113 protein-coding genes, 1 tRNA gene and 2 pseudogenes (2 of these 116 only partly in view) are annotated in these 111347 nt (G+C 67.5%); 74 read left to right on the forward strand and 42 right to left on the reverse strand.

The genetic code is table 11. The features are described 5' to 3' along the window. The 5 genes from SH591_RS14315 to SH591_RS14335 all read left to right on the forward strand — a co-directional run. Positions 1 to 641 carry the 3' portion of a peptide MFS transporter gene (locus SH591_RS14315; RefSeq protein ID WP_322832900.1) on the forward strand. It extends 1270 nt beyond the left edge of the window, so the window shows 641 of its 1911 coding nt (coding positions 1271-1911); the start codon falls outside the window, past its left edge; its stop codon occupies positions 639 to 641. Further along, a complete protein-coding gene (locus SH591_RS14320; RefSeq protein WP_416385190.1) occupies positions 642 to 2036 on the forward strand; it encodes an amidohydrolase in 1395 nt (464 codons plus the stop codon). Next, complete coding sequence (locus tag SH591_RS14325; protein ID WP_324749682.1) at positions 2033 to 3328, forward strand: amidohydrolase family protein; 1296 nt, start codon at positions 2033 to 2035, stop codon at positions 3326 to 3328. Before SH591_RS14320 ends, SH591_RS14325 begins: the two co-directional genes overlap by 4 nt. Positions 3329 to 3502: 174 nt before the next feature. Then, complete coding sequence (locus SH591_RS14330; RefSeq protein ID WP_324749683.1) at positions 3503 to 4105, forward strand: peptidylprolyl isomerase; 603 nt, start codon at positions 3503 to 3505, stop codon at positions 4103 to 4105. Positions 4106 to 4217: 112 nt separating this feature from the next. Further along, positions 4218 to 6371 carry a prolyl oligopeptidase family serine peptidase gene (locus tag SH591_RS14335; RefSeq protein ID WP_324749684.1) on the forward strand — a complete coding sequence of 718 codons (2154 nt, stop codon included), beginning with the start codon at positions 4218 to 4220 and terminating at the stop codon, positions 6369 to 6371. Between the two features lie 36 nt (positions 6372 to 6407). Here SH591_RS14335 and SH591_RS14340 read toward each other — a convergent pair whose 3' ends face one another. The 3 genes from SH591_RS14340 to SH591_RS14350 form a co-directional block, all read right to left on the reverse strand. Beyond that, positions 6408 to 9254, reverse strand: coding sequence for a TonB-dependent receptor (locus SH591_RS14340; protein ID WP_324749685.1), 2847 nt, complete (start codon positions 9252 to 9254; stop codon positions 6408 to 6410). A gap of 102 nt (positions 9255 to 9356) precedes the next feature. Then, the gene (locus SH591_RS14345) at positions 9357 to 9515 is read right to left on the reverse strand and encodes a helix-turn-helix domain-containing protein (protein ID WP_322832905.1); all 159 of its coding nucleotides are present in this window, start codon (positions 9513 to 9515) and stop codon (positions 9357 to 9359) included. A gap of 126 nt (positions 9516 to 9641) precedes the next feature. Beyond that, positions 9642 to 10025 (reverse strand): hypothetical protein, encoded by a 384-nt coding sequence (locus SH591_RS14350; protein ID WP_324749686.1) that lies wholly within the window; start codon positions 10023 to 10025, stop codon positions 9642 to 9644. A gap of 130 nt (positions 10026 to 10155) precedes the next feature. Here SH591_RS14350 and SH591_RS14355 point away from each other — a divergent pair, with 130 nt between their 5' ends. The 3 genes from SH591_RS14355 to SH591_RS14365 all read left to right on the forward strand — a co-directional run bounded on the left by SH591_RS14355 (position 10156) and on the right by SH591_RS14365 (position 11563). Continuing rightward, on the forward strand, positions 10156 to 10635 hold the full coding sequence (locus SH591_RS14355) for a hypothetical protein (protein ID WP_324749687.1): 480 nt from the start codon (positions 10156 to 10158) through the stop codon (positions 10633 to 10635). Between the two features lie 161 nt (positions 10636 to 10796). Beyond that, positions 10797 to 11066 carry a GlsB/YeaQ/YmgE family stress response membrane protein gene (locus SH591_RS14360; protein WP_322832908.1) on the forward strand — a complete coding sequence of 90 codons (270 nt, stop codon included), beginning with the start codon at positions 10797 to 10799 and terminating at the stop codon, positions 11064 to 11066. Between the two features lie 116 nt (positions 11067 to 11182). Then, positions 11183 to 11563, forward strand: coding sequence for a DUF423 domain-containing protein (locus tag SH591_RS14365; protein WP_324749688.1), 381 nt, complete (start codon positions 11183 to 11185; stop codon positions 11561 to 11563). 861 nt (positions 11564 to 12424) lie between these two features. On the opposite strand, the pseudogene SH591_RS16310 reads toward SH591_RS14365, so the two are convergent. After that, a pseudogene (locus SH591_RS16310) lies at positions 12425 to 12542 on the reverse strand (methyl-accepting chemotaxis protein); the annotation flags it as partial. A 266-nt stretch (positions 12543 to 12808) separates the two neighbouring features. Between SH591_RS16310 and SH591_RS14375 the strand changes: the two are divergent. Both SH591_RS14375 and guaA read left to right on the forward strand, forming a co-directional pair. After that, entirely contained in the window at positions 12809 to 13333 is a 525-nt protein-coding gene (locus SH591_RS14375; RefSeq protein WP_322832911.1) for a hypothetical protein, read from the forward strand. A 182-nt stretch (positions 13334 to 13515) separates the two neighbouring features. After that, positions 13516 to 15075, forward strand: coding sequence for a glutamine-hydrolyzing GMP synthase (guaA, locus tag SH591_RS14380; RefSeq protein WP_324749689.1), 1560 nt, complete (start codon positions 13516 to 13518; stop codon positions 15073 to 15075). A gap of 226 nt (positions 15076 to 15301) precedes the next feature. Here the strand turns inward: guaA and SH591_RS14385 are convergent, their stop codons facing one another. Next, the gene (locus SH591_RS14385; RefSeq protein ID WP_324749690.1) at positions 15302 to 16351 is read right to left on the reverse strand and encodes a right-handed parallel beta-helix repeat-containing protein; all 1050 of its coding nucleotides are present in this window, start codon (positions 16349 to 16351) and stop codon (positions 15302 to 15304) included. A gap of 242 nt (positions 16352 to 16593) precedes the next feature. Here SH591_RS14385 and SH591_RS14390 point away from each other — a divergent pair, with 242 nt between their 5' ends. Then, positions 16594 to 16944, forward strand: coding sequence for an ArsC family reductase (locus SH591_RS14390; RefSeq protein WP_324749691.1), 351 nt, complete (start codon positions 16594 to 16596; stop codon positions 16942 to 16944). Between the two features lie 45 nt (positions 16945 to 16989). Beyond that, entirely contained in the window at positions 16990 to 17901 is a 912-nt protein-coding gene (locus SH591_RS14395) for a hypothetical protein (RefSeq protein ID WP_324749692.1), read from the forward strand. 8 nt (positions 17902 to 17909) lie between these two features. On the opposite strand, the gene SH591_RS14400 is transcribed toward SH591_RS14395, so the two are convergent. The 3 genes from SH591_RS14400 to SH591_RS14410 all read right to left on the reverse strand — a co-directional run bounded on the left by SH591_RS14400 (position 17910) and on the right by SH591_RS14410 (position 22526). Continuing rightward, the gene (locus SH591_RS14400) at positions 17910 to 20546 is read right to left on the reverse strand and encodes a GAF domain-containing hybrid sensor histidine kinase/response regulator (protein WP_324749693.1); all 2637 of its coding nucleotides are present in this window, start codon (positions 20544 to 20546) and stop codon (positions 17910 to 17912) included. Continuing rightward, positions 20543 to 22033 carry an ATPase domain-containing protein gene (locus SH591_RS14405; protein ID WP_324749694.1) on the reverse strand — a complete coding sequence of 497 codons (1491 nt, stop codon included), beginning with the start codon at positions 22031 to 22033 and terminating at the stop codon, positions 20543 to 20545. Before SH591_RS14405 ends, SH591_RS14400 begins: the two co-directional genes overlap by 4 nt. A 100-nt stretch (positions 22034 to 22133) precedes the next feature. After that, positions 22134 to 22526 carry a response regulator transcription factor gene (locus tag SH591_RS14410; protein ID WP_324749695.1) on the reverse strand — a complete coding sequence of 131 codons (393 nt, stop codon included), beginning with the start codon at positions 22524 to 22526 and terminating at the stop codon, positions 22134 to 22136. A 339-nt stretch (positions 22527 to 22865) separates the two neighbouring features. Between SH591_RS14410 and SH591_RS14415 the strand changes: the two genes are divergently transcribed. From SH591_RS14415 to SH591_RS14430, 4 genes are all read left to right on the forward strand, one after another. Then, entirely contained in the window at positions 22866 to 23021 is a 156-nt protein-coding gene (locus tag SH591_RS14415; RefSeq protein ID WP_322832922.1) for a hypothetical protein, read from the forward strand. Between the two features lie 124 nt (positions 23022 to 23145). After that, positions 23146 to 23811, forward strand: coding sequence for a phage shock protein PspA (gene pspA, locus SH591_RS14420; protein WP_322832923.1), 666 nt, complete (start codon positions 23146 to 23148; stop codon positions 23809 to 23811). Positions 23812 to 23836: 25 nt separating this feature from the next. Continuing rightward, positions 23837 to 24187 carry a PspC domain-containing protein gene (locus SH591_RS14425; RefSeq protein ID WP_322832924.1) on the forward strand — a complete coding sequence of 117 codons (351 nt, stop codon included), beginning with the start codon at positions 23837 to 23839 and terminating at the stop codon, positions 24185 to 24187. A 25-nt stretch (positions 24188 to 24212) separates the two neighbouring features. Next, entirely contained in the window at positions 24213 to 24446 is a 234-nt protein-coding gene (locus SH591_RS14430) for a hypothetical protein (RefSeq protein ID WP_322832925.1), read from the forward strand. 16 nt (positions 24447 to 24462) lie between these two features. On the opposite strand, the gene SH591_RS14435 is transcribed toward SH591_RS14430, so the two are convergent. Next, positions 24463 to 24960 (reverse strand): SixA phosphatase family protein, encoded by a 498-nt coding sequence (locus SH591_RS14435; protein ID WP_322832926.1) that lies wholly within the window; start codon positions 24958 to 24960, stop codon positions 24463 to 24465. A 205-nt stretch (positions 24961 to 25165) separates the two neighbouring features. Between SH591_RS14435 and SH591_RS14440 the strand changes: the two genes are divergently transcribed. The 3 genes from SH591_RS14440 to SH591_RS14450 are packed head-to-tail and all read left to right on the forward strand — an operon-like array spanning position 25166 to position 28820. Continuing rightward, the gene (locus SH591_RS14440) at positions 25166 to 26437 is read left to right on the forward strand and encodes a 3-methyl-2-oxobutanoate dehydrogenase (2-methylpropanoyl-transferring) subunit alpha (protein WP_324749696.1); all 1272 of its coding nucleotides are present in this window, start codon (positions 25166 to 25168) and stop codon (positions 26435 to 26437) included. Between the two features lie 5 nt (positions 26438 to 26442). Beyond that, the gene (locus tag SH591_RS14445) at positions 26443 to 27447 is read left to right on the forward strand and encodes an alpha-ketoacid dehydrogenase subunit beta (RefSeq protein ID WP_322833034.1); all 1005 of its coding nucleotides are present in this window, start codon (positions 26443 to 26445) and stop codon (positions 27445 to 27447) included. A gap of 2 nt (positions 27448 to 27449) precedes the next feature. Continuing rightward, positions 27450 to 28820 carry a dihydrolipoamide acetyltransferase family protein gene (locus tag SH591_RS14450; protein WP_324749697.1) on the forward strand — a complete coding sequence of 457 codons (1371 nt, stop codon included), beginning with the start codon at positions 27450 to 27452 and terminating at the stop codon, positions 28818 to 28820. Between the two features lie 12 nt (positions 28821 to 28832). Here the strand turns inward: SH591_RS14450 and SH591_RS14455 are convergent, their stop codons facing one another. After that, on the reverse strand, positions 28833 to 29447 hold the full coding sequence (locus tag SH591_RS14455) for a hypothetical protein (RefSeq protein WP_324749698.1): 615 nt from the start codon (positions 29445 to 29447) through the stop codon (positions 28833 to 28835). A 108-nt stretch (positions 29448 to 29555) separates the two neighbouring features. On the opposite strand from SH591_RS14455, the gene SH591_RS14460 reads away from it, so the two are divergent. Then, the gene (locus SH591_RS14460; protein ID WP_324749699.1) at positions 29556 to 31874 is read left to right on the forward strand and encodes a transketolase; all 2319 of its coding nucleotides are present in this window, start codon (positions 29556 to 29558) and stop codon (positions 31872 to 31874) included. A gap of 64 nt (positions 31875 to 31938) precedes the next feature. Next, positions 31939 to 32163, forward strand: a complete 225-nt coding sequence (locus SH591_RS14465) for a hypothetical protein (protein ID WP_324749700.1) — start codon at positions 31939 to 31941, stop codon at positions 32161 to 32163. A 63-nt stretch (positions 32164 to 32226) separates the two neighbouring features. Here SH591_RS14465 and SH591_RS14470 read toward each other — a convergent pair whose 3' ends face one another. The 15 genes from SH591_RS14470 to flgB form a co-directional block, all read right to left on the reverse strand. Continuing rightward, complete coding sequence (locus SH591_RS14470) at positions 32227 to 34269, reverse strand: transglycosylase domain-containing protein (RefSeq protein ID WP_324749701.1); 2043 nt, start codon at positions 34267 to 34269, stop codon at positions 32227 to 32229. Positions 34270 to 34343: 74 nt separating this feature from the next. Beyond that, positions 34344 to 35486: an NAD(P)/FAD-dependent oxidoreductase gene (locus tag SH591_RS14475; protein WP_324749702.1), complete on the reverse strand. Its 1143-nt coding sequence runs from the start codon at positions 35484 to 35486 to the stop codon at positions 34344 to 34346. Between the two features lie 65 nt (positions 35487 to 35551). Further along, complete coding sequence (locus tag SH591_RS14480) at positions 35552 to 36466, reverse strand: flagellar motor protein MotB (RefSeq protein ID WP_324749703.1); 915 nt, start codon at positions 36464 to 36466, stop codon at positions 35552 to 35554. Continuing rightward, entirely contained in the window at positions 36467 to 37330 is an 864-nt protein-coding gene (gene motA / locus SH591_RS14485) for a flagellar motor stator protein MotA (protein ID WP_322832935.1), read from the reverse strand. A gap of 113 nt (positions 37331 to 37443) precedes the next feature. Next, positions 37444 to 38301, reverse strand: a complete 858-nt coding sequence (locus SH591_RS14490) for a flagellin N-terminal helical domain-containing protein (RefSeq protein ID WP_324749704.1) — start codon at positions 38299 to 38301, stop codon at positions 37444 to 37446. An 11-nt stretch (positions 38302 to 38312) separates the two neighbouring features. After that, a complete protein-coding gene (gene flgK / locus SH591_RS14495) occupies positions 38313 to 39659 on the reverse strand; it encodes a flagellar hook-associated protein FlgK (RefSeq protein ID WP_324749705.1) in 1347 nt (448 codons plus the stop codon). Beyond that, positions 39656 to 39943, reverse strand: coding sequence for a rod-binding protein (locus tag SH591_RS14500; protein ID WP_324751397.1), 288 nt, complete (start codon positions 39941 to 39943; stop codon positions 39656 to 39658). The genes flgK and SH591_RS14500 overlap by 4 nt, the downstream gene beginning before the upstream one ends. Beyond that, positions 39943 to 41049, reverse strand: coding sequence for a flagellar basal body P-ring protein FlgI (locus tag SH591_RS14505; RefSeq protein WP_416222363.1), 1107 nt, complete (start codon positions 41047 to 41049; stop codon positions 39943 to 39945). Before SH591_RS14505 ends, SH591_RS14500 begins: the two co-directional genes overlap by 1 nt. Continuing rightward, positions 41046 to 41693: a flagellar basal body L-ring protein FlgH gene (locus tag SH591_RS14510; protein ID WP_324749706.1), complete on the reverse strand. Its 648-nt coding sequence runs from the start codon at positions 41691 to 41693 to the stop codon at positions 41046 to 41048. Before SH591_RS14510 ends, SH591_RS14505 begins: the two co-directional genes overlap by 4 nt. A 1-nt stretch (position 41694) precedes the next feature. After that, positions 41695 to 42483, reverse strand: coding sequence for a flagellar basal-body rod protein FlgG (gene flgG / locus SH591_RS14515; RefSeq protein ID WP_322832941.1), 789 nt, complete (start codon positions 42481 to 42483; stop codon positions 41695 to 41697). Positions 42484 to 42497: 14 nt separating this feature from the next. Beyond that, a complete protein-coding gene (locus SH591_RS14520; protein ID WP_322832942.1) occupies positions 42498 to 43241 on the reverse strand; it encodes a flagellar basal body rod protein FlgF in 744 nt (247 codons plus the stop codon). Between the two features lie 3 nt (positions 43242 to 43244). Further along, positions 43245 to 44525 (reverse strand): flagellar hook protein FlgE, encoded by a 1281-nt coding sequence (locus SH591_RS14525; RefSeq protein ID WP_324749707.1) that lies wholly within the window; start codon positions 44523 to 44525, stop codon positions 43245 to 43247. 18 nt (positions 44526 to 44543) lie between these two features. Beyond that, a complete protein-coding gene (locus SH591_RS14530) occupies positions 44544 to 45206 on the reverse strand; it encodes a flagellar hook assembly protein FlgD (RefSeq protein ID WP_322832944.1) in 663 nt (220 codons plus the stop codon). After that, on the reverse strand, positions 45203 to 45607 hold the full coding sequence (gene flgC, locus SH591_RS14535; RefSeq protein WP_322832945.1) for a flagellar basal body rod protein FlgC: 405 nt from the start codon (positions 45605 to 45607) through the stop codon (positions 45203 to 45205). The genes SH591_RS14530 and flgC overlap by 4 nt, the downstream gene beginning before the upstream one ends. 3 nt (positions 45608 to 45610) lie before the next feature. Continuing rightward, on the reverse strand, positions 45611 to 45961 hold the full coding sequence (gene flgB, locus SH591_RS14540) for a flagellar basal body rod protein FlgB (RefSeq protein ID WP_324749708.1): 351 nt from the start codon (positions 45959 to 45961) through the stop codon (positions 45611 to 45613). Between the two features lie 185 nt (positions 45962 to 46146). On the opposite strand from flgB, the gene SH591_RS14545 reads away from it, so the two are divergent. The 7 genes from SH591_RS14545 (at position 46147) to SH591_RS14575 (ending at position 51696) form a co-directional block, all read left to right on the forward strand. Then, positions 46147 to 46653 (forward strand): flagella basal body P-ring formation protein FlgA, encoded by a 507-nt coding sequence (locus tag SH591_RS14545; RefSeq protein ID WP_324749709.1) that lies wholly within the window; start codon positions 46147 to 46149, stop codon positions 46651 to 46653. A gap of 68 nt (positions 46654 to 46721) precedes the next feature. Continuing rightward, positions 46722 to 46994, forward strand: a complete 273-nt coding sequence (gene flgM / locus SH591_RS14550; protein ID WP_324749710.1) for a flagellar biosynthesis anti-sigma factor FlgM — start codon at positions 46722 to 46724, stop codon at positions 46992 to 46994. After that, entirely contained in the window at positions 46991 to 47314 is a 324-nt protein-coding gene (locus SH591_RS14555; protein ID WP_324749712.1) for a hypothetical protein, read from the forward strand. The genes flgM and SH591_RS14555 overlap by 4 nt, the downstream gene beginning before the upstream one ends. 62 nt (positions 47315 to 47376) lie before the next feature. Beyond that, positions 47377 to 48162 carry a transglycosylase SLT domain-containing protein gene (locus SH591_RS14560; RefSeq protein ID WP_324749713.1) on the forward strand — a complete coding sequence of 262 codons (786 nt, stop codon included), beginning with the start codon at positions 47377 to 47379 and terminating at the stop codon, positions 48160 to 48162. Next, positions 48163 to 50268 carry a flagellar biosynthesis protein FlhA gene (gene flhA / locus SH591_RS14565; protein ID WP_324749714.1) on the forward strand — a complete coding sequence of 702 codons (2106 nt, stop codon included), beginning with the start codon at positions 48163 to 48165 and terminating at the stop codon, positions 50266 to 50268. Continuing rightward, positions 50265 to 50984 carry a P-loop NTPase gene (locus SH591_RS14570; protein WP_322832952.1) on the forward strand — a complete coding sequence of 240 codons (720 nt, stop codon included), beginning with the start codon at positions 50265 to 50267 and terminating at the stop codon, positions 50982 to 50984. Before flhA ends, SH591_RS14570 begins: the two co-directional genes overlap by 4 nt. After that, positions 50971 to 51696 (forward strand): sigma-70 family RNA polymerase sigma factor, encoded by a 726-nt coding sequence (locus SH591_RS14575; protein WP_324749715.1) that lies wholly within the window; start codon positions 50971 to 50973, stop codon positions 51694 to 51696. The genes SH591_RS14570 and SH591_RS14575 overlap by 14 nt, the downstream gene beginning before the upstream one ends. A gap of 1013 nt (positions 51697 to 52709) precedes the next feature. On the opposite strand, the gene SH591_RS14580 is transcribed toward SH591_RS14575, so the two are convergent. Then, a complete protein-coding gene (locus tag SH591_RS14580; protein WP_324749716.1) occupies positions 52710 to 53519 on the reverse strand; it encodes a flagellin N-terminal helical domain-containing protein in 810 nt (269 codons plus the stop codon). A 263-nt stretch (positions 53520 to 53782) separates the two neighbouring features. Here SH591_RS14580 and fliE point away from each other — a divergent pair, with 263 nt between their 5' ends. Genes fliE through SH591_RS14665 form a run of 17 tightly spaced genes read left to right on the forward strand, consistent with a single transcriptional unit; the run spans position 53783 to position 67522 of the window. Next, positions 53783 to 54136, forward strand: coding sequence for a flagellar hook-basal body complex protein FliE (gene fliE, locus SH591_RS14585; protein ID WP_322832955.1), 354 nt, complete (start codon positions 53783 to 53785; stop codon positions 54134 to 54136). 1 nt (position 54137) lies between these two features. Then, positions 54138 to 55838, forward strand: coding sequence for a flagellar basal-body MS-ring/collar protein FliF (gene fliF, locus SH591_RS14590; protein WP_324749717.1), 1701 nt, complete (start codon positions 54138 to 54140; stop codon positions 55836 to 55838). Further along, entirely contained in the window at positions 55831 to 56847 is a 1017-nt protein-coding gene (gene fliG / locus SH591_RS14595; protein WP_322832957.1) for a flagellar motor switch protein FliG, read from the forward strand. Before fliF ends, fliG begins: the two co-directional genes overlap by 8 nt. Continuing rightward, the gene (locus SH591_RS14600) at positions 56840 to 57469 is read left to right on the forward strand and encodes a FliH/SctL family protein (protein WP_324749718.1); all 630 of its coding nucleotides are present in this window, start codon (positions 56840 to 56842) and stop codon (positions 57467 to 57469) included. The genes fliG and SH591_RS14600 overlap by 8 nt, the downstream gene beginning before the upstream one ends. Then, positions 57466 to 58788 carry a FliI/YscN family ATPase gene (locus tag SH591_RS14605; RefSeq protein WP_322832959.1) on the forward strand — a complete coding sequence of 441 codons (1323 nt, stop codon included), beginning with the start codon at positions 57466 to 57468 and terminating at the stop codon, positions 58786 to 58788. The genes SH591_RS14600 and SH591_RS14605 overlap by 4 nt, the downstream gene beginning before the upstream one ends. Further along, positions 58785 to 59207 carry a hypothetical protein gene (locus SH591_RS14610; protein ID WP_324749719.1) on the forward strand — a complete coding sequence of 141 codons (423 nt, stop codon included), beginning with the start codon at positions 58785 to 58787 and terminating at the stop codon, positions 59205 to 59207. The genes SH591_RS14605 and SH591_RS14610 overlap by 4 nt, the downstream gene beginning before the upstream one ends. 3 nt (positions 59208 to 59210) lie before the next feature. After that, a complete protein-coding gene (locus tag SH591_RS14615) occupies positions 59211 to 60374 on the forward strand; it encodes a flagellar hook-length control protein FliK (RefSeq protein WP_324749720.1) in 1164 nt (387 codons plus the stop codon). Positions 60375 to 60387: 13 nt separating this feature from the next. Next, positions 60388 to 60948, forward strand: a complete 561-nt coding sequence (locus SH591_RS14620; protein WP_324749721.1) for a flagellar basal body-associated FliL family protein — start codon at positions 60388 to 60390, stop codon at positions 60946 to 60948. Next, positions 60945 to 61901 (forward strand): flagellar motor switch protein FliM, encoded by a 957-nt coding sequence (locus SH591_RS14625; protein ID WP_324749722.1) that lies wholly within the window; start codon positions 60945 to 60947, stop codon positions 61899 to 61901. Before SH591_RS14620 ends, SH591_RS14625 begins: the two co-directional genes overlap by 4 nt. Next, the gene (gene fliN / locus SH591_RS14630) at positions 61898 to 62221 is read left to right on the forward strand and encodes a flagellar motor switch protein FliN (protein ID WP_322832964.1); all 324 of its coding nucleotides are present in this window, start codon (positions 61898 to 61900) and stop codon (positions 62219 to 62221) included. Before SH591_RS14625 ends, fliN begins: the two co-directional genes overlap by 4 nt. After that, positions 62218 to 62490, forward strand: coding sequence for a FliO/MopB family protein (locus tag SH591_RS14635; RefSeq protein WP_322832965.1), 273 nt, complete (start codon positions 62218 to 62220; stop codon positions 62488 to 62490). The genes fliN and SH591_RS14635 overlap by 4 nt, the downstream gene beginning before the upstream one ends. A 40-nt stretch (positions 62491 to 62530) precedes the next feature. Continuing rightward, the gene (gene fliP / locus SH591_RS14640; RefSeq protein WP_324751398.1) at positions 62531 to 63250 is read left to right on the forward strand and encodes a flagellar type III secretion system pore protein FliP; all 720 of its coding nucleotides are present in this window, start codon (positions 62531 to 62533) and stop codon (positions 63248 to 63250) included. 2 nt (positions 63251 to 63252) lie between these two features. Beyond that, positions 63253 to 63525, forward strand: a complete 273-nt coding sequence (gene fliQ / locus SH591_RS14645) for a flagellar biosynthesis protein FliQ (protein ID WP_322832967.1) — start codon at positions 63253 to 63255, stop codon at positions 63523 to 63525. Continuing rightward, complete coding sequence (gene fliR, locus SH591_RS14650; RefSeq protein ID WP_322832968.1) at positions 63525 to 64304, forward strand: flagellar biosynthetic protein FliR; 780 nt, start codon at positions 63525 to 63527, stop codon at positions 64302 to 64304. The genes fliQ and fliR overlap by 1 nt, the downstream gene beginning before the upstream one ends. Continuing rightward, the gene (flhB, locus tag SH591_RS14655) at positions 64304 to 65443 is read left to right on the forward strand and encodes a flagellar type III secretion system protein FlhB (protein ID WP_324749723.1); all 1140 of its coding nucleotides are present in this window, start codon (positions 64304 to 64306) and stop codon (positions 65441 to 65443) included. Before fliR ends, flhB begins: the two co-directional genes overlap by 1 nt. Before the next feature lie 44 nt (positions 65444 to 65487). Then, positions 65488 to 67101: a flagellar filament capping protein FliD gene (gene fliD, locus SH591_RS14660; RefSeq protein ID WP_324749724.1), complete on the forward strand. Its 1614-nt coding sequence runs from the start codon at positions 65488 to 65490 to the stop codon at positions 67099 to 67101. 34 nt (positions 67102 to 67135) lie between these two features. Next, positions 67136 to 67522 carry a flagellar export chaperone FliS gene (locus SH591_RS14665; RefSeq protein WP_324749725.1) on the forward strand — a complete coding sequence of 129 codons (387 nt, stop codon included), beginning with the start codon at positions 67136 to 67138 and terminating at the stop codon, positions 67520 to 67522. Here the strand turns inward: SH591_RS14665 and SH591_RS14670 are convergent, their stop codons facing one another. Continuing rightward, positions 67523 to 68632 carry a sigma-54 interaction domain-containing protein gene (locus SH591_RS14670; RefSeq protein ID WP_324749726.1) on the reverse strand — a complete coding sequence of 370 codons (1110 nt, stop codon included), beginning with the start codon at positions 68630 to 68632 and terminating at the stop codon, positions 67523 to 67525. It abuts the gene before it with no gap. A 346-nt stretch (positions 68633 to 68978) separates the two neighbouring features. Between SH591_RS14670 and SH591_RS14675 the strand changes: the two genes are divergently transcribed. Next, positions 68979 to 69347 carry a hypothetical protein gene (locus tag SH591_RS14675; protein WP_324749727.1) on the forward strand — a complete coding sequence of 123 codons (369 nt, stop codon included), beginning with the start codon at positions 68979 to 68981 and terminating at the stop codon, positions 69345 to 69347. Positions 69348 to 69392: 45 nt separating this feature from the next. Next, positions 69393 to 70736 (forward strand): hybrid sensor histidine kinase/response regulator, encoded by a 1344-nt coding sequence (locus SH591_RS14680; RefSeq protein ID WP_324749728.1) that lies wholly within the window; start codon positions 69393 to 69395, stop codon positions 70734 to 70736. On the opposite strand, the gene SH591_RS14685 is transcribed toward SH591_RS14680, so the two are convergent. Further along, positions 70690 to 71400: a response regulator transcription factor gene (locus tag SH591_RS14685; protein WP_324749729.1), complete on the reverse strand. Its 711-nt coding sequence runs from the start codon at positions 71398 to 71400 to the stop codon at positions 70690 to 70692. The two genes, SH591_RS14680 and SH591_RS14685, sit on opposite strands and share 47 nt — an antisense overlap. A 144-nt stretch (positions 71401 to 71544) precedes the next feature. Here SH591_RS14685 and SH591_RS14690 point away from each other — a divergent pair, with 144 nt between their 5' ends. The 3 genes from SH591_RS14690 (at position 71545) to SH591_RS14700 (ending at position 74335) form a co-directional block, all read left to right on the forward strand. Beyond that, a complete protein-coding gene (locus tag SH591_RS14690; protein WP_416385191.1) occupies positions 71545 to 72630 on the forward strand; it encodes an alpha/beta fold hydrolase in 1086 nt (361 codons plus the stop codon). 52 nt (positions 72631 to 72682) lie between these two features. Continuing rightward, complete coding sequence (locus SH591_RS14695) at positions 72683 to 73327, forward strand: GntR family transcriptional regulator (RefSeq protein WP_322832976.1); 645 nt, start codon at positions 72683 to 72685, stop codon at positions 73325 to 73327. A gap of 234 nt (positions 73328 to 73561) precedes the next feature. Continuing rightward, a complete protein-coding gene (locus SH591_RS14700) occupies positions 73562 to 74335 on the forward strand; it encodes a helix-turn-helix transcriptional regulator (RefSeq protein WP_322831749.1) in 774 nt (257 codons plus the stop codon). Here SH591_RS14700 and SH591_RS14705 read toward each other — a convergent pair. Continuing rightward, positions 74310 to 75728 (reverse strand): cytochrome P450, encoded by a 1419-nt coding sequence (locus SH591_RS14705; RefSeq protein ID WP_324749730.1) that lies wholly within the window; start codon positions 75726 to 75728, stop codon positions 74310 to 74312. The two genes, SH591_RS14700 and SH591_RS14705, sit on opposite strands and share 26 nt — an antisense overlap. Positions 75729 to 75836: 108 nt before the next feature. Between SH591_RS14705 and SH591_RS14710 the strand changes: the two genes are divergently transcribed. From SH591_RS14710 to SH591_RS14720, 3 genes are read left to right on the forward strand one after another with little or no spacing between them, the layout of a single operon-like run. After that, a complete protein-coding gene (locus SH591_RS14710) occupies positions 75837 to 76472 on the forward strand; it encodes an acyl-homoserine-lactone synthase (RefSeq protein WP_322831747.1) in 636 nt (211 codons plus the stop codon). Further along, on the forward strand, positions 76469 to 77350 hold the full coding sequence (locus SH591_RS14715) for a phytanoyl-CoA dioxygenase family protein (RefSeq protein ID WP_324749731.1): 882 nt from the start codon (positions 76469 to 76471) through the stop codon (positions 77348 to 77350). The genes SH591_RS14710 and SH591_RS14715 overlap by 4 nt, the downstream gene beginning before the upstream one ends. A 46-nt stretch (positions 77351 to 77396) precedes the next feature. After that, positions 77397 to 77888, forward strand: a complete 492-nt coding sequence (locus SH591_RS14720; RefSeq protein WP_322831745.1) for a MarR family transcriptional regulator — start codon at positions 77397 to 77399, stop codon at positions 77886 to 77888. Positions 77889 to 77896: 8 nt separating this feature from the next. On the opposite strand, the gene SH591_RS14725 is transcribed toward SH591_RS14720, so the two are convergent. The 3 genes from SH591_RS14725 to SH591_RS14735 form a co-directional block, all read right to left on the reverse strand. Next, on the reverse strand, positions 77897 to 79813 hold the full coding sequence (locus SH591_RS14725) for a BCCT family transporter (protein ID WP_324749732.1): 1917 nt from the start codon (positions 79811 to 79813) through the stop codon (positions 77897 to 77899). An 85-nt stretch (positions 79814 to 79898) separates the two neighbouring features. Next, a complete protein-coding gene (secY, locus tag SH591_RS14730) occupies positions 79899 to 81266 on the reverse strand; it encodes a preprotein translocase subunit SecY (protein ID WP_324749733.1) in 1368 nt (455 codons plus the stop codon). 147 nt (positions 81267 to 81413) lie between these two features. After that, the gene (locus tag SH591_RS14735) at positions 81414 to 81752 is read right to left on the reverse strand and encodes a hypothetical protein (RefSeq protein WP_324749734.1); all 339 of its coding nucleotides are present in this window, start codon (positions 81750 to 81752) and stop codon (positions 81414 to 81416) included. 122 nt (positions 81753 to 81874) lie between these two features. On the opposite strand from SH591_RS14735, the gene SH591_RS14740 reads away from it, so the two are divergent. Further along, on the forward strand, positions 81875 to 82735 hold the full coding sequence (locus SH591_RS14740) for a LysR family transcriptional regulator (protein WP_324749735.1): 861 nt from the start codon (positions 81875 to 81877) through the stop codon (positions 82733 to 82735). Between the two features lie 61 nt (positions 82736 to 82796). On the opposite strand, the gene SH591_RS14745 is transcribed toward SH591_RS14740, so the two are convergent. The 3 genes from SH591_RS14745 to dapB all read right to left on the reverse strand — a co-directional run bounded on the left by SH591_RS14745 (position 82797) and on the right by dapB (position 84357). Further along, positions 82797 to 82873: transfer RNA gene (locus SH591_RS14745), tRNA-Arg, on the reverse strand. A 40-nt stretch (positions 82874 to 82913) separates the two neighbouring features. Continuing rightward, positions 82914 to 83564: an endonuclease III gene (nth, locus tag SH591_RS14750; RefSeq protein ID WP_324749736.1), complete on the reverse strand. Its 651-nt coding sequence runs from the start codon at positions 83562 to 83564 to the stop codon at positions 82914 to 82916. A 97-nt stretch (positions 83565 to 83661) separates the two neighbouring features. Beyond that, positions 83662 to 84357, reverse strand: a complete 696-nt coding sequence (gene dapB, locus SH591_RS14755; protein WP_324749737.1) for a 4-hydroxy-tetrahydrodipicolinate reductase — start codon at positions 84355 to 84357, stop codon at positions 83662 to 83664. Between the two features lie 51 nt (positions 84358 to 84408). On the opposite strand from dapB, the gene SH591_RS14760 reads away from it, so the two are divergent. The 3 genes from SH591_RS14760 to SH591_RS14770 all read left to right on the forward strand — a co-directional run bounded on the left by SH591_RS14760 (position 84409) and on the right by SH591_RS14770 (position 86021). After that, the gene (locus SH591_RS14760) at positions 84409 to 84540 is read left to right on the forward strand and encodes a Sir2 family NAD-dependent protein deacetylase (RefSeq protein ID WP_416385192.1); all 132 of its coding nucleotides are present in this window, start codon (positions 84409 to 84411) and stop codon (positions 84538 to 84540) included. A 277-nt stretch (positions 84541 to 84817) separates the two neighbouring features. Continuing rightward, the gene (locus tag SH591_RS14765) at positions 84818 to 85561 is read left to right on the forward strand and encodes an NAD-dependent deacylase (protein ID WP_324749738.1); all 744 of its coding nucleotides are present in this window, start codon (positions 84818 to 84820) and stop codon (positions 85559 to 85561) included. Between the two features lie 184 nt (positions 85562 to 85745). After that, positions 85746 to 86021: a type II toxin-antitoxin system Phd/YefM family antitoxin gene (locus tag SH591_RS14770; protein ID WP_324749739.1), complete on the forward strand. Its 276-nt coding sequence runs from the start codon at positions 85746 to 85748 to the stop codon at positions 86019 to 86021. 98 nt (positions 86022 to 86119) lie between these two features. Here SH591_RS14770 and era read toward each other — a convergent pair whose 3' ends face one another. The 3 genes from era to lepB are packed head-to-tail and all read right to left on the reverse strand — an operon-like array spanning position 86120 to position 88553. Beyond that, positions 86120 to 87013, reverse strand: coding sequence for a GTPase Era (gene era, locus SH591_RS14775; protein WP_324749740.1), 894 nt, complete (start codon positions 87011 to 87013; stop codon positions 86120 to 86122). Beyond that, entirely contained in the window at positions 87010 to 87681 is a 672-nt protein-coding gene (rnc, locus tag SH591_RS14780) for a ribonuclease III (protein WP_324749741.1), read from the reverse strand. The genes era and rnc overlap by 4 nt, the downstream gene beginning before the upstream one ends. Continuing rightward, on the reverse strand, positions 87678 to 88553 hold the full coding sequence (lepB, locus tag SH591_RS14785; RefSeq protein ID WP_324749742.1) for a signal peptidase I: 876 nt from the start codon (positions 88551 to 88553) through the stop codon (positions 87678 to 87680). The genes rnc and lepB overlap by 4 nt, the downstream gene beginning before the upstream one ends. A gap of 113 nt (positions 88554 to 88666) precedes the next feature. Between lepB and pgi the strand changes: the two genes are divergently transcribed. The 11 genes from pgi to SH591_RS14840 all read left to right on the forward strand — a co-directional run bounded on the left by pgi (position 88667) and on the right by SH591_RS14840 (position 99768). Continuing rightward, positions 88667 to 90166, forward strand: coding sequence for a glucose-6-phosphate isomerase (gene pgi, locus SH591_RS14790; protein WP_324749743.1), 1500 nt, complete (start codon positions 88667 to 88669; stop codon positions 90164 to 90166). 94 nt (positions 90167 to 90260) lie between these two features. Next, entirely contained in the window at positions 90261 to 91610 is a 1350-nt protein-coding gene (gorA, locus tag SH591_RS14795; RefSeq protein WP_324749744.1) for a glutathione-disulfide reductase, read from the forward strand. A gap of 31 nt (positions 91611 to 91641) precedes the next feature. Next, positions 91642 to 92913, forward strand: coding sequence for a homogentisate 1,2-dioxygenase (hmgA, locus tag SH591_RS14800; protein ID WP_324751400.1), 1272 nt, complete (start codon positions 91642 to 91644; stop codon positions 92911 to 92913). Positions 92914 to 92981: 68 nt separating this feature from the next. After that, positions 92982 to 94094 (forward strand): S-(hydroxymethyl)glutathione dehydrogenase/class III alcohol dehydrogenase, encoded by a 1113-nt coding sequence (locus tag SH591_RS14805; RefSeq protein ID WP_324749745.1) that lies wholly within the window; start codon positions 92982 to 92984, stop codon positions 94092 to 94094. A gap of 83 nt (positions 94095 to 94177) precedes the next feature. Then, entirely contained in the window at positions 94178 to 94954 is a 777-nt protein-coding gene (cysQ, locus tag SH591_RS14810) for a 3'(2'),5'-bisphosphate nucleotidase CysQ (RefSeq protein WP_324749746.1), read from the forward strand. Positions 94955 to 94995: 41 nt separating this feature from the next. Further along, positions 94996 to 95778 (forward strand): SDR family oxidoreductase, encoded by a 783-nt coding sequence (locus tag SH591_RS14815; RefSeq protein ID WP_324749747.1) that lies wholly within the window; start codon positions 94996 to 94998, stop codon positions 95776 to 95778. Positions 95779 to 95886: 108 nt separating this feature from the next. Continuing rightward, complete coding sequence (locus tag SH591_RS14820; protein WP_324749748.1) at positions 95887 to 96912, forward strand: CaiB/BaiF CoA transferase family protein; 1026 nt, start codon at positions 95887 to 95889, stop codon at positions 96910 to 96912. Between the two features lie 2 nt (positions 96913 to 96914). Continuing rightward, positions 96915 to 98057, forward strand: coding sequence for an acyl-CoA dehydrogenase family protein (locus SH591_RS14825; protein WP_324749750.1), 1143 nt, complete (start codon positions 96915 to 96917; stop codon positions 98055 to 98057). A 123-nt stretch (positions 98058 to 98180) separates the two neighbouring features. After that, the gene (locus SH591_RS14830) at positions 98181 to 98921 is read left to right on the forward strand and encodes a glutathione S-transferase family protein (RefSeq protein WP_324749751.1); all 741 of its coding nucleotides are present in this window, start codon (positions 98181 to 98183) and stop codon (positions 98919 to 98921) included. Between the two features lie 86 nt (positions 98922 to 99007). Beyond that, positions 99008 to 99349: a hypothetical protein gene (locus tag SH591_RS14835; protein WP_324749752.1), complete on the forward strand. Its 342-nt coding sequence runs from the start codon at positions 99008 to 99010 to the stop codon at positions 99347 to 99349. Positions 99350 to 99432: 83 nt separating this feature from the next. Then, positions 99433 to 99768: a hypothetical protein gene (locus SH591_RS14840; protein WP_324749753.1), complete on the forward strand. Its 336-nt coding sequence runs from the start codon at positions 99433 to 99435 to the stop codon at positions 99766 to 99768. Positions 99769 to 100051: 283 nt separating this feature from the next. Here SH591_RS14840 and SH591_RS14845 read toward each other — a convergent pair. The 4 genes and pseudogenes from SH591_RS14845 to trhO form a co-directional block, all read right to left on the reverse strand. Continuing rightward, positions 100052 to 100390, reverse strand: a pseudogene (locus SH591_RS14845) (YciI family protein); the annotation flags it as partial. A 20-nt stretch (positions 100391 to 100410) separates the two neighbouring features. Next, entirely contained in the window at positions 100411 to 102336 is a 1926-nt protein-coding gene (acs, locus tag SH591_RS14850; RefSeq protein ID WP_324749754.1) for an acetate--CoA ligase, read from the reverse strand. 62 nt (positions 102337 to 102398) lie between these two features. Beyond that, the gene (locus tag SH591_RS14855) at positions 102399 to 103850 is read right to left on the reverse strand and encodes a M48 family metalloprotease (protein WP_324749755.1); all 1452 of its coding nucleotides are present in this window, start codon (positions 103848 to 103850) and stop codon (positions 102399 to 102401) included. 7 nt (positions 103851 to 103857) lie between these two features. Next, positions 103858 to 104691 (reverse strand): oxygen-dependent tRNA uridine(34) hydroxylase TrhO, encoded by an 834-nt coding sequence (gene trhO / locus SH591_RS14860; protein ID WP_324749756.1) that lies wholly within the window; start codon positions 104689 to 104691, stop codon positions 103858 to 103860. Between the two features lie 98 nt (positions 104692 to 104789). Here trhO and SH591_RS14865 point away from each other — a divergent pair, with 98 nt between their 5' ends. The 6 genes from SH591_RS14865 to SH591_RS14890 form a co-directional block, all read left to right on the forward strand. Continuing rightward, the gene (locus SH591_RS14865) at positions 104790 to 106676 is read left to right on the forward strand and encodes an ABC-F family ATP-binding cassette domain-containing protein (protein ID WP_324749757.1); all 1887 of its coding nucleotides are present in this window, start codon (positions 104790 to 104792) and stop codon (positions 106674 to 106676) included. Between the two features lie 31 nt (positions 106677 to 106707). Continuing rightward, positions 106708 to 106989 carry a UvrB/UvrC motif-containing protein gene (locus tag SH591_RS14870; protein ID WP_324749758.1) on the forward strand — a complete coding sequence of 94 codons (282 nt, stop codon included), beginning with the start codon at positions 106708 to 106710 and terminating at the stop codon, positions 106987 to 106989. Between the two features lie 184 nt (positions 106990 to 107173). Next, entirely contained in the window at positions 107174 to 108376 is a 1203-nt protein-coding gene (locus tag SH591_RS14875) for a GNAT family N-acetyltransferase (RefSeq protein WP_324749759.1), read from the forward strand. After that, entirely contained in the window at positions 108373 to 109230 is an 858-nt protein-coding gene (locus SH591_RS14880; RefSeq protein ID WP_324749760.1) for a cupin-like domain-containing protein, read from the forward strand. Before SH591_RS14875 ends, SH591_RS14880 begins: the two co-directional genes overlap by 4 nt. After that, positions 109227 to 110225 (forward strand): glycosyltransferase family 2 protein, encoded by a 999-nt coding sequence (locus tag SH591_RS14885; RefSeq protein ID WP_324749761.1) that lies wholly within the window; start codon positions 109227 to 109229, stop codon positions 110223 to 110225. The genes SH591_RS14880 and SH591_RS14885 overlap by 4 nt, the downstream gene beginning before the upstream one ends. 122 nt (positions 110226 to 110347) lie before the next feature. Then, positions 110348 to 111347, forward strand: partial view of an ABC transporter ATP-binding protein gene (locus tag SH591_RS14890; protein WP_324749762.1) — the 5' portion only. 743 nt of this gene lie beyond the right edge of the window; the window shows 1000 of its 1743 coding nt (coding positions 1-1000); the start codon lies at positions 110348 to 110350; its stop codon lies off the right edge, out of view.

Genomic DNA, 111347 nt, shown 5'->3' on the forward strand with positions numbered 1-111347 from the left:
GGGGCTGGCTCGGCAAGCGTGGCCTCGAACCCTCGACGCCGCTGAAGTTCGGCCTCGGCCTGGTCCAGGCCGGTCTCGGCTTCCTCGTGCTCGTGATCGGCATCGAATATTTCGCCGGTCCCGATTTCCGCGTGCCGCTGATCTGGCTGTTCCTGGCCTATCTGCTCCACACGACCGGCGAGATTTGCCTGTCGCCCGTGGGACTCAGCATGATCACCAAGCTGTCGGTGCCGCGCATCGTCGGCCTGATGATGGGCGTGTGGTTCCTCTCCTCGGCACTGGCGCACACTTTGGCCGGCCTCGTCGCGCAGGCGACGTCGGGCGCGACCATCGGCGGCGTCGTCATCGATCCGGCGGCGCAGCTCGCCACCTATGCGGGCGTGTTCGGCACGATCGGCTGGACTGCGGTCGCGATCGGCGTCGTCCTGATGGTGTTGTCGCCGTGGCTGAAGCGGGGCATGCACCTGGAGACGCTCGGCAAGGACGCGCAGGAAGGCGTTGGCTATGGCCATGACGTCATGGCCGGCGAGGCGCAGCTCGTGGAGCGTGAAGCCGCCGGTACCCGCACCGGCAACGAGATGAAGGCAGGGCGCGACCCGCTCGGCCGCGCCAATGACCCCGAAGGCACGAAGGGCGAATAATTGAACAAGACTTGGCTCGCCGGCGTCGCCGGCCTCGCTCTGCTTTCCGCTTGTACCAGTGCCAACGACCGACCCGAGACCGCTTCGTCGACGCCCCGCGCGTCGGCGGAGCCGGCCTCGCCGGTCTATGAATCGACCTATCGCGCCTTTCCGGGCGTGCTGACGGCGATCACCGGCGCGACCGTCCTCGACGGCGAGGGCAAACGGATCGACAATGGCACCGTCATCCTCGCCGACGGCAAGGTGCAGGCGATCGGCGGCGCCGACACGCCGATCCCGGCCGGCGCGACCCGCTACGACGCGGCCGGCAAGTGGGTGACGCCGGGCATCATCGATGCCCACAGCCACCTCGGCGATTACGCCAGCCCGGGCGTCGACGCGCACAGCGACGGCAACGAGGTGACCGGCCCAGTCCGTCCCGAGGTCTGGGCCGAGCATTCCGTCTGGCCGCAGGATCCGGGTTTCACCCGCGCGCTCACCAATGGCGGCGTCACCGCGCTGCAGATCCTGCCCGGCTCGGCCAATCTGTTCGGCGGCCGCTCGGTAACACTCAAGAACGTGCCGGCGCGCACCGTCCAGGGCATGAAATTCCCAGGCGCTCCGCACGGGCTCAAGATGGCCTGCGGCGAGAATCCCAAGCGCGTCTACGGCAGCCGTAACCAGATGCCGCAGACCCGCATGGGCAATATGGCGGTCAACCGCCAGACCTGGCTCAAGGCGCAGGACTATAAGCGCAAGGTCGCCAAGGACCCGAACACGGCACGCGACCTCGCCATGGAGACTTTGGTCGACGTGCTCGACGGCAAGATCCTGGTCCATAACCATTGCTACCGTGCCGACGAAATGGCCTTCGTCCTCGATATGGCCAAGGAGTTCGGCTACAAGGTTACCGCCTTCCACCACGCGGTGGAGGCCTACAAGATCGCCGACAAACTGCGCGACGCGGGCGCCTGCTCGGCGATGTGGGCCGACTGGTGGGGCTTCAAGATGGAAGCCTATGACGCGATCAACGAGAATATCCCGCTCGTTCACAATGCCGGCGCGTGCGCCATCGTCCATTCGGACGATGCGAACGGCATCCAGCGTCTCAATCAGGAAGCCGCCAAGGCGATGGGCGACGGCAAGCGCATCGGCATCGACATCGCGCCCGAAATCGCCTGGACGTGGCTCAGCTACAATCCGGCCAAGGCGCTCGGCATCGCCGACCAGACCGGTAGCTTGAAGCCCGGCAAGATGGCCGACGTCGTCTTGTGGAACGGCGATCCGTTCAGCGTCTACACCCGCCCCGAGCGCGTGTGGATCGACGGCGCCCTGATGTACGACGCCAACGATCCGAAGAGGCGCCCCGTGACCGACTTCGAGCTCGGCCAGCCCGGCGAAGGAGACGTGAAGTGAAGCGCCTCCTGACCCTGCTCGCGGCCGCGACCGCGCTCACCGCCGCTCCTGCCGCCGCTCAGACCGTCGCCATCGTCAACGGCAAGGTCGCCATCGGCGACGGCTCCGCGCCGGTCGACAACGGCACCGTCCTCATCCGCAACGGCCGCATCGTGTCCGCAGGCGCGGGCGTCACCGTCCCCGCCGACGCGCAGCGCATCGATGCGCAGGGCCGCTGGGTCACGCCGGGCCTCGTCGCCGGCTGGACCAACCTCGGCCTCACCGAGGTCGAGGGCGTTGGCGACGCCAACGACAGCGTTGCGAACCAGTCGCCTTTCTCGGCGGCGATCGATGTCGCGCCTGCGGTCAATGCGGCCGTCTCGGCACTGGCGATCACGCGCAGCCGCGGCGTCACGCGCGCGATCGTCGCCCCAGACGCCGGCAACGACATCTTTGCCGGCCAGGGCGCCCTGGTCGACATGGGCAACGACGTCGATGCGGTCTTCAAGCCACGCGCGTTCCAGTTCGTCGAATTGGGCGAGGCGGGTGCGCGCAAGGCCGGCGGAAGCCGCGCCGCGACCTTCGTCTTCTTCCGCAATGCGATGCTCGAGGCGCGCGATTATGCGCGCAACCCTTCCGCTTATGGCGGGCGGGACAGCGATGCTTTGCTGATGCGGCTCGACGCGGCGGCCCTGGTGCCGGTCGTCGAGGGGCGGATGCCGCTCGCGGTCCATGTCGAGCGCGCCAGCGACATCCTGCAGGTGCTGGACCTCCGCAAGGAATTCCCGAGCCTGAAGCTGATCCTGGTCGGCGCCAGCGAGGGCTGGCTGGTGGCGGACAAGATCGCCGCGGCCGGCGTGCCGGTGCTGACGCCGGCGCTGACCGATCTGCCTTATGCCTTCGAGGCGCTGGGCGCGACGCAGTCCAATTACGGTCGCCTCAAGGCCGCCGGCGTCAAGGTCGCGATCGGCGAGCTCGGCGGCCAGCCTCGCAACACCAAGCAGTCGGCGGGCAATCTCGTCGCATTGCAGAAGGTGCCCGGCGCGGCCGGAATCAGCTGGGGCGAGGCGCTTGCCGCGGTAACATCGGCGCCGGCCGAGGTGATGGGTCTGGGCAACGACTTCGGTTCGCTTCGCGCCGGCCGCCGCGCCGACGTCGTGATCTGGGACGGCGACCCGCTCGAGCTCGATTCGGCGCCGGTGACGATGCTGATCGACGGCGTCCAGCAGCCGCTGGAAAACCGCCAGACCAAGCTGCGCGACCGCTATCTGACCCCGGGCGAGAAGGACCTGCCCAAGGCGTTCGAGCGCTAGCGCATCGGGCACCGTCATTGCGAGGAGCGCAAGCGACGAAGCAATCCAGCGGCGCGGAGCCCGTCTGGATTGCTTCGCTCCGCTCGCAATGACGACGATGGGTGAAAATCAGAAAGCCCGGCGGAGTGTTTCGCCGGGCTTTTTCGTTCGCGCGCGCTTCGCTACTCGAAGGGCATGATTCGTCTCGTGTGCGTCGCTTTGGCGGCCTTGGCCGTCCTGTTCGTGTCCGCTCCCGGCTATGCCGCCGAGCGCGCCGCTTCGGCCCGGGTCCGGCTGGAAACCACGGCGGGGCCGATCGTGATCGAGGTCGACCTGAAGCGCGCGCCGATCACCGCCCGCAATTTCCTGCGCTACGCCGAGGAGAAGAGGTTCGACGGCACCACCTTCTACCGCGCCGCGCGCAACAAGAAGGATGGGCGTTTCGGCCTCGTCCAGGGCGGCATCAACCACAAGGTCGTGCGGGCGCGGGTGCCGATCGCGCACGAGCCGACCGACCGCACCGGCCTTCGCCACCTCGACGGCACCGTCTCGATGGCGCGCAACGCGCCCGGGACCGCGATGGGCGACTTCTTCGTGACCGTCGGGACGGCCCGCTATCTCGACGCTCGCCCCGGCTACGCCGGCTATGCCGCGTTCGGACGCGTGGTCCAGGGGATGGACGTGATCCGCAAGATCCTGGCCGCGCCGACCTATCCGGGCGGTCGATCCCACAATACGATGGGCCAGCATATCGTGAAGCCGGTCCGCATCGTCAGCGCGCGGCGCGTTCGGGGCTGACCCAGCGCTCATTCCTCGGCCGGTCGCTACGGCTAACTTCCGATATAGACAGGTGGATGGAGTGCGGCCTAGCCTCCGCCTCCTTTCAAATCGTCCGAAGGCCGCCCATCTGATGCGCTATGTGCAATTGCTTCTCCTCCCGCTCGTGACCCTTTCCGGTACCCAGGCCGTCCAGGCCGCGCCCGCCGCCACCCAGGTTTCCGCTCCCGCCCGGATCGCCTATCCCGCCACCGCCAGGCAGGACGTCGTCGAGAAGCAGTTCGGCGTCGATGTCGCCGATCCCTATCGCTGGCTCGAGGGCGACGTCCGCGTCGACCAGAAGGTCCGCGACTGGGTGACGGCGCAGAACCGGGTCACCAGCGCCTATCTCGAGACGCTTCCCGGCCGCGACATCTTCGCCAAGCGGATGAAGGCGCTCTACGATTACGAGCGGTTCGGCGTGCCGGTGAAGAAGGGCGGGCGCTATTTCTACACCCGCAACGACGGCCTCCAGAACCAGTCGGTGCTCTTCGTCCGCGACCAGCTCGGCGGCGAGGGCCGGATGCTGCTCGACCCGAACGGCTGGTCGAAGGACGGCGCGACCGCGCTCGCCAGCTGGGCGCCGTCCGAGGACGGCCGCTACATCGCTTATGCGATCCAGGACGGCGGCTCGGACTGGCGCACGGTCAAGGTGCTCGACACCCGCACCGGCCAGGACACCGGCGACACGCTCGAGTGGATCAAGAATAGCGGCGTCGACTGGGCCAAGGACGGCTCGGGCTTCTTCTATTCGCGCTTCCCCGCGGTGCCGGAGGACCAGAAGTTCCAGTCGGTCAACGAGAACAGCAAGATCTATTTCCACAAGCTGGGCACGCTGCAGTCGGCCGACCGATTGGTCTACGAGACGCCCGAGCATCCGCGCCGCGGCCACTGGCCGCAGGTCAGCGACGACGGCAAATGGCTGGTGGTCACCACCAGCGAGGGCACCGACGACCGCTATGCGATCAACCTCATCGATCTGACCAAGCCCGGCGCCAAGCCGCGGACCTTGATCGACAAGCTCGAGAACAATTGGTCCTATGTCGGCAACCAGGGGACGAAGTTCTTCTGGGCGACCAACAAGGACGCACCAAAGCTGCGCGTCGTCACGCTCGACGTCGCCCAGGCCAATCCGCAGCCGGTCGAGATCATCGCCGAGGACGCGGCCACGCTCGACGGCGTCTCGATCGTCGGCAACACCTTGATCGCCTCCTACATGGTCGACGCCAAGACCGAGGTGCGCCGCTACACGCTTGACGGCAAGCCCAAGGGGACGATCGCGCTCCCGGGCATCGGCTCGGCCGGCGGCTTCAACGGCAAGGCCGGCGATCCGGAGACCTTCTTCTCCTTCACCAGCTTCGCGACGCCGACCGCCATCTACCGCTACGATGCGGCCACCGGCCAAGCGACGCCCTGGGCCCAGCCCAAGGTCGCGTTCGATCCAGCCGCTTATGAGGTCAGCCAGCGTTTCTACACGTCGAAGGACGGCACCAAGGTGCCGATGTTCCTGGTCAGGAAGAAGGGCCTGACCGGCCCGGCGCCGACCCTGCTCTACGCTTATGGCGGGTTCAACGTGCCGATGCTGCCGGGCTTCTCGCCGACGCGTCTCGCCTGGATCGACCAGGGCGGCGTGCTCGCTGTCGCCAACATCCGCGGCGGCGGGGAGTACGGCAAGGCCTGGCACGATGCCGGTCGCCTGCAGAACAAGCAGAACGTGTTCGACGATTTCATCGCCGCGGGCGAGGATCTGATCGCGCAGGGCGTCACCACCAAAGACAAGCTTGCCATCCAGGGCGGCTCCAACGGCGGCCTCCTCGTCGGCGCAGTCGTCAACCAGCGTCCGGACCTGTTCGCGGCAGCCTTGCCGGCGGTGGGCGTGATGGACATGCTGCGCTTCGACCGCTGGACGGCGGGGCGCTATTGGGTCGACGATTACGGCTATCCCTCGGAGGAAGCCGATTTCAAGACGCTCGTGCGCTATTCGCCCTACCACAACATCAAATCGGGCGCGGACTATCCGGCGGTGCTGGTGACGACGGCGGACACCGACGACCGCGTTGTGCCGGGCCACAGCTTCAAATATACGGCGGCGCTGCAGGCGGCCCGGGCCGGCGACAAGCCGCATTTGATCCGGATCGAGACCCGCGCCGGCCACGGCTCGGGCAAGCCGACCGACAAGATCATCGAGGAATATGCCGACATGTGGGCCTTCATCGCCCATCACACCGGCATGACGGTGGCCGACTAAGCAGAAAGGGGCGCCGCGAGGCGCCCCTTTTTTTGGTCAGAAGAACAATTTGCGGATGCTGAGGCTGACCGAGCGGCCCAGCGGGTCGAGATAGGCCGGCTGGTAGCTCAATGGGGTCGCTCCCGTCTCGTCCCGGACCTGCAGGCGGCTGTCGAGCAGATTGTTGACCCGCAGGGTGACGCGGGTGCCGCGCAGCCAGGGATATTCGCGCACCAGGCTGCGCTGCTGGCCGAGATCGGCGAACAGCCGCAGGTTGAGCGTCGTGAAGTCCGAGAAGCGCAGCGCGCCCGCCGAAGCGCCGGCGCCCGGATCGTCGAACACGCTCGTCCCGCTCTGCCAGTTGGCGCTGAGACGGGCGCCGAAGCCGTTCTTCGAAATGCCCGCCTGCGCCTCGATCAGATGTTCGGATTGTCCGCCGCGATTGCCGGTGGCGGAGCCGTTGAGCAGGTCGAGCTCGGGCACGCCGTCGCGGATCAGGATTTGATCCTGCAGCCGCCACGTATGGTAGAGCGAGAATTGCAGGCGACCGCCCTGGCCCTGGCCGCCGCGACCCCCGAATCCGCGACCGCCGCCCGGACCGCCCGGCCCGGCCCGGCCTTCGCCGGGGGCCGCGGCAGCACGCTCGGGCGGAGTCGCCGGCGGAGTCTGGCCATCCGCGGGAGGGGTTCCCTGCGGCGGCACCTGCCCGGCCGGGGATGCTCCGGCGCCGGCTTCGCCGCGCTGGCGCCAGCCGCCGCGGCCGCCTCCGAAGCCACCACCGCCGCCGCCACGTGACGCGATCGGCTTGGAGAAGTTGATGCCCCACCGAATCTCCTCGCGGTCGGAGCGGGCAAAGTTGACCGGGCGGCTGTCGATCTGGAGCAGGCGGCCGTCGCCGCCGCGCACGAAGCGCTCGGGAAACGCGGCCTCGATCTCCGGCGTCGCGGTCGGGAAACCGGCGATCGGATTGCGGATGCGGCTGCGGTTATAGTCGGCGTTGAGGGTGAGGTCGGTCTCGCTGAACGGGCGCAGGTTGAAGCCGAGCTTCATCACCCGGCGATTGTCGGCGAGCAGGTCCGGATTGCCGCCCTCGATACGGTTGACGTCGACCGTCTCGCCGCGCGTGAAATCGAACACGCGGACGTTGGGGACCACCGATACCGGGTCGCCGAGTTGCTGGATGCCCGGCGCGCCTTCTTCCTGCGTGAAGGAGGCGATGACGCGCAGCGCGCGGACCGGCGACCAGTTCAAGCCGAAGCCGTAGGTCTTGAGCGTGCCGAAATCGGAGAGGTGGTCGACCGCGAAGTTGGCGTTGGCGGAGAGATCGCCGATCGCCGCGAGGACGTCGCGGTTGCGCCGCGCGATCGGGATGTCGAAGCTGGCCTGGCCGTTGACGCGGTTGCGGGAAAGGTCGCGGATTTGCTCGAAGCCGCCGCGCATCGTCTCGCTGTCGAAGCCGCGCAATTCACCGCCGAGTTTGAGGCTGGCGGTGATGTCGCCGGCCGGTAGGTCCGCGATCGGGCCGTTGGTTACGAACTCGGCATTGGCGGATTCGTTGACCGAGCGCGAGCGGTCGCGTGGCCCAAAGCCCAGGCCGGGGAAGGGGCCGAACGGGTTCAGCGCCGGATCGTCGGCGTCGATCCGCTCCTGCACGCCCGTGAAATCGAGATTGGTGTCGGTGTGGACGAGGTTGCGCACGCGGTCGTAATTGGCTGTGAACGACCAGCGCCAGGGCAGGAAGTCGCCGTTCAGCGCGGCGCCGACGTGGGCGGTGCGGCTGTCGGATTCACGGGTGAGCGGACGCGGTCCCTCGACGAAGCGATACAGCGCGACGTCGGTACCGAACGGCGAGAACGGGTTGTCGGCACCGATCGTCAGTACGCCCGAGGGGAGGCCGAAGCGGCTCTTGCTCAGCGTCTGCTCGTAGCGGGCGTTGAGCGTCGCGTTGACGTCTCCGAAGATCGTGCGGTTGATCGTCCCGGCCACCGAGAAGGCGTCGGTCTCCGGCAGCAAAGTGCGGAAGCGGCCGTCGTCGGTGACGTTGGGGGTCGCCGAGAAAGCGCTCAGCGCTGGGGCGCCCCCCGCGGCCGAGACCGGTACGCCCGCGACGGTGACGAGCTGGCCGAGCGCGGCGCTCAGGGCGGGGTCGATCTCGCTGCCAAGCGGCGTGCCGGCGATGTTGCCGACGAGGTCGAACGGACGCGACGGCGGCGACTGAATGAGGTCGCGTTCGCTCTCGAAAAGGGCCGTGTCGCGCTCGAACTCGGCATCGATGTTCCAGCGGCCGTTGTTGGTGATGCGCAGGATGTTGAGGTCGGCCTCGTAGCTCTGGCGCCCGCCGCCAGTCGCCATGCCGCCCTCGACCTCGGCGGTGACGGCGCGGAAGCGCGGCCGCAGCACGAAGTTCACGACGCGCTGGTCGGCCGGATAGCCGTATTTCAGCGCGACTTCCTCGGGCATGATGTCGACCCGGCTGATCGCCTCGGGCGGCAGGTTGCGGATTTCGGAAAAGCCGGAGATGCGCCGTCCGTTGAGCAAGACGACCGGACGGCCGCCGCCGCGGCCGCGGCCGCTCGCCGTTTGGGGCGCCAGCGCGTCCAGCAGTTCGGCAAGGTTGCTCGCGCCGTAGGCGCGGATGTCGCGGCGATCGAGCTGGAGATCCGGCTTGATGTCGCCGAGCACCGCGCCGCGCTCGCGCTGGCCGGTGACGACGATCGGCTCGCCGCCTTCTTCTTCGTCCAGATATTCGTCTTCTTCGGCCGCTTCCTGCTCGGCTGCTGCCTGCTCCGCGGGGGCGTCGACCGCTTGGGCGGGCTCCTCGGCAACGGGCGTCACTTCTTGCGCGAAGGCGGGAGTGAGCGAGGTGCCGGCGAGCAGGATGAGGGCGAGGGGAAGGCGCGACATGTATGAAAGACCCTTACGCAACTGAAACGGCGTCTGTTGGAGCACTGCACCTGAACGCCGCTTGTATTGGATGTATCCGGCGGAAAATCGCCGGAACGCGCCTCAGTAGACGCGGCGCTGCGCGGCCACCAGCATGCGGATCAGCATCGCCACCGGTCGCGGCACGCCGATCTTGCCGTCCAGCCACAGGCTGACCGACGAGCGGCTGACGCCGATCGCATTTGCGAGGTCGCTCTGCGTCTTGAGGCCCAGCTTCGTCATCGCCCGTTTCAGCTCTTCCGGAGACATGAGAGCTAGACGAGGATCGGACACTATAAGGAAACCCGGGACAAGGAGCGCGGCGGCAAGACTAGTCGGATTTCCGGGCAGTTGGAAGAGCGCTGCGCGTCATTGCGCGGCCTCCCGATAGGGTGTGAAGGCGCGCAGCACGCATGTCGGCCCGCTCATGCTGCTGCCCGGGTCAATCGCCCTGATGCGGGTGCCGCGGCAGATCTGTCCGGCCAGCGGCTCCACCGCCAAAGTGGAATGGCGACTGAGCCCGGGGCAGGGGCCGTCGAGGCGGTTCACCCACAAAGTGTCGCGTTCGCGATAGACGATGGTGCGCGCATCGACGATGTCGGGCCCCGGCGTCCGCCCCGGCGGCAGGCAGTCCTGCGCCGGTCCGGCGGTCCGGGTTGAAAGCTCAAGCGCCAGCGCGTCCGTGTCGCTCGAAGAGCGCGGGTCTGCGCCGGCGCAGGCGGAGAGCAGGATGAGCAGTGGGAGCAGCCGCATGTTCGGGTTCCTTCGGCGCTAATCGGTTGGAAACGCATGGAAGCTATGCTTCGAGGCTGCACAGGGGGGAGCCGCGGGTCGGGGTTTTTTCTGTATTGTGCGCTGCAACACCGTGGGTAAATTAACCATCATGAGTCCCGTCGACACCCGCATTATCGAGAAGGTCTATTCGCCGGTCGCCGGCTGGGTCAGCCATCGTTTTGGCCTTGATCAGTGGCGCCTGTCGATCGAGTGCCTCAACGGCACCGTAGCCTTCTATCTCGCCGGCGTCGCGCTGACGATTGCCGGTAAGGGGCTGAACGACGCCATCTTCGCCGATCTGCTCGCCGCTTTCATCTGGCTGGCATTCATGGGCGGCGTCCGCCGCGCAGCCTATCGCCAGGCGGGCTCCTCGCTCGGCCGGCAGACGGCCCGCATGGGGGAATCGGTATTCCGCCACATCCTGCTCGGCCTGCTGCCGCTCAGCATCTGGTATGTCGAGCGGCTCGACAATCTCTGCCACACCGCCTCTTTGGTGCTCTTCCTTTCGCATCTTTACTTCAAGGCATGCGACATGCCGCCGCCGCGGCGCAGGCAGGTCCGATCGCTCGCCTTCAGCCGCGCCAGTTGAGGGCGCGCCCGCCGCGCAACGCTCCAGTATAGCCCGCGGGAAGGACGCGGGGCCGCCGATCATTTCGTCCCCGGCACAGGAACAAATTCCCGGCTCGATGCGTCTTGATGATCAGGCCGCGACCGAAACGCTCGGCCGCAACAGATCAGAGGAGTAACGCCATGGGTCTCATCTTAGCGCTTATCATTGGTGGCATTATCGGCTGGCTGGCGAGCATCGTCATGCGCACCGACGCCCAGCAGGGTATCTTCCTCAACATCGTAGTGGGCATCATCGGCTCGCTGCTCGGCGCGGTCCTGCTCGGGCCGCTGCTTGGTGGCGGCAACATCATGAGCGGCGCGCTTGACCTGCGTTCGCTGTTGGTCGCCTTCCTGGGCGCCGTCATCCTGCTCGCGATCGTCAACCTGTTCCGTCGCGGCGCCGTCCGCTAAACGGATCACAGCATCACCAGAAGAGCCCCGGCCGGAAACGGTCGGGGCTTTTTTGTTGTCCGACGCTGATCGGTCCGGCTGTTGTGGCCGCGGCCCGGCGCGCTTAAGCCGCCCCGATGACCGACTTCCCTGAACAGCGCCGCATCCTCCTCACCGGCAGCCTTCTCGCAGCGCTTGGCGTCGCCTTTGGTGCGTTCGGCGCGCACGGCCTTCGGGACATGCTCGATCCGGCCGCGCTCGGCTGGTGGGAGACGGCGGTGCAATGGCACATGTGGCATGCCATCGGGCTGGTGGCGCTGGCCGCGGCGCCGTGGCCGCGGATGGGCCGCGCCGCCGCCTTGCTCGCAATCGGCACTCTGGTCTTTTCGGGGTCGCTCTACCTGATGGCGCTGACCGGCGCGCGCTGGCTCGGCATGGTGACGCCGCTGGGCGGCATGCTGATGATCGCCGGCTGGGCGACCGTCGCCTGGAGCGCGTGGCGCGGCCCGCGCGCCTGATTGCGGCTCAGGCGGCGCTGGCCTGCGGGATCGTCGCGAACTTGTGCTCGACGACGCAGGTGAGATTGAGCGAATTGCGGCCGCCGCGGTCGTCGGCATCGGCGAAGGCGACGACCCGGTCCGAATAGGAGATCGTGCCGCGCGCGCTGCGCCCTTCGGGGAGTGCATAATGCTTGCCGAATTCGCCGGGAGCGGTCGAGGCGACGATGCGGCCGCCATGCTCCATGATGCGGATCGTGGCTGCGCGCAGGTCCTTGTCCGCGCCGGAGAGCAAAGTCTCCAGCTTGTCGGCCGCGTTCCGGTCCCAATCATATTCGAGATAGAGGCAGCCCTCGGCCGGGCGGCCGTCATTCTCGAGCGCGCGAATGCCGCAGGCGAAGATCAATACGCGGCGCCCGCCGGCATAGGGGTTTTCCCACACCGCGTCGGTGAACCAATCGTCCACCGAGCGGCTTTCGATCACATTGTTGAACTGGGGCTCGGCGCTGAGATCGAGGCCGAGGATGGCGCTGCGCGGGTCGGCCGATCCGATGACGCGGCCGGCCCGGGTGGCGATCATGGAATTCACATAATGGGGCGAAAAGCGCATCGCCGCGCGCAGCCGGTCTTCGGCGCGGGTGACGAGCGCCGGATCTTCGGGCGAGCGCACCGCGGCGAGGATGGCCGCGTCGGTGGCGAGGATGCGGATGTCGCCGCTGCGGGCGTAGACGTTGCGGGCGAAGGCGGTGACGGTGGCGAAGGCGAAATCGGAAAGGCGGCTGCCCTCGATATCTTCGACCAGACTGTCCGCAATCGCGGCACCCGTCTTGATCCGGTCGATCACCAGCTTACGGAAATCGGTGGAGGCGCCGCGCGCCTGTCCGGCCAGCGCCTTCACTTCCTGCGCGACGACGGCAAAGCCGCGGCCGGCCTCGCCGGAGCGCGCCGCCTCGATCGTGGCGTTGAGGGCCAGGAAATTGGTCTGCTTTGCGATCTGCTCATTGGCCTCCGCGAAACGGCCGACCTCACTCTCGAGCTGATCGAGCAGCGCCTTGATGCGTCTCGGCATATCTGCCTTGTCCTCCCCCCTGAAAGGCAGCGTGCTAGGCACAATAAACTAAAGGGGGGTTAACCAGCGCCGCGGCGCTCGGCCGGACGATCCCGTTTCCTGAACGAAAGCCGACAATCCGGTTCAGCATCGTATCATGGCTGATCCCGTAGAAACCCTGCAAGCCCAATGATTTGCGGGCCTTGAGGAGGTTTGCCATGAAAAAGATTTCGAAATTGCTCACCGGCGCCGCTGCGGCTGCAGTGATGACGGTTTCCGCGGCCGCCCCGGCCGAAGCGCAATATCGCTACCGCGACCGTGACCGCGGCATCGATGTCGGCGACGTGATCACCGGCGTGGCGATCGTCGGCGGCATCGCCGCCATCGCTTCGGCGATCGGCAATAGCGGCAATCGCTACGACCGCGATTACGGCTACGGTGGCTACGGCTATAACAATTATGGCGGCGGCGAACGCGCTGCCATAAACGCCTGCGGCTACCAGGCCGACCGTTATGGGCGTGGCCGGGTCAGCATCACCGACGTCGACCGCCGGGGCAGCAACAGCTATCGCGTCCGCGGCGTCATCCAGGGCGGCGACTATGCCTACAATCGTGGCTACGACAATCGCTCCAGCCGCGACTATGGCTACGACCGCTACGACCGCGGCAGCCAGCTGAGCTTCAGCTGCACAGCCCGTTCGAACGGCCGGGTCACCGACTTCGACGTCGACCGCCGCTACTAAAGCCGCCCATCGCATCGACAATGAGAAGCGCGCCGGAGCGATCCGGCGCGCGCCTCTTTCGTCAGGCGGCCTCCACAAGCCCCGCAGCGACCGTGAACGCCGCCTCCGGATCAAGACAGTTTGGCAGTCGCCTAACTATCGCTCGTCTTTACAGGCAGCGGCCCTCTGACTATCGCCCCGCCATGACTGTCCAGCCCAGCGATTCCATCCTCATCGTCGATTTCGGAAGCCAGGTGACCCAGCTCATCGCGCGCAGGGTGCGCGAGGCCGGCGTCTATAGCGAGATCATTCCGTTCAGCAGCGCGCTGGAGGGCTTCGAGCGGATCAAGCCCAAGGGCATCATCCTTTCCGGCGGCCCCGCCTCGGTCACCACCGCCGACAGCCCGCGGGCGCCCGCTGAATTGTTCGAGGCCGGCGTGCCGATGCTCGGCATTTGCTACGGCCAGCAGCTGATGACCGAGCAGCTTGGCGGCAAGGTCGTCAACGGCGACCATGCCGAGTTCGGCCGCGCCTTCATCGAGATCAAGGACCAGTGCGCTTTGTTCGACGGCCTGTGGGCGAACGGCGAGAAGCATCAGGTCTGGATGAGCCACGGCGACAAGGTCGAGTCGATCCCGCCGGGCTTCAAGATCGTCGCCCAGTCGGACGGCGCGCCGTTCGCGGCCACCGCGGACGAGGCCCGCCGCTTCTACGGCGTCCAGTTCCACCCCGAGGTCGTCCACACGCCCGACGGCGCCAAGCTCATCTCCAACTTCGTGCGCCACGTCTGCGGCCTGGCCGGCGACTGGACGATGGCTGAGTTCCGCCAGACCAAGATCGAGGAAATCCGCGCTCAGGTTGGCGACGGCAAGGTGATTTGCGGCCTTTCGGGCGGCGTCGATTCCGCGGTCGCAGCGGTGCTGATCCACGAGGCGATCGGCGACCAGCTTACCTGCGTGTTCGTCGATCACGGCCTGATGCGCGCCAACGAGGCCGAGCAGGTCGTCACGCTGTTCCGCCATCACTACAAGATCCCGCTCGTCCACGTCGACGCCGAGGCGCTGTTCCTCGGCGGCCTCAAGGGCGAGACCGATCCCGAGAAGAAGCGTAAGTTCATTGGCAAGACCTTCATCGAAGTGTTCGAGGAGGAAGCGAAGAAGATCGGCGGTGCCGATTTCCTCGCCCAGGGCACGCTCTATCCGGACGTGATCGAAAGCGTCAGCTTCACCGGCGGCCCGTCGGTGACGATCAAGAGCCACCACAATGTCGGCGGCCTGCCCGAGCGGATGAACATGAAGCTGGTCGAGCCGCTGCGCGAGCTCTTCAAGGACGAGGTGCGCGAGCTCGGCCGCGAACTCGGCCTGCCCGAGGCGTTCGTCGGCCGTCACCCGTTCCCGGGGCCTGGCCTCGCCATCCGTATCCCCGGCGAGGTGACCAAGGAGCGCTGCGACATCCTGCGCAAGGCCGACCTCGTCTATCTCGAGGAAATCCGCAACGCTGGCCTGTACGACGCGATCTGGCAGGCCTTCGCGGTGCTGCTGCCGGTGAAGACGGTCGGCGTGATGGGCGACGGTCGCACCTACGATAGCGTCTGCGCGCTGCGCGCGGTCACCTCGACCGACGGCATGACCGCCGACATCTATCCGTTCGACGCCGCCTTCCTCAGCCGCTGCGCGACGCGCATCATCAACGAAGTGAAGGGCATCAACCGCGTCGTCTACGACTACACGTCGAAGCCGCCCGGCACGATCGAGTGGGAGTGAGGGAGGGCGCTGTACTCAGCAACCACGCGCGCGCCCTCCGCTCTACCGATCGCATCAACCCAGAGACGAGCATGGTCCGTACCGTGCGCTCTGTGCACGGTGATCGACTCTCAGGTCGCGAGGACTCGCGCGATGTCGACCTTACCGTGCGTGACTACACACGTGCCCTGAAGCGGACATAGCCCGTCCCTGCTCCGGGATCCCCCGGGGCAGGGCCGGGGCTGGATCAGTTGAACGAGCCGTCGGTGGCGTTGCCCAAGTTGATGTTGCCGCCAACATCGTTGACGATCGCGCCGGTACTCGGGGTGACGCCGTTGCCGTTTGCGGTGATCACCGAGTTTCCAACGCGCATTCTCGTCTTGTTGCCATTCGCCAGGATACCAAAGCTCGAATTGTTGAAGATGGTACTGTTCGTGACCATCATGAACACTGCAGATACGGCTCCGTTCGTGGAGGCGACGTCGATACCCCGGCTGGCGCCGGAGATATCGGAATCATCGACGAACACGGACACGCCCGCCGCACCGGTCGTGGCCGTGGAATCGACACGAAGCGCGATGTTGGCATTCTCCACGAGCCGGACGTTCTGCAGGTTGACCCGCGCCGTCCCGGTTCCGGTCGGGCGTGCGTCGATGCCGCCGCCGACCGCGCCGTTGCCGCTGTTGGTGATCGTCGTGTTGATAACCGTCACGGTCGCACTGTTGGCGGACGGCACAATCGAGATGCCGAAGCCGCTCTTCTGATTCTGGATGAAGACATCCTCGACGACCAGGCGTTTCCCGGAAATGAAGCGGATGCCGTTCAACCCAGGTGTGGTGCCGGCGCCGTTGATCGAGAGGCCGCGCAGGCGGACCTCGGCTTGGCCGGGCGTGGCCGACAGGGAATCATTGATCACGAACCCGTTGATCCCGCCCGAGTTGAGCGTGCTGCCGAACGTACCCGTGCAATCGACAATAATCGACTTGGTGATGGTCAGCGTGCCGTAGCCGCCCGGGTCGAGGCAGTTGATCTCGCCGCCCGCTGCGGTCTTGCTAATCGCCCCGGCGAAGGTCTTGCACGGGGCCGTCCGGCTGCACGGGTTAACATCGTCGCCGACGCCTGAAACCCATGTGCGAGTCGCTTGGGCATAGGCCGGTGAGATGCCCATTCCAGAGGTGGCTACAGCCAAGCCAAACAAGGCATATTTCCCGCTGATCCTGATCATGTCGTTGATCCCCAAAATGGCCGGCGCAAGGCCCTGCGCCAGAGCGTCGCACAGTAAACCTTCAATTGTCATCGTGCACGTGCAAATTGATCCGACTACGGGTGCAATTCGATTCGAGCGTTTTCACTTTGTCGCGTCAATTTCCGGCTTAGGAGAATACGCCTACCCTTAGATATAGAGAATTGGCTGCGCGATGTGTGCCTAGATCCCTGGAATGGCACAAATGAAATGGAATAGGAGGCAGGTCTACTCGCTCCACCGCGGGGGCTATCTATAAAGTTGACCTTGTGTTGGCAGGGCGGCAGGAGCAGGCCATGACGATTACCCTGTACGGCATCCCCAATTGCGACACCGTTAAGAAGGCCCGCACGTGGCTGGACGACGCGGGCGTCGATTACGCCTTCCATGACTACAAGAAAGCGGGGATCGACGAGGCGCGGCTGCGCGGATGGTGCGCGGAGCATGGCTGGGAGACGTTGCTCAACCGCGCCGGCTCGACCTTTCGCAAGCTGCCTGATGCCGACAAGACCGGCCTCGATACCGACAAGGCCGTGGCGCTGATGCTGGCCCAGCCGTCGATGATCAAGCGGCCGGTGCTCGACCTTGGCGACCGGCGCGTGGTGGGATTCAAGCCTGACCTCTACCGCGAGGCGTTCCGCGGCTGATCGCGCGCTTGGCGTCCTGCGCCAAAGGTGACACAAGAAGGCCGGATGGACCGGCTCTACTCCTGCTTCAATTTCCGCCTGCGATCGGAAATCTCGCTCGGCGAACTCCATCCAGCGGAAGCCGAAAATGATGTCCGCCCGATCGTCGAGGTGCGGCTCGGCGCGCTTCCCGAAACGCTGCCCGGGGGACGCCCGGCGCCTTACGGGCTCCAGATCGCAGACGATGCCGTGATGCTGACGGTCGCGAATACCGCCCGCTACCTGATCCGTGGCGGGCATGAGGTCGTCGTCGATCCGATGGAGGTCGGGTCGGAACGCAACTTGCGGCTGTTCCTGCTCGGCTCGGCGCTCGGCATCCTGTGCCACCAGCGCGGCCTGCTTCCGCTGCACGCCAATGCGATCGTCGCCGACGGCGCCGCGGTTGCCTTTGCCGGGCCGTCGGGCGCCGGCAAATCAACGCTCGCCGCCCATTTCGCCCATACCGGTTTCGAGGTTTTGTGCGACGATGTCTGCGTGATCGAGTTCGACGAGGCCGGCCGCCCGCTCGCCTGGCCCGGACTGCCGCGGGTCAAGCTCTGGGGCGATGCGGCGAGCGAGTTCGGCCACGACAGCAGCACGCTCGATCAGGCCATCGAGGGAATGGACAAATATCATGTGCCCTTGCGGGGGGCAATGCAGGCGCGGCCGATCCCGTTCCGCCGCCTTTATGTGCTCTCGCGCGCCGAGGACCGGGCGGGCGAGATCCGGCGGCTCAGCGGCCAGGCCGCGATGGCCGAGGTGATGGCCCAGACCTATCGCGGACTCTATCTTGCGCCGATGCGGCTTGTGGAGCGCCATTTCCGCCAATGCACCGCGCTGCTCGCCCACGCGGAGGTCTATTCGGCGTCGCGCACCTGGGGCTATGACGTGTTCCAGCAGCAGGCCGGAATGCTCGAGCACCATGTGCTGCGCGATTGAGGGCCGCCTCAGGCCGTTCTGACGAGCGAAAGCGAGCGTTCGATCATGAGGCGCGCGACCTCGGCCGCCAGTTCCACTTGCCGGAACGGCTTGGTGAGGCGGGGAAGGTCGGCGCCGGGCCCCTCGGCGATATTCGAGTAGCCGGTGATGATGAGCGTCGGTAGGCCGGGAACGAGCGCGCGCGCTTCCTGGGCGAGGCTGGCGCCGTTCATGCCCGGCATCAGGAAATCCGTGATCAGCACGTCGACCCCGCCCGGGTTCGTGCGGAGCATCGCCAACGCCTCGGCGCCTGATACGGCCTCCAGCACCTCGTAGCCGAAGCCGGCGAGCATCTCGGCCGTGCCGGCGCGGACGAGATTGTCGTCGTCGACGAGCAGCACAGTGCCGCCGCCCTGCGCGATCGGGTGGCGGGTGGCCGGCGCCGCAGCAGCGGCTGCGTCAATCTGGGCGACCGGCAGCCAGATTTCGGCCGTCGTCCCGCGGCCCAGCGCGCTGATCATGCGCAGCGCCCCGCCCGATTGGGCGGCGAGGCCATGGACCATCGAGACGCCAAGACCGGTGCCTTTGCCGACCCCCTTGGTTGAGAAGAACGGCTCGACTGCGCGCCGCAGCGTCTCGTCGTCCATGCCCTCGCCCTCGTCGATCACGCAGATGCAGACGTAGCGCCCGGCGGCGAGGTCCTCCTCGTCCTTCGGCAGGGTTTCCGAGCGCGCTGAGATGGTGATGCGTCCGCCCTCCGGCATGGCGTCGCGGCCGTTGATCGCCAGGTTGAGGATCGCAAGCTCGAGCTGGTTGGGATCCGCATGGGCAGGCGGTAAATCGGCTGGCGCTTCGAAGGTGACATTGACCAGCCCGCCGATGGAGCGTGTCACCAGTTCCTCCATCCCCTCGATCAGGGCGGCGACATCGACGGGCCGCGGCTGCAGGTCCTGGCGCCGCGCGAAAGCGAGCAGGCGCTGAACGAGGGTGGAGGCGCGGCTGGCGGCCTGGAGGGCGATCGAGATGGTGCGTTGCGCCCGTTCGTCGCCCTCGAGCCGCTGGCGCAGCATATCGAGCCCGCCCATGATCGGGGTCAGCAGATTGTTAAAATCGTGCGCGACGCCGCCGGTCAGCTGGCCGATCGCGTCCATCTTCTGCACCTGGCGCAGCTGGCTTTCGGCCTGCTGCCGCTCGGTCGATTCCGTGGCGACCCGGCTTTCGAGGGTCGAGTTGAGCCGCAACAGGGCGGTCTCCGCGGTACGCTGGGCGGTGATGTCGGTATGAACGCCCACCCATTGCAGGATTTCGCCCGACTCGGCGAAAATGGGGACTGCGCGAACCGCATAGTTGCGCCACTCGCCGTCGGCGCGGCGCAGGCGGTGCTCGAAGACGAAGATCCGCCGCTCGCTGACGGCCCGCTCCCATGCCCGCACGCTCGCTTCGGCGTCGTCGGGGTGAACGCAGCGCGCCCAGCCGAGGCCGCGATATTCCTCGTAGGTCTGGCCGGTGAGGGCCGACCAGCCCGGTTGAGGGCCTTCCATGCGGCCCTCGGCGTCGTTGGTCCAGAGCACGCCCTGGACGGCGTCGATCGCGGCGCGGAAGCGGTCGTTGCTCGCTTTGAGTTCGGTCTCGGTGCGGCGGCGCACCTCGAGCTCTCGCTCGGCGGCGCGAAACAGATTGGCGTTGTCGAGCGCGATCGCGGCCTGGCCGGCGAGGCCCGCCATCAGCCGCTCGTGCCGCTCGGTGAAGCGCCCAGGCGCGGAATGGCCGAAGAAGAGCCCGCCCAGCACCTTGCCGAAGCGCGACATGACCGGCACGGCGAGATAGCTCCGCACCGGCAAATGGCCTTCCGGCATGCCATGGTACGGAGGGTTCTTGCCGAAGCGTGGGTCGGCAGGGATGTCGTCCGAGCGGACGATGCCCTCGCCGTCGAAGGTCGGCTTGAAGATCGCCGTCGCGCGCGGCATCGGGAACTTGTCGAAATGCGAGCGGTCCACGCCGGACAAAGCGTAGAGCATGTAGCTCTCGCCGCGCTCGTCCACCACATTGTGGAAGAAGGCGCCGAAGTCGGCCCCGGTCAATTGGGTGCCGGCGTCGGTGACGCGCTGCACGGCTTCGTTGCGGTCGAGAATGCTGCCAAGCTCGGCTCCCGTCCGGTTCAGCGTCTCGAGTGTGTGGCTCTCTTCGGCGAGCCGGGCCGCAGCGAGGCGGGCCTGGCTCTCGCTCTCCAGCATGGCTTCGAGCCGGGAGCGCGCCTCATATTGGCGCCGCCGGCCGCGCAATGCCGATTGGGCCAGACTCACGAAGGTGGTCGGGTGGAACGGGCGCTCGAGGAAGGTGACGTTGCCGAGAACGTCCAGGAACCGCCGCGCGCTCGGATTGCGTTCGAGGCCGCCGCCGCGCGCGGTGAGCAGCACGAACGGAAAGTCCGACCATTCCGGCTGCGCCTCGATCCAGCCCGACAGCGGCGCGAGGTCGGCCGCCCCGAGCGCCTCCTCGGTGATCACGGCCAGCCCGGCTCCGCGCGCGAGCTGTTCGCACAAGGAAGGAAGGTCGGGGGCGATCAGCGCGTCGAGCCCGGCTTCTTTCAGCATTTCGGACGCGACCTGGGCATCGCGACCGTGCGGCGCGAAGATAAGGGCGCGTTCGGAGGCGCTTACATTCATGAACCCGGATCGTTCAACAACGGCTGTCCCTGGCCATGATAGGTCGGCACGCCGCGGAGAACGCCCTGGAACTCCTGCAGCGGCTCACCCAACGTTATGCCGCGGGAATCGATCCGATATTCGCGGATCATGTCCTCGTGCGCGCTGGTGCGCTTCTTGATGACGGAGATGGCGCGGCGCACGCGGCCCATCGCTTCGAAATAGCGCAGCAGCACCACCGTGTCGGCGAGATAGGTGACGTCGACCGGAGACTTCATGTCGCCCACAAGGCCATGCTGCGCCACCGTGAGCATGGTCGTGACGCCCTGCCGATTCATATATTGCAGCAGCTCGTGCATGTGCAGCACCAGCGCCTTCTCTTCGGGCATGGCCGCCTGATAGCCGTTGAGGCTGTCGACGACCACGGTGCGGACGCCATGGCGCTCCACGCAGGCCCGCACCTTCATCGTGAATTCGCCCGGCGACAGTTCGGCGGCATCGATCTGCTCGATGACCAGCGAGCCATCATCGACCATCGACTGCAGGTCGACGCCCACGCCCTTGGCGCGGGTGAAGAGCAGGCCCAGTTCCTCGTCGAATATGAAGGCCGCGGCGCGCTCGCCGCGCTGCACGGCGGCCGCGGCAACCATCAGGCAGAGCAAGGACTTGCCGGTCCCGGCCGGACCGATGACGAGCGTGCTCGACCCGCGCTCCAGGCCGCCGCCGAGCAGGGCGTCGAGCGCGCCGGATCCGGTCGTCATCACGCTCCGGTCGAACTCCGTCTTGTGCTCGGCCGCGACGAGGCGCGGGAAAACCTCGATGCCGCCGGTATGGATTGCGAAGTCGTGGAAGCCGCCGCGATATTTCTGGCCGCGATATTTCACGACCCGCAGGCGCCGCCGCTCCGGCCCGTAACTGGGCGACAATTCCTCCAGTCGCATGACCGCATGCGCAACCGAGTGGACGCTCTTGTCCTCCGTTCCGGCGGTGAGGTCGTCGAGAAGCAGTACCGTTGCGCCGTTCTTCGCGAAATAATGTTTCAGCGACAGGATCTGGCGGCGGTAGCGCAGCGAGTTCTGCGCGAGCAGCCGGATTTCGGAGAGGCTGTCCAGCACGACGCGGCTTGGCTTCACCCTTTCGATGGCTTCGAAGATGCGCCGGGTGGTCTCGCCCAGTTCCAGATCCGACGAGTAGAGCAGGCTCTGCTGCTGCGCCTCGTCCAGCAGGCTTTCGGGCGGGACCAATTCGAAGATCGTGATCGGGTCCGCGATTTCCCATCCGTGCGAGGCCGCGCTTTCCCGGAGCTCCTCTTCGGTCTCCGAGAGCGTGATATAGAGGCCGCGCTCTCCCTGGGACGCACCTTCGCGCAGGAACTGGGTCGCTATCGTCGTCTTGCCGGTGCCGGGGCTTCCCTCCAGCAGGTAGACGCGGCTCCGGTTGAAGCCGCCGGCCAGCACCTCGTCGAAGCCGCGGACACCCGTCGCTGCCTTGCTGTTCGCTTCGCCCACACATCTCTCCTGCCAGGGAATTCAGTGCCTGGGCGGCACTGGAGCGTGAGCGATAGCTTAGCGGGTGGCTCCGGGGGAAGGGGGTAACGATATGAGCGGCTTACGCGCCGCTGCGGTCCTCCAGCAGGTCCGCGGCCTTGTCGAGACACGCGAGAAGGAGCTCCTCCTCGAACGGCTTTTCGAGGAAATCGATCGCGCCCAGCCGCATCGCCTGGGCCGCCAGCGAAATCTCGCCATGGCCGGTCATCATCACCACCGGCCACTTGCATTCGCGGCGTGCCAGCTCGGTCAGCAATTGCATCCCGTCCATCACCGGCATGCGGATGTCGACCAGGGTGCAGCCCGGCTCGAGCGTGTCGAGCGCATCGAGATATTCCTGTGCACCGGAGAAGGTGCGGCAGGTCCGCCCCGCCGTCGCGAGCATGAAGCTCAGCGAGGCCCGAACGTCGCGATCGTCGTCGACGATGTAGATATTGAAAGCCCCGTTGCCCACGTCGTCCCCGCTTTCCCCAAGGCGAGTGGTAACCATAACCCCTGTACCGTCAAGCAGCCCCCCAGCCCTCCTGTAAAACTACGGTACCACCCGAACGGACGCTGTCGGTGCCCCGATTGCCAAATAAATCGCCCTTGGCGGCGCCTTTGATATTTCCCAAATGTTGGCGAAACTTCCCATTTCGTGAGCGGTGCAGTGACGAGACGGAGACCGTCTTACCGGGCGAACTGCGCGGATTTCCGCGCTTTCGGGCATCTGGCACGGCTCTTGTAATCCTTGTTGGCATACCGCCGCACCAGTCGGCGGACAGGTTCAAATCAAGGTTCAGGGAGCTGCAAAATGTTCAATATCGACAAGAGCACCATCCTCTCCGCGATCGGCGCGATCATCCTTTCCGCCACCGCGGTTACCGCTGCCGTCGGTCCGGCGCGCGCGATCGAGACCGCCCCGATCCAGCTGGCTCAGGCCTCCGTCCAGGACGATGCCCGTGGCTGAAGTCCTCCAGGTTCGCCGGGGCGACCTTTCCCCCTTGAGGCCGCCCCGGCCGGTGCCGCGGCCACTGCCGCGCCACCTGGGCCTCGGCGCCCGGCCTCGCCGTTCCACCATGGAGTTTCCGCTGATGAGCATCTTCAACCGCACCCGCGACATCGTCGCCGCCAATTTCTCCGACCTTCTCGACAAGGCCGAAGACCCCGCGAAGATGATCCGGTTGATCATCATGGAGATGGAGGAGACGCTGGTCGACGTCCGCGCCTCTGCCGCCCGCTCGATCGCGGACCAGAAGGAGATGCGCACCCAGATCGCCCGGCTCCAGCGGCTTCAGCAGAGCTGGGGCGAGAAGGCCGAGCTGGCGCTGAGCAAGGACCGCGAGGATCTCGCCCGCGGCGCCCTGATCGAAAAGCAGAAGGCCGCCGACCTAGCCGACCATCTCGCAGCCGAGATCGACATTCACGAGGACGGCCTGCGGGCTTCCGAGGACGACATCCAGCGGCTGCAGGCCAAGCTCAGCGAAGCCCGCGCCCGCCAGAACGCGATCGTCACCCGGCTGGAGAGCGCCCACAACCGCGCCCGGATGCGCGAAATGTATGCCGGCGCCAAGGTCGAGGACGCCTTCGCCCGCTTCGAGCAGCTCGAGCGCCGCGCCGACCTGGTCGAGGGCCATGCCGACGCGCTGAGCCTCGGCGCGCCCAAGACGCTGGAAGAAGAGATCACCGAGCTGCGGACCGCCGAAAAGGTGGACGCCGAACTCGATGCCATGAAGGCCGCCCGGTCGGCGGCGCACTGAGATCATTGGGTCAGGGAGACTAGCAATGAAAAAGCCATTCCATCTCGACAAGCGCAACGGCAAGTTCATGGGCGTCTGCGCAGGCATTGCCAACTATACCGGGATCGACGCGACGATCGTCCGCATCTTCATGGTCGTGGTGACCCTGCTGGGCGCCTTCCCGTGGACTTTGATCGCCTATGGCGTCGCCGCCTGGCTAGCGAAGCCGATGCCCTACGGCGCTTATGCCGCCGAGGACATAAAGGCGTTGCGCGGCACGTCCACCGCCGAAATGCGCGACAGCATGCGCGACATCGACCGCCGCATGGCCGAGGTCGAGACCTATGTGACCAGCTCGAACACCCGGCTGGCCCGCGAAATCGAAGAGCTGCGCTAAGCGGCCGGAGATCAGGGAGGAAAACATGACCGAACCGATGACCATGATCGCAATGGCGAGCTTCGGCCTGGTGGCGTTGGCCCTGGCCGTCTTCGCCGGGCTCCGCGGCTGGCAGGGCTGGCTCGATCTCAAGCGTTTCGAGCTGACCGGCAACCGCCAGCTCGAAGGCCGGTCGCCCGCCGGCGAGCGGATCGAGATGGCCGACCTCAAGGAGCGGATCCGCAAGCTCGAATCGATCGCTTCCTGCGTCGACCTGTGAAAGCCGGGGAGGGGGCTTAGCTCCCTCCCAGCTTCGCGCGGGTCGTGACGCGTTGCGGCCCGCTGATATGCCAGATATCGCCGAAATCGGCGTGCACCAGCGGGCCCGGACGGGTCCCGCCAAGGCCGGCCACGATGTCCGGCACCGTATTGGAATGGCCGACGATCAGCACCGGGTTCGGCTCCTTCATCACATCGGCGATCAGGGCCGGCGTGTCGCGCGGATCATAGACGATCGGCGTGATGCCGAGCTTCGCCGCGAGCGGCGCCGCTGTCTGCTGGGCGCGCTTGGTGTTGCTGACGAAGATCGTGACCGGCGGCTCGCCCGTGAACCAGTCGGCCAGCAGCCGGGCGTTGCGTTGCCCTTCCTCCGTAAGATCGGGGTCGGAGACCCCCTCGGGCGTGTTGAGGTGGCGCACGACGTAGAAATCCGGTCCCGGCGGGGTCGGCACGTGCATCATGCAGCCGGCCAGAATCAGTAAGAGAGCGGCGACGGCGAAACGGGCGAGGGGCATGGGCGGCTCCATTTGGGCGGGCACGGCCCAGCGTCGCGGAAATCCGCGGCTCCCGCAAGCCGGACTCACAGGACGTGCATCCCCCGAAAAATCTGCTAGAGGCTGCGGCATAGAGGTCGGGCTTAGGCCGGACCGCGCGTGCAACGAAAAAAGTCAGCGCGCCCGCGGGTTGGCGGTGCCGCGACGAGAGGACCGGGTTGTAAGAATGACCAGCGACAACGGGCGCCCCAATCGGCCGGCGCTCTCACTCCACGTCCCGGAGCCGGACGCCCGGCCCGGCGACGAAGTCGATTTCAGCCATATCGAGATCCCCGCCGCCGGCAGCGTCGCGCGGCCCGATGTCGCCGTCGAGGCCGCCGCCATCCGCGACCTCCCCTACACCTTGATCCGAGTACTGGACGAAGCCGGCAAGGCGGTCGGTCCCTGGGATCCGAGGCTCGATCCGGACAAGCTGCGCCGCATGCTGCGCGACATGATGATGGTCCGCGTGTTCGACGACCGCATGTATCGCGCCCAGCGCCAGGGCAAGACCAGCTTCTACATGAAGTCGACCGGCGAGGAGGCGGTCGCCGTGGCGGCCGCGCACGCGCTCGACCGCGACGACATGTGCTTCCCCACCTATCGCCAGCAGGGCCTGCTCGTTTCGCGCGACTATCCGCTCGTCGACATGATGTGCCAGATCTATTCGAACCGCGGCGACAAGCTGAAGGGGCGCCAGCTTCCGATCATGTATTCGGACCGCGCCCACGGCTTCTTCTCGATCTCGGGCAATCTCGGCACGCAATATCCGCAGGCCGTCGGCTGGGCGATGGGCTCGGCGATCAAGGGCGACAGCCGCATCGCGGCCGGCTGGATCGGCGACGGTGCCACCGCCGAGGGCGACTTCCACAATGCGGTCACCTTCGCCGGGGTCTATCGCGCGCCGGTCATCCTCAACATCGTCAACAACCAGTGGGCGATCTCGACCTTCTCCGGCATTGCCGGCGGCAATCTGACGACCTTTGCCGCGCGCGCCGTGGGCTACGGCATTCCGGGTCTGCGCGTCGACGGCAACGATCCGCTCGCCGTCTATGCCGCGACTGCCTGGGCTGCCGACCGCGCCCGCTCGAACCTGGGGCCGACCCTGATCGAGTTGTTCACCTACCGCGTCGAGGGCCATTCGACGAGCGACGATCCGTCCGCCTATCGCCCGCAGGACGCCGGCAAGGCCTGGCCGCTCGGCGATCCGATCGAGCGCCTAAAGCAGCATCTCGTCGGCCTCGGCGAATGGGACGAGGAGCGTCACAGCGCGCTGCTCGACGAGCTCGGCAGCGAGGTCCGCGCCGCGCAGAAGGAGGCCGAGAAGCTCGGCACCCTCCAGAATGAACCGTGGAGCGACATCTCGTCGATGTTCGAGGAAGTGTACGAGGACATGCCCTGGCACCTGCGCGAGCAGCGCGACCAGGCCCTCGCCGAGAAGGAGGCGAAGGGCGCATGAGCAAGATGAACATGATCGAGGCGATCAACAGCGCCCACGACGTGATGATGGAGCGCGACCCCAACACTGTCGTGCTCGGTGAGGATGTCGGCTATTTCGGGGGCGTCTTCCGCGCCACCGCCGGCCTGCAGAAGAAATATGGCAGCAGCCGCGTGTTCGACACGCCGATCGCCGAGGGCGGCATCATGGGCGTCGCGATCGGCATGGCCGCTTATGGCATGCGGCCGATCGCCGAGATCCAGTTCGCCGATTACATCTATCCGGGCTTCGACCAGATCGTCTCGGAAGCGGCGCGCATGCGCTTCCGTACCGCCGGCGAATGGCCGATCGCGCTGACGATCCGCTCGCCTTATGGCGGCGGCATCTTCGGCGGCCAGACCCACAGCCAGTCGCCCGAGGCCTTGTTCGCGCACGTCGCCGGCCTCAAGGTCGTGATCCCGTCCAACCCGTACGACGCCAAGGGCCTGCTGATCGCGTCGATCGAGGATAACGACCCGGTCGTCTTCTTCGAGCCCAAGCGCATCTATAACGGCCCGTTCGACGGCTTTTACGAGCGGCCGGTGACGCCGTGGGCGAAGCACCCGTCGTCGGAAGTGCCCGAAGGCTATTATACGGTTCCGCTCGGCAAGGCCGCGATCGCGCGGCCGGGCAGCGAGGTCACCATCCTCGCTTACGGCACGATGGTTCATGTCGCGATCGCCACTGCGGAAGCGGCCGGGATCGACGCCGAAGTGGTCGATTTGCGCACCATAGTTCCGGTCGACATCGAGACGATCGAGGAATCGGTGAAGAAGACCGGCCGTTGCGTGATCGTCCACGAGGCGACCCGCACCGGCGGCTTCGGCGCGGAGCTTTCGGCGCTCGTGCAGGAGCGCTGCTTCTATCATCTCGAGGCGCCGGTGCAGCGCGTGACGGGCTGGGATACGCCCTATCCGCACTCGCTCGAATGGGCCTATTTCCCGGGCCCGGTCCGTCTGGGCCTCGCTCTCAAGAACGCAATGGAGGTCTGATCGTGGCGCTCTACCAATTCAAGCTGCCCGACATTGGCGAAGGGATTGCCGAGGCCGAGATCGTCGCCTGGCACGTGAAGGTCGGCGACCTGGTCCAGGAAGACCAACAGCTAGCCGACATGATGACGGACAAAGCGACCGTGGAGATGGAGTCGCCGGTCGCCGGCCGCGTCGTCCGTGTCGCGGGCGAAGTGGGCGACCAGATCGCGATCGGATCGGTGCTGGTTGAGTTCGAGATCGAAGGCGAGAGCGCTGCCGAAGCCGAGACTGGGGACGAAGCTCCGCTCGCCGACGGCATGGTCGACACGACCGAGGGCATCGAGGCCGCTATTCCGAGCACGGAAACGCAATATCGGGTGCCGGGCAGCGATCGCCGCGACCCCGACGCCGAGCGCCGCGACCTCGAACGGTTCGAGCCCAATCGCCGCGAGACCGAGCGGCGCAGCGAAGAGCCTTTCGCTCCCGCCGAAGCTGCGCCGGCACCACAAGCTGCTGCTCAGCCGGCCGCCACGGGCGCACAGGTGCTGGCATCGCCGGCGGTGCGCCAGCGCGCCCGCGATCTCGGCGTCGATCTTTCCCAGGTCAAGACGACCGGCGACCGCGTCCGTCACGCCGATCTCGACGCCTATCTGCTTTACCGCGGCGGCGCCGCGCCGCGCACCGCTTCGCCGCGCCGGCAGGACGAGCAGATCAAGGTGGTCGGCCTGCGCCGCAAGATCGCCGAGAACATGCAGGCGGCCAAGCGCCATATCCCGCATTTCACCTATGTCGACGAGGTCGACGTCACCGCGCTCGAGCAGACGCGGGCGATGATGAACGCCGATCGCGGCGGCAATGCGAAGCTGACTTTGCTGCCATTCCTGATCACCGGCATGGCGCGCACGCTGCCGGATTTCCCGATGCTCAACGCGCGCTACGATGACGAGGCAAACGTCATCCACCGCTCGGGTGCGGTCCACATGGGCATGGCGACGCAGACGGACCAGGGCCTGTCGGTGGCGGTGATCCGCGACGCGCAGGACCGCGACGTCTGGGGCCTCGCCGCCGAGATCGCGCGCCTCGCCGACGCCACCCGCGCCGGCAAGGCCACGCGCGAGGAACTGTCCGGCTCGACCATCACCATCTCGAGCCTGGGGCCGATGGGCGGCGTCGTCTCGACCCCGGTCATCAACCGGCCGGAGGTCGCGATCATCGCGGTCAACAAGGTCGAGGAGAAGGTGGTCGTGATCGACGGCGAGATCGAGATCCGCAAACGCATGAACCTGTCGCTCTCCTGCGACCATCGCGTCGTCGACGGCTGGGACGCGGCAAGCTTCATCCAGACGCTAAAGAAGCTGCTCGAAAATCCGCTGAAATTGCTCTCGTTGCGCTGAGCGGCGGAGCGGCTACTTCTTCTCCGGCGGCACCGGACGCAGTACCGCGTCGGAGAAGGAGTCGCCATCGCCGCCGCGGCGCGAGGGGACGGGAGCCGGCGGTGCCGTATCGACGGCCGGAGGCGGAGGCGCCGGCACGTCGGCCGGTTCCTCGGGGGGCAGCAGCAGCCGCTCGTCCGGCGGCAGCGGCGTGTCGGCCGGTCCGACCGGAGTGGCCAGCAGACTCGCCTCCTCGGGCGACGCGCACCAGCGCAGATAGAGCGTCAGGAACTTGTCCTTCGGGTCGTCGAAGCGCAGGTCCTGGGTCTTGCTCACTGTGGCGGCACCGGCGGGGGTGACTAGAAACGGCAGCACGCCCGACCGCCCCCCACCGCGCACGTTCGAATCGACCCCGCCGCAGATCGCGCCGTCGGTGCCTCTCCACAGGCCGATATATTGCGCGCTGCCCGGATCGTGGAGCAAGGGAGCGAGGGCCGCCGCTGCCCGCGCCTGGAGGAGGTCCCGCTCCGCGATCGCGTCGGGCAGGGCCTCGGTCGCAGCGGCGGCATTCGTGTCCGCGTCGTTTGTCGCCGGCTCCGGGTTGGCGCTGCAGGCCGAAAGCAGCAACAAGGCTAGCAATCTTTTCATGCGGCGACCTTACGAAGCCGGCGCGGAGGTTGGCAATACGGCCCGGCCTGCGCGCAGCGAACGAAGTTCGATCGTGGCAAAATCGCCTTCTCCTGCTAGGGGCTCGGCATGCTGAAGAAGACTCACGCACCCGACCTCGAAGCGCTGCGGCTGCTGGACGATCGCCTGCGCTGGCTGAGCGCCTGGACGATCCACAATGCCAACCATCTGCGCGAAAGCACCGACGGGCTGAAGGTCGGAGGCCATCAGGCGTCATGCGCGTCGATGACCGCGATCATGGCCGCGCTCTACTTTCACGCGCTCGGCCCCAACGACAAGGTGGCGGTGAAGCCCCATGCCGGGCCGGTGCTGCACGCGATCCACTATCTGCTCGGCAGCCAGACGCGCGAGCAGATGGAGAATTTCCGCGGCTTCGGTGGCATGCAATCCTATCCCAGCCGTACCAAGGACCAGATCCCGGTCGATTTCTCGACCGGCTCGGTCGGCCTTGGCGTCGCCGTCACCGCCTTTGCCAGCCTTGTGCAGGATTATCTTGTCGCGCACGGCATGATGCCCGCGGCCGAGGCGGGCCGCATGGTCGCCTTGATGGGCGATGCCGAACTCGACGAAGGCAATATCTACGAATGCCTGATCGAAGCGGCCAAGCACGACATCCGCAATTGCTGGTGGATCGTCGACTATAACCGCCAGTCGCTGGACGCGACCACGTCCGACCGCATGTTCAGCCGCTTCGACGAGATATTCGCGAGCTGCGGGTGGCGCGTCGTCACGCTGAAATATGGCAGGCAGCTCGAAGCTGCCTTCGCCGAACAGGGCGGCGCGGCGCTGCGCGACTGGATCGATGGCTGCGGCAACGCCGATTATGCGGCGCTCACCTATCTCGGCGGCGCTGCCTGGCGGGAACGGTTGTTGAAGGATGCGCCGGCGGTAAAGCCGATCCTCGACGCGCGCGACGACGACGCGCTCGGCGCGCTGATGACGAATCTCGGCGGCCACGACATGGAAAGCCTGGTCGAGGCCTTCGACGCCGCGCAGGACGATGTGCCGACCCTGTTCATCGCCTATACGATCAAGGGCCAGGGCCTGCCGTTCGCCGGGCACAAGGACAACCATGCCGGCCTGATGAATCCCGGCCAGATCGCCGCATTGCGCGAGCGGATGGGCATCGCCGAGGGCGCGGAGTGGGAGCCTTATGCCGGACTGGGCGGCAATAGCGCCGAGGCGGCCCGTGCCGCCGTCGAGAATAGCCGCATCGTCCGCGCCAAGCGGGCGCGGCCGTGGGACGTGGCCGAAGTGCCGGCGATCGTTCCACCGGCCGGCGAGGATCAGTCGACGCAGGCCGCTTTCGGCAAGATCCTGCTCGATCTCTCACGCGCCGGCGGCGCGCTCGCCGATCGCATCGTCACGACCTCGCCCGATGTTACCGTCTCGACCAATCTCGGGGCCTGGGTGAACCAGCGCGGCCTGTTCCGCCGCCAGGAACTGGCCGACGTCTTCGCCGCCGCCAAGATACCGAGCCCGCAGAAATGGGGCGGGCACCAGGCCGGCCAGCATGTCGAGCTCGGCATCGCCGAGAACAATCTGTTCCTGGTGCTGGCCGCGCTTGGCCTTGCCGGCGACCTGTTCGGCGAGCGCCTCTTCCCGATCGGTACCGTCTACGATCCGTTCATCGCCCGCGGCCTCGATGCGCTCAATTATGCCTGCTACCAGGACGCGCGCTTCATGCTGGTCGCAACCCCGTCGGGCGTGACGCTCGGGCCGGAGGGCGGCGCCCACCAGTCGATCAACCCGCCGCTGATCGCGATGGGCCAGCCGGGCCTGCGCCATTACGAGCCCGCCTTCGTCGACGAGCTCGCTTTGTTCATGGAGGAAGGCTTCCGCCTGATGCAGGCGGAGGACGGTGAGAGCATCTATCTGCGCCTCACCACGCGCAGCATCGCCCAGGTCGAGCGTGCCGACGATGCCTGGAAGCAGGACGCGGTGCGGGGCGGCTATTGGCTGCGCGAGCCCGCGCCCGGCGCCGAGGCGGCCCTGGTCTATTCCGGCGCGATTGCACCTGAGGCGATCGCCGCGTGGGAAGTGCTGAAGGACGACGTTCCCGGCCTCGGCCTGCTCGCCGTCACCTCGCCCGATTTGCTGCACCGCGGCTGGAGCCAACGCCGCAGCGCCCGTTGGGGCGGCAAGGGATTGGCGCCGAGCCATGTCGAGACCTTGCTGGCGCCTTTGTCGCGCGACGCCGGCCTCGTCACCTTGCTCGACGGCTCGCCGGCGGCGCTCTCCTGGCTGGGCGGCGTCGCCGGCCACCGCGTCAGCCCGCTCGGCCTCGATCGCTTCGGCCAGACCGGCAGCCTCGACGACCTCTACCGCTACTACCGGCTGGACGTGGACGCGATCGTCGAGGCGGCGGCGGAACTGTTCCTGGACTGAAACGGAACCTTGGCCGGCGCTTGAGCGCTCTGCGTCAAGACGATTTCGAGACAGGGAGACGAATATGATTGCCAAGATCCTCGGCGCGTTTGCCGGCAAGAAGATCGCCGAGCGCTACGGCAACGGCGCCGCGGGCGCTGTGCTGGGCGCGATGGCACCGGTCGTGGCGCGCCGCGCGTTCGGCCCGCTCGGTCTCGCCGTCGCCGGCGGTTGGGCGGCCAAGAAGCTGTACGATCATCGCAAGGCGCGCCGCGCCACGACCGATTATCGCGGCACCCGGCCGTATTGAGCGCTTCACGTTAAGGGAACGGGCCCGCTCCGGCTTAAGCCGGAGCGGGCTTTTTCTTGGCCGCTAGAGCTGGGGTTCGGGCTCTTTGGTCGCTGGCGGCGGTGGCGCGATCTGGACCGGCGGGATGTCGACCGGGATGGGCGGCTCCTGCCCGTTCGGCTGGGCCGATACGGTCACGCCATTTTCGCCGACCTCCAGCCCGACATCATAGCCGGTGCCTTCGATCGGCACGCTGATCGACGCGTTGGGCAGTTCCTCGACCGGCATGATCCGCGGCTCCGGTTCGGGCGCCGGGGCGGCGCGCTGGCGCGTGCCCTGGACCGCGGTCGACATGAAATCGCGCCAGATGCGGGCGGGGAGGCCGCCGCCCTGGATGCCGCGCAGCGGCGTGTTGTCGTCATTGCCGATCCAGACGCCGGCAACCAGATCGCCTGCAAAGCCGATGAAGATGGCGTCGCGATTGTCCTGGCTGGTGCCGGTCTTGCCGAACGTCTTGACCGGCAAGGCCGCGGCGCGACTGGTGCCGTGCTCCACCGACGCTGCGAGCAGGTCGAGCAAGGCCGGCCAGGTCGAGCGCTCGTTGAAGCGGCGGAAGCGCGAACGGATCGATTCGAACCAACCCTCGTCTTCGGCCGCCGCCAGGCCGCGCGCCTTGACCGGGAAATTGCCGCTGGAAACCGCGGCATAGGCCGAAACCATCTCGATCAGGCTGACGCCGGACGTGCCCAGCGCAAGGCTCGGCTGATCGGTCAGCGGGCTGGTGATGCCGAGGTCGCGGGCGGCCTGGATCACCGCATCGCGGCCGACCTCCTCGGAAATGCGCACCGCGGCGACGTTGCTGGAGATGGCGAAGGCCTCGCGCAGGTTGATCGGCCCGCGATAGCGGCCATCGCTGTTCTTGGGCGACCAGTCGCCGATCGTCAGCGGCTCGTCGAGCACGCGGGTCTCGGGGCTCATGCCGGCGCGCAACGCGGCGAGGTAGACGAAGAGCTTGAAGGTGGAGCCGGGCTGGCGCTTGGCCTGGGTGGCGCGGTTGAATGCGCTCGCCTTGTAATTCTTGCCGCCGACCATGGCGACGACGCGGCCGTCCGGCCGCATCGCGACCAACGCCACCTGCGCCCCGCCGAGGCCTGCGCGGCGCACCGCACCCACGGCCGCACGCTGCAGATCATCCTCGAGCGTGGTCTGGATGGTCTGTTCGCCATAGGCGGCCTCGGCGGCCGCGCGGGCCTGCGGGAAGACCCAGTCCGCGAAATAGGTGCCGGTCGGGAGGTCCTCGATCGGGCCGATCTTCAGCTTCACGGTCGGCACGTCGTCGGCCTCCTGCTCGGAGAGGACGCCGGCCTCGACCATCGCTGTCAGCACCACCTCGCCGCGTTCGCGGGCCCCTTTGAGGTTGGCGGTCGGCGCGAGCCGCGACGGAGCCTTGACCAGGCCCGCCAGCATCGCGGCCTGGCCGACCGTCAGATCTTCCGGATCCTTGCTGAAATAATGCTTCGCGGCGGCACGCAGGCCATAGACGTTGTCGCCGAAATAGACGCTCGACAGGTAGCGCGAGAGGATCTCGTCCTTGGTTAACCAGCCTTCGAGCCAGAAAGCGAGGATCGCTTCCTGGAGCTTGCGGGCGGCGGTCCGGTCGGAGCTCAGGAAGGCGAGCTTGGCCAATTGCTGCGTGATCGTGCTGCCGCCCTCGCGGACCGAGCCGGCCAACAGGTTCTTCACCGCGGCGCGGCCGATACCCCAGGGGTCAACGCCCATATGGTTGTAGAAGCGGCGATCCTCGATCGCGAGGAAGGCGTTGGGGACGTGCGCCGGCAAATCGGCCACATCGACCGGATCGTCGGTGATCGCGCCGCGCCGCGCGATCGGCTTGCCCTCGGCCGAGAGCAGGGTGAGCCCGGGGGCGGCGATCGGCTGCAGCGATTTGGAGAGCGGCGCGGTAACGGCAAGATAGGCGAAGAGAGCGAGGAACAAGGCGAGGAAGACGGCCGCGATCCGCCAGCGGCGACGCGAGCGGCGCGGCGGAAGAGCTTCGGCGAGCGGCGACGGCGCCACCGGGCCGGCCGGCTCCCCGATCGTGACGACGGACCTGTCCTCGGTGAACATCAAGGAAGGGTCGGGTGGCTGGGGCGTGGACGCATCGCGGGCCTTTGCTCTTCGTCAGACGAACACAAGCTGAATCAATTGGTTTCAGCGAACAAACGCGCCGGCAGGATTTTGTCCGCCGTCACGCCCGCCTGGGCGAGTTTAGCCGGCCATGGAGCGTCCGTCACCAATGTCTCGACGATCTCGGCCATGGCCGGGGCGGTCTGGAGGCCGTAACCGCCCTGGCCCGCGAGCCAGAAGAAGCCCGGCGCGTCCGGCGCGAAGCCGGCGGTCGGGACGCGATCGGCCACGAACGAGCGCAGACCCGCCCAGCTGTGACCGATGCGGCGGATGCTGAGCTCGGTATAATGCTCGACCTTCGCGGCGGCGACGGCGAGGTCATATTCTTCCGGCCAGGCGTCGCACGGATCGCTGTCGATCTCGTCGACCGGGGAGGCGAGCAGGGTCCCGGCTTCCGGCATCATGTAGAAATCGTCGGTGACGGTCTTGAGAAACGGCCAGTCGCCGACGTCCGCGCCGGCCGGGGGCTCGACCGCGATGATCGTGCGCCGCTTCGGCTGCAGTCCCAGCGGGCGGACGCCTGCGAGGGTCGCAATCTGGTCGGCCCAGGCGCCGGCGGCGTTGATCAGGATGGGTGCGCTCCAGGCTTCGCCGCTCTCGGTTGTCACCGTCCACATATCGCCTTTCCGGTCGATCGCGGCGAGCCGTTTGCCGGTGTGGATCGTGCCGCCTCGGGCGCGGAGGGCGCGCGCATAATGCTGCAGCAAGGCATCGGCATCGAGCTTCAGGCCGGTGGGGTCGAGCACGCCCTTGACCGCCGCGTCTTCGCCGACCTTGAGCGGCGGGAACAGTGCCTTCATCCGGGCCTCGTCGGCCCATTCGAGCGCGTCGGTGAAATGGCCCATGTCGGCATGGAGCGCGTCGAGCGCCCCAAGCATGTCGTCGGTGGCGAAGAACAGGGCCGAGGCCTGGCGCGACAGCGGCAAAGCATCGCCCTCGGGCGGCGCCAGGAAGAAGTCGCGGCTGTGCTGGGTGAGACCGCGGACGGTGGCGTTGCCGATACCGTAATGGGAGAAGGTGACGCTCCGCCCGGAGGAGTGATAGCCGAGCGCTTCCTCGGCCTCGATCACCGCGACCCGGCCGTGCGTTGCCAGCCGCGCTGCCGCCGAGAGCCCGGCCACGCCGCCGCCCACCACCAGGAAATCCGCTCCGTCCACGCCCGCCACTCCCCTCGAAACTCGCCGGGGCGGCTATAGTGAGCGCGCGGCGCAACCGCCAGCGTTCAGCTTTTCGGAGCCGGGACCGGTTTGCTGCCGAGCTTCGGCGGGCCGCCATCGGCCTTGGACCAGGCCAGGGTGATCGACATGCGGCGATTGCGCGGATCGAGCGGATTGTCGCGCGCGAACGGCTCGCGGTCGGCGACCCCCTCGATGCGGGCGAAGCGGACCGGCGCAATTCCCGCGCTGGCCAGCGCCGACCGCGTCGCCTCGGCCCGCGCCGTCGAGAGCAGCCAGTTGTTCATTGTCTGACCTCTTGCATAAGCGAGCCCATCCGTATGCCCGCGCACGACCACGGCATTGGGAACGGTGCCGATCACGGTCGCGACCTCGCGCACCAGCTCGAGCGCCGGCGGCAGCAGCCGATCGGTGCCGATGCGGAACATCGAGAAATCGGCGTCATCGACGAGGTCGATGCGCAAACCCTCGAGCGTCTCGGTGAAGCGGACATGGGTCTTGAGGTTCCTGAGCTCGGGCGAGCGCTCCATCTTGTCGTCGAGCGTGCGCTTGAGTTGCTCGAAGCGGGCGCGGTCGCGCTTCCGCTCGCCTTCGTCGCGCAGGTCGGTCGGGATGTTGGGCAGGGTGATCGCCATCGTAGCGCTGCTCGACGCCTTGCTCGGGAAATTTTGGTCCGAATGGATCGAATCGCCGCCGAGGATGCCGTTGGCGCCGGCGCTGTCGCGCTTCATGTCGAGCGGCGTCGGCGTAAAATATTCGGCGAGGCCCTGGCGCTTCTGCTGGTCGGTAATGCTGAGCAGCCACATCAGCATGAAGAAGGCCATCATCGCCGTCACGAAATCCGCATAGGCGACCTTCCACTGGCCGCCGTGGTGCGCGTCGTGCGCTTCGGCGACGATCTTCTTGACGATGATCGGTGTCGGCTCGGGCTCGTTGCGCCCGCGCCCGGGGGAGCCGGCCATCTAGCGTCCCCGCATGCCGTCGAACACGTCGGCGAAGGCGGGCTGGCTGCTGTGCTGGATGCCCGAGCGCGCCGCTTCGATCACCAGCGGCAGCGGATGGCCGTGCAGCGACGCGACGATGATCTGCTTGACGACGTGGTAGATGGCCCCGTCCTCCTCGATCACGTGCTTGGCGCGGCTCGCGAAGGGGCCGACGATGCCGTAGGCGAGCAGAACGCCGAGGAAGGTGCCGACCAGCGCCGAACCGATCATCGCGCCGAGGATGGCCGGCGGCTGGTCGATCGAGCCCATCGTCTTCACCACGCCGAGCACCGCCGCGACGATGCCGAGCGCGGGCAGCGCGTCGGCCAGGATCTGCAGGTTCTGGGCCGGCTTGAGCGTCTCGTGGTGGTGGGTCTTCAGCGCATTGTCCATCACGTCCTCGACCGCATGCGGGTTGAGCGTGCCCGACGAGATCACGACCAGCCGCAGCGTGTCGCAGATCAGGTGGATCAGGGTCTTGTCCTTGAGGAGGGTCGGATATTCGGCGAAGATCGGGCTGGTCGCGGGCTCCTCGATATGCGGCTCGACCGCGACCGGGCCTTCGGTCCGCAGCATCTTCATCAGCTTGGAGACGAGGAAGATGGTGTCGAGGAAATCCTGCTTCTTGTAGCGCGGCCCCTTGAACACCTTGGCGAACGCGCCGCCCAGAGCCTTGAGGTCCTTGAGCGAGTTGCCGGCGATGGTCGCGCCGACGGCGGCGCCGCCGATGATCATCATCTCGTGGGGGACGGCATGGAGCACCGGGGTCAGGTTGCCGCCAGTGATGACGAACCCGCCGAATACCATGATCAGCAGAACGGCGACGCCGATGGCTGCATACATTGACAGAACTCCGCCAAACTCCGCGGAGGCAGAAGGCCTCGCATTCCCTAGGAGTAACGGCAGTAAGCGGCTGATCTTTATGGGCGGCGCAGGAAAATCCGCGCGGAGGCCGATCAGCGCAGCAGGTCGAAGAGCGTGCTCTGGTTGATGCGCGCGAACACCGCTTGGGCTGCCTGGAGACCGAGCTGGCGGCCTTGCAGGCGCGCCATCGCGTCGACCAGGTCGATGCCTTCGAGCGAGCCGCGCTGCTCGTCGAGGCTGATTGCCGACAGCTCGAATCGTTCGCGCAGTTCGTCGATGCGGTTGGCGCGCACGCCCTGGTCGCCGCGCGCGGCCGCGACATGCGCAATCGCGGCGTTGATCTCGTCCATCGCGGTGGCGGTGGCGACCGCGCGCAACGTGGGGTCGGGTTCCTCGACCGCGTCGGCGGCGTCGGACATGATGGTGGCGAGGTCGCGCAGTCCGGCCGCGGTCGAAACCGACCCGAAGAGCGTCGCGCGCGATGCGACCGGCGCCACGGTGTCGCCGCCATGGACCGGGATTTCAAGCGGCGCATCGGTGCGGAACAGGTCGTTGCCATTCTGGTCGCGGCTGGCGGCCAGGGTGGCGATATCGTTGGCGATGCCGCGCAGCTCGGCAGCGAGGGTCTCGCGATTCTCCTGTGAAAGGGTGCCGGAGCGCGCGCCGATGATCAGCTCGCTGGCGCGGGTGACGCGGTTGGCGACCGAGGCCAGCGCCGTGTCGGCGCGGCTCGCGAAGATCGCCGCGGTATCGAGGTTGCGCATCCATGCGGCCTCCTCGGCCTGGCGGCGGGCCAGTTCCGAAATCGTCGCCGACGCGGTGGGATCGTCCGACGGCGCGAGGATCTTCTTGCCGGTCGAGATTTCGGCCTGGACGCGGGCGATCTCGCCCGACAGCTTGGTCTGGCGTGCGATCTCGACGGCGAGACGATAGCGGGTGCCGGTGATCATGGGCCTTGTCCTTAGAACAGGTCGAGAATGGACTGGAGCGTGTCGCGCGCCGTCTGGATGATCTTGGTCGCGGCGCCGTAAGCCTGCTGGTAGCGCATCAGGTCGGCGGCCTCGCGGTCGAGGTCGATGCCGATGATCTCGTCGCGGGTGGCGAGGCTGTTGTCGCGGCGCGTCGTGGCGGCATTGGCCTCCGACCTGGCGGCGGCGAGCGCCTGGGCCTGGCCGGCGACGAGCGCGGCCCAGCGCGATTCCGCGCCGTCGACGCCGCGCATGGCGGGCAGATCGAGCAGATTGCCGTTCTCCGCGGTCGCCGAAGCGGCGGCAATCGCGGCGGGATCGGTGGTGGTGACGCGTAGTCCGGCGGCACCGCCGGTAATGGCGAGCAGGGCGGCGCCCGGATTGCCGGCCGGATTGAGGCCCGCGGCCTGCCAGCTATTCAGGTCGGCGGCGAAGTCGCTTGCGAGGCTGTCGAGCGTGGCCCTTTTGTCGGCCGTGGATGCAGCCACGTCGACGAGGCCGGAAAGCGTCCCGGCGCCGGCCGCCAGGGGTGCGATCGTGCCGCCCGAGCTCAGTTGCAGCGACAGCCGCCCGTCGGCCGCCGGCACGACGACCAGCAGGCTGCGGCGGTTGAGGTCGAGCAATTTGGTACCCGCGTCGCTGCCGAGGGTGAGCGTGACGGTGCCGTTGGCGGCGATGTCGGCGGTGACGTCGATGCGGGCCGAGATGGAATCGATCAGGCGGTCGCGCTGGTCCTGCAATGCGGCATGCGAGCTGCGCCCCGGCTCGGCCGCGAGCAGCGCGAGATTGACCTCGGACAGCTTGGCGAGGTCGCCATTGGTCGCGTCGACCTCGAGCTGGGCGGCACGCGAAATGCCCGCCGCGACCTTCGTCAGGGCGTCGGCCGCGCCGCGCATCGCCCCGGCCGCTTCCTCGAGCGCCGAGAGCATGGAAGCCCGGCCGAGCCGGTCGCCCGGATTGGCGGACAGGTTAACCGCCGCATTGTAGAATTTGCCAACGAGCGTGCCGACGTCGTGACCGGTGTCGCCCAGAGCGGACTCGACGGCGGTCAGCCATTGCTGGCGCACCTGCGCACGGCCGGCGAGGCCGGAGGAAACGCGCGCATCGGCGGCGCGGAAATCGTCCCAGATGCGCTCGACCGAATGGGCCGTGGCGCCGGAGAAGAGCAGGGAAGTGCCCATGCCGACACCGCCGCCGCCGGCATTGCCGGCTTCGCGCAGGCTGACCGTGCGACGGGAATAACCGGGCGTTTCCGCGTTGGCGACATTGTCGCCGACCGCCGTCAGCGCTGCCCGGTAGGCGGTGAGGCCGCTGATGCCTACGCTCAGGAGGTCGCTCATTTGGTAACCTCTCCCCGCTTGTCGAATTGCCTCAGCAGCAGCTCGGCGATGCCGAAGCCGCCGCCTTTTGCCGCCATCTGGTCGGCGAGTTTGGCGTCCTGCATCTCCTGGAACTGCTCGGTCGCGCTGCTGCCCAGCGCATCCTCGGAGAGCTTGGCCTGGCGCATCGAGCCGATCATCTGGCGCATGAACACGGCCTCGAAGGCCTGCGCGGCCTTGACCAGCTGCTGGCGCTTCTCGTCGGCTTGGCCGGCGGGCTGCGCGGTCGAGGCGATGCCCTGGATCACAGGATCACCAGCTCCGCCTTCATCGCTCCAGCCTGCTTCAGCGCTTCGAGGATGGCGACGAGATCCGACGGGCTGGCGCCGATCGCGTTCACGGCCTTGACGATCTCGCCCAAGGAGGCGCCGGGCGCGAAGGCGAACATCGGCCGCATCTCCTCCTTGACCTCGATCTGGCTCTGCTCCTCCTGCGCGGTCTCGCCGCGCGAGAAGGGCTCGGGCTGGACGATGCGCGGCCGTTCGGTGACGGCGACGGTGAGCTTGCCGTGGCTGACCGCGGCCGGGCTGATCCGGACCTGGCCGTTGATCACGACCGTGCCGGTGCGCGCGTTGACGATCACCCGTGCCGGCGGAGCGGCCGGATCGACCTGGATATTCTCGATGATGCTCATCAGCGCGGTGCGCGTCTCGGCGCCGGGCTGGGCCGTGATGCGGATCGTGACCGCGTCGATCGCGCTGGCGACGCCGCCGCCCAATTCCCCATTGATCGCCTGGGCGACGAGCCGGGCGGTCGTGAGATCGGCCTCGGCGAGGTTGAACTGGAGAGCGGGCGCGCTGGCGAAGCCGGCATCGACCTCGCGCTCCACCGTCGCTCCGCCCGGAATGCGGCCGGCCGAAGGGACGTTTACCGACAGCTTGGAGCCGTCTGCCGCTTCGACGCCAAGGCCGCCGACGGCAAGGCTGCCCTGCGCCATCGCGTAGATCTGGTTGTCGGCGCCCTTGAGCGGGCTCATCAGCAGGGTGCCGCCGCGCAGCGATTTGGCCTTGCCCAAAGCGGACACGGTGATGTCGAGGCGCTGGCCCGGCTTGGCGAAGGCGGGAAGCTCGGCCGTGATCATCACCGCCGCGGCATTCTTGACCGCCGGATTGATGCCCGGCGGCAGCGTCAGGCCGAAGCGCGAGGCGACGCCCTTCATGCCCTGGGTGGCGTAGTCGAGACTGTCGTCGCCGGTCCCGGCCAAGCCGACGACGATGCCGTAGCCGGTCAGCTGGTTGGCGCGCAGGCCCTGGAAGGTGCCGAGATCCTTGATCCGCTCGGCCGAGGCCGGGGCGGAAAAGGCCAAAGCTGCGGCGGCGAGCGCGGCGATGCGGGCGAGGGCGCGCATCAGAACGGGCTCAGCACGGAGAAGAAGCGCTGCAGCCAGCCCTGACGGCTGGCGCGGGCGATCTCGCCGCGTCCGGAATAAGTGATGCGGGCGTCAGCGACGCGGGCGGAAGGCACGCGGTTGTCGGGCGTGATATCCTGCTCGCGCACGAGGCCGGCCAAGCGGACATATTCGTCGCCGCGGTTCAGCGTGACGAGCTTTTCGCCGCGGACCAGCATGGTCCCGTTGGGATAGACCTCGGCAATCGTCACGCTGATCTCCCCGGACAGCCGGTTCGACTGAGTCGCCTGTCCAGCACCATTGAACGACTGATTGCCGCTCATGTTTACATCGGAGGGCTTGAAGAAATCGAGCGGACCGGTGATCGGCGGCGTCAAACCGATGTCGCCTTCGCGGTTGGTGGTCGCCGCGTTGGACTTGGTCGCCTCCATCCTTTCGACCAGCACGATCGTCAGCAGATCGCCGACGCGCGAGGCGCGCGTGCCGCTGGTGAGCGACGCATAACCCTGCGACGCCTGGTAGATCGCACCGTTGGCGACCGCGGGCGGCGGAGCCGGCGCGGCCAGGGTCGGCCGATATTCGGGCGACGGGCCCGCCGTGCCGCCGATGCAGGCGCCCAGCAGGCAGAGCGGCGCAAGCGCCAGCATCTTAAAGCTGCTGGTTGGCATTGCGGAGCATCTCGTCGGTGGCCGAGATCATCTTCGAGTTGACCTCGTAAGCGCGCTGGGTCTCGATCATGTCGACCAGTTCCTGGACGACGTTGACGTTCGACGCCTCGAGCATGCCCTGCCGGACAGTGCCGCGGCCATCGAGGCCGGCCGCGCCGACCTGCGGCGCGCCGCTGGCGGCGCTCTCGACGAACAGATTGTCGCCGAGCGCCTGGAGGCCCGACGGATTGACGAAGCGGGCGAGCTCGATCTGGCCGAGCTCGGTCGCTTCGGCTTCGCCGGTCATTTTGGCCGAGATCGTGCCGTCGGCGCCGATCGTGATCGACTCGACGCCTTCGGGGACCTGCACCTGCGGCTGGAGCTGGAGACCGTCCGAAGTGACGATCTGACCCTCGGCCGACAGGTTGAAATTGCCCGAGCGCGTGTAGGCGATGCGGCCGTCCGGCATGGCGACCTGGAAGAAGCCTTCGCCCTCGATGGCGATGTCGAGCGGGTTGTCGGTCTGGGTGAGCGTGCCCTGGCTGTTGATGCGGGCGGTGCCCGTCATCTGCACGCCGGTGCCGAGTGACAGGCCAGTGGCATAGCGCGCCTCGGCGCTCGAGGGCGCTCCGGCCGCGACCATCGTCTGGTAAGCGAGCGTCTCGAACTGGGCGCGGTCGCGCTTGAACCCCGTCGTATTCACGTTGGCGAGGTTGTTGGCGATGACGCGCATGCGCGAGGACTGGGCATCAAGCCCGGTGCGGGCGACGTGGAGGGCTGCGTTTGCCATGGTTCAAATTCCCCTTAATCGGGCAGGCGCATCAGATCGGCGGCAGAGCCGTCGATCTCGCGTGCGGTGGAGATGAGCTTCAATTGCGTGTCCCAGGCGCGGCTGGCCTCGATCATGTCGACCAGCGCCTTGGTGGGATCGACGTTCGACCCTTCGAGGCTGCCGGAGCGGACCCTGGCGGCCGCATCGACCGGCAGGGCGCCGCCGCCTTCGACCCGGAACAGGCCATCGACATGCTTGACGATGCGCGAGCCGACGGGCGAGCCCAGGCGGAGCTGGTCAACCTCCTGCGGCAGGTTCGGATCGCCGCCGGGCGGAACGATCCAGATCCGGCCGGACTCGTCGATCTTCAGCGAATCCGCGGGCGGCAAGGTGATCGGGCCGGACTGGCCCATCACCGGGCGGCCGTCGCCGGTCGTCAGCAACCCGCTCTCGGTACGCTGCAGATCGCCGCGGCGCGTATAGGCTTCGTCCCCCTCGGGTCCCTGCACCGCGAGCAGGACATCGCCGGAGAGGGCGATGTCGAGGTCGCGGCCGGTCTCGCTGATCGTGCCGGGCTTCATGTCGGCGGCGCGGACCTCTTCGGAGGCAAGCGCACGCGACTCGAGGGTCTGGCCGCGCAGCCACAAAGTGCTGGCCGAGGCGATCTCCGCCCGGAAGCCGACCGTATTGGCGTTAGCGAGGTTGTTCGCCGTCGCCGTCTGGCGAGCCATTGCCCCCCGGAGCGCCGACAGCGAAGTATGGACGAGCCGGTCCATTTATCAGCTCCGCATGTTCATGACCGCCTGGGTCATGGCGTTGCCGGTCTCGATCGCCTTGGCGTTGGCCTGGAAATTGCGCTGGGCAGCGATCAGGGCGACCAGCTCCTCGGTGATGTCGACATTGGCGCGTTCGAGCGCGCCGGACTGGATGCGGCCCATGCCGTCGTCGCCGGGCGTGCCGACATCGGCGGCGCCGCTCTCGCCGGTCACCGACCAGCGCGCGTCGCCGCGCTGCTTGAGGCCAGCCGGGTTCGAGAAATTGGCGAGGGCGAGCTTGGCGATCGCCTGGGTCTCGCCGTTGGAGAAGGTGGCGGTGACGAGGCCGTCTTCACCGATCGACACGTCGTTGAGCGTGCCGACGGTGATGCCGTCCTGATCGACCAGGCGCTGGGTGAACGGCCCCGGGCCCTGATTGGTGGCGCCGAGATCCAGCGTCAGATTGAGCACGGAGGAAGCGCCGGCCGGGAAGACGGTGTCGTAGGCGACGGTGCCGGCGGGAGCGGTGCGGGCGCCGGCGGCGTCGAAGCTCATCTGCAGCGGCGCCGGCTGCGTCGCGGCGGCAGGATCCGCGCTGACTTCGTCATTGCCGACGAACAGATGCGATTCCCACGTGCTCGGCGCGCCGTTGCCGGTGCGGACGAAATACATGGTCGCCGGGATCGCCTTGCCGGCCGTGTCGTAGACGGTGGTCTGGACCGAATGGTTGTAGCTGTTCGGGTCCAGCCGGTCGAAGACATAGGGGTTGGCGGCGCTGTACATCGGCCGGCTCGCCGGAAGATCGGCGTTCTGCGGCAGCGACAGATCGAGATTGACCAGGCTGGTCGCGCGCGGCGTGCCCGATGTCTGCGGGACCTGGATGCTGGTCGTGGCGGTGAGGCCGCTCGCGGTGACGTTGCCCTCCGGATCGACCGGCAGGCCCTGGACGTAGCCGCCGTTGCTGTCGATCAGGTAGCGGCTGGCGTCGAGGCCGAACTTGCCGTTGCGGGTGAAGGTGGTGTTGCCGCCGGCGAGCGCGTCGCGGGTGACGAAGAAGCCGGCGCCGGCGATGGCGAGGTCGAGCTCGCGCGAGGAGGCTTCGAAGCCGCCCTGGCTGAACTGCTGCTCGATGCTCTTGAGGCGCGTGCCGTTGCCCGGCGTGGTGCGCGACGAGGAGATGATGTCGCCGAACTCGGTCCGGCTCTTCTTGAAGCCGTAGGAGCCGACGTTGGCGATGTTGTTCGAGACCGTCCCGAGCTCGGTCTGGGCGCCCTTGAGGCCGGAAAGGGAAGTGTAGAAGGACATGAAAAGTCTCCTGCTGGATCAGGCGAGGCGGAGCGCCGCGTCGGGGGTGAGGGCGCCGAGGCCCGTGAGAAGCTTGGTGGAGCCGCCATTGGCGGGCGACTGGATGCCGTTGACCTGCGTCCAGCTCGCGGTGGCGGGCTGGATCGCCTCGCCGCCGGCGCTGGCCGTGACGACGATCTTCAGGGGGCCGGTCGCGACCGTCTCGCCCGCTTCGTTCCTGCCGTCCCAGGCGACGGGCAGGGTGCCCGCTTTCTGGCCGCTGAAATTGCGGCTGTGGACGACCGCGCCATTGGCGTCGACGAAGCTCACCGAGACCTCGTCGGCATCCTTGGGCAAGGCGATCTCGGCCGAATAGCTGCCGTCCTTGAGCGGCATCGCCGTCTCGGATGCGACCAGCACGGTGCGGCCGATCCAGCTCGCGGCGTCGGTCAGGCGGCCCGGGGCCATCGCCTCGACCAGCGCCTTGAGGCTCTGGTTCATCTCGGAAATGCCGGCGACCTGCGAGAATTGCGCCATCTGGGCGACCATCTCGGTATTGTCGACCGGGTTGAACGGGTCCTGGGTGGTGAGCTGTGTCGTCATCAGCCGCAGGAAATCGTTCTGGTCCATCGCGCCCGCGGGCTTGGTGGCCATCGCGACCCCGCCGAAGCCGGCCGCGTTGGTGTCGGTGATCGTCGTCATTGACCGATCCTCAATGTGTCGAGGGTGAGCGTCTTGGCGGTCTGGAGGACCTGGACGTTGTTCTGATACTGGCGCGCGGTCTCGATCATCTCGACGAGCTCGGCAGCGCCGTCGACGCCGGCTTCCCAGACATAGCCGTCCTTGTCGGCGAGCGGATGGCCGGGGGCGTGGCGCTTGGTCGGCTCGGTCTCGGCCTGGACGACGCGGTCCACCTTGACGGTGGCGACGCCGGGGCGGTCAGTGACGGTCTCGAACACGGGCTTCAGGGCGCGGAAGGCGCCTTCCTTGGTGGCCGAGACCGAGCCGGCATTGGCGAGGTTCGACGCCGTCGTGTTGAGCCGCACGAGCTGCGCGGACATCGCGCGGCCGGCTATGTCGAAGACGTTCATCGGGCCGGACATGGCTTATTCTCCCTTCAGGGCGCGCTTGAGGGTGCCAATACGGCCCTCGAGGAAGGAGAGGGTGGTGCGATATTGGACCGCATTCTCCGCGAACAGGGTCTGCTCGGTCGAAAGCTCGACCGTGTTGCCGTCGAGCGAGGGCGTCACCGGCACGCGATAGGCGACCGCATTTTCGGCCGCGGCGGCAACGCTCTGGCCCTTGCTGGCCTGATCGAGCGCGGCGTTGAAATCGATGTCGCGGGCCTTGTAGCCGGGCGTCGCCGCGTTCGCGATGTTGGAGGCGAGCATCGACAGACGCTGCGAGCGCAGCGCGAGCGCCGCGCCGTGGACTCCGAACAGCTGATCTCCGGCCATGTGCCAATCCCCTAAAGTTTCCGCCTCCGCCGTCGTTAATCCGACAGCTCGGGCCTTCGTCCGGGTGATTGTGCAAAGGGCGTGCCAAGCGGGCGGAATCGCGGTTCTGCCTAGCGTTGCGGGGGCATGTGCGTTTGGCACGCCTGTTGCTTTGATGGCTTTCCGAACCATGGGAGCCATTCGAGATGACGTATTTCCGACGCATGGCCGTGCTGGGCGCGCTTATCGCCGCTCCGGCGCTCGCCGCGCCGCAGTTCGAAGACCTCGATTTGCTCGAGGCGCGGATCACGGCGACGCTTGGCGCGGGGATCGGACAGCCGGGGGGACCGGCGCGGCCGATCGATCGCCGGCTGAAGCTTGCCGCCTGCCCGGCCGCGCCTGCGCTGGCGATGCCGACGCCGGCCTCGGCCTTGGTCCAGTGCGAGCCGCTCGGCTGGCGCATCCACGTGCCGCTGTTCCGGCCGGCGGCGGCGATGGCCGCGGCCGCGGAGAAAGCCGAGCCGGTGATCCGCAAGGGCGACCAGGTCGAGCTCGTCGCGGATGGGGGGAGCTTCAGCGTCAGCACGCTGGCGATCGCCCAGCAGGACGGCGCGCCCGGCGATCGCATCCGCGTGCGCACCGAGGCCAAGGCGGCGCCGGTGATCGCCCAGGTGGACTCGATGGGCCGGGTTATCATCGGCCGATTTAAGTAAATCCGCAGGCTGCCGTTATTGCGTTGGAATGCCAGGTGGCGGACCAGCACGCGGCGAAAGGAAGACAGATGATCAACGGTGTGGACAATAAGGGGCGGGTCGACGCGGTCCGGGTGGGGCTGGAACGCGCTGCGCCGGCCGCCAAGGTCGCCAACGACGGCACCGAGCGCAATGTCGGCGCGCCGATCAGCGCGGTCGCGGCGATGGCGGCCGAAGGCGCGCCGATCGATGCCGCCAAGGTCGCGGCGATCCGCGCGGCGATCGCCGAGGGCCGCTACCCGATCGAGCCCGACCGCATCGCGCAGGGCATGATCGCCTTCGACTTCAACCCCTACACATGATCCCGGCGTCGCTCTCCCGCCTCGAGGCGTGCCATGAGGCGCTGATCGCCGCGCTCGACGCGGACGATCTCGACCGGATCGAGAGCGCTGTTCTCGCCTTCCGCGACGCGGTCGAGGAAGTGCGCGCCCAGGGTGGCTGGCGCGACAATCCCGACGTCGCCGGCAAGGCCGCGCATATCAAGGCGCTGGCCGAGGCCGCGCGCGTCCGCGTCAATTTTCTGACGGACCTCAACCGCCGCCGGATCGAGGCCTTTGCCGCCGCGCGCGGGCGCACCGTCGCCGCGACCTACGGGGCCGGGGGCCAGATGTCGGCGGCCTGATCGGGCCATTTCTCGATTTGGCACGGCCGTTGCTTAGACCCTCCTGAACCACAGGGGGCGTCATGTTTCCGACGACGAATTTCACGGCTGGACTGGAGGGCGCTGAGGGACGCGTCGGCGCGGCGATCCAGCGCGCGTCGGCCCGCACCGGAGTCGATTTCTCCTACCTCTTCAACCAGGCCAAGGTCGAAAGCGGGTTGAACCCGATGGCCCGCGCCCGCACGTCGAGCGCGACCGGGCTGTTCCAGTTCATCGACCAGACCTGGCTCGGCACCGTCAAGAAGCATGGCGAGGCTCACGGCCTCGGCTGGGCCGCCGATGCGATCAGCCGCGGCTCCGACGGGCGCTACCGGGTCGCCGATCCGGCCACGCGCCGCGCGATCCTCGACCTGCGCAACCAGCCCGAGGCGGCGAGCGCGATGGCGGCCGAATTCGCGTCCGACAACCAGGCCCATCTCGAGGGCAGCCTCGGCCGGCCGGTGGAATCGGTCGATCTCTATCTCGCCCATTTCCTCGGCGCCGGCGGGGCTTCGAAATTCCTGCGCGCGCACGACGCCAACCCGGACGCCGCCGCGGCGGCTTCGTTGCCGGAGGCTGCGCGCGCCAATCGCTGGGTGTTCTTCAACAAGGACGGATCGGCGCGCAGCTTCGCCGAGATCCGCGAGCGCTTCGCCGCCAAGATCGGCGGATCCGCGGCGCCGCTCCCGATGCGCGGGCCGGGCGAGATGGAATTCACGCCGCTGCGGCTGGCCTCGCTCAACACCGGCGCGACCGCGCCCGTCCAGAAGCTGCCGTCACCGCAATATGCGCGGCTCGCTTATCTGATGCTCGCCGAGCTGGGGGCCTGAATGCTGAACAAGGTCAACGCCAAGGTCTGGGTGGGCGCGAGCAAGGGGGCGATCCTTCCGCTGGCCACCCTGATGCTCGTCATGCTGATGGTCGTGCCGGTGCCGGCTACCCTGCTCGACGTCGGCTTCATCATCAACATCATGATCAGCCTCGCGGTGCTGATGGTCGCGCTGAACGCCGCCAAGCCGCTCGATTTCTCGTCCTTCCCCACCGTCCTGCTGTTCGCGACCCTGCTGCGCCTCGCCCTCAACGTCGCCTCGACCCGCGTCGTGCTGGTGAGCGGCCATGAGGGGACCGCGGCGGCCGGCCATGTCATCGAGGCGTTCGGCCATTTCCTGATCGGCGGCGACTATGCGGTCGGCATCTTCGTCTTCGCGATCCTGATGATCATCAACCTGGTCGTGATCACCAAGGGCGCGGGCCGCGTATCCGAAGTGTCGGCGCGCTTCACGCTAGACGCCATGCCCGGCAAGCAGATGGCGATCGACGCGGATCTGAACGCCGGCCTGCTCACCCCCGACGAAGCCAAGGCCCGCCGCCAGGAAGTCGCGACCGAAGCCGATTTCTACGGCTCGATGGACGGCGCCTCCAAGTTCGTGAAGGGCGATGCCGTTGCCGGCGTGCTGATCCTGGTGATCAACATCCTGGGCGGCCTCGTGCTCGGCACGCTGAGCCACGGCCTGTCGCTGAGCGAGGCCGCCGAGGTTTACGTCCTGCTCGCGATCGGCGACGCGCTGGTCGCTTCGGTGCCGGCCTTGCTGCTCTCGATCGCGGCCGCGTCGATCGTCACCCGCGTCTCCTCGCCGCTCGACCTGTCGGGTCAGATCGTCAGCCAGTTCGGCTCGAGCCGGGCGTGGTTCCCGGTCTGCGGCATCCTCATCGTCCTGGGCATCCTGCCCGGGATGCCGCACTTCATCATCCTGACTGCCGCCGCCATCGCCGGCTTTACCGCCTGGAAGCTGCGCGAAGCCGAGAAGGTGAGGGCGGCCCAGCCCGCTCTCGATCTCCTTCCCCCGCCTTCGCCGAGCGCGATCGGCTGGGACGAAGTCAGCGACAATGCCGTCATCGGCCTGGAGCTCGGCTACGCGCTGATCGGCCTCGTCGACGAGCGCAAGGGCGCACCCTTGATGGCGCGCATTACCGGCATCCGCCGCCAATTGTCGCGCGAGCTCGGGTTCGTCGTGCCCTTGGTGCGCGTCCGCGACGAGCTTGCCCTCGGCCCCAACAATTACCGCATCACCGTCGCCGGCGTGATCCATGGCGAGGACGAGATCTGGCCGGAAGACCTGCTCGCGCTCGATTCCGGCCTGCTGCTGGGCGAGGTTACGGGACGCACGGTCCAGGATCCCACTTTCGGCCTCGACGCCGTGTGGATCTCGCCCGCCAAGCGCGCCGAGGCGGTCGTCGCCGGCTACACCGTGGTCGATCCCTCGACTGTGGTCGCGACCCATCTCAACCAGATCATCCAGTCCGCCGCGGCCGAGCTGTTCGGCATGGACGAGGCGCAGAAGTTGCTCGACGCGCTCAAGGAGAATGCCCCGCAGCTCGTCGCCGGGCTGACGCCGCAGCCGCTGCCGCTCGTGTCGATCGCCGCTTTGTGCCGCGCTTTGCTGTCCGAAGGCGTGCCGCTCAAGGATTTCCGCCGCATCGCCGAGGCGATGGTGGACTCCGCGCGCGAGGAGAACGACCCGGTGCAACTGGTGGAGGCGGTGCGCCAGCGGATCGGCGCGCTGATCGTCCAGACCATCGTGCCGATCAAGATGCCGCTGCCGGTGCTGACCCTCGACGCCGGCCTCGAAAGCCTGCTCAACCAGGCGGTCCGCGCCGGGCAGGGTGCCTCGCATCCGATCGAACCCGCGCTCGGCCAGAAGATCGTGCAGGCGATCGGCGAGGTCGCCGAACCCTTGCTCGGCGAGGCGCGCCGCTTCGCCGTCGTCACGTCCCCGATCGCACGGCGCGCGCTCTCGCGGCTGCTCGCACCGCATCTGCGCGACGTGCCCGTCCTTTCGTTCCTGGAGATACCCGATGGAAAGCCTGTCGAAGTGATCGCCGTAGTCGGCAGTGGTGCGGCTCAGCCGATGCTTGAAATGGAGCCCGCGGAATGAAGCTCTTCTGTGGAGACGGCGCCCGCGTCACGGCCGTGACCAGCGGTAAGGGCGGCGTCGGCAAGACGGTGGTCAGCGTCAACCTGGCCGTGGCCCTGACCCGCATGGGCGAGCGCGCGATGCTGGTCGACTCCGATCCGCTGCGCTCGAACGCCGGCATCATGCTGGGATTGAGCCCGTTCGGCGGCGAAAGCATGCGCCATCGCCCGTCCGGCCTGATCGTCGGCCGCTCCACGCAAGGTAATGGTGAGCTCGACCAAATCCTGGTCGACACCATAACGGGGCTTTCACCCCAGACGATGGCGGTGCTCGACGCCTCCGACCGGGTCCTGATCGTCCTTTCGGACGAGCCGACCGCGTTCATGGACGCCTATGCCCATCTGAAGGCCTTGTCCTGCGCCTATGATTGCAGGCAGATTTCCATCGTCACCAATATGGTCGACGACGATCGCGCGGGCCAACGCCTGTTCGAGAGCTTTCACCGCGTCGTGCAGCGCTTCAACGCGATCGAATTGACCCATCTCGGTTCGGTGCCGCGCGACGAGCAGGTCCGCCAGGCGGTGTTCCGCAAGCAGAGCTGCCTCGACGCCTATCCGAACAGCCGCGCCAGCTCAGCCTTCCGCCGCATCGCCGCGCGGCTGGCAGAGCGGCCGCTGGCGCCGGCGCTCGCCGCCCGTCCGGCCTTTGCGATGGAGGCACTGCATGGCGCTTACTGATCCGGCGCCGATGACCTATCGGCGCAAGCCCGCCGAGGCGACGCCCGAGGCGATCGCGCGCGCGCACATGCCGCTCGTCCGCAAGATTGCGTGGCACGTCCACGGCCGCGTCTCGACCGCGATCGAGGTCGAGGATCTGATCCAGATCGGAATGGTCGCCCTCGTGGAAGCCGCCAACGGCTATCAGGACCGCGGCCACGCTTTCTCGACCTATGCGACGATGCGCATCCGCGGCGCGATGATCGATCACCTGCGCCGCCATGCGACCTTGTGCCGGTCCGCGATGGCGCGCCGCCGCGAGCTGGCCAATATCCAGAAACGGCTGCAAGGCCGGCTCGGACGCGCGCCGACCGAGGCCGAGATGGCGGAAGAGATGGGCCTGGCCGCGGCCGCCTATCGCGAGTTGGTCGACCAGAGCCAGGCCGTCCATCACGATTCGCTGGACGACATGTATTCCGATCATTCGATGTGGTTCGCCGATATCGAGGAGCGGGCCGACGAGGCGCTCGAGCGCGAGGGCCTCAAGGCCGCGATCGCCAGCGGCATACGCGATCTGCCCGAGCGCGAGGCGATCGTCCTCCAGCTCTATTTCGTCGAAGAGATGAACCTCGAGGAGATCGGGCTGACGCTCAATATCGGCGCCGCCCGCGTCTGTCAGATCAAGAAGGCTGCGCTCGACAAGCTCCGCCACATGCTCGCCGACTGGGGCTGACCACCGCCCGACGCTTCGGAAAAGCTCATCGCAAGAAGGCTGGTCCGGTGTAAGGGCTGTTGTCGGCAGTTCGCCTGTCGGACCTTGGCAGCCATGATGTCGTGCCTCACGGTCCGGGCGCATATAGTCACGACGAAATCCCCGCCAACAGCATCGAAGGTATTCCTCGTCGCTATTGCGGCCGCTCGGCCCACGCTCCAGCGACGCGGAGCGCGCCGACGAAGCCCTTACGGCATCTCTGGCAAGCGCCTCACCTGTCAGGGGATGGGTGCAGACTAAGCCTAAGCCTAAGCCCAGCCTAAGCCTCACAAGAGGCGCAAGATAATGGCGAGCGTCAACAACGCTGGACGCGTCAGCACATTACGGGCGGGTTACTCTCAAGAACCGGCTTAGGAATTGGCAGGCCCAGATCGTGAGCAGCTACGAGCCAGCAATCGATCGCGTCTCCTACGTTCCTGAGCGCCTCTTCGGGGGTTTCGCCATCCGAGACGCAGCCCTTGAGCACGGGGGCGTAAGCGACGTAGCCGCCGCCCAGGTGGGCCGCCAGCGGCTCTACCTCGACCCTATAGCCCCTAACAGTCATCTCATCTCCTGCACGCATTCCGCAAGGTTTACCAAAAGACTGATGTACAGGGCTTTAATGGGCCGCCGCGCGGGGATCGACAGCACGCCTTCAACTCGCGGATGTGACACCGTGTAATGTGACCCATTGGAAGGCGGTTTGCAATCTAGTCCGAAGTGCCTGCAAATAAACTCGACGTCTCCTATGGTCCAATCGCCCTGCGGGTTTCGTTTCATTGAGGCGAGGCGCTTCTGAGCCCGAGACATTCAAGAGACTTATCGTCGGTTACGCTGTGTGAAAAGCTGTACGCCGTTCAAATGTGCCCGAAGATCAGAATGGTATTCTGAGAAACGCAGCGCATCCATATTGGACATGCTTTTTACGCGTCGCCAAAATAAAGACCCCGGCGAGGATTACCTCGCCGGGGCTAGTCGTTTCAGGCTTGCTGGTCTTAGCGCAGCAGGCTTAGGACGCCCTGGGCGCTCTGGTTGGCCTGGGCGAGCATCGCCGTCGAGGCCTGGCTCAGGATCTGCGCCTTGGCGAGGTTGGTCGTCTCGGCGGAGAAATCCGCGTCCTCGATCCGCGACCGGGCGTCGCTGAGGTTGGCGACGTTGCTGGTCAGGTTGTTGACCGTCGACTCGAGGCGGCTCTGGCCGGCGCCGAGCGAGGCGCGGGTCGTGGCGACCGCCTTAAGGCCGGCGTCGACGTTGGTCAGCGCCGTGGCGGCGCCGCCTGCCGTCGAGATGTCCGAACCGACTGCGCTCGAGAGGTCGAAGCCTTCGACAGTGAGGTTGGTCTGATCGCCCGAGCTAGCGCCGGTCTGGATCGCAATCGTCACGTCGCTCGTGCCGAACACCGTCACGCCGTTGAACTTGGTCTTGGTCGTGATGTCGGTGATCTGCGAGGTCAGCTCGGCGACTTCCGCCTGCAGGTTGGCGCGGTCGTCTGCCGAGTAGGTGCCGCTGGCGCTCTGGACCGCCAGTTCGCGGATGCGCTGCAGCATGTTGGTGACTTCGCCAAGCGCGCCTTCGGCGGTCTGGGCCAGCGAGATGCCGTCATTGGCATTGCGGATCGCCTGGCTCATGCCGCGGATCGACGAGGTCATCGACGAAGCGATGGCGAGGCCGGCGGCGTCGTCCTTCGCGGAGTTGATGCGCTTGCCGGTCGAGAGGCGCTCCATCGCAACGGAGAGGCTCTGATTGGCGACGCGGCTGCCGTTCTGGGCGCGGAGGGCCGCGGTGTTGGTATTGATAACAGTCATTGGGTTACTCCCGCTCGTGAAAGGCAGAGTGCATTTCACCGCTGCCACGAGACCAGTAACGGCGGGGCCGGGCGGGCCTTTAATCGACTTTCTGCGCCCGTCGGCTTTTCGACGCCAGCAGCGCCGGCGCTTTGACACGCGCGTAACGCACACGAGCGCAATGCGCGCATTCTCTTGATCCGGAGGCTTCTGGCACAGCCCTTGCTTATTCCTGCCCGAAGCGGCCGGCCATCCTGGGAATCCGGCCGCGGGGGTTTTGAAGAATGACCAAGATCGACACCAGCGGCCTGCTCGCGATGCGGTCCGCGATCCTCGAGAAGAACGACGCGCTGCAGCGCGCCGCCGGCGCAGGCACGGCGGGCGGAATCGGCGGCCTCGACGGCGGCACCGCCAAGACCGGCGGCTTCACCGCGAGCATGAAAAGCGCCCTGGCCGAAGTGAACGCGCTCCAGGCCCAGTCCTCCGCGGTCACCGAAGCCTATGAGCGCGGCGAAACCACCGACATCGCCGCCGTGATGCTGTCGCGCCAGCAGGCGTCGATCGGCTTCGAGGCGACGCTCCAGGTCAGGAACAAGCTCCTGATGGCGTACAAGGATATCATGAGCATGCCGGTCTGATATGAGCGAGCTTGCCGCCACCACCGAGGTCATGCCCGCGCCGCGCGCCATGGCCGTTGCCGCCCCGCAGGGAGGCGTCGCGACCCTCATCGGCCAGATCAAGGGGATCGCCGCCCAGCCGGCCGTCGCCCGCAGCCTGCCCGCGATCGCGCTGATCGGCCTGCTCGGCCTTGCCGCGATGATCTGGATGGCCGTCAGCGCGCCGCCGAGCCGCGACCTCTTCGCCGGCCTCGCCGACCAGGACAAGGCCGCGGTCGCCGAAGCGCTGAACGGCGCCGGCATCGAATATAGCCTCGACCGGAGCAGCGGTGCGCTCTCCGTGTCGGATGCGGATTATTACCAGGCGAAGATGCTGCTCGCCTCGCAGGGCCTGCCCAAGGCGGCCGGCGACGGCAACGACCTCATCGCCAAGCTGCCGCTCGGCGCCAGCCGCGCGGTGGAGGGCGAGCGCCTGCGCGGCGCCAAGGAGCTCGACCTCGCCCGCACGATCGAGGCGATCGACGCGGTCGAGAGCGCCCGCGTCCATCTCGCCGTCGACGCGCCGAGCGTGTTCCTGCGCGACCGCACCCGTCGCGCCGCCTCGGTGATGCTGCGCATCGCCGCGGGCCGTTCGCTCAGCGACGCGCAGGTGCAGGCGATCGTCCATCTCGTCGCCTCTTCGGTCTCGGGCCTCTCGCCCGACGGCGTCTCGGTCGTCGACCAGAATGGCCGGCTGCTTTCGAACGGCGACGGCGATGGCGCCGGCGCCGCCTCGGACCGCCAGGTCGCGGTCCAGGCCAAGATCGAGGAGCGCTACCTGCAATCGCTCAACGCCTTGCTGACGCCGATCGTCGGCGCCGGCAATTTCACCGCCGAGGTCCATGCCGACGTCGATTTCTCCGAAGTGCAGGCGACCCGCGAGGGCTTCCCGCAGGAGGCGAGCACGCTGAGCCGCGAGGAGCGTGCCTGGACCGCCCAGGGCGGCAATGGCGAGGTCGGCGGCATTCCCGGCACCCTGTCGAACCAGGCGCCCCCGGCGAGCCAGGTCGCGGCCGCGCCGGGCGGGGTCGTCGACTCCGCCGCCACGACGATCGAGCCGGCGCCCGCCGCCACCAAGACCCAGGAAAATTATACGCGCGCCTTCGCCATCGGCCGGGAAGTCTCGGTGACGCGCAAGCCCACCGGCGGCGTCAAGCGCCTCACTGTGGCGGTCGCGTTGCGCAACCCGGCGAGCGGCGCTCCGCGCAGCAAGCAGGAACTGGCCGAACTCGAGGCGCTCGTGAAGGGCGCGGTCGGTTTCGACGCCCAGCGCGGCGATGCGGTGGCGCTCAGCGCCCGCAATTTCGTGGCGATCGAGGAAGCGACCGAAAATTGGTGGGATGCGAGCTGGGTCGGGATGCTGGCCCGCAACCTCACCGCGCTCGTCATCGTCGCCTTGCTCGTCTTCGGGGTCGGCAGGCCGCTGCTGAAGCGCCGTGCCGCCGCCAAGGGCCAGGCCGCGGCGGTCGCCACCGGCAGCGAGATCGCGGCGGCGCTCGCCCAGGAGCGCGTGTCGCCCTCGTCGAGCGACGTCACATTGAACATGATCGAGGCGGCGCCGAGCTACGAGGCCCGCGCCGTCCTCATCCGGAATTTCGTGCGCCAGGATCCGGCGCGGGCCGCGATCGTCGTGCGCGACCTGTTGCGTGCCGACCGCGGCGAAGGAGTAGAGAAGAATGGCTGAGGCCGATCCCGTAACGCCGCCCGAGGTCAAGGGCGTCGATGCCGCTGCCATCCTGCTGATGGTGTTGAGCGACGAGGAGGCTTCCGAGCTGCTCGGCCGCCTCGAGCCGGCCGAGGTCCAGCAGCTGGGCGCGGCCATGTTCAGCGTGTCGGACGTCACCGAGCCGCAGGTCAACCAGGTGTTCGACCAGTTCATCTCGCGCGCCCGCCAGACGACGTCGATCGGCTTCGGCTCGGCCGGGCGCATCCGCAGCGTCATGGAGAGCGCGCTCGGCCCCGACCGCGCCGAGAACATCCTTGCCCGGATCACGCCGGCGACGCGCAGCCGCGCGCTCGACGACCTGCGCTGGATGGACCCGAAGACGATCGCGGGCCTGATCGCGCAGGAGCATCCGCAGGTCGCCGCCTTGGTGTTGTCGCATCTCGACGCGCCGATCGCGGCCGAGGTGCTGGAGCTGCTGCCGGCGGCGATGCAGGGCGACGTCATCTATCGCGTCGCCACGCTCGATTCCGTCACCGCCGAAGCGCTCGAGGATCTGGAGCGCATCCTGGTCCGCGAAGTGGCCCGTTCGTCGGCGCCGTCCACCTCGCGCGGCGGCGCCACGGAAGCCGCCAAGATCATGAACAATATGGTGCCCGGCAGCGACCAGCGGATCATCCGCAACATCGCCAAGCTCGACAAGAATGTGGCGCAGACGATCCAGGACGAGATGTTCGTCTTCGACAATCTGATCGACATGGACGACAAGAATCTCGGCCTGCTGATGCGGTCGATCGACACCAGCATCCTGGTCGTCGCGCTGAAGGGCGCCGACGACAAGCTCAAGGAGCGCATCTTCGGCTGCATGTCGACGCGCGCCGCCGACACGATCCGGGACGAGATGGAGGAGCGCGGGCCGATGCGCCTCGTCGAGGTGCTCGACGCGCAGAAGGAGGTGTTGGCCGTCGCCCGGCGCCTCGCCGAGGATGGGACATTGATGCTTCCGGGCCGCGGAGGCGACTATGTCTGATTTCCGCATGGCCGACGCCGTGGAATCCGCTTGCTGGATCGGCACCTTCGCCGGTTCGGGCCGCGTCGCCACCTTCACCCCCTGGGCGTCGCAACGCCCGGGGATGGCCCCAATCGAGGGCGAAGACGATGGTCCGACGGCGGTCATCGACCCCGCGGCCATCCGCGCCGAGGCCTTCGCCCAGGGCTTCGACGAAGGCCGCCGCACCGTCACGCTCGAATGCGCCGACGAGCGCGCTGCCATCGCCCGCCTTGCCGAGGCGCTCGAGGTGCTGCGCCCGGAGCCAACCAACGCGCTCGCGGCCTTGCTGGCCGAGACCGTCGACCGGCTGGTTCGCCAGGTCGTCGGCGAAGTGGCGATCGACCCGCAATTGCTGATCGCCCGCGCCGAAGCGGCCGCGGCGCTGATCGGCGAGGAACTGGAGCCGTCCAAGCTGCTCGTCCATCCGGACGACGCACCTTTGCTCGCCGACGCCCGGATCCCGGTCGAGATCGTCGCCGATCCGTCGCTTGAGCGGGGGGCGATCGTCCTCCAGGCCGCCGCCGGCTGGGTCGAGGACGGCCCCGCCGTCCGGCTCGACCGGCTCCGCGCCGCCCTTGCCAAATTGGGGGCGCCCGAATGATCGCGCAGCAGGCCGCGTCCATGCTCGGCGCGCTCAACATCGCCGAGGACCGGCCGCGCCGCATCGGCCGCCTGGCCGCCTATGACGGGCTGATGCTCGAGGCCACCGGTTTTGCCCAGCCGATCGGCGCCGGCGCCCGCATCATCGCCGCTGACGGCCGTGCCGCTCGCGCCGAAGTGGTCGGCTTCCGCGGCAACCGCACCCTGCTGATGGCGCTCGATTCCGACGCGCCGCATGCCGCCGGCGCCCGCGTCGAGCCGGACCATGGCGGCGGCCTCGCCGATGTCGGTCCGGCGCTGCTCGGCCGCGTCGTCGATGCGCTCGGCGCGCCGCTGGACGGCCTCGGCCCGATCGCCACCGCCGAGCGCTGGCCGCTCGCCGGCCGCGCCGGCAATCCGCTCGATCGCGGCCGCGTCACCGAGCCGTTCGACGTCGGCGTCCGCGCCGTCAACGCCTTGCTCACCGCCGGCGTCGGGCAACGCATCGCGCTGATCGCCGGATCGGGCGTCGGCAAGTCGGTCCTGATGGGCCAGATGCTGGCCGGCTCCGAAGCCGATATCAACGTCATCGGCCTGATCGGCGAGCGCAGCCGCGAAGTCAGCGATTTCCTCGCGACAAAGCTTCCGCCCGGCGTGCGCGAGAAGTCGGTCGTCGTCGCGGTCCCTGCCGATCACGCGCCTTTGCTGCGGCTGCGCGCCGCGATGCGCGCGACCGCCATCGCCGAATATTTCCGCGCCCGCGGCAAGAAGGTGCTGCTGCTGGTCGACAGCCTGACGCGCGTCGCCCATGCGCAGCGCGAGATCGGCCTGTCGCTGGGCGAGCCGCCGACCGTCAAAGGCTATCCGCCCTCGGCCCTCGGCCTGATCCCGCGCCTGTGCGAACGCGCGGGCGCCGACACCCGCACCGGCGGCTCGATCACCGGGCTCTACACGGTGCTGGCCGACGGCGACGACACCGACGATCCGATCGTCGATTCCGCGCGCGCCATCGTCGACGGCCATTTCGTTCTCTCCCGCTCGCTCGGCGAGCAGGGCGTCTATCCCGCCGTCGACATCGGCCGCTCGCTGAGCCGGGTCATGCCCGACGTGGCGAGCCCGGAGCATGTCCGCGCCGCCAGCGCCTACCGGCGGCTGTGGTCGGCTTATGAGGAGAATAAGGACCTCATCCTGATGGGAGCCTATTCGGCGGGCGGCGATCCGCTGATCGACAGCGCCATCGCCCGCCGCCCCGAGCTGCTCGAATTCCTCAAGCAGGGCCCGGCCGAGAAGATCGGCTTCGAAAGCTCGCAGGCCGCGCTGATGGAGGCTTTCGCAGCATGACCAGCCGGCTTCGCCAGCGCGCGCGCATCGTGCGCGTGCGCACCATCCAGCACGGCCTCGCCGCCGCCGTCGCCGAACAGGCGCAGCGCCGGGTCGCCGACCTCGAGGAAAGCGCGGCGCGGCTCGCCGACCTGCGCGACGGCTTCGGTGCCGGCGCCGGCACGTTGGTGGGCTCCTCGCTCGCCAGCCACGGCGAGATTGCGATGCGCCTCGACCTCGCGCGGGAAGGACTCGTCCGCTCGATCGGCACCGCCCGCGTCCGCGCCGAAATCTGCAAGGACGCCCGGATCGCCGCACACCGCGACCAGGAAAGCGCCGAGCGCGCTACCGAGCGCGCCATCCGTGAGGCCGCGCGCCGCGCCGAGAAGAAACAGCAGCAGGGCCGCGCGCCGCGCGCCCGCCTCCAGGACCAGGACTGAGACATGATGCCGACCGTACCGACTTTTTCCCTGCTCGACTCCATGCTCGACATGACCGTCAAGGCCGTGCCCGAGGGTGCGGGCGAGGGCGACGCCTTCGCCAAACTGATCGCGGGGCTCGAGACGGCGGAGGGCGAAGTCCCGACGCTGCAGGTGGCCACCGTCGGCGCGGAGCCGGAGACGTTGATCCAGGCCGGGCTGGCGCTGGCGACTCTGCCCGCCGCCGGCGAAGCTCCGGCCGGCGAGACGCGCCCGGCGCGGGTGCTGGAGCCCGAGGAAGCGGAGCAGCCGGAAAATGTGCTGGAGGATCTGGGGCTGCCGCCCTTGCTCACGCTCCAGCTCGTGCAGGCGCAACCCGTTCCTGCCGCAGCAAAGACGAAGGCGCCCATTTCGGTCGACTTCACGGTCGAGACCAGCCTGCCGGCGCCGACGACGCAGGCGCTCATCGCCGCGACGGCACCGCAGCTCCAGGAAATGGTTGCTGCCAAGCCGGGCGAGGCGATCCAGTTGCGCCCCGAGCTGCTGCTGCCGCGCACAGCCGGCAAGGATCAGCCGAAGATCGCTGAAGCCAGCCCGGAGGCGACGGTGGAAGCCGCGCCGGAACTGCCGCTGGTGGCCGCTCTCCAGCGGACGCTCGCCGAGGCCCTGCCGGGCTTCGCCGCTCCGCAGACCGCGCCGGTCGAGGCCGCACCGGCTTCGGCCTCGGCTCCGGCGACGCTGAACCCGGCCGACCAGGTGATCGAGCAGCAGCTCGACCTTGCCCAGGAAAGCGAATGGCTCGACCGGCTGGCAAAGGACATCGCCCGAACGGCGGGCGGCGAGGGCAGCCTGCGCTTCAAGCTCAACCCGGAGAATCTGGGCAGCCTGCACATCGAGATGACGCAGGGTGCGGCCGGCGCGTCGGTGCGCATGACAGCGGACACCGAGGCGGCGCGCGCGATCATCGCCGATGCGCAGCCGCGGCTCATCGCCGAGGCGCGGGCGCAGGGCGTCCGCATTTCCGAAGCGCATGTCGATCTCGGCGGCGGCGGCCAGCCGCAAGGCGGGGATCCGCGCGGACAGCGGGAATCACTGCAGGAAAACTACTTAACGGGATTTAAACCATCATTGGCCGATGCAGGGCCTGCGCCGGTCTCGGCGCGGCAAGGCGCAGAACGCTATGCCTAAGGGGGAAAAGACAATGGACGACAAGGAAGCAGCGCCCAAGCCCAAGAAGAAGGGCAAGCTGGTCCGGCTGCTCGCCGTGGGCGTCGTCCTGGGCGGCGTCGGCGGCGGCGCTTTCTATGCCGCCGGCGCGGGGTTGATCCCCGGCATGGGCGGCGGCCATTCGGTCGATGCGAACCGGCCTCATCTGGTGCCGCGCGACGGCGTGACGCCGAGCAATTATGCGGTGCGGGGCGAGCGCCCGGCCGAGCCCGGCCAGTTCAAGGCAAGCTATTATCCGCTGAAGGACGCGTTCACGTCCAACCTGCGCGGGACCGAGGGGTTCGTGCAGGTCGGGCTTGGCGTCTCGACTTATTATGACGACCGCGTGCTGCAGAATGTCGCGCTGCACGAAATGGCGGTGCGCTCGGCCGTGCTGCTGACGCTGGCCGACCAGGATCCGGTCCGGATCGCCACCGCCGACGGCAAGGCCGAACTCAAGACCAAGCTCACCGCCGCGGTCAACGACGTGCTGAAGGCCAAAGCCGGCTTCGGCGGCATCGACGACGTCTATTTCACCAGCTTCGTGATGCAATGAGCAAGAAGAAGCCCTCCAGCACGGCCGAGATCGTCGAAACCGAGGCTCCGGCCGCGGAGGCTGGCGCATCGGGCGGCGCCCAGGCCTTCACCTTCGGTGCCGAATCCTTTCGTCCGATGTCGGCGCTGCCGGCGCTCGACCGGATGAGCGAGCGCATGGCGCGTCGCATCCGCGACGTGATCGAGCCGTTCGCGCGCAGCAAGCCGCGCGTGGCCGCGACCCCGGTCACGGTCCGCCGCTTCGAGAGCTGGCGCGAGGAGAAGGCCGAATTCACCAGCCTCAGCCTGTACCGCTTCCGGCCATTGAAGGGCGGCGTCCTGCTCGCGGTCGAGCCGGAATGCGTCAGCCAGCTGGTCGACGCTTTCTACGGCGGCAGCGGATCCGGCGCGAGCGCGCATGGCGCGGAGTTCACCGCCACCGAGGAGCGCCTGCTGCTCCGCCTCACCGAGGCTTTGATCGCAACCCTGGTCGAGGTCTGGTCCGAAGTGATGCCGGTCACCGCCCAGCTCATGTCGCGCGAGACCAACACCGCCTATGCCACCCTGGTCAATCGCGAGGAGCCGGTCGCGGTCGCGCGCTTCACCGTGATCCCGCTCCAGGGCAACCCGACCACCCTCGACGTGCTCTATCCGGTGTCGGCGCTGCGCGCCGTCGAGGACGAAATCTCGGCCAAGGTGCGCGACGACGCCGCCATCAACAGCGCCGAATGGCGCGAGCGCCTTTCGGCGGCCCTGGGCAATGTCCGGCTGGACGCGCGCAGCGTCCTTGCCCGGCCGTCGATGCCGCTTACCGACCTGCTGAAGCTCGCGCCCGGCGACATCATCCCGATCACCGTTCCGGCCAACGTGCCGCTGATCGTCGCCGGCCGCGCCGTCGCCCACGGCACGATCGGCGAAACGGACGGGCGGCCGGCACTGAGAATTGAAAAGATGGGATACAGGAGCCTGACATGAGCGAAGTCGAAGAACTGCCGGTAATGTCCGGCGATCCCCAGGATCTCGTCAGCCGCAACTACCGGCTGCTCGCCGACATTCCGATCCGCCTGTCGGTCGAGGTCGGCAGCACCGCGCTCAAGCTTTCCGAACTGCTCGACCTTGCCGAAGGCAGCGTCGTCGAACTGGACCGCCAGGCCCACGAATTGCTCGACATCATGGCCAACGGCACCTTGATCGCCCGCGGCGAAGTCGTGACCGTCAACGGGCGCTTCGGCGTCCGGATCGTGGACGTCGTCGATGCCGACGTCCGCATGGCCGGGCTCGAACGCCGCAAATGATGACCGCTTATATCTTGAAGCTGCTGGTGATGCTGCCGCTGGTCGGCGGCCTCGCATTCGGCGCGCTGTGGCTGTGGCGCAAGGCCCAGCCCGGCATGGCGCTCGGCCAGCGCAACCGCATGGTGAAGATGGTCGACGCCCTGCCGCTCGGCGCGACCGGCCGGCTGGCGGTCGTCGAGTTCGGCGACAAAAGGCTGCTGCTGGCCGTCGCGCGCGGCAAGATCGACCTGCTCTCGGAAACCACGATCCCGGCCGAAGCGCGTGACTAAGGCGCTCCGGATTGCGGGAGCATTGCTCCCGCTCGCCCTGATGCTGTTCGTCTTCGCCGACCCGGCGCAGGCGCAGCAGGCCGGCGCGCTCGATCGCGCGGTGAACACGATCGCCGGCGACGGCCGTCCGCTGTCGCTGTCCTTGCAGATCCTGTTGCTGATGAGCCTGCTGACGGTGCTGCCGTCGCTGGTGCTGATGATGACGAGTTTCACCCGCATCATCATCGTGCTCTCGATCCTGCGCCAGGCGCTCGGCCTGCAGCAGACGCCGCCCAACCAGGTCCTGGTCGGGCTCGCCCTGTTCCTGTCGATCTTCGTGATGCGGCCGGCGATCGAGCAGATCAACGCCAGCGCCTACACGCCTTATGGCGAGGGACAGATCAGCATCGAGGAAGCGGTCAGCCGCTCGGGCGACGTGCTCCATGGCTTCATGATCGGGCAGACGCGCGAGACCGATCTCAAACTGTTCGCCGATCTCGCCGAGGTCCCGGCCTTCCGCTCGGCCAATGAAGTGCCGTTCTCGATCCTGTTGCCGGCCTTCGTCACCAGCGAGCTCAAGACCGCCTTCCAGATCGGCTTCCTGATCTTCCTGCCGTTCCTGATCATCGACCTTGTCGTCGCGTCGACCCTGATGGCGCTCGGCATGATGATGCTGTCGCCGACGATCGTGTCGATGCCGTTCAAGCTCCTCCTCTTCGTCCTCGTCGACGGCTGGGCGCTGACCATGGGCTCGCTCGCTGCTTCCTTCGCGGGAGGCTGATCGTGGAGGGGCCCGATTATTTCATCGGCGTCGCCCAGCAGGCGCTCTGGATCCTGGCTTTGGCCTCGGCGCCGATCCTGATTCCGGCTTTGCTCGCCGGCCTCGTGCTCGGCATGATCCAGGCCGCGACCTCGATCAACGAGGCGACGTTGAGCTTCGTGCCCAAGCTGATGATCGTCGGCGTGTGCCTCGCCTTGTTCGGCGGCGCGATCATGATGCTGATGGTCGATTTCACCCACGAAGTGTTCGACCGCATTCCCGAGATCACGCGCTAATGCCGACCGGGTTCGCCGGCCTCGAGGCGCAGCTCTGGCTGTGGATGGTGGCGATGGTGCGGCCCGGCGCGGCCTTCATCGTCGCGCCCATTTTCGGCGCCGCCTTCGTGCCGGTCCAGCTTCGCCTGATCGTCGCGCTCGCGATCGGCATCCCGGCGCTCGCCGCGACCAATTTCCAGCTGCCGATGGAAGGGCTCGCCTCGATCGAGGGGTTCATGCTCATCGCCGGCGAGGTGATGGCCGGCCTCGCGCTCGGCTTTGCCGTGCAAATCGGCTTTTCGGCGGCGCTCGTCGGCGGTGAGACGATCAGCAACGCGATGGGCCTCGGTTTTGCGGGCATGATGGACCCGGCCAGCGGCCAGTCCAACCCGGCGATCGGCCAGTTCCTCGCCATCCTCGGCACCTTCCTGTTCCTCGCCATCGGCGGCCATCTCGCGCTCGCGGCGACCGTGGTCGAAAGCTACAAGGCGCTGCCGCCCGGCGCGGCCTGGATGAGCAACGACAGCATCTGGAGCCTCGTCCTGTTCGGCGGCGTGCTGTTCGCGGCCGGCCTGTCGATCGCGCTCCCGGTCGGATCGGCCCTGGTGCTGGTCCAGGTCGTGATGGGCGTGCTCGCCCGCTCCGCGCCCGCGCTCAACCTGTTCGCCGTCGGCCTTCCCGCCGCTTTGCTCGCCGGCATGGTGCTGCTCGCCATGGCCGCGCCGGTCATGGGCGAAGGGATCATCGCCGCGATCACCCAGGGGCTGGAAATGTCCCGCGAACTCGCACTGGGCGGCTGATGTCGAAGGCGCCGGAAAAAGACCAGAAGACGGAGCAGCCGACCGACAAGCGTCGGCGCGACGCGGCGCAGAAGGGCGACGTCCTCCAGTCCAAGGAGCTCGCCACAGCCCTGGTGATGCTGGCGGGCGCCGCGTGGATGGCGCTGGCCGGGCCGATGCTGGTCGGCACGCTCGAGACGATGCTGATCGACGGGCTTACCTTCGACGCCGGCGACATCCGCAATTTCGAGCCGCGCGACGCCGCCCTGCGCCTTGCCGGGATCGCGATCGTACCGCTGATCACCCTGTTCGCCCTGACGATCCTTGCCGCGATCGGATCGTCGGCGATGCTCGGCTCGTTCGGGTTTCGCGCCGGGGCGTTCGCGCCCAAGCCGGAGAAGCTCAATCCGCTTTCCGGCCTCAAACGCATCTTCGGCGTGCAGGGCCTGATCGAGCTGGTGAAGTCGCTGGCCAAGGTCTGCGTGCTCGGCGCGGTCGGCTACTGGCTGCTCAACGACCAGTTCAACCAGATGATGGGGCTCGCCTCGTCGGACGTGCGGCCGGCCATCGTCACGCTCGGCAACACCTTCATCCTGGCCGTCTTGGTCATGGCGCTGGCGCTGGCGCTGATCGCCCTGATCGACGTGCCCGCCCAGATCTTCCAGCGTGGCGGCCGCCTGCGCATGAGCAAGCAGGAGGTGAAGGACGAGTCCAAGCAGACCGACGGCTCGCCCGAACTCAAGGCCGCGATCCGCCGCCGCCAGCACGAAGTATTGCGCGGATCGGCGCGGACGGCGGTGCAGGAAGCCACCGTCGTGCTCACCAACCCGACCCATTTCGCGGTGGCTTTGCGCTATCGCCCGGGCACCGACGCCGCGCCGATCGTGGTCGCGCGGGGTAGGGGCGCGACCGCCGCCGCCATCCGCGAGCTCGCCGGTGAGCATGAGGTGCCGGTGCTGAGCTATCCGCAGCTCGCGCGCGCCATCTATTACACCGCCCGCACCGGCCAGGTGATCCGCGAGGATCTCTACATGGCGGTCGCGACCGTGCTCGCCTTCGTGTTCAATCTCGATCGGATCGTCGCCGAGGGCGGCATCCAGCCCGACATCGAAGTGCCGACGGGCGCGCGGTTCGACGAGAAGGGCCGCGCGGAAGCTTAAGCCAGGCGCCGCCGCGCCGTTAATTCACCCGAGGAAGGGAAACCATGGTTTCATCGATCGGATACAGCCTCGGCGCCGGCTCTGGCATCGACACCAAGACGCTGGTCGAGGAATTGGCCGCGGCCGCCAAGGCGCCCAAGGAGGCGCTGCTGAAGCGGCGCGAGGAGCAGAACGGGGCCAAGGTCTCCGCGCTGGCCGAAGTGTCGAACGCAATCGACAGCTTCGCGTCGGCACTTTCGGCGCTGGTTTCGGGCGGCTCCCTTTTCACCCAGCCGAGCGTGTCGGACCCGACGGTGCTCGGCGCTACCGCCATCGCCGGCAAGGATATCAGCAGCCTTGCCGCCCAACTCGAGGTGCGCCAGCTGGCGCAGTCGCAGACACTGGAATCGGCCGGCCTGGCGTCGTCCGCCGCAGCGGTCGGCGAGGGCGACCTGACCCTGGTCACCGCGGCCGGCAGCTTCACCGTCACGATCGATGCCGCCAACAACAGCCTGGCCGGCCTGGCCGACGCGATCAACGCCAAGAAGGCCGGCGTGACGGCCAGCATCGTGACGCAGGCCGGCAGCGCGCGTCTGGTGCTGAAGGGCGCCACCGGCGAGATCAATGCCTTCACCCTGGACGTTGCGGGCGGGACGACGAGCGGGCTGGAGCGCTTCGCGTTCGGCCCGTCCGTGACCGGCGGCCTGACGGCGGCCCAGGAAGCGAAGGATGCCATCGTCCGCCTCGACGGGGTCGAGGTGCGACGCAGCTCGAACAGCTTCAACGACCTCATTCCGGGCGTAGAACTCAGCCTCAAGCGGGCCGTGCCGGGCACCACGGTGGCGCTGGGCGTCACCCGTCCCGCTGCAGCGATCAGCCAGGCAGTAAACGATTTCGTCACGGCCTATAACGAGCTGCACCGCATGCTCGCCGATGCGACGGCGCCGGCGGGGAAAGCGGGCGGCAATGCCGGTCCGTTGCGCGGTGATCTCAGCGTCCGCGACATGCAGCGCCAGCTCTCCGCTCTGCCAACCACGGTGCTGAGCTCCACCGGCGGTCCGGCGACCCTCGCGGAGATCGGTGTCGCCACCAATCGCGACGGCACGCTGCGCGTTCAGGCGGAGACCCTGCAGGCGGCGCTGGCGCGCGACCCGGATGGCGTCGAGGCGATGTTCAACCCGCGCCAGCACAGCAGCAGCCCGTTGGTTTCGATCGTGAACCGGCCGAACAGCCTGAAGCCCGGGGTCTACACCCTCACGGACCTGCTGCCGAACAGCGGCAGTGGGGCCAGCGGCAAGATCAACAATGTGGCGATGACGTCCTCCGGGTCGCGTTTGATCGGGTCGGCGACATCGGCGGCGCCCGGTCTCATCGTCCAGGTCGACGGCGCCGTTGCGAGCGCCACGCTCACCTTCGATGCCGGGCTCGGCGGTGCTCTCCAGGCGATCCGCGATTCCGTGCGGTCTCGCTCGGGGTCGATGGCAGGCGCGCAGGAGCGGCTGACCAAGGAAGCCGAGAGGATCGCCGACGACCGCGAGGCGCTCGAGATGCGATCCGAGGCCTATTACAACCAGCTGGTCAAGAACTTCGCTGCGATGGAGAGGCGCGTGTCGGCCTTCAAGGCGACGCAATCCTACCTGGAGCAGCAGGTGAAGATGTGGACCAGCGGCAACAATTGAGCGGCGCGTCCGCGAGCGGAGACGACGAATGTATATGGCCTCTTCCCGTTTCGGAGCCGCGCGCGCGAGCTACCAGGCGATCGACCTGACCAGCCGCGTCGAGGGGGCCTCGCCGCAGCAGCTGGTGGCCATCCTGTTCGACGAGCTGATGAAGGGCTTCGATGCATTGCTCGCGGCGGGCGCCAAGCGCGACCGCGCCCAGATCGCGTCGCACCAGGCGCGCGTCCTCTCGATCCTCGGCGGCCTCGAAGGCAGTCTCGACATGGTGAGCGGCGGCGAGATCGCCCAGAGCCTGTCGCTTATCTATCGGGAGGCGCGCCGGCTGACCTTGCAGGGCGGACGCGAATGCGACGTCGAGCCGCTGAAGCGGGCGCGCGCCATGCTGGCCGAGATCGCCAGCGCCTGGAACGAGATTATCTGATCAGGCCGCTTCGCGGGCGACGAGCCCGTATTTCCGCATCTTCTCGATCAAGGTCGTGCGCTGCAGCGACAGCGAGCGCGCGGCCTCGGCGACGACACCGTCGGCCTGGCGCAGCGCCTCGCTGATGTAGCGGTGCTCGAGATCGGCGACGATCATGCGCAGGTCGACCGGTTCGTCGCACGAGAGCCGCACCGCGTTTTCGGGCAGGGCGTCGGCATTGGCGGGAGCCGGGGCAGGCGGGGCAGCGCGCTCGGCGGCCTCCCAGACGGCGGCCAGCTCGGCCTGGAGGGCGCGTGCATCGCGTTCGACGGCGGGCACGGCGGCGGCGCGGCGGCCACGCGGCTGCAGGATGATCTCCACTTCCTCGGCCGAGACGGTCTTGCCGGCAAACAGGATCGTGGCGCGCTCGACGACGTTGCGGAGCTCGCGGACATTGCCGGTCCAGGCATGGCCGACCATCCGGTCCATCGCGGCCTGGCTCAATTTCACATTGGCCTTGGCCCTGCGCAGGAAATGGCGGACGAGAAGCGGCACGTCCTCGCGGCGCTCGGCCAGCGAGGGCAGATCGATCGGGAAGACGGCAAGGCGGTAATAGAGATCCTCGCGGAAGCGCTGCTGCTCGATCGCCTCGTCGATGTCGCGATGGGTGGCGGAGACGATGCGGCTGTCGACGGCGATTTCGCCGCGGCCGCCGACGCGCTGGATGGCGCGCTCTTCGAGAACGCGCAGCAATTTCACCTGCATGTCGGCCGGCATGTCGCCGATCTCGTCTAGGAAAAGCGTACCCTTGTGCGCTTCCTCGAAGCGACCGCGATGCTGGTTGATCGCGCCGGTGAACGAGCCTTTCTCGTGGCCGAACAATTCGGACTCCAGCAGGTCGCGCGGGATGGCCCCGGTGTTGACGGCGACGAACGGCTGCGCGGCGCGGTCGCTCTCGGCGTGGATGGCGCGGGCGACCATTTCCTTGCCGCTGCCCGAAGGGCCGGTGACGATCACGGAGGCGTCGCTCGGCGCGACCTGGCGGACGAGCCGGCGCACTTCGACGATCGCGCGGCTCTCGCCGATCAGCAACGTCTCCGCCGCAGCGGCGATGTCGTGGCGCATGTCCATTCGGCTACTTTCCCCCCGGACCGCTTCGTTCGCTTTAGAAAAAAATTTAAAGCGAAGCGATGGTCGGCCGTTATTCCCTCTATAATGGGTATGTTATGCCTCGAATGCGGGGTCGCGGTAAATCATGCATAAGGGCAGTCCGCCGGACTGTTCATGAGTGCTAGTACTGCGATCTTGCGGACGGCCTGTGCGTCTGGTGATTTGACTTAGGCGTTTCGGACTGTTCGTTCGACATAGCTCCCGACGCGTCGGCTAGGCCTTGGGTCTAGTCCGTTCGGACTAAGGGGGCGAGGCCATGGGATTCCATCATCTCCCGCGCCAACGGGAGGGCGCAACGGAGCTTGAATTGAAATCTCGCGCCGGCGCCAGACTGGTTCTCGTACTGGAAGAAGACGCACGCTCCGCCGATGCGCTGGCGACGTTGCTCGCCGATTGGGGCTATGATTGCCTCCATGGCCGCAATGTCAGCGATATGCTGCCGAAGGCGCGCCACTCCGAAGTGTTCGCAATCATCAGCGACTACCGGCTTTCCGAAGGCGTCAGCCATGCCGCCGACAGCGGCGTCGTCGCGCCGGCCTTGCTGCTCGCCGGCAGCGTCAGCGGTCATGCCGAGCGCCAGGCTCGCGCCGCCGGCCACAGCTGCATCGCCAAGCCCGCCCATCCCGAGAGCCTCAAGGCCTGGCTCGACCAACTGACGGTGGACGTCTCGCACTGATCCGGTCTAGCTGTGCGGATACCGTGGTTTCCGCATCGAGGCCGAATGTACGACGACGACGCGCCAGCCGCTCTCCCCAGTCCCTGGCTCCTCGCCGCCGCTGCCTTGGTCGTCGCCGCCATTTTGGTGCTGTCGGTGGTGCTGCGGCGGTCCGAGCTGGTTGTCTATGGGCTGGCAGCGCTGTCGGTCATCGCCTTGCTGATTGCAGCCTGGTCGGTCCGCGCCGAGCGCCGGGTCTCGGCCCGCAGCGCCGAGATCCAAGGCCGCTATTATGAAGAGCTCCAGGCGGCGCGGTCGCATGCCGTGGAGGCCGACAAGGCCAAGTCGCGTTTCCTCGCCACCGTCAGCCACGACATGCGCCAGCCGCTGCACGCGCTTGCACTTTACGTCGCAGCGCTCGAGCGGCGCGTCGCGACCGACGACGCGCGCAAGATCGTCGGCAACATGGACGGCGCCATCCGCACGATGAGCCGGATGTTCTCGGCCCTGCTCGATCTAGCCCGGCTCGAAGCCGGCGCGCTCGACCCGCAGCCCGAGCCGTTCCGGGTCGGCGGCCTGCTCGCCGACGTGGTCGCTTACTCGGCCGACCCGAATGGGGGCGAGGCGCGGGTCAAGGTGATCGACAGCGACCTCCTCGTCCAAAGCGATCCGAACCTGCTCGAGATCGCATTGCGCAATCTCGTCAGCAACGCCCTCAAGCATTCCGAAGGGGGTCGGGTGCTGGTCGGCTGCCGACGCGTCGGGAGCGGGGTCAATATCGAGGTGCACGACACGGGCCCGGGCATCGCCGAGGACAAGCTGGAGGCGTTGTTCAACGAATTCGTGCGCGGCGAATCCGCGCGTCCGGACGGCGGCATCGGGCTCGGTCTCGCGATCGTCGACGGCATGACCGAGTTGCTCGGCCACCGGCTTGCGGTTCGCTCGGAGGTCGGCCGGGGCACCGTCTTCTCGATCCTGGTGCCGCGGGCCGACCCGGAAGCGTCGGTCCAACTCGCTCAGGCCGCGCCGGCGCGGCTCGAAGGGGTACGCGTGCTGGTCGCCGACAATGAGGATTTCGCGCGCGATGCGATGCGCCAGGCGTTCGAGGATGCCGGCGCGCTGGTCGAGGCGGCGTCGTCGGCCGAGGCGGTGCGCGTGCTCGGCGCGGGCCCGGTCGACATCTATGTGTTCGATCTCAATCTCGGCGCGGCCAACGGCATCGCTCTGCTGGAGGAGCTGGAACAGGCGCGGGGCGAGGCGCTGGCCGCGCTGATCGTGACCGGCGCGACGACCAGCGACGCTTTGGCGGAGCTGAAGGTGAGCGGGCGCGAATGGCTGACCAAGCCGGCCTCGGCAGCGGACCTTACGAAAGCGGCGTCGCGCATCCTGGGACGTAGCCGTTCGTCATGAGCTTCGAGATCGCCGCGGCGCGCGTGTTGACCCCGAGCACCCGGTAGACCGCGGCGAGGTGGATCTTGACGGTGCCTTCGGCGACGTCGAGCACGCGGGCGATTTCCTTGGACGATTGGCCGAGCAGCAATTGTTCGACCACCTCGCGCTGGCGCGCGGTGAGATTGTCGAGCCCGTCGAGCGGCTGGCGCGGCTTGGCGGGAGCGCTGGCGCCGCGGGTAAGGCCGCGCGGCACGAAGGTGCCGCCGCTCAAAACCTGCTGCAGCGCTGCGACCATTTCGGGCACCGCCAGGGACTTGGGCACATAGCCGTCGACGCCCGCGGCGAGCGAGCCGAGCACGTCCTCTTTCGCTTCTGAGGCGGACATGACGACGATGCTGGATTCGGGAAAGGCGTCGACCAGGGCCACCAGCGATTCCGGGCCGTCGCTGCCCGGCATGTTGAGATCGACGAGGATGAGGTCGGGCGAGAGGCCCGCGCCGAGCAGCTCGAGGCCTTCGTCGAGCGTGGCGGCCTGCCGGACCTCGCTGAATTCGAGCGCATCTTCGAGAACGCGGCGCATGCCGTCGCGGATCAGCTCGTGATCGTCGATCACCAGTGCGCGCAGTCCCGGCTTTTCGGCCGGAAATTCGGCGCAATGCCGCTCGATGTTCGCACTGCTCATGACAAGACTCCCCCCCACACCTCACGCCTACCGCCCAATAGCTAACGAGTGGCTAACCATTCACAAAGAGCAAATCGGTCCGGCGGGTGTTGACCCGAAGCGCAGGCTTTCTAGGCTGGCCCCGACCGCGACAAGGGGAAATGCGTGACCTTCTCAGTCAAACTGCTCGCGGCGCTCCTGTTGTTCGGCGCGGCCCCCGCCTCGGCGGCGGACGTCGACTATGCCGCGCAGTTGAAGGAAGGCCAGGTCACCCTCAAGGACTTCCGCTTCGGCTCGGGCGGGACGATGAAGGCGCTGAAGCTTCATTATGGAACGCTCGGCACGCCGGTCCGCGACGCGCGCGGGCGGGTCACCAACGCGGTCATGGTGCTGCACGGAACCGGCGGCAGCGGCAGGCAGTTTCTCGCGCCCCAGTTCGCCCAGGAACTGTTCGGGCCGGGACAGCCGCTCGACCTTGGCCGTTACTATGTCATCCTTCCCGACAATATCGGCCATGGCCGATCGTCCAAGCCGAGCGACGGCCTGCGCATGGCCTTTCCGCATTACGATTATGACGACATGGTGGAGGCGCAGCGGCGCCTGCTCGTCGAGGGGCTGAAGGTCGATCGGCTGCGATTGCTGATGGGCACGTCGATGGGCTGCATGCACGGCTTCGTGTGGGGCGCGCGTCATCCGGATTTCATGCGGGCGATGTTGCCGATGGCGTGCCTGCCGACGCAGATTGCCGGGCATAACCGGATGTGGCGCAAGGCCGCGATCGAGGGCATCCGCAGCGATCCGGCGTGGCGCGGAGGCGATTATTCCGCCCAGCCGGTGCAGGGGCTGCGCACCGCGTCCAGCCTGCTCCAGGTGGCGGGCTTCGCGCCGCTCTACCTGCAAAAGGCCTATCCGACGCGCAACGCCGCCGACGCCTACATCACCGACCGGGTCACGAAGGACATCGCCACCCGCGACGCCAACGACCTGATCTATCAACTGGAATCGTCGCGCAACTACGATCCCTCGCCGCATCTCGAGAAGATCACGACGCCGATCACGTGGATCAACAGCAGCGACGATTTCATCAATCCCTGGGATTATGGCATCGCCGAAAAGGCCGCGGCCCGCCTGCCCAACGGGAAATATCGGCTGATCAAGGCGACCGACGAGACCCGCGGCCACGGCACGCACACCTGGGCGCGTTTCTGGAAGCAGGATCTGCTCGATCTTCTTGCGCGGACCGAGAAGTGATCCGCGCCATCGTACCACGCGACAAACGATTGGGAGACGCTAAGAGCCCTATATGACCCTGCTTGTACGTAGTCTTGCCGACCAGTTGGTCGATGTCGTTCGCGACCGGATTTTGGCCGGCGAGGTCCCGGCCGACCGGCCGATCAAGCAGGACAAGCTCGCCGCCGAGCTCGGCGTCAGCAAGATCCCGCTGCGCGAAGCGCTCGCCCGGCTCGAGGAGGACGGGCTGATCGTGTCGCAGCCCAATCGCGGCTTCTTCCTGCGCCCGCTCACCACCGCCGAGGCCGAGGAAGTCTATGCGCTGCGCCTGAAGCTCGAGCCGGATGCGATGCAGGTCGCGGCGACGCGCGCCACCGAGGAGGAGCGGCAGGCGGCGATCGAGGCGCTGAACCGGGTCGACCGGGTCACCGACGCCGGCGACGACGAGGTCGGCGCCTACAACCGCGCCTTCCACCTCGCCCTTGTCCGGCCGTCGCGCCAGAGCATCACCATCGCCATCATCAACCGGCTCCAGGTCATGTCCGAGCGTTACGTGCGCAAGCATCTCGAGCCGATCGGCCGCGACGTGCGCGCCACCGAAGAGCATCGCCAGATGCTGGAGGCGTGGCTGGTCGGCGGCGATATTGCGGGTCTCGCGCGCGAGCATCTCGGAAAGACGCTGGCGGAGCTGCGCGGACAGCTCGCTGCGGAAGGTTAGTCGCTCCCTCAAGGATGTGTCGCCGCGCCGGACCGCAAATGAAGTCCGGCCGGCCCGTCGGATGCCGGAAGTGAAGATCAAGACGGTGTCTTGATCGTCTTCTTCAAACGATTTGCCGGGCGCCCAACCTTCTCTTGCGAGACTGTGTAATCGTCTGGATTGATCCCTTGGGCGGGGGGTAGGATTCATCCGGGATGACTGGTAAAACGGGCGCTATGCTTCACGGTCATCCCCATGCCTGAGGTCGTATTTGAACGCGCGAGCGAGGCTTTTCCGCACGTTCGCGACTTCGTGGCCGCGGCGCAAATGGCGGAATCGCTGAAGTCTCTGCAGGAAATGATCAGCCAGGTCTTGCCGCGCTTCGGGCTCGATTATTTCCTGATGAGCCACCATGTCGATTTCGGCAAGCCGGCCCCCGGGACCGTCCAGATCAGCAATTATCCGGCCGAGTTCGTCGCCGTTCAGCGCGAGCATGGCGGGTGGCGCGACGACCCCGTGCTGCTGGCCTGCGAGAAGACGACAGCGGGCTTTTTCTGGTCGGATGTGGTCACGATGATGCCGCTCACCGACCATCACCGCAGCCGTTTCGAGATCGGCCGCCGCTATGGCCTCGCCGACAGCTTCGTCGTGCCGAACCACATACCGGGCGAATATAGCGGCTCGGTCCATTTCACGGTCGGCCCGAGCCGGCCCTTTCCGCGCCATCTCGCGCCGGCGCTGCAGTCGTTCGCCACTTACGGCTTCGAAGCGGCGCGCCGGCTGGCGCGGACCCATGACGGATCAACGCTGAACAGCGTGCCGCTCACCGACCGGCAGATCGACTGCGTGCTATTGTCCGCACGCGGCAAGAGCGACACCGACATCGCGCAACTGCTCGGCCTCACCCGGCGCACGGTCAACGAATATATCGAGGGCGCGAAGCGCCGCTACTGCGTCGCCACGCGGCAGCAGCTGATCGTGCGGGCCCTGTTCAACTCCCAGATCACCTTCTCGCAGGTATTGCAGTAACCCTGGCCTCCAGCCGTCCGCGCGGACGGCAATTGGGCCAGTGATACCAGCGCGCCGCGTCCGGATTGACGATGCGCAATTCCGCCTTCGAGAAAAGGCGGGTCATGAAGATCCGCGCTTGCTGCTGCGAGAAATGCAGCCCGAGGCATTTGTGGACGCCGCCGCCGAACGGCACGAACGCGTGCTTGTGCCGCAGGGCCTCGGCCTCCGGCGTGAAGCGGTGCGGGTTGAAATCGAGCGGATCGGGCCAAATTTCCGGATCGAGATGGACCAGCATCGGGCTGACGCCGGTGATCGTGCCGGCCGGCAGGTCGTAGCCGTAGATGCTGTAGGGCCGCGTCGCGCGGCGCCAGATCACCGGCGCCGTGGCGTTGAGGCGCAGCGCCTCCTTGAAGCTCATGTCCTGCAGCGGCAGATCGGCCAAAGCCGCATCGACCGGTTGCGCCAGGCCGGCGCTGTCGATCTCGGCGCGGATGCAGTCCTGCCACCAGCGGCCTCGCCCGAGATAATAAAGCGTCGAGGTGAGGCCCGAAGCCATCGTGTCGTGGGCTGCGGCCAGCAGGAAGATGATGCTGTTGAGGATCTCGTCGTCGCTGAGCCGGGTGCCGTCCTCGTCCTCGAGATGGCAGATGCGCGAGAGGATGTCGTCGCCCGGATTGGCGCGCTTCTCCGCGATCAGATCGAGGATGAAGGCCTCGAGGAAAGCCTTCCCCTGATAGCCGCGCGCGGCGACGGGGCTCAGCCAGCGATTGTGGCCGAGGGCGGTCAGCGCCGTCATCATGCGGGCGAAGGCCTTCATCGCCGCATCGGTGCGGCCTCCGATTTCGATACCGAGGAAGGTCGAGGCCGCGATCCGCAGCGTCAGCCGCTTCACCTCGTCATAGACGTCGATGGTGCGGCCGATCCAGCTGTCGACCGTGCGGGCGATTTCGGCGTCGAGCAAAGCCTGGTAGCCGGCCAGCTTCTGCTGGCGGAAGGCCTCGCCGAGGATGCGGCGGTTGGCGCGGTGGCGCTCGCCGTCCTGGATCAGCAGGGCGCCGGGGAAGAAGGGTTCGATCACCGGCGACCAGCCGCCCCATGCCGAGAAGCTGCTGTCGCGGTCGAACAATACCAGCTCGTTGGCCTCGGGCCCGATGATCTGCACGTTCCAGCTGCCGCATGCGTAGAAGCGGTACACGCGACCGTGGCGCGCGTGCATCCGCCGCGCAAAGCCGATCGGATCGAGCACCGCCTCGGGCAGGATACCGAGCAAGGGCAGGCCCTTCTTGCCCGGAATATGGGCGAGCTCGCGAGCGCCCGGCTTGCCGATCCGGTCGAATGCCGAGGCGTCCGAATGCCAGCGCCGGCCACGGTCGGCGCCCGCAAAGGCCAAAGCCGGTGTCATCTGGTTCATGGTCGCCTCCGCGCTGTTGAGGTGCTTGTCTCATGCTCGGATGCGACCGTTCCACCCCGGTAACTACCGGGATTAAGTCGTTGGCCTCTCCGATTTACGCTACGGCCCATGAAGAAGGCGATGCAGATCGAGGTCGTCCATCCGGAGGACAGGTGGACGTTCAGCCGGCCGCTGATGGAGATGCACCATCATCGCAAGCAGGTCTTCGTCGACCGGCTCGACTGGCAGCTCTCGTCGCGCGGGAGCTGGCTCGAGATCGACCAATTCGACGACGAATATGCGGTCTACATCATGGCCGTAGCCCACGAGACCGGGCGGCATCTCGGGTCGGTGCGGCTGCTGCCGACCACCCGGCCGCATATGCTCAGTACCATCTTTGCCGATCTCTGCCCCGATGGCGCGCCGACGGGCGAAAGCGTGTGGGAAATTTCCCGCTTCGTCGCCGCGCCCGACGGAGGCGCCGGCACCAACATCCTGCGCGTCCACCGCCGCCTGGCCTGGGGTCTCGTCGATTTCGCCCGACGCAATGGCATCGACCGATACACCTTGGTGGCGGAGGCGCAGCGCGTGCCGGCCCTGCTGTCCGTTGGGTGGACCGTCGCGCCTCTGTCGCTGCCGACGCTGCACGACGGCCAACTGATCGAGGCGCTGGAGATCGTCATCGACGCGGAGTCGATCGCCCGCATGGAGCGGCGCCAGGCCGGCGTCATCGAGAATGGCGAGCCGATGAGGAGCGCGGCATGAACGCGCCCTGGCTTCCGCCCCGGCCGAGCGCTGCCGACGAGGCGGGGCGGCAATTGCTGGGCGAAGGCTACTGCATCCTGCGTGCGCTCGTTCCTCCGAAGGAGGTCGCGGCCCTGGCCGCCGACTTCGATGCTCGTTTCGAACGGATCGGCCGGTGCGACGGATTCTTCTTCGGCCACAGCACAAAGCGTTTCCATGCTCTGCTGACGCGCAGCGCGCGGACCGCCGGCTTCGTGCTCAATCCCCTCATCCTCGATCTGGTCGATCGGGCGCTGCTGCCGCATTGCGACCGGGTCCAGCTCAATCTCACCCAGGCGATCGAGATATTGCCCGGCGAGCGCGCGCAGGCGCCGCACCGGGACCAGGACATGTGGCAGCGGCCGGTCGCCGGGATCGAATATCTGGTCAACGTGATGTGGCCGCTCACCCCCTTTACCGCCGAGAACGGCGCGACGCGCCTGTGGCCCGGCACCAACCACGATCTCGCCGAGCGCCGCGTCCCGATGTCCGAGGCCGTGGTGGCGGAGATGGAGCCCGGGGACGCCCTGCTCTACCTCGGCTCGGTGGTCCACGGCGCCGGCGCCAACCGGTCGGCTGCGCCGCGGCGCGGCATGGTGATCAGCTACGCGCTCGGCTGGCTCAAGCAGTTCGAGAATATGAGCCTTACTTATCCACCGCATGTCGCGCGCCATTTCCCGCGGCAGCTGACCGACCTGATCGGCTATCGCCGCCACAATGCCAATCTCGGCAGCTATGATGGAAATTGCCCGTCGCGGCTGCTCGACGGCGAAACCGATTTCCTCGCCGCGACCGAGAACATGACGTCCGAGCAGCAGGCGATCCTCGAGCAGTTCGCGGCGCGCCAGGACTGGTCATGACCACCTGGAACCCCCCTTTTCCGACCACAATCCAGAGGGAGCTGGAATGATGGAGATGTTGTCGCCTGTCGCGGAATCGCGGATGGACTATGTCGAGCCGGCCCGCCCGCTCAGGACCCGATTCCAGCCTGAACATTGGATGCTGTGCGCCGCGCGCCGGTCCTATGCGGGGCGGCGCGAGCGGGAGCGGCTGTTCGGCGGGGCTTTGTTCGCCGATCCCGTGTGGGACATTCTCCTCTACCTGTTCATCGCGGCCGGGGAGGGGCGCCATGTCAGCGTTAGCGAAGTCTGCTCGGCGGCTTCGGTTCCGGCGACGACGGCGTTGCGCAACATCGCCCACATGACCGACCGCAAGCTGCTCATCCGCTGCGCCAACCCGGAGGACCGCAGGAGCAGCCACCTCAAGCTCAGCGCCGCCGCTCTCGAGAAGATGGCCTTGTGCTTCGTCGCCGGCCTGCGCGCCCGAACCGAACCGGACATGGATGGCGTGCCCGCCAACGATCGCGCGAGCGGCGAATCTGGCTTCTTCATGCCCTGATTGGGCGGTTATGCGGGGAGCGGGGGGCGCCACCGTTCGAGTTGTTCGAGGACGTCGTGCGCGATCTGGTCTCTGCTGAGGTCGGTCATGTCGCGGACCCGCGCGTCGCCTTCGACCTGCGCCGCCAGCGCCCAGGTGAGGTTGCGACGCATTTCCGGCGCGTCGACCGGGGTGAAGGCGGGGAGCGGGCGGGACCGGGCATAGAGGCGATACACGAACGAGCGGCCAGGCGCGAAGTCCACGGACAATGTCGCAGCGCTATCGGCGGCGTCGACCCGGCAACCCGCACAGCCTTCCTTGACGAGGGCGTCGCGCACCGAGAACAGGGCAGGCGCGCCATTGTCGGCGATCTGGCGGGCAATGTCCTCCTGGGTGGCCGGAACGAACAGGCGGCGCAGCCGCTCGCCGACTGCGGGCACCGGCTGGGACAGCGAGGTCCCTTCGAGATCGGCATTGGTCTGCCGGAACAGCCCTGCGATCAGGAGGAACATGATGAAGCAGAAGGGCAAAGCCGCCATCAAAGTCGCCGCCTGCAGCGCGCCGAGGCCGCCGGCAAGGAGAAGGAGGGCGGCGGTCGCGCCCAGAAGGGCGCACCAGAACATGCGCTGCCAGCGCGGCGTCTGCTCGGCGCCCCCGGAAGCGAGCGTGTCGATGACGAGCGAGCCTGAATCGGCCGAGGTGACGAAGAAGACGCCGACGAGGATAATCGCGAGGGTCGACGTGATCGCGGTCCCCGGCAGATATTCCAGGAACTTGAACAAGGCGGTCGACAGATCGGCCTGGACGGCATCGGCAATGCCGCCTGCCGCGATGCCGAGATCGAGCGATATCGCGGTGTTGCCGAAGACGGTCATCCACAGGAAGGTGAAGCCGCTCGGAACGAACAGGACGCCGACCACGAACTCGCGGATCGTGCGGCCGCGCGAGATGCGTGCAATGAACATGCCGACGAAGGGCGACCAGGAAATCCACCAGGCCCAGTAGAACAAGGTCCAATCGGCCATCCACGCCCGTGGCTCATAGGCGTAGAGCGTGAAGCTGCGCACGAAGAAGTGGTCGAGATACAGGCCGAAATTCTGGACGAGCGCGCGCAGCAGGAACAGGGTCGGCCCGACCGCCAGCACGAACAGCATCAGCAAAATGGCGAGGACCAGGTTGAGCTCCGACAGGCGCCGAACGCCGCGATCGACTCCGCTCAGGACCGAAAGGGTCGCCGCGCCCATCACGACGATGATGATCCCGACCTGGACGGTGACGGTGTTGGGCAGGCCGTAGACATAGGAAAGGCCGGCCGCCATCTGCGACACGCCGAAGCCCAGCGACGTGGCGAGGCCGAACACCGTTCCGCAGATCCCGAAAATGTCGATGGCATCGCCGGCCACGCCGTTGATCCGGTCGCCGGCCAGCGGGTGGAGGCCGGAACGCAGCGTCAGCGGCAGGCCCTTGCGGTGCGAGAAATAAGCAAGGCTCAGCCCGACGATCGCGTAGATCGCCCAGGCGTGCACGCCATAATGGGTGAAGGTGATGACCATCGCCTCGCGCGCGGCGTCGATCGTGCCGGACTGGGCGTCGGGCGGCGCGATATAATGCTGCACCGGCTCGGCGACCGCGAAATACATGAGGCCGATGCCCATGCCCGCCGCGAACAGCATCGCCAGCCAGGAGACATAGGGGAAATCGGGCTCGCCATCGTCGGGGCCGAGGCGCAATCGCCCCGCTCGCCCGAACGCGAGGGCGAGAGCGGCGAACAGAAATAGCGAGACGGATACGACGTAGAACCAGCCGAAACTGTCGATCACCCAGCCCTGCGCGCGGCCGAAGAGAATGTTGAACGTCCCGGGCGCGAGCATCGCGCCGGCCAGCAGCAGCCCGATGATCGCCGTCGCGCCGAAAAAGACACGCGGGTTCATCTGGTGCTTCGGCATGCCCGCTGTTTACCCTTTCCCGAAAGCGAAGCCAATCGGCAGGGTTACGCGTCCGGGGCCGGGACGTGCCCGGTAGCTCGGCTGCCTAAAGCAGCCGGCTGCTCCTCAGCTTCGCCTTCTTGATGAGGTCGCCATATTGGTGGGCGATCAGGTGGCTCTGGATCTGGGACACCGTATCCATCGTGACGTTGACGACGATCAGCAGGCTCGTGCCGCCGAGATAGAAGGGGATGCCGGCGCGGGCGATCAGATATTCGGGCACGAGGCAAATGAGCGTGAGATAGGCCGCGCCGACGACGGTGATGCGGGTCAGCACATAATCGAGATATTCCTCGGTGCGCTTGCCGGGGCGGATGCCGGGGATGAATCCGCCGTAGCGCTTGAGGTTGTCGGCCGTTTCCTCCGGGTTGAACACGACCGCGACGTAGAAGAAGGTGAAGAAGATGATGCCGGCGCCGTAGAGCGCCATGTAGAGCGGCGCGCCATGCTGGAGCGCCGTGGTGACGGTGATCAGCAGGTCGCCGGAGGTGGTGCCGCCCTCGATCCGATTGCCCGCGAATTGCGCGATCGTCAGCGGCATCAGCAGCAGCGAGGAAGCGAAGATCGGCGGAATGACGTTCGCCGTGTTGAGCTTTAGCGGCAAATGCGAGCGATCGGCCTGGATGCCGCCGCGTCCCACCTGCCGCTTGGGATATTGGATCAGCACCCTGCGCTGGGCGAGCTCCATGAAGCAGATGAAGATGATGAGCGTGACGGCGAAGGCCAGCACCCCGATGATGACCATCGGCGAGAGCGTGCCGGTGCGGCCGCCTTCGAGGGCCTGGGCGACGGCGGTCGGCAGCTGCGCCACGATCCCGGCCGTGATGATCAGCGAGACCCCGTTGCCGACGCCGCGGCTGGTGATCTGCTCGCCCAGCCACATCAGGAACATCGTGCCGCCGACCAGATTGACCACCGTGGTGATGCGGAACATAGGGCCGGGATCGAGCACCGCCGAGCCGCCCTGTCCCGAGCCCCAGCCCTCGAGCCCGACCGCGATGAAATAGCCCTGGATGATGCACAGGAACACGGTCCCGTAGCGCGTATATTGGTTGAGCTTCTTGCGACCGCTCTCGCCTTCCTTCTTCAGCGCGGCGAGCGTCGGCGACATGGACGAGGCGAGCTGCATTACGATCGACGCGGTGATGTAGGGCATCACGCCGAGCGCGATCAGGCTCATCCGCTCGAGGCCGCCGCCCGAGAACATGTTGAAGAAATCGAGCACGCCACCGCGCGTGCCCGCGAACAAGGCGTTGAGCGCGCGGGGATCGATCCCGGGCAGGGGCACGAAGCTCAGCAGCCGGAAGACGACGAGTGCGCCGAGCGTGAACCAGAGCCGCTTTTTGAGGTCGGTGGCGAGCGCGAAGTTGGCGAGGCTGAAATTGGCGGCCAAAGCCTGGGCTTGCGTTGCCATTGCTGTCGAAACCTCGAGACGCAGAGGGAAAAGCGGAGCCGCGCGTGCGGCTCTTGTCGCCAAGGGAATGTGTTCACCCCTCGTGCCGAAGACAAATGATTATTATTGCTGCGTCATATGAAATGTATTGGTCTTATAGCCGCGAGCCTAAATTGAATCGTTACTTGGCTGTCGCTTGATCGCGTCGGTTGACGTGCGGCGCGGAGCGCAGGTCTCGCCTTCCAGAAAGACCGATCCCATCCTGGTCTTACTCGATGCAACCTGCTCACGGCCGAGCGCACCGATCCCCGGAAACTGGTCGACGTCGATCTGCAGGATCGTCTCGGCCGACGGCCTGACGCCAAAGCGCAGCAGCGTCTCCAATCCCTGTTTGATCGGCCGCCACAGCCAGGCGGTGACGAACCTCATTTCCGGTGCGGCGCGGGGGAAGAGGTGCGGAAGATTTTCGTTGGGCGCATGGCCGCGAGGCTGTGGGCGCGATGACATGGTCGATCTCCTCGGCTCGGGAGTCGTCACAGGCGCTCGCCGAGCCTCACGAGGATGGTTCCTTGCTCACCAGCACGCAAACGAATACTATTGTGCTTTAATAGCAAAAATGGTGCTTGATCATGGACATCAGCAGCGCGCGCACGTTCCTGGAGATCGTCAAGACCGGGAGCTTCGTCCGCGCCGCTGCCAATCTGAATCTCACCCAGACCGCCGTGAGCGCCCGGGTGCGGGTGCTCGAGGACCAGCTCGACCGCGCTTTGTTCGTGCGCAACAAGGCCGGTGCGAGGCTGACCCCGGCCGGTGAGCAGTTCCTGCGATACGCCACCACTTTGGTGCAGGTGTGGGAGAGAGCGCGGCACCAGGTGGCGATGCCGGCTGGACGCGAGCGGATCGTCACCGTCGGCGGCGAGCACAGCCTGTGGAACCCGCTGCTGCGCGACTGGCTGGTGTGGATGCGCGACCGATGCCCCGATGTCGCGACACGGACCCAGATCGACGTCCCGGACCGGCTGATGGAGCAGGTCCAGGACGGGGTGATCGACGTGGCGGTCGTCTATGCTCCGCCCCAGCGACCGGGGATCGTCGCCGAACTCCTCCAGGAGGAGAAATTGGTGGCCGTCACGACCGCACCGGGCGTCGGGCATCCGCCAGCGGAGGATTATGTCTATGTCGACTGGGGCCCGGAATTCGGGGCCAGCCACCACGCCGCCTTTCCCGATGCGCCCAGCCCGGTCGTGTCCGTGAATTACGGCCCGCTCGCCATGGAATATATTCTGGCCGCGGGCGGAAGCGGCTATTTCCGCATGGAGGCGGCGCGGCCGCATCTGGAGGCGGGGCGGCTCCACTTGGTCGAAAGCAGGCCGAGATTCTCATATTCGGTCTACGCCGTCTATTCCGCCAAGGCCGACGAAGACCTGATGGAGCGCGTCCGCCAGGGGCTGAGATCCGTAGCGTTCGCGATGGCCCAGCCTGCCGGCTGAGCGCCGAAAAGCGGCGCAGCCACTCCCGCGAAGGTGGGGATGCGGATTTCCCGGGGGGGAGTGGCGCACCCGACAGGATTCGAACCTGTGGCCTCTGCCTTCGGAGGGCAGCGCTCTATCCAGCTGAGCTACGGGTGCCTTGGATCAGCGCTTAGAGGCTCTTTCCGCGGCCCGCAAGTCATGGAAGCGCGCCCGGAGGCGGCGTTTTCGGCTTGTAGCGGCAGAGGTCGAGCACGACGCAGCGCCAGCATTCGGGCTTGCGCGCCTTGCACACGTAGCGGCCGTGCAGGATCAGCAGGTGGTGGGCGTCGCGCCGGTAGGGCGGGGGCGTCACCTTGTCGAGCTTGAGCTCGACCGCGAGCACGTCCTTGCCCGGCGCGAGGCCGGTGCGGTTGGAGATGCGGAAGATGTGGGTGTCGACCGCGAAGGTCTCGGCCCCGAACGCGGTGTTCATGACCACGTTGGCGGTCTTGCGGCCGACGCCAGGGAGCCTGACCAGCGCGTCGCGGTCGGCCGGCACTTCGCCGCCATGCTCGTCGACGAGGATGCGCGAGAGGGCGATGACGTTCTTCGCCTTGGTGTTGAACAGGCCGATCGTCTTGATGTGCTGCTTGAGCTTTTCCTCGCCGAGATCGAGCATCGCCTGGGGCGTCTGCACTTTCCTGAACAGCTCGCGCGTCGCGATGTTGACGCCGGCGTCGGTCGCCTGCGCCGAGAGCACCACCGCCACCAGCAAGGTGTAGGTGTTCACATATTCGAGCTCGGTCTCCGGATTGGGCGTGCGGTCCGCGAGCCTGCGGTAGAATTCGGAGACGTCGGCGCGCTTCATCGCCCAGCTCCGTTCGCCCTGAGCCTGTCGAAGAACCGTCTTCTCTTCGACCAGGAAGGGTAGGGCTTCGACGGGCTCAGCCCGAACGGAAAAGCGGTCACGCCAGCCCCAGCACGTCGCTCATCGTGTAGCGGCCGGCCGGCTTGCCGGCGAGCCAGAGCGCGGCGCGCACCGCGCCCTGCGCGAAGATCGCCCGGCTTTCGGCGCGATGGCCGAGCTCGAGCCGTTCGCCCTCGCCGGCGAAGACGACCATGTGATCGCCCGCGACCGAGCCGCCGCGCATCACCGCAAAGCCGATATGGCCTTCCTCGCGCGCGCCCATGCCGTCTCGCCCGCGGTCGGACATGGCGGCGAGATCGACTCCGCGCCCCTCGGCCGCCGCGGCACCGAGCAGCAGGCCGGTGCCCGACGGCGCGTCCACCTTGTGGCGATGGTGCATTTCGACCACTTCGATGTCCCAGTCGGACCCGAGCTTCGCCGCCGTCTCGCGCACGAGGTGGGCGAGCAGGTTGACTCCGAGCGAGGTGTTGGCCGCCTGCAGCACCGCGATCTTGCCGGCGGCCGCGTCGATCAGCGCATGGTGCTCGGAAGTAAGCCCGGTCGTGCCGATAACGATCGGCTGACCCGCGTCCAGCGCGTCGTCGAGATGCTTCTCGAGCGCGTCGGGCGCGGAGAAATCGACGAAGACGTCGGGCGCGTCGGCCACCGCCTCCGCGTCGTCGCGCGCGGCGATAACGTCCGCGATCGCGCGTCCCATGCGCCCGGTCGCGCCCTTGATCCCGATCTTCGTCACCGCCCTCGCCACCGTCTTGCCGCCTTTCGCATTTGCTGCTTCATGGGACGCATGGACGACATTCGCAACATCGTCATCCTCACCGGCGCGGGGGTTTCGGCCGAGAGCGGCGTCGCCACCTTCCGCGGCCCCGACGGCCTGTGGGAAGGGCATCGCGTCGAGGATAGAGGGCGCTCCCGATGACCCTCCCGTCGAATGTCTGATTTCGACCCATTGCGGACATTCGCATATAACACGTATCACATTAGCTATGCGTAGATTGTTCAGTCTTAAGCTGATCTGGATATTGATGTTCATACTCCACGCGGGGGCGCTGGACCGCATAGGAAGGTGGGCATTCGTTACGCTGCCTGTGATAGCTATCATTGGCATGGCAGTGTTCGCCCCGAGTTTTAGACGCGGCTCGAACGGCAGCTAACCACCCTTCGCGGACATTCGCATATCGCGCTAAAGCGGCTGCATGAATGAAATCCGAAACATAGTCGTGCTGACAGGCGCAGGGGTCTCAGCGGAATCCGGGATTCCGATCTTCCGTTCCGTGCGCGGTCAGACGATGTGGGACACTGGTGACGACGTTTATCCACTTGAGGACGTCGCCACGCCCGAGGCGTTCGTGCGCGACCCGCAGCTGGTCCAGACCTTTTACGATCAGCGCCGGGCCAAGCTGACGCGGGTCGAGCCCAACGCGGCCCACAAGGCGCTGGCGCGGCTCGACGCCGAGTGGCCGGGCGAGTTGCTGATCGTCACCCAGAATGTCGACGATCTCCACGAGCGGGCCGGCGCCAAGCGCGTGCTGCACATGCACGGCGAGCTGAAATCGGCCTGGTGCTTCGCCTGCGACGGCCGCATCCCCTGGCAGGAGACGCTCGCCGACAGCCCGACCTGCAGCGCCTGCGGGGCAAGCGGGCTGCTCCGTCCAGACATCGTCTGGTTCGGCGAGATGCCCTATCGGATGGACGAGATCGACGAGGCTTTGCGCCGCGCCGATTTGTTCGTCTCGATCGGAACGTCGGGCGCGGTCTACCCGGCCGCCGGCTACGTCCAGACCGCGCGCTACCTCGGGGCGCGCACGCTCGAGATCAATCTCGAACCGAGCCAGGGCAGCCTGTTCTTCCACGAAAGTCGCATCGGCCGCGCCGGGGAGCTGGTGCCGGACTGGGTCGAGGACATGCTGGCGCCGCGCGCGCCCTACGAGAGCTTCTAAAGCCCGATCGTTTAGGTCAGGTCGTCATTGCGAGGAGCGTAAGCGACGAAGCAATCCAGCCGGGACGCGGAGATCCTCTGGATTGCTTCGCTCCGCTCGCAATGACGCGGCGGGGCCTGGGTTGACGACATGCTGGCGGACGCTTCCGGGCGAGCTTGAAGAGGGTGTTGGATAGGCCCATTAAATGGTCATGGCCGCCTCGAAATCACGCTTGCTCGACCAAATGCTTGCCGGATCGAGCATCAGCATCAGCGACCTCAAGCGTAACCCATCGGCCGTTATCGAAGCTGCCGAAGGCTTCCCGGTGGCGATCCTCAACCGCAATACGCCGTCCGCTTATCTGATCCCGGCCGCCGCCTGGGAGGAGCTTGTGGATCGGTTGGAGGATATCGAGCTGGCCGCAATCGTCCGCGACCGTGCGGGGGAAGTGCCGGTCGAGGTCGCGCTTGACGATCTATAGGCTCGCCTTCCTGCCAGCGCCCGCAAGGAATGGGACCGGCTCGGCGCCAAGTTCTGGATTGCTTCGCTAGGCTCGCAATGACGGATGGGCGTAAGCGCTCACTCCACCCAGTCGAGGCCGATTTCCTGGTAGAGGCCGCGGTCCTCTTCCCAGTCGGGCTTGACCTTGACGTGGAGGAAGAGGTGGACCTTGCGGCCGAGCTGTTCGCCCAGTTCCTTGCGCGCGGCGGCGCCGATTTCCTTGATCATCGATCCGCCCTTGCCGAGCACGATCGCCTTCTGGGTTGGGCGGCCGACCAGGATCTGCTGGTGGATCACCACCGAGCCGTCCTTGCGCTCCTCATATTTCTCGGTCTCGACCGCGCTCGCATAGGGAAGCTCGGCGTGGAGCTTCAGGTAGAGCTGCTCGCGCGTCACTTCGGCGGCGAGCATGCGGTCGGTGGCGTCGGAGACCTGGTCCTCGGGGAAATGCCACGGCCCCTCGGGCACGCGCGCGGCGAGCGCGTCCTTCAAATCCTGGACGCCGTCGCCGGTGGTCGCGGAGACCATGAAGATCTGCTCGAACTCGATCTCCTGGCTTAGCGCGGTGACCAGGGTCAGCAACTCCTCCTTGGGCGTGACGTCGACCTTGTTCAGCACCAGGATCTTGGGCTCGCGACGCCCTTTCAGCGTCTCTACCATCTCGGCGATGCGCTTGGAGAGGCCGGTCTTGGCGTCGATCACCAGGGCGATCAGGTCCGCGTCCTGCGCCCCGCCCCAGGCGGCGGCGACCATCGCCCGGTCGAGCCGGCGGCGCGGCGCGAAGATGCCCGGCGTGTCGAGCAGCAGGATTTGCGCCTCGCCCTGGAGCGCAACGCCCATCAGGCGGACGCGGGTCGTCTGCGCCTTGGGGCTGACGATCGCGACCTTCTGCCCCACGAGCGCGTTGACGAGGGTCGACTTGCCCGCATTGGGCGCGCCGACCACGGCGACCAGCCCGCAACGTTCCGTCATTTCAATTTCTCCAGCAATGCTTTGGCGGCGGCCGTCTCGGCCTCCTGTTTAGATAGTCCCTCGGCCTCGGTCTCGCCAACGCCGGGGATGGCGACGCTGACGCGGAAGCGGGGCGCGTGGTGCGGGCCGCTACGGCCCTTCAATTCGTAGACCGGCGGGCGCTTGTCCTTCGCCGCGGCCCATTCCTGCAACTGGGACTTGGGATGCTTGGGCGCCTTGTCCTGCGTGCTGACGCGTTCGCCCCAGGCGCTGCGGATGAAGGCGACGGCGGCGTCCAGCCCCGCCTCGAGATAGAGCGCGCCGATCAAAGCTTCGACGATGTCGCCGAGCACATTGTCGCTCTCGGCCGCGCCGTCGTCGCGGGCCTGCTTGCCGAGCTTCAGCTGGCTGCCGGCGCCGAGTTCGCGGGCGATCTCGGCGCAGGTCTCGCCCGAGACGAGGGCGTTGAACCGGCGCGACAATTTCCCTTCCGGCTCGTCGGGGAACAGTTCGAAGAGCCAGGTCGCCATGGTCAGGCCGAGGACGCGGTCGCCAAGGAATTCGAGCCGCTCATAATGGTCTTCGCCGCGGCTCGAATGGGTGAGGGCGCGGGTGAAGAGGGCAGCGTCCTTGGGCTTGTGGCCCAGCGTCCGCTCCACCCATTTCGCGGCCGATTCAGGGCCGCTCAAAACGTGTCTCCGATCCGCTCCCAGCGGGTTGCCGAAAGCCAGGTCCAGGGCTTGGACCATTCGGCCGAGCCGTCGGTCGACCAGAAATTGATGAGCGCCTCGCCGATCAGATTGTCGCTGGGCAGGAAGCCGACGCCCTGGACGGCGGGCGAGAAGCGGCTGTCCTGGCTGTCGTCGCGATTGTCGCCCATCACGAAATAATGGCCGTCGGGGACGATGAAGACCGGCGTGTTGTCGCCGATGCCGTCGACCTGGTCGAGCACCTCGTAGGAGCGGCCGCCGGGCAGGGTCTCGCGATAGCGCGGGAAGGCGCAGTAACGCTGCCCGTCCTCGTCGGTCACGACGCGCGAGGCCTCCGGGTCGACGGTGCGGCACGGGCTGTTGGGCGTCACCGGCATCAGATAGTCGGCGATGCGTACCCGCGGCACGGCATCGCCGTTGAGATAGAGCACGCCGTCCTTCACCCGGATCTGGTCGCCGGGCAGGCCGATCAGCCGCTTCACATAATCGTCCTCGCCGCCGCCGGGATAGCGGAAGACGACGACGTCGCCGCGATCCGGCTCGCGCCCGAAGATGCGGCCCTCGAAGCGGCCGAGCCCGAACGGCATCGAAAAGCGCGAATAGCCGTACGGCCATTTGGCGGCGAACAAATAGTCGCCGATCATCATCTTCGGGAGCATCGAGCCCGAGGGGATATTGAACGGCGCGACGATGAAGCTCCGTATCACCACCGCGATCAGGAACACCGTCAGCACGAAGCGCACGAACTCGCCGGCTCCGCCCGTCTGCTTGGCTTTCGGCACGGGCAGGGCCTCGATCTTCTCGCTATTCTCCATCGCCGCCGCTTTCGCTCGCGCGGCGGGCGCGGTCAAGCGCGGGTCGGCAACAATCGGCGCTCGGCAGCCCATGCTGGTTCGATCGCTGGGCTAGGCACGGGGGCGGCACGAACCTAGATAGGCGCCGGGGCCAGGACAGGGAGTTGAGAATGGGCGACGCATGGGCGGCAGTGGAGGCAGCGGAAACCCGGCCGCTCCAGGCGCTGTTCAAGGCCGAGCCAGACCGGCTCTCCAATCTGGCGATCGAGGAAGCGGGTATCCGCTTCGATTTCTCCAAGACCCATTTGACCGCGCCGCTGGTCGCCGCCTTCACGGCGCTGGCCGAAGAGCGCGATCTCACCGGCGCACGCGAGGCTTTGTTCGCAGGCAAGCCGATCAACGTCACCGAAGGACGCGCGGTCGAACATATCGCCGAGCGCGGGCAGGGGGCGCCCGACAGCGTCCAGCGCGCCGCCCATCACCGCACCCGCATGCGGGCCGTGATCGACGCGATCGAGGCCGAGGCGTTCGGCCCCGTCCGCCACATCCTCCACATCGGCATCGGCGGCTCCGCGCTCGGGCCCGACTTCCTGGTCGACGCGCTCGGCCGCGATTCCGACCGCTACGAGGTCGCGATCGTGTCCAATGTCGACGGCGCCGCGCTCGAGGAGGTGTTCCGCCGCTTCGATCCGACCGCCACCTTGCTGGTGATCGCATCGAAGACCTTCACCACCACCGAGACGATGCTGAACGCGCAATCGGCTTTGACCTGGCTGGAGGAGGGCGGCGTGGTCGATCCCTATGGCCGCGTCATCGCGCTTACCGCCTCGCCGGAGCGCGCGGTCGAGTTCGGTATCGACGAGACCCGCATCCTGCCGTTCGCCGACACGGTGGGCGGGCGCTACTCGCTCTGGTCGTCGATCGGCTTCCCCGCGGCGCTTGCGCTCGGCTGGGACGCTTTCGAGGAACTGCTCGAGGGGGCGGCGGCGATGGACCGCCACTTCCGGTTGCAGCCGCCGGAGCGCAACGCGCCGGTGCTGGCCGCCTTCGTCGACCGCTATTACGCCAACGTCCGCGGCGCGCAGACCCGTGCCGTCTTCGCCTATGACGAGCGGCTGCGGCTGCTGCCTTCCTACCTGCAGCAGCTCGAGATGGAATCGAACGGCAAGAGCGTCACCGTCGACGGCCAGCCGGTCGGCCGCGCCACCTCGCAGATCACCTGGGGTGGCGTCGGCACGGACGCCCAGCATGCGGTGTTCCAATTGCTCCACCAGGGCACGCATCTCGTCCCGGTCGAGTTCGTCGCGGCGATCGAGCCGGAGCACGGCCTCGATTTCGCCCACCACCGCCAGCTCCTCGTCAACTGCTTCGCCCAGGGCGCGGCGCTGATGGGGGGCAAGGCGTCCGACGACCCGGCTCGCTCCTATCCCGGCGACCGACCCTCGACGACCCTGCTGCTCGACCGCGTCGACCCGTATACTTTGGGCGCGCTGATCGCCTTTTACGAGCACCGCACCTTCGTGAACGGCGTGCTACTTGGCATCAATCCGTTCGACCAGTTCGGGGTCGAGCTCGGCAAGGAAATCGCCAAGGCGATCGACGGTGGCGGCCTGGAGTTCGACCCGTCCACCGAGGCCCTGATCGAGCGCGCCTTCGGCACGGCGCTATGAGCCGGTTACGCGCGACCGCCGCGTCCATCACGGTCCACCGCGACCGCCTCCCCATCCCTTTTCCGCAGCAGAGGCTGCGGCTGGAGCGCCCATAATGCCCAAGAGTTTCGACTATGATCTGTTCGTGATCGGCGCCGGATCCGGCGGCGTGCGCGCATCGCGCGTGGCCGCGGCCCATGGCGCGAAGGTGGCGGTGGCCGAGGAGTTTCGCGTCGGCGGAACCTGCGTGATCCGCGGCTGCGTGCCCAAGAAACTGCTCGTCTACGGCGCGCATTTTGCGGAGGATCTGCAGGACGCCCGCCGCTTCGGCTGGGACGTCGGTGAGCCGAGCTTCGACTGGCCAACTTTGCGCGACAACGTCCTCGGCGAGGTCGACCGGCTGGAAGGGCTCTACAAGCAGACGCTCGGCAGCCACGACGTCGAGATCATCCCGCAGCGCGCCACCGTCGCCGGCCCGAACGAGGTGCTGCTCGCCGACGGCCGGACCGTGACCGCCAAAACTATCCTGATCGCGGTCGGCGCCTGGCCGCTCGTCCCGGATTTCGCGGGCAGCGAACACGGCATCACCTCGAACGAGGTCTTCCATCTGGAGAAGATGCCGGGCCGCGTGGTGATCGCCGGCGGCGGCTATATCGCCAACGAATTCGCCGGCATCTTCCACCAGTTCAGCTGCGACGTGACCCTCGTCAATCGCGGCGAGACGATCCTGCGCGGCTATGACGAGCAGGTGCGCGACCGCCTGCTGCAGATCTCGCTCACCAAGGGCATCGCCTTCCGCTTCAACGCGCCGTTCGAGAAGGTCGAGAAGAACGAGGACGGATCGCTGCGCGTTCATCTGGGCGGGGGCGACCCGATCGATACGGACGTGCTGCTGTTCGCGACCGGGCGCAAGCCGAAGACCGCTGGCCTGGGGCTGGAAGATGCCGGTGTCGAGCTCGACGAGAACGGCGCCGTCGTGGTCGATCCCGACAATCGCTCGACCTGCCCTTCGATCTTCGCGGTCGGCGACGTTACCAATCGCGTCCAGCTCACGCCGGTCGCGATCCGCGAGGGCCAGGCCTTCGCCGACAGCGTGTTCGGCGACAAGCCGACCCGGGTCGATTACGGCTGCATCCCTTCGGCGGTGTTCAGCCATCCGCCGATTGCGGCGGTCGGCATGACCGAGGGCCAGGCCCGCAACACGCTCGGCGCGGTCAGGACCTACGTCTCCGACTTCCGGCCGATGAAGAACGTCCTCGCCGGCCGCACCGAGCGTTCGCTCTACAAGCTGGTCGTCGACGACAATAACGACCAGGTGGTCGGCATCCACATGATCGGCCCCGACGCACCCGAGATCCTCCAGGCTGCGGCGATCGCCGTGAAGGCCAAGCTCAAGAAAGAGGATTTCGACGCGGTGGTTGCGCTCCACCCCACGATGGCGGAAGAGTTGGTGCTGATGAAATAGGAGCGACGGGGCGGTGTCAGCAGACGAATATATGTGCGGCTTCGGGAGCCACTTCGCGACGGAGGCGGTGCAGGGGGCGCTGCCGATCGGCCGCAATTCGCCGCAGCAGCCGCCGTTCGGCCTCTATGCCGAGCAGCTTTCGGGCACGGCCTTCACCGCGCCCCGCCACGAAAACCGCCGCTCGTGGCTGTACCGGATGCGGCCAAGCGCCGAGCATCCGCCCTACCAGCCTTATCATGGCGCGCCCCTGTTCGCGCCCGGCAACGCCGAGGGGCCGCTCGCGCCCAACCGGCTGCGCTGGAACCCGCTGGCGATGCCGTCGCAGCCGACCGACCTCATCGATTCCATGGTGACGATGATGGCCAATCGCGATCCGCAGTCGCTGGAGGGCGTCGCCGTCCACGTCTATCGCGCCAATCGCGACATGGACCATCGCGCTTTCGCCGACGCCGACGGCGAACTGCTCTTCATCCCCCAGCAGGGCCGGATGACCCTGCTCACCGAGATGGGCCGGCTCGACATCGGCCCGGGCGAGATCGCTTTGGTGCCGCGCGGGGTCCGTTTCCGCGCCTTGCTGCCGGACGGCGAGGCGCGCGGCTATGTCGCCGAGAACCATGGCAGCCTGTTCCGCCTGCCCGAGCTCGGCCCGATCGGGTCGAACGGTCTCGCCAATCCGCGCGATTTCCTGACGCCGGTCGCGGGCTACGAGGATTGGGACGACGAGTTCGAGCTCGTTCAGAAATATCTGGGATCGCTGTGGACGACGACGCTCGACCACAGCCCGCTCGACGTGGTGGCCTGGCACGGCAATCTCGTGCCCTGGAAATACGACCTCTCGCGCTTCAACGCGATGAACACGGTGAGCTTCGACCATCCCGATCCGTCGATCTTCACCGTCCTCACCAGCCCGAGCGACGTGCCCGGCCGCGCCAACGCCGATTTCGTCATCTTCCCGCCGCGCTGGATGGTGGCCGAGGGCACGTTCCGGCCGCCCTGGTTCCACCGCAACGTGATGAGCGAGTGCATGGGCCTGATCCACGGCGCCTATGACGCCAAGGCCGAAGGCTTTGCGCCGGGCGGCATGAGCCTGCACAATATGATGGCCGGCCACGGCCCCGACGTCGCGACCTGGAAGGGCGCTTCGGAAGCCGAGCTCGTCCCGCACAAGATCGAGGACACGATGGCGTTCATGGTCGAAAGCTGCTGGCCGTTCCGCCCGACCGAGCATGCGCTCGGCTGCGAGGAACTGCAGCGCGATTATGACGAGGCCTGGGGCGGTTTCCCGAAGGCGCGGCTTCCGTAGCGGAACCGCGCGCCGGCTTGCAAAGGCGGCCCGGGCTCAGCATGAGAGCCTCCCGAAGGAGATCGTACATGAAGACCCGCGCCGCCATCGCCGTCGCCCCGAACAAGCCGCTCGAGATCCACGAGGTTGACCTCGACGGACCCAAGGCCGGCGAAGTCCTGGTCGAGATCATGGCGACCGGCATCTGCCATACCGACGCCTACACGCTCGAGGGCAAGGACAGCGAAGGCATCTTCCCGTCGATCCTGGGCCATGAGGGCGCGGGCATCGTGCGCGAGGTCGGCCCGGGCGTCACCTCGGTGAAGGTCGGCGACCATGTCATCCCGCTCTACACGCCGGAATGCCGCCAGTGTAAGTCGTGCCTCAGCCAGAAGACCAACCTCTGCACCGCGATCCGCAGCACGCAGGGCCAGGGCCTGATGCCGGACGGCACCAGCCGCTTCAAGCTGGGCGGCGAGACCATCCACCATTATATGGGCTGTTCGACCTTCTCGAACTTCACCGTGATGCCGGAGATCGCGGTCGCCAAGGTCCGCGAGGACGCGCCGTTCGACAAGATCTGCTATATCGGCTGCGGCGTCACCACCGGCGTCGGCGCGGTGATCTGGACCGCCGGCGTCGAGCCGGGCTCCAACGTCGTCGTCTTCGGGCTGGGCGGCATCGGCCTCAACGTGATCCAGGGCGCGCGCCTCGTCGGCGCCAACAAGATCATCGGCGTCGACATCAACCCCAGGAAGCGCGCCATGGCCGAGCAGTTCGGCATGACCCACTTCATCAACCCGGCCGAAGTCGGCTTCGACAAGGTAGTCGCGGCGGTGGTCGACGCCACCGACGGCGGCGCCGACTACAGCTTCGACTGCACCGGCAATACCGACGTGATGCGTCAGGCCCTGGAATGCTGCCACCGCGGCTGGGGCGAGAGCGTGATCATCGGCGTTGCCGAGAGCGGCAGGGAAATCTCGACCCGCCCGTTCCAGCTCGTCACCGGCCGGGTCTGGAAGGGCACGGCCTTCGGCGGCGCGCGCGGCCGCACCGACGTGCCCAAGATCGTCGACTGGTACATGGACGGCAAGATCGACATCGACAGCCTGATCACGCACACCATGCCGCTCGACGACATCAACAAGGCGTTCGACCTGATGCACGCCGGCGACAGCATCCGCAGCGTGGTGCTCTATTAAAACCGTTCGGGCTGAGCCTGTCGAAGCCCAAACCTTCTCAAGACAGAAGCCCTTCGACAGGCTCAGGGCGAACGGAGCGTAGATTGACGGCCAGCCCCCTCCTGCAGAGCCTCGTCGATGCCGCGCTGGAGGCGGGCGCCGAGATCGAGGCGATCTACGGCGCGGGCTGCGCGCATGAGCTGAAGGAGGACGGCTCGCCGGTGACGATCGCCGACCAGCGCGCCGAGGCGATCATCCTTGCGCGGCTCGCGGCGGCCTTTCCGGACGTGCCCGTCGTCGCCGAGGAGGAGGCGTGCGCGGGCCGCATCCCCGAATTCGGGGACCGTTTCTTCCTGGTCGACCCGCTCGACGGCACCAAGGGCTTCATCCAGCGCAACGGCGAGTTCACGGTCAATATCGGCCTGATCGAACATGGGGCGCCGGTCGCGGGCGTGGTCTACGCGCCCGACAGCGGGCTTCTTTACTACGGCGCCAAGGGCGAGGGCGCGTTCCGGCGTCAGGTGCGCGGCGAAGCCTCCGCCGAAGCGATCCGGGTGCGGCCGCGGCCTGCCTCCGGGCTGACCGCGATCGGCAGCCGCAACCACCACGCCCAGGGCACCGAGGCGCGCAACGCTGCGCTCGGCATCACCGAATATCTGCCATCGGGCTCCAGCCTCAAATTCTGCCTGCTCGCCGAGGGATCGGCCGACGTCTATCCGCGCTACGGGCGGACGATGGAATGGGACACGGCGGCCGGCCAGGCGGTGCTCGAGGCGGCCGGCGGCCGGGTGATGGCGCTGGACGGCGACCGCGAGGCCGGGCCGCTGCGCTACGGCAAAGCGGACTTCGCCAACCCGCACTTCATAGCCTGGGCGACATGATCCCGGGCGCGCATTAGACTTCGAAGGAAAGAGGATCAGGAATGAAGCTCGACAATAATATCGCTGCCGTCGTCACGGGGGGCGCTTCGGGCCTCGGCGAGGCCACTGCCCGCGCGTTCGCCGCCAGGGGCGTCAAGGTCGCCATATTCGACCGCGATGCCGACAAGGGCCAGAAGGTCGCCGACGCGATCGGCGGCATTTTCTGCCAGGTCGACGTCACGTCCGATGAATCGGTCGAGGCCGGCTTCGCCAAGGCCCGCGCCGCGCACGGCCAGGAGCGGATCTGCGTCAATTGCGCCGGCGTCGCCAACGCGGTGAAGACGGTCGGCCGCGACAAGGAGACCAAGGCGGTCAAGCGCTACCCGATCCACCAGTTCGAGCTCGCAATCCAGATCAACCTGATCGGCAGCTTCCGCGTGCTCGCCGCTTCGGCCGCCGGCATGGCCGATCTCGAGCCGCTCGCGGACGGCGAGAAGGGCGTGATCATCAACACCGCCAGCGTCGCCGCGCAGGACGGCCAGATCGGCCAGGCGGCCTATTCCGCGTCCAAGGCCGGCGTGCTCGGCATGGCGCTGCCGATCGCCCGCGACCTGATGAGCGAAGGCATTCGCGTCAACACCATCCTGCCGGGCGTGTTCAAGACGCCGATGGTGGCGATGATGCCGCAGAACGTGCAGGACGCGCTGGGCGCGCAGGTGCCGTTCCCCAAGCGCCTCGGCGAGGCCGAGGAATATGCCAAGCTCGCTTTGTTCATGGCCGAGACCGTCTACCTCAACGCCGAATATGTCCGCCTCGACGGCGGCATTCGCATGGCCCCGCGCTGATATGGGGCGCGCCGTCATGCCGGCGCAGGCCGGCATCTCAGGACGGAAGAGGGCGACCCTTCCCGCTGAGGCCCCGGCCTGCGCCGGGGCGACGGTGCGAGGACGAGGATGACCGGGGCGCTCGAAGGGATCCGGATCGTCGAGCTGGCCGCGCTCGGGCCGGGGCCCTTCGCGGCGATGATGCTGGCCGATCATGGCGCCGAGGTGGTGCGGGTCGAGCGGGCGGGGCACAGGCCCGCCATTCCGGCCGACAAGGATATTCTCAACCGCTCGCGCGCCGCGACGATCGCGGTCGATCTGAAGAGCGAAGAGGGCGTCGCCGAGGTCCGGGCACTGATCCGCGACGCGGACGGTCTGATCGAGGGCTTCCGGCCGGGCGTGATGGAGCGGCTCGGACTTGGGCCGGAAGCGCTGCTCGCCGACAATCCGCGCCTCGTCTACGGCCGCATGACCGGCTGGGGGCAGGAGGGGCCGCTCGCCGACGCGGCCGGGCACGACATCAACTACATTGCGCTGGCCGGCGCGCTGCACACCTACGGACGGGCGGGCGAGAAGCCGACGCCGCCGGTCAATGCGGTGGCCGATTTCGGCGGCGGCGGGATGATGATGGCCTTCGCCATGCTCGCTGGCATCCTCTCGGCGCGGCGCACCGGCCAGGGGCAGGTGATCGACTGCGCGATGGTCGATGGCGCCGCGCTCGTCTCGGCGCTGACCTGGTCGCTCAATGCGGCCGGCATGTGGACCGACGCGCGCGGCGTCAATCTGCTCGATACCGGCGCCGCCTTCTACGACAGCTATGAATGCGCCGACGGCAAGTTCGTCGCGGTGGGCGCGCTCGAGCCGCATTTCTACGCCGCTTTATGCGCCAAGCTCGGCATCGACGAGCCGCAGATGAGCCCTGATCTCGGCGAGCGGCTGACCGCTTTGTTCAAGACCCGCAGCCGGGACGAATGGTGCGCTCTGCTCGAAGGGAGCGATGCCTGCGTCGCGCCGATACTGTCGCTGGCCGAAGCGCCAGAGCATCCGCACAACCGGGCGCGCGGCACCTTCGTCACCGCCGGCGGGGTGGTCCAGCCTGCGCCCGCGCCCCGCTTCTCGGCCACACCGGCCCGTCCGCCTCGCATGGGAGACTGACCTTGCTCGATATCAGCCGCCGCACCGCCTTCGACGAGACCCACGACCAGTTCCGCGAGCAGGTGAGGAAGTTCTTCGAGCGCGAGCTGACGCCGCATCTCGAAGCCTGGGAGCGGGCCGGAATCACGCCGCGCGCATTCTGGAACTTATGCGGCGACGCGGGGCTGCTGTGCCCGACCGTGCCCGAGCAATATGGCGGCCTCGGGCTCGATTTCGGCTTCAACGCGGTGATCGACGAGGAGCTGGCTTATGCCGGCTCGACCTCGGGCATGACGCTCCATTCCGACATCGTGGCGGACTATATCGTCGCCTATGGCAGCGAGGCGCAGAAGCTTCATTGGCTGCCGCGCATGGTATCCGGCGAGACCGTCACCGCGATCGCCATGACCGAGCCCGGCGCCGGATCGGACCTGCAGGGCATCAAGACCGTCGCCCGTCGCGACGGCGACGATTATGTGGTGAACGGCTCCAAGACCTACATCACCAACGGCCAGCATGCCGACCTCACGATCGTCGTCGCCAAGACCGACCCCGCGCTCGGCGCCAAGGGAACCTCGCTGATCCTGGTCGAGGCGGAGCGCGAGGGCTATGCCAAGGGCCGCAACCTCGACAAGATCGGTTTCCATTCGCAGGACACGTCCGAACTGTTCTTCCACGACGTGCGCGTGCCCGCGACCAACCTGCTCGGCGGGGAGGGGCAGGGTTTCGCCTATCTCATGAACCAGCTGCCGCAGGAGAGGCTGTCGATCGCCTGCTCCGCGCAGGGATCGGCGCAGCGCGCGTTCGACGAGGCGGTGAGGTTCACCAAGGAGCGCAAGGCGTTCGGCAAGACCGTGTTCGATTTCCAGAACACCAAGTTCAGCCTCGCCGACATGGCGACCAGGCTGCAGGTCGGCTGGGCCCATCTCGACTGGGCGATCAAGCGCCACATCGCCGGCGAGCTCACTGCGGCGGAGGCCTCGGCCGCCAAGCTCTGGCATACCGAATTGCAGGGCGAGATATGCGACGCCGCGCTCCAACTCCACGGCGGCGCCGGCTATATGAACGAATATCTGATCGCGCGGCTCTGGCGCGACGCGCGCGTCACGCGCATCTTCGGCGGCACCAGCGAGATCATGAAGGAAGTGGTCAGCCGCTCGATCTGAAAGGTCACACTAAGGTCACACCCGGAACGAGAATCCGCTCACTCAATGACCCGCTTTCGAACGAGCTGATCGATCAGTCGGCGATGTCAAAGAGCGGTGGAACAATAAGGGAACATCGGCGAAATGTCAAGGAAAGTGATCGGCTCCTATGTCAGCCCTTACGTCCGCAAGGTGCTGGCGTGCATGGCGCTGAAAGGGCTCGATTACGAGATCGACCCGATCACCGCCTTCTTCGGCAATGAGGAGTTCGAACGGCTGAGCCCGCTGCGCCGCATCCCGGTGCTGATCGACGGCGGGATGGCGCTGTGCGATTCCACGGTGATCTGCGAGTGGCTGGACGAGGCCTATCCCGGCACGGCGCTGCTGCCGGCCGACCCGAAGGAGCGGGCGCGGGCGCGGTGGCTCGAGGAATATGCCGACACGCGGCTCGGCGACATCTTCATCTGGGGCCTGTTCTACCCGAAGTTCGTCCACCCGATCATCTGGGGCGAGCCCGGCGACGCGGACCGGATCGAGAAGAGCCTGGCGGAGGATATTCCGCGCGAGATGGACTGGCTGGAGGGCGAGCTTCCGGCCGATGGCTTCCTGTTCGGAGACGCAATCGGCCTTGCCGACATCGCGATCGCCTCCTTCTTCCGCAACGCAGCCTATGTCGGCTTCACGCCCGACAGATGGCCGCGCGTCGCCGCGTTCGTCGAGCGCGCCCTGGCCGAGCCCTGCTTCGCGTCGCTCTATCCGTTCGAGCAGGCGCAGATCGCCACCAACCCGCAGGGCCGGCGCCAGGCGCTGCTGGCGGCGGGCGCGCCACTCACCGCGGAGACGCTGGGCACGCGCGAGCCGCGCAAGGGCGTGATGCGCCTCTGACGCCGCGGGCCCGGTCGATTGAGTTCGTAGCCTTCGCTCCCTAGATGGGAGGCATGGGCAGGACCGTGAACGAGTTGCAACGCAGAGTGAGGCATTTGTCCGCCTTGCTCGTGCTGCTCGTCGCGGCCATCGCGGGCCCCGGCCCGCTCTCTGCGCAGGAGCATCATCCCGCGCGCGCCAGCCTCGATGCATTCGCCGGGCTGGAACAGGCGCAGCCGGCGACGATCGCGCTCCAGCAACCGCTGGCGAGAGCGGCAGCCCCAGACGACAATGATCGTTCCAATGGCGACCCGCCGCCGATCCTGGCAGCGACGGCGCCGACAGCGGGTGGCGTTTCCGCCGGTGCGGAAGCGCGAGACGCGCTCGTCACCGGCCTAGTCCGGCGTCCCCACAGCCTCCCATCGGCACGCGCTCCACCGGCGATGTGATCCGGCGCCCATCGGGCGCTTTCCCCGATCACCAATCGTACCTGCCCGCGCCCCCAGGCGCGCGGGCCGCCATGGAGTTTGTCATGAAACAAGCCAACGCCACCGTGCTGCGCACCGGACCTCTCGTCGACCCCGAAACCAAGTCCGCCGGCGCCTCGCCTGCGGGAATGAGTGAGGCCCTGCGCCGCTATCCGGACATTGACGACGCGCTGCGCCTCCAGCTCATCCACTTCCTCAACCACGGCCATCCCGACGAGATCGCCCGCGCCACCTATGGCGCCGGGCTCGACTCGGAACTGGCAGCGTTCAAGAAAAACCACCCCGAGCACTTCAAGGGCGGGCTCAAGGCCTGGGTTCCCTTGATCCTGTTCCTGGTGGTGCCGTTGCTGGTGATCCTGGGCGTGCGCTTCGCCGCCTGACGCGGGCGGGGGAGGGCGGTGTGCCTTCCCCCGTTTCGCGCACCCTCGCCCCGGCGGAGGCCGGGGCCTCCGGACGGGATCGCAGGACGGCGGGGCGCGGCGATGCGTCGCGCTTCGCTCGTCCTGAGGTCCCGGCCTGCGCCGGGACGACGTTATGCCCACTGGTCCTGAGGTCCCGGCCTTCGCCGGGATGACGTCAGCCGGGCTCGCCGAGCCGCTCGGCGAGGCGCTCCTCGCGGGCGCGCAGCTCGGGGCTGAGCATTTCGGCGAAATCCTCGGCGGTATAGAAGGGCCGGATTTCGAGATCCGACGGGCCGGGCATCGGATTGGGGCAGCGCTTGGCCCATTCGATCGCCTCGTCCATCGACGCGACCTCCCAGATCCAGAAGCCGGCGACCAATTCCTCGGTCGCGGCGAACGGGCCCGGAACGACGCTCCGCTCGTCGCCGTCGAAGCGGATGCGGGCGCCGAACGAGGACGGCTTCAGCCCGTCGCCGCTGACCATGATGCCGGCGTCCACCAATTGCTCGTTGAAGCTGGTCATCGCCGCGAACATCTCTTCGGACGGCATTTCGCCGGCTTCGCTCTCCCTGGTCGCCTTGACCAGAACCATGACGCGCATGCTGCTCCTCCTCTCCTGGACTATCGGTTCCTGCGTCCCTCGATCAGGCTGTCGACCAGGCTCGGATCGGCCAAGGTGGTCGTGTCGCCCAGACTTCCGAAATCGTTCTCGGCGATCTTGCGCAGGATCCGGCGCATGATCTTGCCGCTCCGCGTCTTAGGCAAAGCGGGGCTGAAATGCAGATAATCGGGCGTGGCGATCGGGCCGATCTCCTTGCGGACATGGGCCTTGAGGTCGGCCTCGAGCTCGGGGCTGTGCGCCTCGCCGGCGATCAGCGTGACGTAGCAATAGATGCCCTGGCCCTTGATGTCGTGCGGATAGCCGACGACCGCCGCCTCGGCGACGAGGCGGTGCGAGACCAGAGCGGATTCGACCTCGGCGGTGCCCATGCGATGGCCGGAGACGTTGATCACGTCGTCGACGCGGCCGGTGATCCAGTAATAACCGTCCTCGTCGCGGCGGCAGCCGTCGCCGGTGAAATATTTGCCTTTGTAGGTCGAGAAATAGGTCTGGGCGAAGCGCTCATGGTCGCCGTAGAGCGTGCGCGCCTGGCCGGGCCAGGAGCGGGCGATGCAGAGATTGCCCTCGGCCTCGCCCTCCAGAACCTGCCCCTGGCCATCGACCAGCTGCGGCTCGATCCCGAAGAAGGGCCTGCCGGCCGATCCCGGCTTCGTCGCATGGGCGCCGGGCAGGGTGGTGATCATGATGCCGCCCGTCTCGGTCTGCCACCAGGTGTCGACGATCGGCAGGCGGTCGTCGCCGACGACGCGGCTGTACCAGCGCCAGGCCTGCGGGTTGATCGGCTCGCCGACCGTGCCGAGCAGGCGCAGCGAGGAGAGATCGTGCTTCCGGACCGGCTCCTCGCCTTCGCGGGCGAGCGCGCGGATCGCGGTCGGGGCGGTATAGAAGATATTGACCCTGTGGCGCTCGACCACGTCCCAGAAACGGCTGAAATCGGGGTGGTTGGGTATGCCCTCGAACATCAGACTGGTCGCGCCGTTGGCGAGCGGGCCGTAGACGACATAGGAATGGCCGGTCACCCAACCCACGTCGGCGGTGCACCAGAAGATTTCGCCGGGGCGATAATCGAAGACGTGGTGGAAGGTGATCGCGTTCCACACGGCATAGCCGCCGGTGGTGTGGAGCACGCCCTTGGGCTTGCCGGTCGAGCCCGACGTGTAGAGGATGAAGAGCGGGTCTTCCGCGTTCATCGGCTCGCACGGACAGTCGTTTGTAAGATCGGCGGCGAACTCGTGATACCAGACGTCGCGGCCTTCGCGCATCGCGACGTCGTTGCCGCAGTGGCGGACGACCAGCACCTTGTCGACCGCGACCGCCTCCAGCGCTTCGTCGACATTGGCCTTGAGCGGGACGAGCTTGCCGCCGCGATTGCCGCCGTCGGCGCAGATGACGATGCGGCTTTCGCAATCCTCGATCCGGCCGCGGATCGCGTCGGGCGAGAAGCCGCCGAAAACGACGCTGTGGACGGCGCCGATGCGGGCGCAGGCGAGCATCGCCACTGCCGCTTCCAGGATCATCGGCATGTAGATAGTGACGCGGTCGCCCCTGGCGACGCCGAGTGCCTTCAGCGCGTTCGCCATCTTCACGGTCTCGGCGTGCAGCGCGCCATAGGTCAGACTTTTGACCACGCCGGGCGTGTCGCCTTCCCATATCAGGGCCGTGTCGTCGGCGCGGGCGGGGAGGTGGCGGTCGACGCAATTGTAGCAGAGATTGAGCACGCCATCCTCGAACCAGCGTATGTCGACCGGGTCGAAGCTCCAGTTGGCGATCTTCGCGGGCTCCTTGACCCAGTCGATCCGCTGCATCTGCTCGCGCCAGAAGCCGTCCGGATCCTCGAGCGAGCGCCGGTACAGAGTCTCGTACTGCGCGGCTGTGCAATGGGTGTCGCGGATCGCGTCGGCGGGGGGCGGAATCAGGTCGCTCATCAAGGCCTCTCAGATACTCGTCGGCAGCCATCCTAGACCGCCGGCGAGGCAGAGGCCATATTTCAGCCGCCGGCGAGAGTGACGATCTTGACCCGCTCGCCGGGCCGCAGCGGCTGGTCGGCGGATCGGCCGTTGAGCATCAGGAAATGGTCGACCGGATGGTCGCTCGCCATGCGGCGGGCAAGGCTCTGCACAGTGTCGCCGGCGCCGGCGGCGACCACCCGGATCTGGCGCGGGCGCAGGCTCTGCGCCTCGGCCGGGGTGAGCAGACGGAACGAGCCGATCAGCCGGCCGATCGCCGGCTCGCCGCCGCTTCCCGACGAGACCATGATGAAATGGTAAGCGGCATCGCCGCCGGTGGCGTAAGCGGCGACGACGATGTGCGCGTCGCCCTGCTCGGTGCGGACCAGGACCGGGACGACCAGAGCCGGCAGCCCGTTGATGCGCCTCTGCTCGGGCGCGCCGACCTCGGCCTGGCTGCCGCCGAGCATCTGGCCGAGCAGGGCCTCAACATAGGCGCCGAGCCCGCCGGCGGGGAGCGTGCCGCCGCCAAATTCGCCGCGGACGCCGTCGGGGCCGGCGAGCAGGATCGCCTGCGGGCTGTTGGTGAGGGTGAAGCCGGCCGGCGCCTCGAAGCTGATCCGCATCACCGGATGAGCGAAGCGGCTGCCGAGGACGAAGCCCTGTTCGGGGTCGTCGCCGTAGAGCAGACCATCGACCTGATCGAGGAAGGGACCGATCTTTTCGGGCAAGGCATTGTCGGCGACGCCGGTCTTGGCCGCGGTCTGGCGTGCGCGCTCGATCCGGTTCTCGGTGAGCGGGTGGGTGCGCGCCCATTCGGGGATGGCCTTGGCGTTCTCGCCGCCGGTGCCGGCCAGGAACTGCTCCTGCCGGGCGAGCGCGCCGAGCATGTCGGCGGCCTCGAACGGATCGTAGCCCGCCGCCTTCATGTAGCGGATGCCGAGATCGTCCGATTCATATTCCTGCGTGCGCGAATAGCGCAGAGTGAAATATTGGGCGGCCTGGCCGGCGAGGCGGGTAAGCCGGTCCGAACCGGTGACGAGGCCGACCGCGATCACGCCAAGCTCGCGCAGGATCGAGCGGCTCTGCTGGCGCTCGGAGTGGTCGGCGACGATATGGCCGAGCTCGTGGGCGAGCACCGAGGCGAGTTCGGCCTCGCTGTTGACGAGGCCCATCAGGCCGCGGGTGACGTAGATGTAGCAGCCGGGCACGGCGAAGGCGTTGACGACGTCGGTGTTGACCAAGGTGAAGGTGCACGCGCCGCCAAGCTCCGCCGCTTGCGCGATCGTCTCGCCGATGCGCGCGACATAGGCTGCCTCGGGCCCCTGATAGGCGCCGCCAAACTCGGCCAGCAAGACGGGGTGCTGCTCGGCGCCGAGGCGGCGCTCCGCTTCCTCGATCTGCGGGTGATATTCGGTTGGCTCGCTGCCGCCGCCGCAGCCGGCGATCAGGAGGAGGGAGCCGGCGAGGAGGGGCGATACAAAGCGACGCATGGATGCGCTACGCATCGCTCTCCACTTGGTTGCTTTCGCCGGCCTGTTCCCCGGCGGAAGCCGGGGTCCAGCCCTCAGGCCGAGAATGGGCCCCGGCTTTCGCCGGGGAGCAAGTGGGTTCGGACGTCAGGGCGAGGCCGTGGCCCAGAGCGATGCGCTCGTCGAACACGAAGCATTCGCCGCGCCAGAGGCTTTCGGCTTGGTCGACCGTCTCGAGGTAGCGCAGGATGCCGCCCTTCAGATGATGGACGCCGTCGACGCCCTCGGCCTTCAAAAAGGCGGTCGCCTTCTCGCAGCGTATGCCGCCGGTGCAGAACATCGCGACCTGGCTCTTGCCCTCGAGCAACGTGTCGCGATTGGCGCGGAACCAGCCGGGGAAATCGCGGAAGCTGATTGTCTCCGGGTTCACCGCGCCCGCGAACGTGCCGAGATCGACCTCGAAGCCGTTGCGCGTGTCGATCACCAGGGTCTCGGGATCGGCGATCAAAGCGTTCCACGCCTCGGGCTCGACATAGGCGCCGACGCCCTCGATCGCGTCGAGATCCGGCACGCCCATCGTGACGATCTCCTTCTTGAGCCGCACCTTCATCTTGCCGAACGGCATCGTCTCGGCGTGCGAATATTTGACCTCGATATCGGCGCAGCCGGGCAAGGCGCGGATATGGCCGAGGACGCGGCCGAGCCCGTCCGGAGCGCCGGCGATCGTGCCGTTGATGCCTTCGCGGGCGAGCAAAAGGGTGCCCTTCACGCCAGCTTCCGCGCACAGATCCGCCAGCGGGCCTTTGAGCGCCGCCGGGTCGGCGAAGTCGGAAAACTGGTACAAAGCGGCGACGCTGATCATCGGGCAGGGCGTTCCATTCGGGGGGCGGCGCTTACTTAAGGGCTCGATCGCGCGCACACCAGCTTTGGAAATCGGCGGAGGCGTGCTAACGGCCCGCCATGCTTACCATCAGCGACGTCACGGTCCGCCTCGGCGGAAGGGTCATCCTCGACCATTGTTCGGCCAGCCTGCCGCCCCGCAGCCGGGTCGGCTTGATCGGCCGCAACGGCGCCGGCAAGTCGACTTTGATGAAGGTGATCGCCGGGATGGGCGAGCCCGACGACGGCGAGGTCAGCATGCCGCGCGGCGCGCGCATGGGCTATATCGCCCAGGAAGCGCCGGCCGGGAAGAAGACCCCGTTCGAGACGGTGCTGGAGGCCGATGTCGAGCGCGCGCGCCTGCTCGACGAGGCCGAGCATAGCGACGATCCGCACCGGCTCGGCGAACTCCACGAGCGATTGAACGCGATCGACGCCCATTCCGCGCCGGCCCGCGCCGCCAAGATCCTGATCGGCCTCGGCTTCGACGAGGACATGCAGCACCGCCCGCTCGATTCCTTCTCGGGCGGCTGGCGGATGCGCGTCGCATTGGGCGCCCTGCTCTTCTCCGAGCCCGATCTGCTGCTGCTCGACGAGCCTTCGAACCACCTCGACCTCGAGGCGACCTTGTGGCTCGAATCGTTCCTCAAATCCTATCCCGCGACGATGATCGTGATCAGCCACGAGCGCGACCTGCTGAACAATGTCGTCGACCACATCCTCCACCTCGATCGCGGCAAGACCACGCTCTATGTCGGCGGCTATGACGCGTTCGAGCGCCAGCGCGCCGAGCGCATGGCGCAGCTCGAATCGGCGCGCGCCGCGCAGATGGCGCAGCGCGCCAAGCTGCAGGATTATATCGCCCGCAACAGCGCCCGGGCGAGCACCGCCAAGCAGGCGCAGTCGCGCGCCAAGGCCCTGGCCAGGATGCAGCCGATCGCCGCCATGGCCGAGGATCCGAGCCTGTCGTTCGGTTTCCCGAGCCCGACGGAGCTCAAGCCGCCGCTGGTGACCCTGGACATGGCCGCGGTCGGCTATACCGAGGGCCAGCCGATCCTGCAGCGCTTGAACTTCCGGCTCGACCCGACCGACCGCGTCGCCTTGCTCGGCCGCAACGGCAACGGCAAGACGACGCTGGCGCGGCTGCTCGCGGCGCAGCTTGCGCCGATGGACGGTGCGATCACCGCCTCGGGCAAGATGAAGGTCGGCTATTTCACCCAATATCAGGTGGAAGAGCTCGACCGCGACGATACGCCGCTCGAGCATATGACCCGCGTCATGAAGGGCGCGACGCCGGGCGCGGTGCGCGCGCAGCTCGGCCGGTTCGGCTTTTCGGGCGAGATGGCGACGCAGAAGGTCGGCAAGATGTCGGGCGGCGAGCGCGCGCGGCTGGCGCTGGCCCTGATCACGCGCGAAGCGCCGCACATGCTGATCCTCGACGAGCCGACCAACCATCTCGACGTCGATGCGCGCGAGGCCCTGGTCCAGGCGCTCAACGAATATAGCGGCGCGGTCGTCGTGGTCAGCCACGACCGCCACATGCTTGAGCTCACCGCCGACCGGCTGGTGCTGGTCGACGGCGGCACCGCCACGGAATATACCGGCACGCTCGACGATTATACCGACATGGTGCTCGGCAAGAAGCCGGCCGGCGGCGGGGCGGCATCGAGCGGACCCAAGATCAGCCGCAAGGACGAGCGCCGCCTCGCCGCCGAGGCCCGCGAGCGCAGCCAGAGCCTGCGCAAGCGCGCCAAGGCCGCCGAGGAGCTGGTCGCCCGGCTGGGCGCGCGCGGCAGCGCGATCGACCGCGCCATGTTCGACCCGTCCGCGGCCGATGCGGCCGACGCCAAGCTCACCATGACGGAACTGATGAAGGTCAGGGCCGAGGTCGCGAAGCAGCTCGCCGCCGCCGAGGAGGAATGGCTCGAGCTGACCGAGATCCTGGAGGGGGAGCAGAAGGCCGCCTGATCCAAAGCGGCCGGCGCGCGTTCAGAACCGCATGACGAGCCGCATCGAAGAGCTTCGCCGCCGCATGGAGGAAGCCGCCGCCGCGATGGATTTCGAGGAAGCGGGAAAGCTGCGCGACCAGATCAGCCTGCTGCGCGGGCAGGAGGACGAGGGCGCGGACGAGATCGACCCGACCGGCCTCGAACGCCAGCAGCCGGGCCGGATGGGGCTCGGCACCAGCCAGCAGCGCGTCACGCCGCCGCCGGGCTGGAAGCCCCCCAGGAAGCCCGATCCGATGACGCGGGGGCGATCGCGGGGGCGACGCCCATCTTAGTGCCTTGATCGTCATTGCGAGGAGCGCAGCGACGCGGCAATCCAGCGGGACGCGGAGATCGCCAGGATTGCTTCGCTTCGCTCGCAATGACGGGGGGGCGGGAAGACGGAAAGGCGTTAATCGCCAAATCTTTACCGACTGCGACGTAAAACCGGCCCGACGCGCGTAGCAGAGGGATTCGTGGATGAGGGCGGCGCCTGCCTTGCCGATCGTGGCCGAGCCGTGCGCCCGCGCGCCCGCGGTTGACGGCTTCGTTGTGCGCGAATGCATCGTCCGTACCGTGCCCGAAGAGCTTGCGGCCGAATGGCAGGCGCTTGCCGAGGTGGCGGCAGAGCCCAATTGCTTCGCCGAGCCGTGGTTCGTCGCAGCCGGACTACGCAATCTAGCCGAGAGCGAGATCCGCCTAGTCGAGGTGCGGGAAGCGGGGCGGCTGATCGGAGTGCTGCCGCTATGCGCGGCGCGGGACTACGGCCGGATGCGCGTCGCCCATGTCGAGAACTGGCAGCATTATCACGATTTCCTCGGCACCCCGCTCATCCGGGGCGGGGCCGAGCAGGCCTTCTGGTCGGCAATCCTCGCGCATCTCGACGGCGCCGACTGGGCGCCGGCCTTCTTCCATATGAGCGGCCTCGTCGAGGACGGGCCGGTCCATCGCGGCCTAGAAGCGGCGGCGCGGGCGCTGGGACGCGGCTGCCCGCTCGTCCACCGCACGGTCCGCGCCGAGCTTGCCAGCAGCCTTTCGCCCGCGGCTTATTATGAAAGCCATGTCCGAAAAAAGAAGCGCAAGGAGCTGAAAAGGCTGCAGAACCGACTTTCCGAACTGGGTGCGGTTTCGGCCAGGAGCCTTGGCGGCGGGGAAGATGTCGGGGACTGGATCGACCAGTTTCTCGCGCTCGAAAGGGCCGGCTGGAAAGGCGAGGCCGGGTCGGCGCTGGGCTGTACGCCCGCCACCGAGGCCTTCTTCCGCGAAGCCGTGACCGGAGCGGCCGCTGCAGGCCGGCTCGATTTCCTCCGCCTCGACCTCGACGGGCGGCCGATCGCGATGCTCGTCAACTTCCTGACCCCGCCCGGCGCCTTCTCGTTCAAAATCGCCTTCGACGAGGCCTTCGCCCGCTTCTCGCCCGGCGTGCTGATCCAGCTCGAGAATCTGCGCGTGCTTGCGCGCGGCGACATCGCCTGGATGGACAGCTGCGCGGCCGAGCATCACCCGATGATCGACAGCCTGTGGGGCGAGCGGCGCTCGGTCGTGCGCGCCACAATCCGCCTCGCCGGCATCCGGCGGGGTCTCATTTATTATGGCTGCCGGGCGCTCGAGCTTGCGTCGGCGGCGCGGTGGGCCGCGCTGAAGGCGCTCGCCACCGTGATGGCCCTGGAGGAAGTCGCGTGACGCCATTTGCAGAGCCCGCGCTGGACGTCCTGCGCGCCGCCTATCCCGAACGGCCGACACTGGTGCGCCACGAATTGTGCGACCACCCGCTGCTCGGCCTCGAGGCCTTGATTGCGCTGGCCCAGCGGATGCGGCCGGTCGACGTCGAATATAATCGCGCGGACCTGCCGGTCGGCGTGGACCCCGCGGAAACGCCGTCCAACGGCCTGTCGATCACCGACACGATCCGGTCGATCGAGGAGAATGGATCGTGGATGGTGCTGAAGTTCGTCGAGCAGGACCCGCTGTACCGCGCCCTGCTCGCCGACACGCTCGCCGGCCTCGCGCCGGTGGTCGACCCGGCGACGGGGGCGATGCTGAAGCAGGAAGGCTTCATCTTCATCTCGTCGCCGCACGCGGTGACGCCGTTCCATTTCGATCCGGAGCACAACATCCTGCTCCAGATAAGGGGCGAGAAGGTGATGCATGTCTTCCCGGCCGGCGACGAGGCGGTGGCGCCCGCGCCCCTGCACGAGAAATTCCACGCCGGCGGCCACCGCAACCTTCCCTGGAGCGACGAATTCGCCGCCAAGGAAACGCCGTTCCGGCTGACGCCGGGGGACGGGCTGTATGTCCCGGTCAAGGCGCCGCATTGGGTCAAGAACGGCGCCCGGACGTCGATCTCCTTCTCGATCACCTGGCGTTCGGAATGGAGCTTCCACGAGGAATATGCCCATGGCTGCAACCGGCTGCTGCGGTCGATGGGGTTGAACCCCGCCGCCCCGCGCCGCTATCCTGACGGAAATCGGTGGAAATCGACCGCCTATCGCGCCCTTCGCCGGGCCGAAAGAGCGGTGAGGGGCGAGCGACATTGAAGCATGAAGTCCAGCAGCCGCGGCTCAGCGTCGCCATGGCCGTCTATAACAATGCGCCGTTCCTCGCCGAGGCGATCGAGAGCATCCTTGCGCAGACGATCGGCGATTTCGAGTTCCTGATCGTCAACGACGGATCGACCGACGGCTCGGGCGCGATCATCGATGGATACGCCGCGCGCGATCCGCGCATCCGCGCCATCCACCAGCCCAATCGCGGCCTCGTCGCCAGCCTCAACCACATGGTCGAGGAGGCGCGCGCGCCGCTGATCGCGCGCATGGACGGCGACGACATCTCGCTGCCGACCCGGTTGGAGCGCCAGCTCGCCTTCCTGGACGCCAATCCGGATTACGGGGTCGTCGGCACCAGCACCCACGATATCGACGAGCAGGGGCGGCTCTCCCCAAACGTCGATTTCCACCCACTCGACCATGACGCCTTCCTGGCCGCGCTCGAGACCGGGCCGTGGCTGTGCCACCCGTCGGTGATCATGCGCCGCGACGTGGTGCGGGCGGCGGGCGGCTATCGCGCGGCCTTCCGCCATTGCGAGGATTACGATCTCTGGCTGCGCCTGTCGGAGACGACCAAGCTGTGCACGCTCCCCGACCGGCTGTTCCACTATCGCCGCTCGCCCACCCAGGTGAGCAGCGCCCATGTCCTCGAGCAATTGACCGGGGCCGCGATCGCCTATGCCGCGCATTGCGAGCGCGAAGCCGGCCGGCCCGACCCGACCGAGGGCCTGGAACGGCTGCCGCCGATCGACCGGCTGGATGCTGTGTTCGGCCGCGGAGGCGTGTCGCGCGAGGTCCGCGCCAAGGTTGCGCCCAACATCGTCTGGTCCGCGGGAGCGCTGCGCGGCGACGGCTTCCCGTTGCTGCTCGCCCATATCGAGGAAGGCGGCGACCGCGCCGGCCTGTGGCGGACGGCGCTGCGCCTCGTGAAGCTGGGCGAGCCCGGACGGGCGGCGCGGCTCGCTCTCGCCCTCGCGGCCGCCTGAACGGCGCTGCCGGGCGGCCGTCGCAATTCTTCCGGACGGCGGTTATAGCTGGGGCCCAGAGAGGGCCGACACGGCTCCGGGACCTGGGGAATGCTGTGACCGAGGATAAGGGGCCTGGCATAATGCCCGCGCTTTACGGCGCGATGAGCCCCCGGCTGCGGCGGCGGCTGGGGCTGGCCCTCGCTTTGATGCTCGGCGGCGCGCTGGCCGAGCTGGTCACGATCGGGGCCGTGCTGCCCTTCCTCGCCCTGCTCGCCGATCCGGGGCGGGCAGGGGAGATACCGGGCTTCGGCCCGTTGCTGCGCGGACGCGCGCCCGCGGACCTGCTCGTGCCGGCGACGATGCTGTTCGTCGGCGCGGCCCTGGTCGCCGCCGCGGCCCGGATCGCGATCCTGCGCGTGACCCAGGGTTTCGTGCTGGCGCTGGGGCACGAGGTGGGAACGGCGATCTTCGGCCGGATGCTGCGCCAGCCCTACAGCCTCTATGTCAGCCGCAATTCGAGCGAGCTCGTCGCCAGCGTCGAGAAGGTGCAATTGCTGATCTCGATGGTGCTGATGCCGCTGATGCAGGGCATCACCGCCACGATCATCGCGGTCGCGATCCTGTCCCTGCTGGTGGCGATCGATCCCGGGACTGCCGCGGCCGCGGCGGCGATGGTGGCGCTCCTCTATATGCTGATCAGCCTCGCCACGCGGCGGCTGCTGCGGCGCAATTCGGGGGTCGTCGCGGACATGGCGACGGCGCGGATCAAGGCGGTGCAGGAGGGGCTGGCCGGCATCCGCGACATATTGCTCGAACAGTCGCAGCCCGTGTTCGAGGCGCACTATCGCGCGGTCGATGCCGCCTACCGCCGCGCCCAGGCGACCCAGATCTTCGTCAGCACGGCGCCGCGCTTCGTAGTCGAGGCGGCCGGGATCATCCTCGTCGCCTTGGTGGCGCTCTACATGAGCGGCCGGCCGGGCGGGATCGTCGCCGCCATCCCCGTGCTCGGCGCGCTGGCGCTGGGCGCGCAGCGGTTGCTGCCCTTGGTCCAGAACGCCTATTTCGGCTGGGCCCAGCTCAGCGGCAACGTGCAGGTGCTGCGCGACGTGGCCGAGCTGCTGCAGGCGCCGGTCGTCGCCG

The sequence above is a fragment of the Sphingomonas sp. LY54 genome (assembly GCF_035594035.1).
In the GTDB taxonomy this organism is placed as follows: Bacteria; Pseudomonadota; Alphaproteobacteria; order Sphingomonadales; family Sphingomonadaceae; genus Allosphingosinicella.

Bases quoted from the DNA above. Each gene is read 5' to 3' on its own strand.
- SH591_RS14330 (WP_324749683.1), top strand. From the start codon at position 3,503: ATGATTCGTCTCGTGTGCGTCGCTTTGGCGGCCTTGGCCGTCCTGTTC.
- SH591_RS14335 (WP_324749684.1), top strand. From the start codon at position 4,218: ATGCGCTATGTGCAATTGCTTCTCCTCCCGCTCGTGACCCTTTCCGGT.
- SH591_RS14340 (WP_324749685.1), bottom strand. From the start codon at position 9,254: ATGTCGCGCCTTCCCCTCGCCCTCATCCTGCTCGCCGGCACCTCGCTC.
- SH591_RS14345 (WP_322832905.1), bottom strand. From the start codon at position 9,515: ATGACGAAGCTGGGCCTCAAGACGCAGAGCGACCTCGCAAATGCGATC.
- SH591_RS14350 (WP_324749686.1), bottom strand. From the start codon at position 10,025: ATGCGGCTGCTCCCACTGCTCATCCTGCTCTCCGCCTGCGCCGGCGCA.
- SH591_RS14355 (WP_324749687.1), top strand. From the start codon at position 10,156: ATGAGTCCCGTCGACACCCGCATTATCGAGAAGGTCTATTCGCCGGTC.
- SH591_RS14360 (WP_322832908.1), top strand. From the start codon at position 10,797: ATGGGTCTCATCTTAGCGCTTATCATTGGTGGCATTATCGGCTGGCTG.
- SH591_RS14365 (WP_324749688.1), top strand. From the start codon at position 11,183: ATGACCGACTTCCCTGAACAGCGCCGCATCCTCCTCACCGGCAGCCTT.
- SH591_RS14375 (WP_322832911.1), top strand. From the start codon at position 12,809: ATGAAAAAGATTTCGAAATTGCTCACCGGCGCCGCTGCGGCTGCAGTG.
- guaA (WP_324749689.1), top strand. From the start codon at position 13,516: ATGACTGTCCAGCCCAGCGATTCCATCCTCATCGTCGATTTCGGAAGC.
- SH591_RS14385 (WP_324749690.1), bottom strand. From the start codon at position 16,351: ATGACAATTGAAGGTTTACTGTGCGACGCTCTGGCGCAGGGCCTTGCG.
- SH591_RS14390 (WP_324749691.1), top strand. From the start codon at position 16,594: ATGACGATTACCCTGTACGGCATCCCCAATTGCGACACCGTTAAGAAG.
- SH591_RS14395 (WP_324749692.1), top strand. From the start codon at position 16,990: ATGGACCGGCTCTACTCCTGCTTCAATTTCCGCCTGCGATCGGAAATC.
- SH591_RS14400 (WP_324749693.1), bottom strand. From the start codon at position 20,546: ATGAATGTAAGCGCCTCCGAACGCGCCCTTATCTTCGCGCCGCACGGT.
- SH591_RS14415 (WP_322832922.1), top strand. From the start codon at position 22,866: ATGTTCAATATCGACAAGAGCACCATCCTCTCCGCGATCGGCGCGATC.
- pspA (WP_322832923.1), top strand. From the start codon at position 23,146: ATGAGCATCTTCAACCGCACCCGCGACATCGTCGCCGCCAATTTCTCC.
- SH591_RS14425 (WP_322832924.1), top strand. From the start codon at position 23,837: ATGAAAAAGCCATTCCATCTCGACAAGCGCAACGGCAAGTTCATGGGC.
- SH591_RS14430 (WP_322832925.1), top strand. From the start codon at position 24,213: ATGACCGAACCGATGACCATGATCGCAATGGCGAGCTTCGGCCTGGTG.
- SH591_RS14435 (WP_322832926.1), bottom strand. From the start codon at position 24,960: ATGCCCCTCGCCCGTTTCGCCGTCGCCGCTCTCTTACTGATTCTGGCC.
- SH591_RS14440 (WP_324749696.1), top strand. From the start codon at position 25,166: ATGACCAGCGACAACGGGCGCCCCAATCGGCCGGCGCTCTCACTCCAC.
- SH591_RS14445 (WP_322833034.1), top strand. From the start codon at position 26,443: ATGAACATGATCGAGGCGATCAACAGCGCCCACGACGTGATGATGGAG.
- SH591_RS14455 (WP_324749698.1), bottom strand. From the start codon at position 29,447: ATGAAAAGATTGCTAGCCTTGTTGCTGCTTTCGGCCTGCAGCGCCAAC.
- SH591_RS14460 (WP_324749699.1), top strand. From the start codon at position 29,556: ATGCTGAAGAAGACTCACGCACCCGACCTCGAAGCGCTGCGGCTGCTG.
- SH591_RS14465 (WP_324749700.1), top strand. From the start codon at position 31,939: ATGATTGCCAAGATCCTCGGCGCGTTTGCCGGCAAGAAGATCGCCGAG.
- SH591_RS14470 (WP_324749701.1), bottom strand. From the start codon at position 34,269: ATGTTCACCGAGGACAGGTCCGTCGTCACGATCGGGGAGCCGGCCGGC.
- SH591_RS14480 (WP_324749703.1), bottom strand. From the start codon at position 36,466: ATGGCCGGCTCCCCCGGGCGCGGGCGCAACGAGCCCGAGCCGACACCG.
- motA (WP_322832935.1), bottom strand. From the start codon at position 37,330: ATGTATGCAGCCATCGGCGTCGCCGTTCTGCTGATCATGGTATTCGGC.
- SH591_RS14490 (WP_324749704.1), bottom strand. From the start codon at position 38,301: ATGATCACCGGCACCCGCTATCGTCTCGCCGTCGAGATCGCACGCCAG.
- flgK (WP_324749705.1), bottom strand. From the start codon at position 39,659: ATGAGCGACCTCCTGAGCGTAGGCATCAGCGGCCTCACCGCCTACCGG.
- SH591_RS14510 (WP_324749706.1), bottom strand. From the start codon at position 41,693: ATGCTGGCGCTTGCGCCGCTCTGCCTGCTGGGCGCCTGCATCGGCGGC.
- flgG (WP_322832941.1), bottom strand. From the start codon at position 42,483: ATGGCAAACGCAGCCCTCCACGTCGCCCGCACCGGGCTTGATGCCCAG.
- SH591_RS14520 (WP_322832942.1), bottom strand. From the start codon at position 43,241: ATGGACCGGCTCGTCCATACTTCGCTGTCGGCGCTCCGGGGGGCAATG.
- SH591_RS14525 (WP_324749707.1), bottom strand. From the start codon at position 44,525: ATGTCCTTCTACACTTCCCTTTCCGGCCTCAAGGGCGCCCAGACCGAG.
- SH591_RS14530 (WP_322832944.1), bottom strand. From the start codon at position 45,206: ATGACGACGATCACCGACACCAACGCGGCCGGCTTCGGCGGGGTCGCG.
- flgC (WP_322832945.1), bottom strand. From the start codon at position 45,607: ATGTCCGGCCCGATGAACGTCTTCGACATAGCCGGCCGCGCGATGTCC.
- flgB (WP_324749708.1), bottom strand. From the start codon at position 45,961: ATGGCCGGAGATCAGCTGTTCGGAGTCCACGGCGCGGCGCTCGCGCTG.
- SH591_RS14545 (WP_324749709.1), top strand. From the start codon at position 46,147: ATGACGTATTTCCGACGCATGGCCGTGCTGGGCGCGCTTATCGCCGCT.
- flgM (WP_324749710.1), top strand. From the start codon at position 46,722: ATGATCAACGGTGTGGACAATAAGGGGCGGGTCGACGCGGTCCGGGTG.
- SH591_RS14555 (WP_324749712.1), top strand. From the start codon at position 46,991: ATGATCCCGGCGTCGCTCTCCCGCCTCGAGGCGTGCCATGAGGCGCTG.
- SH591_RS14560 (WP_324749713.1), top strand. From the start codon at position 47,377: ATGTTTCCGACGACGAATTTCACGGCTGGACTGGAGGGCGCTGAGGGA.
- flhA (WP_324749714.1), top strand. From the start codon at position 48,163: ATGCTGAACAAGGTCAACGCCAAGGTCTGGGTGGGCGCGAGCAAGGGG.
- SH591_RS14570 (WP_322832952.1), top strand. From the start codon at position 50,265: ATGAAGCTCTTCTGTGGAGACGGCGCCCGCGTCACGGCCGTGACCAGC.
- SH591_RS14575 (WP_324749715.1), top strand. From the start codon at position 50,971: ATGGCGCTTACTGATCCGGCGCCGATGACCTATCGGCGCAAGCCCGCC.
- SH591_RS14580 (WP_324749716.1), bottom strand. From the start codon at position 53,519: ATGACTGTTATCAATACCAACACCGCGGCCCTCCGCGCCCAGAACGGC.
- fliE (WP_322832955.1), top strand. From the start codon at position 53,783: ATGACCAAGATCGACACCAGCGGCCTGCTCGCGATGCGGTCCGCGATC.
- fliF (WP_324749717.1), top strand. From the start codon at position 54,138: ATGAGCGAGCTTGCCGCCACCACCGAGGTCATGCCCGCGCCGCGCGCC.
- fliG (WP_322832957.1), top strand. From the start codon at position 55,831: ATGGCTGAGGCCGATCCCGTAACGCCGCCCGAGGTCAAGGGCGTCGAT.
- SH591_RS14600 (WP_324749718.1), top strand. From the start codon at position 56,840: ATGTCTGATTTCCGCATGGCCGACGCCGTGGAATCCGCTTGCTGGATC.
- SH591_RS14605 (WP_322832959.1), top strand. From the start codon at position 57,466: ATGATCGCGCAGCAGGCCGCGTCCATGCTCGGCGCGCTCAACATCGCC.
- SH591_RS14610 (WP_324749719.1), top strand. From the start codon at position 58,785: ATGACCAGCCGGCTTCGCCAGCGCGCGCGCATCGTGCGCGTGCGCACC.
- SH591_RS14615 (WP_324749720.1), top strand. From the start codon at position 59,211: ATGATGCCGACCGTACCGACTTTTTCCCTGCTCGACTCCATGCTCGAC.
- SH591_RS14620 (WP_324749721.1), top strand. From the start codon at position 60,388: ATGGACGACAAGGAAGCAGCGCCCAAGCCCAAGAAGAAGGGCAAGCTG.
- SH591_RS14625 (WP_324749722.1), top strand. From the start codon at position 60,945: ATGAGCAAGAAGAAGCCCTCCAGCACGGCCGAGATCGTCGAAACCGAG.
- fliN (WP_322832964.1), top strand. From the start codon at position 61,898: ATGAGCGAAGTCGAAGAACTGCCGGTAATGTCCGGCGATCCCCAGGAT.
- SH591_RS14635 (WP_322832965.1), top strand. From the start codon at position 62,218: ATGATGACCGCTTATATCTTGAAGCTGCTGGTGATGCTGCCGCTGGTC.
- fliP (WP_324751398.1), top strand. From the start codon at position 62,531: ATGCTGTTCGTCTTCGCCGACCCGGCGCAGGCGCAGCAGGCCGGCGCG.
- fliR (WP_322832968.1), top strand. From the start codon at position 63,525: ATGCCGACCGGGTTCGCCGGCCTCGAGGCGCAGCTCTGGCTGTGGATG.
- flhB (WP_324749723.1), top strand. From the start codon at position 64,304: ATGTCGAAGGCGCCGGAAAAAGACCAGAAGACGGAGCAGCCGACCGAC.
- fliD (WP_324749724.1), top strand. From the start codon at position 65,488: ATGGTTTCATCGATCGGATACAGCCTCGGCGCCGGCTCTGGCATCGAC.
- SH591_RS14665 (WP_324749725.1), top strand. From the start codon at position 67,136: ATGGCCTCTTCCCGTTTCGGAGCCGCGCGCGCGAGCTACCAGGCGATC.
- SH591_RS14670 (WP_324749726.1), bottom strand. From the start codon at position 68,632: ATGGACATGCGCCACGACATCGCCGCTGCGGCGGAGACGTTGCTGATC.
- SH591_RS14680 (WP_324749728.1), top strand. From the start codon at position 69,393: ATGTACGACGACGACGCGCCAGCCGCTCTCCCCAGTCCCTGGCTCCTC.
- SH591_RS14685 (WP_324749729.1), bottom strand. From the start codon at position 71,400: ATGAGCAGTGCGAACATCGAGCGGCATTGCGCCGAATTTCCGGCCGAA.
- SH591_RS14695 (WP_322832976.1), top strand. From the start codon at position 72,683: ATGACCCTGCTTGTACGTAGTCTTGCCGACCAGTTGGTCGATGTCGTT.
- SH591_RS14700 (WP_322831749.1), top strand. From the start codon at position 73,562: ATGCCTGAGGTCGTATTTGAACGCGCGAGCGAGGCTTTTCCGCACGTT.
- SH591_RS14705 (WP_324749730.1), bottom strand. From the start codon at position 75,728: ATGAACCAGATGACACCGGCTTTGGCCTTTGCGGGCGCCGACCGTGGC.
- SH591_RS14710 (WP_322831747.1), top strand. From the start codon at position 75,837: ATGAAGAAGGCGATGCAGATCGAGGTCGTCCATCCGGAGGACAGGTGG.
- SH591_RS14715 (WP_324749731.1), top strand. From the start codon at position 76,469: ATGAACGCGCCCTGGCTTCCGCCCCGGCCGAGCGCTGCCGACGAGGCG.
- SH591_RS14720 (WP_322831745.1), top strand. From the start codon at position 77,397: ATGATGGAGATGTTGTCGCCTGTCGCGGAATCGCGGATGGACTATGTC.
- SH591_RS14725 (WP_324749732.1), bottom strand. From the start codon at position 79,813: ATGCCGAAGCACCAGATGAACCCGCGTGTCTTTTTCGGCGCGACGGCG.
- secY (WP_324749733.1), bottom strand. From the start codon at position 81,266: ATGGCAACGCAAGCCCAGGCTTTGGCCGCCAATTTCAGCCTCGCCAAC.
- SH591_RS14735 (WP_324749734.1), bottom strand. From the start codon at position 81,752: ATGTCATCGCGCCCACAGCCTCGCGGCCATGCGCCCAACGAAAATCTT.
- SH591_RS14740 (WP_324749735.1), top strand. From the start codon at position 81,875: ATGGACATCAGCAGCGCGCGCACGTTCCTGGAGATCGTCAAGACCGGG.
- nth (WP_324749736.1), bottom strand. From the start codon at position 83,564: ATGAAGCGCGCCGACGTCTCCGAATTCTACCGCAGGCTCGCGGACCGC.
- SH591_RS14760 (WP_416385192.1), top strand. From the start codon at position 84,409: ATGGACGACATTCGCAACATCGTCATCCTCACCGGCGCGGGGGTTTCG.
- SH591_RS14765 (WP_324749738.1), top strand. From the start codon at position 84,818: ATGAATGAAATCCGAAACATAGTCGTGCTGACAGGCGCAGGGGTCTCA.
- SH591_RS14770 (WP_324749739.1), top strand. From the start codon at position 85,746: ATGGTCATGGCCGCCTCGAAATCACGCTTGCTCGACCAAATGCTTGCC.
- era (WP_324749740.1), bottom strand. From the start codon at position 87,013: ATGACGGAACGTTGCGGGCTGGTCGCCGTGGTCGGCGCGCCCAATGCG.
- pgi (WP_324749743.1), top strand. From the start codon at position 88,667: ATGGGCGACGCATGGGCGGCAGTGGAGGCAGCGGAAACCCGGCCGCTC.
- gorA (WP_324749744.1), top strand. From the start codon at position 90,261: ATGCCCAAGAGTTTCGACTATGATCTGTTCGTGATCGGCGCCGGATCC.
- hmgA (WP_324751400.1), top strand. From the start codon at position 91,642: ATGTGCGGCTTCGGGAGCCACTTCGCGACGGAGGCGGTGCAGGGGGCG.
- SH591_RS14805 (WP_324749745.1), top strand. From the start codon at position 92,982: ATGAAGACCCGCGCCGCCATCGCCGTCGCCCCGAACAAGCCGCTCGAG.
- SH591_RS14815 (WP_324749747.1), top strand. From the start codon at position 94,996: ATGAAGCTCGACAATAATATCGCTGCCGTCGTCACGGGGGGCGCTTCG.
- SH591_RS14820 (WP_324749748.1), top strand. From the start codon at position 95,887: ATGACCGGGGCGCTCGAAGGGATCCGGATCGTCGAGCTGGCCGCGCTC.
- SH591_RS14830 (WP_324749751.1), top strand. From the start codon at position 98,181: ATGTCAAGGAAAGTGATCGGCTCCTATGTCAGCCCTTACGTCCGCAAG.
- SH591_RS14840 (WP_324749753.1), top strand. From the start codon at position 99,433: ATGAAACAAGCCAACGCCACCGTGCTGCGCACCGGACCTCTCGTCGAC.
- acs (WP_324749754.1), bottom strand. From the start codon at position 102,336: ATGAGCGACCTGATTCCGCCCCCCGCCGACGCGATCCGCGACACCCAT.
- SH591_RS14855 (WP_324749755.1), bottom strand. From the start codon at position 103,850: ATGCGTCGCTTTGTATCGCCCCTCCTCGCCGGCTCCCTCCTCCTGATC.
- trhO (WP_324749756.1), bottom strand. From the start codon at position 104,691: ATGATCAGCGTCGCCGCTTTGTACCAGTTTTCCGACTTCGCCGACCCG.
- SH591_RS14865 (WP_324749757.1), top strand. From the start codon at position 104,790: ATGCTTACCATCAGCGACGTCACGGTCCGCCTCGGCGGAAGGGTCATC.
- SH591_RS14870 (WP_324749758.1), top strand. From the start codon at position 106,708: ATGACGAGCCGCATCGAAGAGCTTCGCCGCCGCATGGAGGAAGCCGCC.
- SH591_RS14875 (WP_324749759.1), top strand. From the start codon at position 107,174: ATGAGGGCGGCGCCTGCCTTGCCGATCGTGGCCGAGCCGTGCGCCCGC.